The 115,343-nt window shown below is 73.0% G+C and carries 88 protein-coding genes and 4 tRNA genes (2 of these 92 running past the window's edge); 56 read left to right on the forward strand and 36 right to left on the reverse strand.

Annotated elements, in window-relative coordinates; translation table 11 throughout:
- The 3 genes from FRAEUI1C_RS11200 to FRAEUI1C_RS11210 all read right to left on the reverse strand — a co-directional run.
- Nucleotides 1-986, reverse strand: the 5' portion of a protein-coding gene (locus FRAEUI1C_RS11200; protein WP_083819517.1) for an NAD-dependent epimerase/dehydratase family protein. It extends 112 nt beyond the left edge of the window; only the first 986 of its 1,098 coding nucleotides appear in the window; the start codon lies at nt 984-986; the stop codon falls past the left edge of the window.
- A gap of 65 nt (nt 987-1,051) precedes the next feature.
- The gene (locus FRAEUI1C_RS11205) at nt 1,052-1,798 is read right to left on the reverse strand and encodes an acyltransferase (RefSeq protein WP_013423411.1); all 747 of its coding nucleotides are present in this window, start codon (nt 1,796-1,798) and stop codon (nt 1,052-1,054) included.
- Nucleotides 1,799-1,893: 95 nt separating this feature from the next.
- The gene (locus FRAEUI1C_RS11210; protein WP_013423412.1) at nt 1,894-2,901 is read right to left on the reverse strand and encodes a glycosyltransferase family 2 protein; all 1,008 of its coding nucleotides are present in this window, start codon (nt 2,899-2,901) and stop codon (nt 1,894-1,896) included.
- A 222-nt stretch (nt 2,902-3,123) separates the two neighbouring features.
- Between FRAEUI1C_RS11210 and FRAEUI1C_RS11215 the strand changes: the two genes are divergently transcribed.
- Nucleotides 3,124-4,164 (forward strand): NAD-dependent epimerase/dehydratase family protein, encoded by a 1,041-nt coding sequence (locus tag FRAEUI1C_RS11215; RefSeq protein WP_013423413.1) that lies wholly within the window; start codon nt 3,124-3,126, stop codon nt 4,162-4,164.
- A 53-nt stretch (nt 4,165-4,217) separates the two neighbouring features.
- Here FRAEUI1C_RS11215 and FRAEUI1C_RS11220 read toward each other — a convergent pair whose 3' ends face one another.
- Nucleotides 4,218-5,423 (reverse strand): MraY family glycosyltransferase, encoded by a 1,206-nt coding sequence (locus FRAEUI1C_RS11220; protein ID WP_013423414.1) that lies wholly within the window; start codon nt 5,421-5,423, stop codon nt 4,218-4,220.
- Between the two features lie 229 nt (nt 5,424-5,652).
- On the opposite strand from FRAEUI1C_RS11220, the gene FRAEUI1C_RS11225 reads away from it, so the two are divergent.
- The 3 genes from FRAEUI1C_RS11225 (at nt 5,653) to FRAEUI1C_RS11235 (ending at nt 10,952) form a co-directional block, all read left to right on the forward strand.
- Entirely contained in the window at nt 5,653-6,981 is a 1,329-nt protein-coding gene (locus FRAEUI1C_RS11225) for a nucleotide sugar dehydrogenase (RefSeq protein WP_013423415.1), read from the forward strand.
- Nucleotides 6,963-7,850, forward strand: coding sequence for a glycosyltransferase family protein (locus tag FRAEUI1C_RS11230; RefSeq protein WP_013423416.1), 888 nt, complete (start codon nt 6,963-6,965; stop codon nt 7,848-7,850). The genes FRAEUI1C_RS11225 and FRAEUI1C_RS11230 overlap by 19 nt, the downstream gene beginning before the upstream one ends.
- 294 nt (nt 7,851-8,144) lie before the next feature.
- On the forward strand, nt 8,145-10,952 hold the full coding sequence (locus FRAEUI1C_RS11235) for an aconitate hydratase (protein ID WP_013423417.1): 2,808 nt from the start codon (nt 8,145-8,147) through the stop codon (nt 10,950-10,952).
- A 118-nt stretch (nt 10,953-11,070) separates the two neighbouring features.
- On the opposite strand, the gene FRAEUI1C_RS11240 is transcribed toward FRAEUI1C_RS11235, so the two are convergent.
- The gene (locus tag FRAEUI1C_RS11240) at nt 11,071-11,343 is read right to left on the reverse strand and encodes a type II toxin-antitoxin system Phd/YefM family antitoxin (protein WP_013423418.1); all 273 of its coding nucleotides are present in this window, start codon (nt 11,341-11,343) and stop codon (nt 11,071-11,073) included.
- Between the two features lie 306 nt (nt 11,344-11,649).
- Here FRAEUI1C_RS11240 and FRAEUI1C_RS11245 point away from each other — a divergent pair, with 306 nt between their 5' ends.
- Entirely contained in the window at nt 11,650-12,456 is an 807-nt protein-coding gene (locus FRAEUI1C_RS11245) for an inositol monophosphatase family protein (RefSeq protein WP_041259193.1), read from the forward strand.
- Nucleotides 12,457-12,483: 27 nt separating this feature from the next.
- Here FRAEUI1C_RS11245 and FRAEUI1C_RS11250 read toward each other — a convergent pair whose 3' ends face one another.
- Nucleotides 12,484-14,013 carry a VIT1/CCC1 transporter family protein gene (locus FRAEUI1C_RS11250; protein WP_013423420.1) on the reverse strand — a complete coding sequence of 510 codons (1,530 nt, stop codon included), beginning with the start codon at nt 14,011-14,013 and terminating at the stop codon, nt 12,484-12,486.
- 210 nt (nt 14,014-14,223) lie between these two features.
- Between FRAEUI1C_RS11250 and valS the strand changes: the two genes are divergently transcribed.
- Both valS and FRAEUI1C_RS11260 read left to right on the forward strand, forming a co-directional pair.
- On the forward strand, nt 14,224-16,902 hold the full coding sequence (gene valS, locus FRAEUI1C_RS11255) for a valine--tRNA ligase (RefSeq protein WP_157734903.1): 2,679 nt from the start codon (nt 14,224-14,226) through the stop codon (nt 16,900-16,902).
- A 395-nt stretch (nt 16,903-17,297) separates the two neighbouring features.
- Nucleotides 17,298-17,819: a gamma carbonic anhydrase family protein gene (locus tag FRAEUI1C_RS11260; RefSeq protein ID WP_041260627.1), complete on the forward strand. Its 522-nt coding sequence runs from the start codon at nt 17,298-17,300 to the stop codon at nt 17,817-17,819.
- 71 nt (nt 17,820-17,890) lie between these two features.
- On the opposite strand, the gene FRAEUI1C_RS11265 is transcribed toward FRAEUI1C_RS11260, so the two are convergent.
- Together FRAEUI1C_RS11265 and dut are read right to left on the reverse strand one after the other, a co-directional pair.
- A complete protein-coding gene (locus FRAEUI1C_RS11265; protein WP_013423423.1) occupies nt 17,891-18,616 on the reverse strand; it encodes a DUF3710 domain-containing protein in 726 nt (241 codons plus the stop codon).
- 163 nt (nt 18,617-18,779) lie between these two features.
- A complete protein-coding gene (gene dut, locus FRAEUI1C_RS11270) occupies nt 18,780-19,307 on the reverse strand; it encodes a dUTP diphosphatase (RefSeq protein WP_013423424.1) in 528 nt (175 codons plus the stop codon).
- Nucleotides 19,308-19,576: 269 nt separating this feature from the next.
- On the opposite strand from dut, the gene FRAEUI1C_RS11275 reads away from it, so the two are divergent.
- The 3 genes from FRAEUI1C_RS11275 (at nt 19,577) to FRAEUI1C_RS11285 (ending at nt 21,477) form a co-directional block, all read left to right on the forward strand.
- Nucleotides 19,577-19,879: a DUF4235 domain-containing protein gene (locus tag FRAEUI1C_RS11275; protein WP_013423425.1), complete on the forward strand. Its 303-nt coding sequence runs from the start codon at nt 19,577-19,579 to the stop codon at nt 19,877-19,879.
- 240 nt (nt 19,880-20,119) lie between these two features.
- Nucleotides 20,120-20,500 (forward strand): OB-fold nucleic acid binding domain-containing protein, encoded by a 381-nt coding sequence (locus tag FRAEUI1C_RS11280; protein WP_013423426.1) that lies wholly within the window; start codon nt 20,120-20,122, stop codon nt 20,498-20,500.
- A 170-nt stretch (nt 20,501-20,670) separates the two neighbouring features.
- Nucleotides 20,671-21,477 (forward strand): DUF3159 domain-containing protein, encoded by an 807-nt coding sequence (locus FRAEUI1C_RS11285; protein WP_013423427.1) that lies wholly within the window; start codon nt 20,671-20,673, stop codon nt 21,475-21,477.
- A gap of 27 nt (nt 21,478-21,504) precedes the next feature.
- Here FRAEUI1C_RS11285 and FRAEUI1C_RS11290 read toward each other — a convergent pair whose 3' ends face one another.
- Both FRAEUI1C_RS11290 and FRAEUI1C_RS11295 read right to left on the reverse strand, forming a co-directional pair.
- Nucleotides 21,505-22,206, reverse strand: a complete 702-nt coding sequence (locus FRAEUI1C_RS11290; RefSeq protein ID WP_041259195.1) for a potassium channel family protein — start codon at nt 22,204-22,206, stop codon at nt 21,505-21,507.
- Nucleotides 22,207-22,231: 25 nt separating this feature from the next.
- Complete coding sequence (locus FRAEUI1C_RS11295) at nt 22,232-22,897, reverse strand: potassium channel family protein (protein ID WP_013423429.1); 666 nt, start codon at nt 22,895-22,897, stop codon at nt 22,232-22,234.
- A gap of 154 nt (nt 22,898-23,051) precedes the next feature.
- On the opposite strand from FRAEUI1C_RS11295, the gene FRAEUI1C_RS11300 reads away from it, so the two are divergent.
- The 4 genes from FRAEUI1C_RS11300 to FRAEUI1C_RS11315 all read left to right on the forward strand — a co-directional run bounded on the left by FRAEUI1C_RS11300 (nt 23,052) and on the right by FRAEUI1C_RS11315 (nt 30,126).
- Nucleotides 23,052-25,178, forward strand: coding sequence for an APC family permease (locus FRAEUI1C_RS11300; protein ID WP_013423430.1), 2,127 nt, complete (start codon nt 23,052-23,054; stop codon nt 25,176-25,178).
- 138 nt (nt 25,179-25,316) lie between these two features.
- Nucleotides 25,317-26,669 carry a class I SAM-dependent RNA methyltransferase gene (locus FRAEUI1C_RS11305; protein WP_497006517.1) on the forward strand — a complete coding sequence of 451 codons (1,353 nt, stop codon included), beginning with the start codon at nt 25,317-25,319 and terminating at the stop codon, nt 26,667-26,669.
- A 270-nt stretch (nt 26,670-26,939) separates the two neighbouring features.
- Nucleotides 26,940-28,928 (forward strand): 1-deoxy-D-xylulose-5-phosphate synthase, encoded by a 1,989-nt coding sequence (gene dxs / locus FRAEUI1C_RS11310; RefSeq protein ID WP_013423432.1) that lies wholly within the window; start codon nt 26,940-26,942, stop codon nt 28,926-28,928.
- Nucleotides 28,929-29,019: 91 nt separating this feature from the next.
- On the forward strand, nt 29,020-30,126 hold the full coding sequence (locus FRAEUI1C_RS11315; RefSeq protein ID WP_013423433.1) for a lysylphosphatidylglycerol synthase transmembrane domain-containing protein: 1,107 nt from the start codon (nt 29,020-29,022) through the stop codon (nt 30,124-30,126).
- A 39-nt stretch (nt 30,127-30,165) separates the two neighbouring features.
- On the opposite strand, the gene FRAEUI1C_RS11320 is transcribed toward FRAEUI1C_RS11315, so the two are convergent.
- Nucleotides 30,166-32,268, reverse strand: coding sequence for a phosphatidylglycerol lysyltransferase domain-containing protein (locus FRAEUI1C_RS11320; protein WP_232425388.1), 2,103 nt, complete (start codon nt 32,266-32,268; stop codon nt 30,166-30,168).
- An 861-nt stretch (nt 32,269-33,129) separates the two neighbouring features.
- Here FRAEUI1C_RS11320 and FRAEUI1C_RS11325 point away from each other — a divergent pair.
- The 6 genes from FRAEUI1C_RS11325 (at nt 33,130) to FRAEUI1C_RS11350 (ending at nt 40,933) form a co-directional block, all read left to right on the forward strand.
- Nucleotides 33,130-33,738: a Crp/Fnr family transcriptional regulator gene (locus FRAEUI1C_RS11325; RefSeq protein ID WP_049806878.1), complete on the forward strand. Its 609-nt coding sequence runs from the start codon at nt 33,130-33,132 to the stop codon at nt 33,736-33,738.
- A gap of 143 nt (nt 33,739-33,881) precedes the next feature.
- A complete protein-coding gene (locus FRAEUI1C_RS11330) occupies nt 33,882-34,733 on the forward strand; it encodes a nucleotidyl cyclase domain-containing protein (RefSeq protein WP_013423436.1) in 852 nt (283 codons plus the stop codon).
- Nucleotides 34,734-35,097: 364 nt separating this feature from the next.
- Nucleotides 35,098-37,278, forward strand: coding sequence for a hypothetical protein (locus FRAEUI1C_RS11335; protein ID WP_013423437.1), 2,181 nt, complete (start codon nt 35,098-35,100; stop codon nt 37,276-37,278).
- 81 nt (nt 37,279-37,359) lie between these two features.
- Complete coding sequence (locus tag FRAEUI1C_RS11340; RefSeq protein ID WP_041259199.1) at nt 37,360-38,208, forward strand: hypothetical protein; 849 nt, start codon at nt 37,360-37,362, stop codon at nt 38,206-38,208.
- Between the two features lie 200 nt (nt 38,209-38,408).
- Nucleotides 38,409-39,566, forward strand: a complete 1,158-nt coding sequence (locus tag FRAEUI1C_RS36155; protein ID WP_049806879.1) for an OmpA family protein — start codon at nt 38,409-38,411, stop codon at nt 39,564-39,566.
- Between the two features lie 2 nt (nt 39,567-39,568).
- Nucleotides 39,569-40,933 carry a hypothetical protein gene (locus FRAEUI1C_RS11350; RefSeq protein WP_013423440.1) on the forward strand — a complete coding sequence of 455 codons (1,365 nt, stop codon included), beginning with the start codon at nt 39,569-39,571 and terminating at the stop codon, nt 40,931-40,933.
- Nucleotides 40,934-41,044: 111 nt separating this feature from the next.
- On the opposite strand, the gene FRAEUI1C_RS11355 is transcribed toward FRAEUI1C_RS11350, so the two are convergent.
- The 7 genes from FRAEUI1C_RS11355 to FRAEUI1C_RS11385 all read right to left on the reverse strand — a co-directional run bounded on the left by FRAEUI1C_RS11355 (nt 41,045) and on the right by FRAEUI1C_RS11385 (nt 49,617).
- On the reverse strand, nt 41,045-43,207 hold the full coding sequence (locus tag FRAEUI1C_RS11355) for a 3-hydroxyacyl-CoA dehydrogenase NAD-binding domain-containing protein (protein ID WP_013423441.1): 2,163 nt from the start codon (nt 43,205-43,207) through the stop codon (nt 41,045-41,047).
- 47 nt (nt 43,208-43,254) lie between these two features.
- Entirely contained in the window at nt 43,255-44,457 is a 1,203-nt protein-coding gene (locus FRAEUI1C_RS11360) for a thiolase family protein (RefSeq protein ID WP_013423442.1), read from the reverse strand.
- A 201-nt stretch (nt 44,458-44,658) separates the two neighbouring features.
- The gene (locus FRAEUI1C_RS11365) at nt 44,659-45,348 is read right to left on the reverse strand and encodes a hypothetical protein (RefSeq protein ID WP_013423443.1); all 690 of its coding nucleotides are present in this window, start codon (nt 45,346-45,348) and stop codon (nt 44,659-44,661) included.
- A 298-nt stretch (nt 45,349-45,646) separates the two neighbouring features.
- On the reverse strand, nt 45,647-46,642 hold the full coding sequence (locus tag FRAEUI1C_RS11370) for a S1C family serine protease (RefSeq protein ID WP_013423444.1): 996 nt from the start codon (nt 46,640-46,642) through the stop codon (nt 45,647-45,649).
- Between the two features lie 93 nt (nt 46,643-46,735).
- Complete coding sequence (locus FRAEUI1C_RS11375) at nt 46,736-48,115, reverse strand: HRDC domain-containing protein (protein WP_049806880.1); 1,380 nt, start codon at nt 48,113-48,115, stop codon at nt 46,736-46,738.
- Nucleotides 48,116-48,418: 303 nt separating this feature from the next.
- Nucleotides 48,419-49,117: a DUF3000 domain-containing protein gene (locus tag FRAEUI1C_RS11380; protein WP_157734905.1), complete on the reverse strand. Its 699-nt coding sequence runs from the start codon at nt 49,115-49,117 to the stop codon at nt 48,419-48,421.
- Nucleotides 49,118-49,263: 146 nt separating this feature from the next.
- Nucleotides 49,264-49,617: a hypothetical protein gene (locus tag FRAEUI1C_RS11385; RefSeq protein WP_013423447.1), complete on the reverse strand. Its 354-nt coding sequence runs from the start codon at nt 49,615-49,617 to the stop codon at nt 49,264-49,266.
- A 380-nt stretch (nt 49,618-49,997) separates the two neighbouring features.
- Between FRAEUI1C_RS11385 and hemE the strand changes: the two genes are divergently transcribed.
- From hemE to FRAEUI1C_RS11405, 4 genes are all read left to right on the forward strand, one after another.
- Complete coding sequence (gene hemE / locus FRAEUI1C_RS11390; RefSeq protein WP_013423448.1) at nt 49,998-51,170, forward strand: uroporphyrinogen decarboxylase; 1,173 nt, start codon at nt 49,998-50,000, stop codon at nt 51,168-51,170.
- A 91-nt stretch (nt 51,171-51,261) separates the two neighbouring features.
- Complete coding sequence (gene hemG / locus FRAEUI1C_RS11395) at nt 51,262-52,695, forward strand: protoporphyrinogen oxidase (RefSeq protein ID WP_013423449.1); 1,434 nt, start codon at nt 51,262-51,264, stop codon at nt 52,693-52,695.
- 177 nt (nt 52,696-52,872) lie between these two features.
- Entirely contained in the window at nt 52,873-53,526 is a 654-nt protein-coding gene (hemQ, locus tag FRAEUI1C_RS11400) for a hydrogen peroxide-dependent heme synthase (protein WP_157735381.1), read from the forward strand.
- 1,063 nt (nt 53,527-54,589) lie between these two features.
- On the forward strand, nt 54,590-56,152 hold the full coding sequence (locus FRAEUI1C_RS11405; protein WP_013423451.1) for a sugar transferase: 1,563 nt from the start codon (nt 54,590-54,592) through the stop codon (nt 56,150-56,152).
- On the opposite strand, the gene FRAEUI1C_RS11410 is transcribed toward FRAEUI1C_RS11405, so the two are convergent.
- The gene (locus FRAEUI1C_RS11410; RefSeq protein WP_013423452.1) at nt 56,149-57,702 is read right to left on the reverse strand and encodes an ATP-binding protein; all 1,554 of its coding nucleotides are present in this window, start codon (nt 57,700-57,702) and stop codon (nt 56,149-56,151) included. The two genes, FRAEUI1C_RS11405 and FRAEUI1C_RS11410, sit on opposite strands and share 4 nt — an antisense overlap.
- Before the next feature lie 71 nt (nt 57,703-57,773).
- Nucleotides 57,774-59,225 carry an MFS transporter gene (locus FRAEUI1C_RS11415; RefSeq protein WP_013423453.1) on the reverse strand — a complete coding sequence of 484 codons (1,452 nt, stop codon included), beginning with the start codon at nt 59,223-59,225 and terminating at the stop codon, nt 57,774-57,776.
- A 73-nt stretch (nt 59,226-59,298) separates the two neighbouring features.
- Here FRAEUI1C_RS11415 and FRAEUI1C_RS11420 point away from each other — a divergent pair, with 73 nt between their 5' ends.
- The gene (locus FRAEUI1C_RS11420) at nt 59,299-59,937 is read left to right on the forward strand and encodes a TetR/AcrR family transcriptional regulator (RefSeq protein WP_013423454.1); all 639 of its coding nucleotides are present in this window, start codon (nt 59,299-59,301) and stop codon (nt 59,935-59,937) included.
- 56 nt (nt 59,938-59,993) lie between these two features.
- Here FRAEUI1C_RS11420 and FRAEUI1C_RS11425 read toward each other — a convergent pair whose 3' ends face one another.
- The gene (locus FRAEUI1C_RS11425) at nt 59,994-60,767 is read right to left on the reverse strand and encodes a 3'(2'),5'-bisphosphate nucleotidase CysQ (protein WP_013423455.1); all 774 of its coding nucleotides are present in this window, start codon (nt 60,765-60,767) and stop codon (nt 59,994-59,996) included.
- A 144-nt stretch (nt 60,768-60,911) separates the two neighbouring features.
- Here FRAEUI1C_RS11425 and FRAEUI1C_RS11430 point away from each other — a divergent pair, with 144 nt between their 5' ends.
- Nucleotides 60,912-62,075, forward strand: coding sequence for a bifunctional sulfate adenylyltransferase/adenylylsulfate kinase (locus FRAEUI1C_RS11430; protein ID WP_157734906.1), 1,164 nt, complete (start codon nt 60,912-60,914; stop codon nt 62,073-62,075).
- 36 nt (nt 62,076-62,111) lie between these two features.
- Here the strand turns inward: FRAEUI1C_RS11430 and FRAEUI1C_RS11435 are convergent, their stop codons facing one another.
- From FRAEUI1C_RS11435 to FRAEUI1C_RS11460, 6 genes are all read right to left on the reverse strand, one after another.
- Complete coding sequence (locus FRAEUI1C_RS11435) at nt 62,112-62,969, reverse strand: heavy metal-binding domain-containing protein (protein ID WP_013423457.1); 858 nt, start codon at nt 62,967-62,969, stop codon at nt 62,112-62,114.
- A 138-nt stretch (nt 62,970-63,107) separates the two neighbouring features.
- Nucleotides 63,108-64,190 (reverse strand): ATP-dependent DNA ligase, encoded by a 1,083-nt coding sequence (locus FRAEUI1C_RS11440; RefSeq protein WP_013423458.1) that lies wholly within the window; start codon nt 64,188-64,190, stop codon nt 63,108-63,110.
- A gap of 116 nt (nt 64,191-64,306) precedes the next feature.
- Nucleotides 64,307-66,616, reverse strand: a complete 2,310-nt coding sequence (locus tag FRAEUI1C_RS36160; protein WP_013423459.1) for a serine/threonine-protein kinase — start codon at nt 66,614-66,616, stop codon at nt 64,307-64,309.
- A 4-nt stretch (nt 66,617-66,620) separates the two neighbouring features.
- Nucleotides 66,621-66,968, reverse strand: a complete 348-nt coding sequence (locus FRAEUI1C_RS11450; protein WP_157734907.1) for a hypothetical protein — start codon at nt 66,966-66,968, stop codon at nt 66,621-66,623.
- Nucleotides 66,969-67,138: 170 nt separating this feature from the next.
- Nucleotides 67,139-67,891: a pyrimidine reductase family protein gene (locus tag FRAEUI1C_RS11455; protein ID WP_013423461.1), complete on the reverse strand. Its 753-nt coding sequence runs from the start codon at nt 67,889-67,891 to the stop codon at nt 67,139-67,141.
- Nucleotides 67,892-67,972: 81 nt separating this feature from the next.
- Nucleotides 67,973-68,842, reverse strand: coding sequence for a prephenate dehydratase (locus FRAEUI1C_RS11460; protein WP_041260642.1), 870 nt, complete (start codon nt 68,840-68,842; stop codon nt 67,973-67,975).
- Nucleotides 68,843-69,040: 198 nt separating this feature from the next.
- Here FRAEUI1C_RS11460 and FRAEUI1C_RS11465 point away from each other — a divergent pair, with 198 nt between their 5' ends.
- From FRAEUI1C_RS11465 to FRAEUI1C_RS11475, 3 genes are all read left to right on the forward strand, one after another.
- Entirely contained in the window at nt 69,041-69,508 is a 468-nt protein-coding gene (locus FRAEUI1C_RS11465) for an NfeD family protein (protein WP_013423463.1), read from the forward strand.
- Nucleotides 69,505-70,479 carry an SPFH domain-containing protein gene (locus FRAEUI1C_RS11470; protein ID WP_013423464.1) on the forward strand — a complete coding sequence of 325 codons (975 nt, stop codon included), beginning with the start codon at nt 69,505-69,507 and terminating at the stop codon, nt 70,477-70,479. The genes FRAEUI1C_RS11465 and FRAEUI1C_RS11470 overlap by 4 nt, the downstream gene beginning before the upstream one ends.
- Before the next feature lie 428 nt (nt 70,480-70,907).
- Complete coding sequence (locus FRAEUI1C_RS11475; RefSeq protein WP_013423465.1) at nt 70,908-71,423, forward strand: DUF2231 domain-containing protein; 516 nt, start codon at nt 70,908-70,910, stop codon at nt 71,421-71,423.
- 378 nt (nt 71,424-71,801) lie between these two features.
- Here FRAEUI1C_RS11475 and treZ read toward each other — a convergent pair whose 3' ends face one another.
- From treZ to glgX, 3 genes are all read right to left on the reverse strand, one after another.
- Nucleotides 71,802-73,748, reverse strand: coding sequence for a malto-oligosyltrehalose trehalohydrolase (gene treZ, locus FRAEUI1C_RS11480; protein ID WP_013423467.1), 1,947 nt, complete (start codon nt 73,746-73,748; stop codon nt 71,802-71,804).
- A gap of 178 nt (nt 73,749-73,926) precedes the next feature.
- Nucleotides 73,927-76,473, reverse strand: a complete 2,547-nt coding sequence (gene treY, locus FRAEUI1C_RS11485; protein WP_013423468.1) for a malto-oligosyltrehalose synthase — start codon at nt 76,471-76,473, stop codon at nt 73,927-73,929.
- A 34-nt stretch (nt 76,474-76,507) separates the two neighbouring features.
- The gene (gene glgX / locus FRAEUI1C_RS11490) at nt 76,508-78,706 is read right to left on the reverse strand and encodes a glycogen debranching protein GlgX (RefSeq protein WP_013423469.1); all 2,199 of its coding nucleotides are present in this window, start codon (nt 78,704-78,706) and stop codon (nt 76,508-76,510) included.
- A gap of 341 nt (nt 78,707-79,047) precedes the next feature.
- Between glgX and FRAEUI1C_RS11495 the strand changes: the two genes are divergently transcribed.
- Both FRAEUI1C_RS11495 and FRAEUI1C_RS11500 read left to right on the forward strand, forming a co-directional pair.
- Nucleotides 79,048-79,578, forward strand: a complete 531-nt coding sequence (locus tag FRAEUI1C_RS11495) for a DUF3145 domain-containing protein (protein WP_049807159.1) — start codon at nt 79,048-79,050, stop codon at nt 79,576-79,578.
- A gap of 597 nt (nt 79,579-80,175) precedes the next feature.
- The gene (locus FRAEUI1C_RS11500; protein WP_013423471.1) at nt 80,176-80,469 is read left to right on the forward strand and encodes a DUF4193 domain-containing protein; all 294 of its coding nucleotides are present in this window, start codon (nt 80,176-80,178) and stop codon (nt 80,467-80,469) included.
- Nucleotides 80,470-80,748: 279 nt separating this feature from the next.
- Here the strand turns inward: FRAEUI1C_RS11500 and FRAEUI1C_RS11505 are convergent, their stop codons facing one another.
- On the reverse strand, nt 80,749-81,372 hold the full coding sequence (locus tag FRAEUI1C_RS11505) for an isochorismatase family protein (protein ID WP_013423472.1): 624 nt from the start codon (nt 81,370-81,372) through the stop codon (nt 80,749-80,751).
- 194 nt (nt 81,373-81,566) lie between these two features.
- Here FRAEUI1C_RS11505 and FRAEUI1C_RS11510 point away from each other — a divergent pair, with 194 nt between their 5' ends.
- The 6 genes from FRAEUI1C_RS11510 (at nt 81,567) to FRAEUI1C_RS11535 (ending at nt 85,206) form a co-directional block, all read left to right on the forward strand.
- Complete coding sequence (locus FRAEUI1C_RS11510) at nt 81,567-82,376, forward strand: DUF3097 domain-containing protein (protein ID WP_013423473.1); 810 nt, start codon at nt 81,567-81,569, stop codon at nt 82,374-82,376.
- Between the two features lie 45 nt (nt 82,377-82,421).
- Nucleotides 82,422-83,321 (forward strand): N-acetylmuramoyl-L-alanine amidase, encoded by a 900-nt coding sequence (locus FRAEUI1C_RS11515; RefSeq protein ID WP_013423474.1) that lies wholly within the window; start codon nt 82,422-82,424, stop codon nt 83,319-83,321.
- A 361-nt stretch (nt 83,322-83,682) separates the two neighbouring features.
- Nucleotides 83,683-83,755 (forward strand) — tRNA-Gly (locus FRAEUI1C_RS11520).
- Nucleotides 83,756-83,801: 46 nt separating this feature from the next.
- A tRNA-Cys gene (locus FRAEUI1C_RS11525) sits at nt 83,802-83,873 on the forward strand.
- A 41-nt stretch (nt 83,874-83,914) separates the two neighbouring features.
- Nucleotides 83,915-83,986 (forward strand) — tRNA-Val (locus FRAEUI1C_RS11530).
- 479 nt (nt 83,987-84,465) lie between these two features.
- The gene (locus FRAEUI1C_RS11535; RefSeq protein WP_041260647.1) at nt 84,466-85,206 is read left to right on the forward strand and encodes a GNAT family N-acetyltransferase; all 741 of its coding nucleotides are present in this window, start codon (nt 84,466-84,468) and stop codon (nt 85,204-85,206) included.
- A gap of 130 nt (nt 85,207-85,336) precedes the next feature.
- Here FRAEUI1C_RS11535 and FRAEUI1C_RS11540 read toward each other — a convergent pair whose 3' ends face one another.
- Nucleotides 85,337-85,768, reverse strand: coding sequence for an SsgA family sporulation/cell division regulator (locus tag FRAEUI1C_RS11540; RefSeq protein WP_007520135.1), 432 nt, complete (start codon nt 85,766-85,768; stop codon nt 85,337-85,339).
- A 529-nt stretch (nt 85,769-86,297) separates the two neighbouring features.
- On the opposite strand from FRAEUI1C_RS11540, the gene FRAEUI1C_RS11545 reads away from it, so the two are divergent.
- Together FRAEUI1C_RS11545 and FRAEUI1C_RS11550 are read left to right on the forward strand one after the other, a co-directional pair.
- A tRNA-Val gene (locus FRAEUI1C_RS11545) sits at nt 86,298-86,369 on the forward strand.
- 839 nt (nt 86,370-87,208) lie between these two features.
- Entirely contained in the window at nt 87,209-87,811 is a 603-nt protein-coding gene (locus tag FRAEUI1C_RS11550) for an HIT family protein (RefSeq protein ID WP_013423476.1), read from the forward strand.
- A gap of 44 nt (nt 87,812-87,855) precedes the next feature.
- Here the strand turns inward: FRAEUI1C_RS11550 and FRAEUI1C_RS11555 are convergent, their stop codons facing one another.
- Nucleotides 87,856-89,970, reverse strand: a complete 2,115-nt coding sequence (locus FRAEUI1C_RS11555; RefSeq protein ID WP_013423477.1) for an elongation factor G-like protein EF-G2 — start codon at nt 89,968-89,970, stop codon at nt 87,856-87,858.
- A 367-nt stretch (nt 89,971-90,337) separates the two neighbouring features.
- Between FRAEUI1C_RS11555 and pgsA the strand changes: the two genes are divergently transcribed.
- The 16 genes from pgsA to FRAEUI1C_RS11635 all read left to right on the forward strand — a co-directional run bounded on the left by pgsA (nt 90,338) and on the right by FRAEUI1C_RS11635 (nt 109,501).
- Nucleotides 90,338-91,072 carry a phosphatidylinositol phosphate synthase gene (gene pgsA / locus FRAEUI1C_RS11560; protein ID WP_013423478.1) on the forward strand — a complete coding sequence of 245 codons (735 nt, stop codon included), beginning with the start codon at nt 90,338-90,340 and terminating at the stop codon, nt 91,070-91,072.
- A gap of 20 nt (nt 91,073-91,092) precedes the next feature.
- Complete coding sequence (locus FRAEUI1C_RS11565) at nt 91,093-92,034, forward strand: phosphatidylinositol mannoside acyltransferase (RefSeq protein WP_013423479.1); 942 nt, start codon at nt 91,093-91,095, stop codon at nt 92,032-92,034.
- Nucleotides 92,031-93,173 (forward strand): glycosyltransferase family 4 protein, encoded by a 1,143-nt coding sequence (locus tag FRAEUI1C_RS11570; RefSeq protein ID WP_013423480.1) that lies wholly within the window; start codon nt 92,031-92,033, stop codon nt 93,171-93,173. Before FRAEUI1C_RS11565 ends, FRAEUI1C_RS11570 begins: the two co-directional genes overlap by 4 nt.
- Before the next feature lie 224 nt (nt 93,174-93,397).
- Nucleotides 93,398-94,021, forward strand: coding sequence for a hypothetical protein (locus FRAEUI1C_RS11575; protein WP_013423481.1), 624 nt, complete (start codon nt 93,398-93,400; stop codon nt 94,019-94,021).
- A gap of 189 nt (nt 94,022-94,210) precedes the next feature.
- A complete protein-coding gene (pdxS, locus tag FRAEUI1C_RS11580; RefSeq protein WP_013423482.1) occupies nt 94,211-95,170 on the forward strand; it encodes a pyridoxal 5'-phosphate synthase lyase subunit PdxS in 960 nt (319 codons plus the stop codon).
- Nucleotides 95,171-95,225: 55 nt separating this feature from the next.
- Nucleotides 95,226-95,822 (forward strand): pyridoxal 5'-phosphate synthase glutaminase subunit PdxT, encoded by a 597-nt coding sequence (pdxT, locus tag FRAEUI1C_RS11585; protein WP_095522657.1) that lies wholly within the window; start codon nt 95,226-95,228, stop codon nt 95,820-95,822.
- The gene (locus FRAEUI1C_RS11590) at nt 95,819-96,574 is read left to right on the forward strand and encodes a YebC/PmpR family DNA-binding transcriptional regulator (protein WP_013423484.1); all 756 of its coding nucleotides are present in this window, start codon (nt 95,819-95,821) and stop codon (nt 96,572-96,574) included. Before pdxT ends, FRAEUI1C_RS11590 begins: the two co-directional genes overlap by 4 nt.
- 225 nt (nt 96,575-96,799) lie before the next feature.
- Nucleotides 96,800-97,324, forward strand: a complete 525-nt coding sequence (ruvC, locus tag FRAEUI1C_RS11595; RefSeq protein ID WP_013423485.1) for a crossover junction endodeoxyribonuclease RuvC — start codon at nt 96,800-96,802, stop codon at nt 97,322-97,324.
- Nucleotides 97,321-97,938 carry a Holliday junction branch migration protein RuvA gene (ruvA, locus tag FRAEUI1C_RS11600; protein ID WP_013423486.1) on the forward strand — a complete coding sequence of 206 codons (618 nt, stop codon included), beginning with the start codon at nt 97,321-97,323 and terminating at the stop codon, nt 97,936-97,938. Before ruvC ends, ruvA begins: the two co-directional genes overlap by 4 nt.
- 29 nt (nt 97,939-97,967) lie before the next feature.
- The gene (gene ruvB, locus FRAEUI1C_RS11605) at nt 97,968-99,056 is read left to right on the forward strand and encodes a Holliday junction branch migration DNA helicase RuvB (protein WP_013423487.1); all 1,089 of its coding nucleotides are present in this window, start codon (nt 97,968-97,970) and stop codon (nt 99,054-99,056) included.
- A gap of 312 nt (nt 99,057-99,368) precedes the next feature.
- Nucleotides 99,369-99,842 (forward strand): preprotein translocase subunit YajC, encoded by a 474-nt coding sequence (yajC, locus tag FRAEUI1C_RS36165; RefSeq protein WP_013423488.1) that lies wholly within the window; start codon nt 99,369-99,371, stop codon nt 99,840-99,842.
- Between the two features lie 198 nt (nt 99,843-100,040).
- A complete protein-coding gene (gene secD / locus FRAEUI1C_RS11615) occupies nt 100,041-101,924 on the forward strand; it encodes a protein translocase subunit SecD (RefSeq protein ID WP_071587940.1) in 1,884 nt (627 codons plus the stop codon).
- A 1-nt stretch (nt 101,925) separates the two neighbouring features.
- Nucleotides 101,926-103,128 carry a protein translocase subunit SecF gene (gene secF / locus FRAEUI1C_RS11620; RefSeq protein WP_013423490.1) on the forward strand — a complete coding sequence of 401 codons (1,203 nt, stop codon included), beginning with the start codon at nt 101,926-101,928 and terminating at the stop codon, nt 103,126-103,128.
- 9 nt (nt 103,129-103,137) lie between these two features.
- The gene (locus FRAEUI1C_RS11625) at nt 103,138-103,698 is read left to right on the forward strand and encodes an adenine phosphoribosyltransferase (protein WP_013423491.1); all 561 of its coding nucleotides are present in this window, start codon (nt 103,138-103,140) and stop codon (nt 103,696-103,698) included.
- 297 nt (nt 103,699-103,995) lie between these two features.
- A complete protein-coding gene (locus FRAEUI1C_RS11630) occupies nt 103,996-106,704 on the forward strand; it encodes a RelA/SpoT family protein (protein ID WP_013423492.1) in 2,709 nt (902 codons plus the stop codon).
- Nucleotides 106,705-106,795: 91 nt separating this feature from the next.
- A complete protein-coding gene (locus tag FRAEUI1C_RS11635) occupies nt 106,796-109,501 on the forward strand; it encodes a RelA/SpoT family protein (protein ID WP_013423493.1) in 2,706 nt (901 codons plus the stop codon).
- Between the two features lie 277 nt (nt 109,502-109,778).
- Here the strand turns inward: FRAEUI1C_RS11635 and FRAEUI1C_RS11640 are convergent, their stop codons facing one another.
- On the reverse strand, nt 109,779-111,419 hold the full coding sequence (locus FRAEUI1C_RS11640; RefSeq protein WP_013423494.1) for a helix-turn-helix domain-containing protein: 1,641 nt from the start codon (nt 111,417-111,419) through the stop codon (nt 109,779-109,781).
- A 546-nt stretch (nt 111,420-111,965) separates the two neighbouring features.
- Here FRAEUI1C_RS11640 and FRAEUI1C_RS11645 point away from each other — a divergent pair.
- On the forward strand, nt 111,966-113,780 hold the full coding sequence (locus tag FRAEUI1C_RS11645; protein WP_013423495.1) for a DEAD/DEAH box helicase: 1,815 nt from the start codon (nt 111,966-111,968) through the stop codon (nt 113,778-113,780).
- 109 nt (nt 113,781-113,889) lie between these two features.
- Here the strand turns inward: FRAEUI1C_RS11645 and FRAEUI1C_RS11650 are convergent, their stop codons facing one another.
- Together FRAEUI1C_RS11650 and serS are read right to left on the reverse strand one after the other, a co-directional pair.
- Complete coding sequence (locus FRAEUI1C_RS11650; RefSeq protein ID WP_013423496.1) at nt 113,890-114,837, reverse strand: peptidylprolyl isomerase; 948 nt, start codon at nt 114,835-114,837, stop codon at nt 113,890-113,892.
- 261 nt (nt 114,838-115,098) lie between these two features.
- Nucleotides 115,099-115,343 carry the end of a serine--tRNA ligase gene (gene serS, locus FRAEUI1C_RS11655; protein WP_013423497.1) on the reverse strand. 1,018 nt of this gene lie beyond the right edge of the window, so 245 of the gene's 1,263 nt are visible here — the last part of the coding sequence; its start codon lies beyond the right edge, outside the window — the gene reads right to left on this strand; the stop codon is at nt 115,099-115,101.

Genomic DNA, 115,343 nt, shown 5'->3' on the forward strand with positions numbered 1-115,343 from the left:
CAGAACCCAGCGGCCCGCAGCGCCGCGGAGCTGTACCACTGCCCCGGCCGAGGACGGCGAAGAACCCGGGCCGCGCCGTCGACGGCCGCCACCGGCAAGGGAAACCGCCACAGCGCGGGCAAGCCCGCAAGCGCCCGGACGGTGTCCTGCATGGCCGCGTAGTTCACGTTCGCCCGCGCCAGCGCCGCGTTCGCGCCGCCCAGATCGTCGACGACGTTGAACGTCGCCCGGCGCGCGACCTGCGGGGTGTCGAGCGCGAACTGGATGGCGGCCGCGGCGTTGCCCGCCGTCACGTAGGACACGGGGGTGCCCTGGCGGAGCGAGCCGAGCGCGGCCGCCCTGAGCGGTCTGCGCAGTGCGTCAAAGATCGGTTGGTAGGAAGCCGGCCGCCGGGCGGAGATCACCGAGCCCATCCGCAACACCATCAGCTCGCAGTCGGCACGCAGCGCTGTCAGCCACGGTCGCTCCGCGGCGAGCTTGGACCGGGCGTAGGCCGAGCGTGGCCGGCAGGCCGTGGTCTCGTCGACCAGGCCACGGTGGCTCGGTCCGTACACCGAGACCGTGCTGACCAGCGCGACCCGCGTGATCTGCGGGCAGGTGTTGACCGCGGCCAGCAGGTTGAGCGACATCGTCACCGCCTGCTTCGGGTCACCGACGTCGTGGGCCAGGTGGCAGAGCGCCGTTCCCGCCGGCACGTCCAGGGCCTCGATGCTGCGGGTGACCAGCGCTCCCGGCGTCCCGGCGGCGAGATCCACCCTGGCCCAGCGCTCGTGAGACCCGAGCGCCGCCGGCCTGCGACGGCCGAGCAGCACCACCTCGCGGCCGGCGAGCGCCGCGCGTACGTGGCCGCCGATGAACCCCCCGCCGCCGGTGAGCACCACCGTCGAGCCAGCCGCATCACCCCGGGGCCTGGGCGCCGATGCCGCGACCGGCGCTGTCGCCCGTGCGGCGACCGGCCGGGCGAGATACTCCGTGGGCTTGTCCACGCCACTCTTTGTATCATTCAAAATACCTAGAGTGACTGACCTGCGATGCGCGGACCCGTCCCGCCCTAGCGCGCCTGTGGTGTGGGGCGTGGCGCGGGGACACGGCCCCGGCCAGCCGTGGCCGGGACGTCGAGGTCGCCGCCGCCGGCGACCTCGCCGGCGATCCCGCCGGCACGGGAGGACCGCAACGGCACCGCCGGCACACCCGCGACCCTGGCGCCGGCGGCCACGTCGGAGGTCACGACCGCACCCGCCCCGACGACGGCGCCGTCACCGACGGTGACACCCCGCAGAATCGTGGCCTTGGCCCCCAGCCACACGTCCCGGCCGAGCGTCACGGGCGACGCGGCGAACACCATCGCGGAGCCCGGGGTTCCCGGTGTGACCACGTGGTCCTGGTCGCGGACCACACACATCTCGGCCAGCAGGCTGCCGGCGCCTATCACCACCTGCCGGCGGGCGACCAGCACGCAGTGGGGACCGACGAAGTCTGCGCCGAGGTCCAGGAGCGCTCCGTCCTCGACCTCCAGATGGACGTCGCGGACGAGGACGGATCCCCGAATGGTCAGCTTCCCGCGCGGGGCGCAGAGAATCACGCAGCGTGGCCCGAGGAAGGAATCGAACCCTATCCGGACCCCCGGCTGTGTCATCCGCAGCAAGAGGATCCTCATCCAGGAGGCGACCCGCGCCGCGCCGCGCCGTGCTCGCCGCACAGCATGCGCGTAGACGGCCACGAGGTCGTCGGTCTCCGCGTCTTCCGTGGTCCTGTCCGCGCCCGGCCTCGAGGCGGGGAACGGCGGGGTTCGGCGCACGACCGTCTCCTCTCTTTCCGCGCGGGTTCTTCCGGGCACGCCTGAGGACTGGCCAGCCGTCGGCAGGCCCGGCAACCACGTCGCCGGGGGAGGGCTCAGACCGCGGCCTGAGCCCAGTGCGTCGGACGGGGCTCGTCCGGCAGCGGGGAGTCGACCGGCGGCAGCGGTCCGACGCCGTCGATCAGGCCGCGTCCATACGACCGCCAGAGGGAGAGCCCTCGTCCGTGCGCCAGGTCCGAGGCCAGGTAACGGGGTAGCGCGAAGAACGTCAGCCAGAGGGCGGCCGCGCGAGCCCGCCAGGGTTGGCCGTGGACGCGCGCGAACCAGAGGCGGTTGCGCACCGTGTAGTAGGCGTACGCGTTGCCGGGGACGGTTCCGCCGCCGGTGTGCCATGCCTGGTAGGGGCTGACCATGACCCGCCAGCCGGCGGCGGCGGCGCGGCGGGCCAGGTCGGTCTCCTCGTAGTAGAGGAAGTAGCGGGTGTCCATGGGCACCTGGCGGTGGCACTCGGCTCGCACGAAGAGGATCGCGCCCGTGACGAACGCGACGTCCGCCGGCTCTGGGCGCCCGCGGCGACGACGGCGCGACACCGTGAACACCGGGGTCAGGCGGTCCGCTCCGGGGTGAATCCCGTCCGCGTTGAGCAGGGTGGGCCCGACGATGCCGACGCCGTCGCGGGAGATGAGCGTGAGGCAGGCCGCGACGGTCTGCTCGGGCAGCAGCACGTCATTGTTGAGCAGCAGATAGACGTCGGTGTCCTGCCGGGCGTCAGCGCCGAATCGGAAACCGCCGGCGAACCCGAGGTTGGCGGTGGGGACGAGCCAGCCGGCGGCGGCCGGCAGATCGCCCGGGCGGGGACTTCCATCGTTGGCGACGACGACCACGTCCGTCACCGCGGACATGTCGGCGAGCCGGCTGGCAAGCTCGACGGTCGGCTCGGCCGGCCCCCAGTGCACGATGACGGCGGTCGTCCGCAGCCCGCGCGCGAGTGGGTCGCGGGCGTCGACCGCGTGGTCGACGACCGGCGGATCCGTCGCGTCCGCCGTACCCGGGGAGCGCTCGCGGCCGTCGACCTCGGGCGGGGAGCTCGTCCGCAGGCTCATCGCACTGTGGCCCTCCAGGCGGGACACACGAATGTGTCACTGAATGTTTACTGTCAGTGATCGAGCCTAGGCTATCTGGCCGCCGGTTCGGGACTTGCCGGCAAGCGTGTCGCGGCCGGCCGCGGTGCCCGGCCGCGAATGCAATCACGTGACTACGCTATGTGGCGACGCCGTGAAGGGTGTCCACGCCGGAAGCCCCGAGACGATCAAAGGAGTAGCTGGATGGCCAAAGTCGCGGTGTTTGGCGCCACCGGGTTCGTTGGGCGAGCGGTAGCTGAGGCGATCAGCGCCTCAGGTGACCTGGTGACGTCGTTGCCTGCCAAGCGGCTGCGTGTCGAACCGAGCCGCGTTGTCGAGCTGGCGGACGCCCTGGCGGTGACGGCCGCCGGAGACGCGGCGGCGAGACGGACAGGCACATCGCCGGCGCCGGGTTCCGATACGGCCTTCGGTCGGGTGCTCGAGGCCGGACTCGTCGAGGACGGGCTCGTCGACGAGGTGGCCCGCTCGCTGAACGGGCATGACGTCGTCGTGAACGCGGCCGGGCTGCCCGACGCCACGGCGCCCGCGACTCCTGAGCTGTTCGGCGCCAACGCGCTGTGGCCCCTCGTCCTGGGCCTCGCCTGCGAGCGTGCCGGGGTCACGCGGCTCGTCCAGGTGAGCACGGCGGCGGTCCAGGGCCGGATCCGGGTCCTCGACGACAGCCCGCGGTATGCGCCGGTCAGCCCGTACGCGGAGACGAAGGCGCTGGGGGAGCGGCTGCTCACCTGCCTCGCCGGGACCGGCCGGCTGCAGGTCACCCTTTTCCGCCCCCCGTCGGTGCACGGACCCGGACGGGATCTCACGCGCGCCTTCGCCCGGTGGTGCGACCGTTTTCCGTTGGTCGTCAGCGGACGCGGGGACCAGCCGGTGCCGGTGGCTCTGATCGGCAATGTCGCGGCGGCGCTCGTGGCGCTCGTGGCGGCCGACGACCCGCCGCTGATCGTGTCGCACCCGACTGAGGGACACACGGTCCGCTCGCTCTACGAGTCGTTCGCGCCGGGCCGGCGGATCTGGTCCCTGCCACCTGGAATGGTCCGTGCGGTCCTGCGCACGCTGGAGCCCGTGGGCCGGGTCTTCCCTCCGGCGGCGGCGGCGAGCCGGCGACCTGAGCTGCTGTTGCTGGGCCAGGCGCAGGCACGCAGCTGGCTTGAGGGCCAGCGGTTCGTGCTTCCGCTCGGGCGCGCCGAGTGGACCGAACTCGCCCGCCGTAGCCGCGCGCTCTGATCCGATCCTCGTGCTGGTCCGAGCGCCGCCGACCCGGTCGAGCCGGACCCGGATCATTGCTTCACGGTGCCGGCGGCACGCTCCGCGGGTGCTCGCTGCGCCGGAACGGTCAGCGTGGCGTCCGCTGTCTCCCCTGCCGGTTCGCCCGCCGCGCCGTCCGGCGACCGGTCGGCCGGGCTCGTGGCCAAGCGGTCGGCCGGAGCTGGGGAAGGGGTGCGGCCGGGGGCCTCGACGCCGCCCCGGCGCGTGGCCACCCGCCGGGGGGCCCCGAGGTATCGGGCCACAAGGAAGCAGATCATCAGGTCCGCGCAGACTCGGACCGGCACCGCCACCGTGGTGGCGCTGACCAGGCCGAGCCCGGCGCAGAACGCGGCGAGCACGCCGGTGTACCCGGCGACCGTGGTGTGCGACCACCCGGCGGTCACCAGCCGCTGATAGGCGTGGCCGCGGTGCGGCAGGTACCAGCGCTCACCGGTCCGGATCCGGCGGACCAACGTCGTCGCCGTGTCGGCCAGGTAGAGCACGACCGGCGCCGCGACCGCCTCGACCGGCACGCCGGACACCGCCGCCTGCAGCGCGAGCGCGGCGATGGCCCCACCGATCGCGTAGCTGCCGACGTCGCCGAGGAAGACGAGCGCCCGCGGCATGTTGAACGGCGCGAAGCCGAGCGCGGCGCCGGCGAGCACCGTGCCGCCCGCGACCAGTGGCGGGCTGTGGTGCACCGTGCCGACGAGCGCGTATCCGACCCCGGCGACGGTCGCCTGCGTCGCGGAGATGCCGTTGACGCCGTCCATGAAGTTGAAGGCGTTGACGAAGCCGGTGATCCACACCGGCCCGATGACGACCGCTGCCGCCACCATCCCGAGCCCGGGCCGGCCCGCGCCGATCGCGACGCTCACGACCGTCATCGCCGTCAGGGCCGCCGCGGCGAGGGCCTGCAGCGCGAGCCGGCGCAGCGGCGCGATCCCGCCGATGTCACCGCCGACGTCCTCGGCCAGCCCCAGCAGGCCGAACAGGGTGACGGCCAGCGTCATCGGCAGCAGGTCGGGGGCGCTGGCCCGTCCACTGGTGAGCACCGTGAACACGACGCCCGAGAACAGCCCGAGCACCACGGCGGCGCCACCGCCGCGCGGCGTCGGGCGGGTGTGCAGGGTGCGCTCGTTGGCGACGTCGAGCACCGACAGCCGGCGCATGTAGGCGATGACGAGGGGCGTCGCGGCCAGGGTGACGACGCAGGCCGCGAATCCGGCACCGACCATGTATTCCTCCATGCGGGGAAGCTGGACGGAATGGCTCCGCGCTCGGGCCAAGGTTCGTCACGCAATGTAGTCCCGGGACTGCGCCTAGCCGGGTGAGGCGAGGGGGAGTGTCCCGACCGGGTGTGACACAGCGTGATGATGTCGGCGGGATGGGTGGGAGCGGCACGCCGGAGGGCGACACGGGCGAGAGTTGTCTCGCTCTAGGTATCCGTTCGATGACAATCAGACCATGGAGGAGCTCGGGAAGCTGGTGGTGATCGACCAGGGGCACGTGGGTCTGCCGTTGTCGATGCGCGCGGCCGAGGTGGGGTGGCGGGTCGTCGGCCTCGACGTCGACGAGCACCGTGTCGCGCGGCTCGCGACAGGGGAGTCCTGCGTCGACGACGTCAGCGACGACCAGCTGCGGGACGCGCTCGACGGTGGCCGCTACCGGCCGACCGCCTCCTACACCGGTGCCGAGGGTTTCGACGTCGCGGTCGTCACCGTCCCGACGTCGCCGCGCGAGGGAACCCCAGGCCTCACCGCGGTCACCGAGGCCGCCCGTGGCCTGGCCCCGTACCTGCGGGCTGGGGCCACGGTCATCCTCGAGTCCACGACGTACCCGGGCACGACCGAGGAGCTGTTCGGCCCGACCCTCGAGGCCGGGTCTCGGCTGGTCGCGGGCCGGGACTTCCGGCTCGGCTACTCGCCGGAGCGCCTCGACCCGGGCAACAGGACGTGGCGACTGGCGAACACGCCGAAGGTCGTCTCCGGCGTCGACCGGGCCTCGCTGGCCGCCGTCCAGGGCTTCTTCGACACGATCGCGGCCCGGACCGTACCGGTCTCGTCCACCCGGGCCGCCGAGTTCGCCAAGCTGGTGGAGGGCGCCTTCCGGCAGGTCAACATCGCGCTGGTCAACGAGCTGGCGATGGTCGCCGGCGAGCTCGGCGTCGACGTCTGGGAGGCGATCGACGCCGCCGCCACCAAGCCATACGGATTCATGCGCTTCACGCCAGGACCGGGTGTCGGCGGCCACTGGCTGCCGCTCGACCCCTCCGGGCCGCCGTGGCAGACCGGTCGCGGCGCCGGGCGATCCCCGCGCTTCCTGGAGCTGGCCCGCGACATCAACGATCAGATGCCCGAGTACGTCGTCCGCCGCGCCGGCCAGCTGCTCAACGACCGCGGCCGGCCGGTGCGCGGCAGCCGCGTCCTGCTGCTCGGCCTGTCGTACAAGAAGAACACCGGTGACGTCGGGGAGTCGCCGGCGGTGCGGATCGCCACCCTGCTGGCCCGGCTCGGCGCGGACGTCCGGGCCGCCGACCCGCATGTCGACCCGGCCCAGGTCTGCGCCCCGGTCCGGCTCGTCGAGCTGGACGAGGCCGAGCTCGCCGCCGCGGATCTCGTCGTCGTCCTCGTCGACCACGATCTCTTCCCGCGTGGCCTGGTCAGCAGGTTCGCCCGCGCGGTGCTCGACACCCGCCGCTGGCTGCCACCGGGCCCGGCCGTCCCGGCCCAACGGCGTGCCCCGGACGCGGAGAGCCTGATCGTCCCGGCGTCCGCGTGGGTGGAGTCGCTCTGAACCCCGCCGAGCGCGGGCCGGACGCCGCCTCCGTCGTCCCGCCCACCGGGGACCCGGCAGGACCGGCACCCACCGAGACGCCTCAGGCCCCCACCGTCCCGCGGCCGTCGGTGCCGGGGGCTCCCGTCGCCGTGCCGCCCGCCGGGGCGCCCGCGCAGGCGCCCACCGGGCCGGCGGACTCCGGGGTCGCGCCGCACCTTGACCTCGCCCTGTTCGGCGTCGCGATCGCCGCGCGTGGTCGCCCCGGCCGGACGGGTGCCGAGGAAGCCGCCTGGACGGTGCTGCACCTGGGTGCGGCCGAGGACGAGCACGGCCGGGCCAGCGTGGTCGACCTCCTCGCCGCCCTGCGTCACTCCGGCCAGCCGGCGCGGCTGCGTCTCGTCGGCGCGCTGCCACAGGCGCAGCGCGGCCGGCTGCTGGAGCGGGCCACCGCGGCGGGCGTGGTCGGGGCCCTCGACCTGGTCGGTGCTCGCGCGCCGCACGAGATCGCCCGGCTGCTCGTCGAGGCGGCCCTGCTCGTCGTTCCTGCCCCGCCCGCCGGGCAACGCCATGGTGGCGGGGGAGCGGGCTCGACGCCGGACGACGGGGGTCTCGTCGCCGTCGTGCTGGCCGGCTGCGCCGCCGGGACGCCCGTGCTCGCGCCGGATCTGCCCGAGACCCGCCGGCTGGCCGCCGAGCTGCCCGAGGTGACGCTGGTGGCGCCGCGGGCCCCTGTCGAGGCCTGGGCGCGGGCGGCCGTCAGGCCGCTGCCCGTCCCGCCGACCCCGGACGACCGCTGGACCGCGCTCCGGCGCCTGCGCCGGTCGTCCTTCTGCCGGGACCGCCCCGCGCTGGGCGACGAGTCCGCCGCGGGCCCGGCGCGAGGGTGACCCTGCCCAGCCGGGATCTGTGACCTTTCTGATAGCCGGGGTCCCGCCGTGACTGGACCGGGCCCCTGGTCGCGGTCCGCGCTATAGTTAGCAAAGCTAAGTAACTCGGTGATGATGCGACGGTCACCCCGTCCGCCGAGGTGTGGGCCGCCGGCCTGGGAGTGCCAGGATGGGCGCGGGGCGGTGACCGACCGGCCCCTGTTCGACCGTGCCCTCCGCCGGCCCAACCGGCCGGGCGGTGCGCCGAGTCGACGGAACGCGGCGCGTTGGGTGTGACAGAAGGAGACGACGAGCATGGACAGCTTCGGGAGCCTCGGCGAGCTGGTAGTAGGGGAGCGTGCCTACACCATCCGACGACTGGACGCGGTGCCCGGTGCTGAGCGCCTTCCCTATAGCCTGAAGGTGCTGCTGGAGAACCTGCTGCGCACCGAGGACGGCGCGAACATCACCGCCGACCACGTGCGGGCGCTGGCGAACTGGGACCCGAAGGCCGAGCCCAGCCAGGAGATCCAGTTCACCCCGGCCCGGGTGATCATGCAGGACTTCACCGGTGTGCCCTGCGTCGTCGACCTCGCCGCGATGCGCGAGGCGATGGTCGCCCTCGGCGGTGACCCGGCCAAGATCAACCCGCTGGCCCCGGCCGAGATGGTGATCGACCACTCGATCATCGCCGACCATTTCGGGCGCCCGGACGCCTTCGACCTGAACGCCACGCTGGAGTTCAGCCGCAACCGCGAGCGCTACCAGTTCCTGCGCTGGGGCCAGGCCGCGTTCGACAACTTCACGGTCGTCCCGCCGAACACGGGCATCGTCCACCAGGTGAACCTGGAGTACCTGGCCCGCGTGGTCTTCACCAAGCAGACCGCCGAGGGCACACTGGCCTACCCGGACACCCTGGTCGGCACCGACAGCCACACCACCATGATCAACGGTCTGGGCGTGCTGGGCTGGGGCGTCGGCGGCATCGAGGCCGAGGCCGCGATGCTCGGCCAGCCGGTCAGCATGCTCATCCCGACCGTCGTCGGCTTCAAGCTGACCGGTGAGCTTCCCGCCGGCACCACCGCCACCGACATGGTCCTGGTCATCACCGAGCAGCTGCGCAAGCACGGCGTCGTCGGCCGGTTCGTCGAGTTCTACGGCGAGGGCGTCACGTCCGTCCCGCTGGCCAACCGGGCCACGATCGGCAACATGAGCCCCGAGTACGGCTCCACCTGCGCGATCTTCCCGGTCGACCAGGAGACGCTGAACTACCTCAAGCTCTCCGGCCGCCCCGCCGAGCTGATCTCGCTGGTCGAGGCGTACGCCAAGGAGCAGGGACTCTGGCACGACCCGTCCCGCGAGGCCGACTACACGACCACGCTGGAGCTCGACCTCTCGACCGTCGAGCCGTCGCTGGCCGGCCCGAAGCGGCCGCAGGACCGGGTGCCGCTAGCCTCGGCGAAGCCGAAGTTCCGGACCGCCCTGGCCGACTATGCCTCGGCCGCTCTTGCCGGCAATGCCACAGCCGTCCCGCTCGCCGCGGGCGGAGCGGACGAGGCTGACGACGAGTCGTTCCCGGCCTCCGACTCCCCGACCGCGATCGAGGACAAGAAGTCGGACCTGCCGGCCTCCTCGAACGGGATCGCCGGTGACGTGAAGGGCCGTCCGTCGAACCCGACCGCGGTGACGCTGGCCGATGGCACCTCGTTCTCGATCGACCACGGCGCGGTCGCGATCGCCGCGATCACCTCATGCACCAACACCTCGAACCCGCAGGTCATGATCGGCGCCGCGTTGCTCGCCCGCAACGCCGTCGAGAAGGGCCTGACCCGCAAGCCGTGGGTCAAGACCACGCTCGCGCCCGGGTCCAAGGTCGTCATGGACTACTACAACCGCGCCGGCCTGGTGCCGTACCTGGAGAAGGTCGGCTTCAACCTGGTCGGTTTCGGCTGCACCACCTGCATCGGCAACTCCGGCCCGCTGCAGGAGGAGATCTCCGCCGGGATCAACGAGGGCGACCTGGCCGTCGTCTCGGTCCTGTCGGGCAACCGGAACTTCGAGGGCCGGATCAACCCCGACATCAAGATGAACTACCTGGCGTCCCCGCCGCTGGTCGTCGCCTACGCCCTCGCCGGCACGATGGACGTCGACCTGGTGAACGACCCGCTGGGCCACGCGCCGGACGGCAGCCCGGTCTACCTGCGCGACATCTGGCCGACCGAGGCGGAGGTCGCGGCGGTCGTCGCCGAGGCGATCACCTCCGACATGTTCGAGCGTGACTACGCCGACCTGTCCGGCGACGAGCGCTGGCAGTCGCTGCCCGTCGGCTCCGGCGGCGAGGTCTCGCAGACCTTCGACTGGGCGCCCGACTCGACCTACGTCCGGCACCCTCCGTACTTCGAGGGCATGGCGAAGACCCCGGCCCCGCGCACCGACATCGTCGGCGCCCGGGTGATGGCGGTCCTCGGCGACTCGGTCACCACCGACCACATCTCGCCCGCCGGCAACATCAAGAAGGACTCGCCCGCCGGCCGCTACCTGACCGAGCACGGCGTCGCCGCCGGCGACTTCAACTCCTACGGCTCGCGGCGCGGCAACCACGAGGTCATGATCCGCGGCACGTTCGCCAACATCCGGCTGCGCAACCGGCTCGCCCCCGGCACCGAGGGCGGCGTCACCCGGCACCTGCCGGACGGCGAGCAGATGGCGATCTACGACGCCGCCCAGAAGTACGCGGCCGAGAACGTTCCGCTGGTCGTGCTCGCCGGCAAGGAGTACGGCTCGGGCTCGTCCCGCGACTGGGCCGCCAAGGGCACCGCGCTGCTCGGCGTCCGGCTCGTCATCGCCGAGTCCTACGAGCGCATCCACCGGTCGAACCTGATCGGCATGGGCGTGCTGCCGCTGCAGTTCGCCCCGGGCGACTCCGTCGAGTCCCTCGGCCTGACGGGCGAGGAGGTCTTCACGGTCACCGGCCTGTCCGAGATCAGCGAGAAGACCACCACCCTCACCGTCCAGGCCGGCGACAAGTCGTTCGACGCCGTCGTCCGCATCGACACCCCCGGCGAGGCGGACTACTACCGCCACGGCGGCATCCTGCCCTACGTCCTGCGCTCGTTGATCTGACGCCTGGCGCGCTAGACAAGGCGGGGCCGGGGAGCATCGCTCCCCGGCCCCGCCTTGTCAAAGAGCGTCGTGGCGTCAGGGGTGGCTGACAGGCACGCGACTGTGGCGACTGGCTGGCTCATTCACCGAGCAGGCCCTGGCCGTCGAAGTCGTCAAGGTCCGCGAAGAACTGGTCTGCGTCCATGGGTGGATCGTTGGCGAACGTCGCCAGGATCTCGTCCATCGGAACGAACTTCTGTCGGCGTGCCGGAGTGAGCTCCGCGATGGGATAGCCGTCCCGCGTCACGACGAAGGTCTCGCCGCTCTCGACCGCGCGCAGGATGTCACCGGCGTCATCCCGCAGCTCTCGTTGGGTGATCTTGCGGGGAACGTGCTCGGTCGCGACGGTCATGGTACCTCCAGGTGCAGTGGCGAATACGTTGCGCGACGAGAGTGTTGACTCAGACACTGTCTGGTTATACAGTATTTAATCGATCATGGCCGTGGCAAGACGGCCGTGGCAAGACTGCGAGATCAAGAGGTGGCGGAGGCTGCGCCCGCGTGCTTGCACCACCACGCCATCCCCGGAACGCGGCGTGCGTGGGCGGGTTCACAGTGGGTGGGGGATCGGGCCCGGCTCTCGTGTTCAGGTGGGGTTGGCAGGATGGGCGCGGGCCGGGTGGCCGCGGGGGCGACGGGCGGGGTGAGGAGCGGCGGGATGGCTGATCGGCCGGGGGCTGAGGAACTGCTCGCGCTGGCGGTGGACGTCGCGACGGAGGCGGGCCAGCTGGCGTTGCGCGGGCGGGCTGGGACGGTGGCGGCCGAGTCGACCAAGTCGTCGCCGACGGACGTCGTCACCGCGCTCGACCGGGCGTCCGAGGCGCTGGTCGCGAAGCGACTGCTCGAGGCCCGGCCGGACGACGGCATCCTCGGGGAGGAGGGGGCCGACGCGACCGGGACGTCCGGCGTGCGCTGGATCGTCGACCCGATCGACGGGACGGTCAACTTCCTCTACAACCTGCCGAACTGGGCCGTGTCGCTGGCCGCCGAGGTCGATGGCGAGGTCGTCGCCGGAGTCGTGTACGCGCCGGCCCTCGGGCGGACCTACACGGCGCTGCGCGGGGCCGGCGCGGCGCTCGACGGCACCCCGCTGCGGGTCTCGGCGGTCGAGAGCCTGGACATGGCGCTGATCGCCACCGGGTTCGGCTACACCGTCGAGCGTCGGACCGCCCAGATCAACGTGCTGACGAGGGTGATCCCGAAGGTTCGGGACATCCGCCGGATGGGCGCCGCGTCGCTGGACCTGTGCTCCGTCGCCGCCGGCACCCTGGACGGCTACTACGAGCGCGGCCTGAAGCCCTGGGACCACGCCGCGGGCGGCCTGATCGCCACCGAGGCCGGTGCCGTCACGGGCGGCCTCGACGGCGCCCCCGGTACCGAGGCCCTCTACATCGCCGCCCCGCCCGCGATCTTCGGTTTTCTCGTGGACCTGCTCGCCGCGGAGCCCCGCGCCGACCGCGACTAGTCACCGCCAGAGGGCTGCGCCGACTGCTCAGGCTCCGCTGATGCCGAGCAGACCGCCGATGCCGAAGGCGGCTGCGGCGGCCAGCCCGCCGACGAGCAGTTGCCGAGTGGCGCCGCGCCGTGGCGGGTCGCCGGCCAGCAGGCTCAGGCCGCCGCCGACGACAGCGAGCGCGATGGCCGTCAACAGCACCGCGGTGACTGCCGCCGCGGTGCCGGACGCGACCAGGAACGGCAGCACGACCACCAGCGCGCCAACCGTGAACGACGCCGCGCTCGCCGCCGCCGTCGCCCACGGCGAACCGAGCTCGTCCGGGTCCAGTCCGAGTTCCTCTCGGGCGAGGGTGTCCAGCGCGGTCTCGGGATTCGCCATGATCTTGCGCGCGGTCTCCTCGGCCTGCTCCTTCGGCAGCCCCTTGGCCTGGTAGAGCAGCGCCAGCTCGTGTTCCTCCCCAGCGGGGAAGTGGCGCAGCTCGTCCTCCTCGCGCCGGATCTCGGCGGCGAACATCTCCCGCTGGCTCGACACCGACACGAACTCGCCGGCCCCCATCGAGAACGCCCCCGCGAGCAGCCCGGCCACCCCCGCCAGCAGGATCGCTCGGCTCGGCGCCCCGGAGCCGACGAAACCAAGTACCAGAGCGGCGTTCGACACCAGCCCGTCGTTGACGCCGAACACGGCCGCCCGCAGCGCCCCGGACCGGTCGCCACGATGCCAGCGCTCGTTCGCCCCGATCCCTCCACTCGCCGCCTGCCGCACCGACATCGTCGCCAGCATCCGGGCATGGTGTCGTTCCTGCTGCCGCATGCCCGGGGCGGCCGCGATCTCGTCGTCGTAGCGGCCGGCGCTGGCGAGCTCGCTGGCCTCCAGCATCGGCAGCACGGCGGACAGCGAGAACCAACGGGCCAACAGGATCACGATGCGCAGCCGCAGGCTGCGCCGGTGGCGACGGGCGGAGGGAACGGGCTCGCCGAGCGCGCGCAACTGGTGTTCCCAGTGACCGGCGTGCTGGTCCTCCACATCGGCGAGTTCGCGCAGCACCTCGCCCCGCGGGCCGTCGCTGACCTCGGCGAGCTCCCGGTACATCGCGGCGGACTCGCGCTCGGACGTCAGGTAGACCCGGAAGCGGTCGCGCGAGGACACCGGGGTGCCCCGCCGGCCGTCGCCCCGCTGGCCGCGGCCCCACCGGCCGCCTTCGAAGGCATCCCACTCGTCATCCCACGCCGTGTCCGCGCTCTCCGTCGGAGGCTGTGCGGCGGGCGGGAAGTGTCCCGGCTTGGCCGTCGTCGTCCAGTCCGGGGCATACGGCCATCCATCTGGACGGATCGGGCCGGTGCTCGGGTCGGGCGGAGCGGCCGGCCTAGGCACGGTTCCCGGCGCCGGACCGGAATACTGCCCCCACGCTTCCAGCGGGGCTGCCGAGTGCGGAACCGCGATCGGCCCGCTCGGTGTGTTGATGAGGATGTACGGCTCTGCCCCGGGGCCACCGCCCGACGGGAAGTGGACCTGGGGCGCAGGGGGCGGAACGGCCGCCCACCAGTCACGGTCATCACCGACGGTCATCCGATGAACCGTCCTCGTATCGGAGCCCCGCTCACACCGGAGCCGTTTTGCCCCCCACCGGGCGGGATCTTAGGGACATTCGGGCATATCCAGACAGGGCCTCTCGAGATCTTTGTGTCGTCGTAGTGACGGGCGGGACGGCGAGGCGGCGGCAACCGCCCACAGCGCACCGGCTGATTAACAGCTTGCGATCACCCGTAAACTTGGCACGTGAGGTCACCAGACGAAGCTCGGGCGACGGCAGTGCGGCCGGCCCGGGCCATCCCAGCGAAGCCGAGTCTCGACGGGGTCGAGGAGCGCTGGTCGACGGTATGGCGGGACGAGCAGACGTACCGGTTCGACCGCACGGTCGACCGCGAGCGGGTCTACTCGATCGACACGCCGCCGCCGACCGTGTCCGGCTCGCTGCACGTCGGCCACGTCTTCTCGTACACGCATACGGACCTGATCGCCCGCTACCAGCGGATGCGTGGCCGTGAGGTCTTCTACCCGATGGGGTTCGACGACAACGGCCTGCCGACCGAGCGGCGGGTGCAGAACTACTACGGGGTGCGCTGCGACCCGTCGGTCCCGTACGACCCCGAGTTCGTCCCGCCGGCGAAGCCGGGCAAGGACCAGGTCCCGATCAGCCGGCGCAACTTCGTCGAGCTGTGCGAGAAGCTGACGATCGAGGACGAGAAGGGGTTCGAGGACCTCTGGCGCCGGCTCGGCCTGTCCGTCGACTGGACGCACACCTACGCGACGATCGACGCGCGCTCGCGGGCCGTCGCCCAGCGGGCGTTCCTGCACAACCTCGCGCGCGGCAACGCCTACCTGTCCGAGGCGCCGACGCTGTGGGACGTCACGTTCCGCACCGCGGTCGCGCAGGCGGAGCTGGAGGACCGGGAGCGGCCCGGCGCATACCACACGCTCGGCTTCGCGAAGTCGTCCGGCGACGGGGAAGTGATCATCGAGACGACCCGCCCGGAGCTGCTGGCGGCCTGCGTCGCCCTGGTCGCGCACCCGGAGGACGCCCGCTACCAGGCGCTGTTCGGCAAGACGGTGCGCACGCCGCTGTTCGGCGTCGAGGTGCCGGTCGTCGCGCACCGGCTCGCGGACCCGGAGAAGGGCTCCGGCATCGCGATGATCTGTACGTTCGGTGACCTCACCGACGTGATCTGGTGGCGCGAGCTGAACCTGCCGGCCCGCGCGGTGATCGGTCGCGACGGCCGGCTGCTCGCCGACCCGCCGGCGGCCGTCGACAGTGCCGCGGGCAGGGCCGCGTACGCGGAGCTCGCCGGCAAGACGGTGCACGCGGCCAAGACCCGGATCGTCGAGCTGCTCCAGGAGTCCGGCGCGCTCAAGGGCGAGCCGCGGCCGATCAGCCACCCGGTGAAGTTCTACGAGAAGGGCGACCGGCCGCTGGAGATCGTCTCCACCCGGCAGTGGTACCTGCGCAACGGCGGTCGCGACGAGGAGCTGCGGGCCGCCCTGCGCGCGCGCGGCGGCCAGCTCAACTGGCACCCGCCGCACATGCGGGTCCGCTACGAGAACTGGGTCGACGGCCTCAACGGCGACTGGCTGGTCTCCCGGCAGCGGTTCTTCGGCGTGCCGTTCCCGCTCTGGTACCCGCTGGACGCCGACGGTGAGCCCCGGTACGACGCCCCGATCGTCGCGGCCGAGGCCACCCTGCCGGTCGACCCGTCGACCGACATCCCGCCCGGCTATACGGCCGAGCAGCGTGGCGTGCCCGGCGGGTTCGAGGGTGACCCGGACGTCATGGACACCTGGGCGACGTCCTCGCTGACGCCGCAGATCGCCGCCGGCTGGATCGACGACCCCGACCTGTTCGCCAAGGTCTTCCCGATGAACCTGCGCCCGCAGGCGCACGAGATCATCCGAACCTGGCTGTTCTCGACCGTGGTGCGCAGCCACGAGGAGCACGACTGCCTGCCGTGGTCGGACGCGGCGATCTCCGGGTGGATCCTCGACCCAGACCGCAAGAAGATGTCGAAGTCCAAGGGCAACGTCGTCACCCCGATGGGGCTGCTGGAGGAGCACGGCTCCGACGCGGTCCGGTACTGGGCGGCCTCCGGCCGGCCGGGCACGGACACGGCGTTCGACGTCGGCCAGATGAAGATCGGCCGGCGGCTGGCCATCAAGATCCTCAACGCGAGCCGGTTCGCGCTGGGGATCGCCGCCGGCGCTGACCTGGCCGCCGGCGGCGCGGCCGGGGCCGACGCCGTGTTCGCCGGCCACGCCCTCGGGGACGCGGCCGCCGAGGCGACGGCGGCCGCGGTGACCGAGCCGCTCGACCGGGCCCTGCTGGCGACGCTGGCCGACGTGGTCGACCAGGCGACGGTGGCCTTCGACGGCTACGACTACGCCCGCGCGCTCGAGGTCACCGAGTCGTTCTTCTGGACCTTCTGCGACGACTACGTCGAGCTGGTGAAGGGCCGGGCCTACGGCGGGTCGGGGGAGGCCGGGGCCGCGTCCGCGCAGGCGACGCTGGCGGTGGCGCTCTCGACCCTGCTGCGGCTGTTCGCGCCGTGCCTGCCGTTCGTCACCGAGGAGGTCTGGTCCTGGTGGCAGGCGGGCTCGGTGCACCGCGCCCGCTGGCCGCAGGCCCCGGAGCTGCGCAAGCTGGCCGAGTCCGCGCCCGCGCGCCAGCTTGAGGTCGTCGGCACCGTCCTGTCGGCGGTGCGGCGGGCCAAGTCCGAGGCCAAGGTGTCGATGAAGGCCGAGGTGGCGTCCAGCCGGGTCACCGCCGAGCCGGACGTGCTGGCCCTGCTGGAGCCGGTGGCCGCGGACCTGCGCAACGCCGGCAGCATCGCCGAGCTGGCCCTGGTCGCGGGCACCGGTGAGATCGCCGTCGCCGTCGACCTGGTGCCGAAGCCCGCCGCGGTCTGACCGCTCGCCCTCGACGGGCGGCGGTAGCCGGTGCTTGATCGCCGTTTGAGCCCTCTGGCGGTCGCGGACGCGGCATTTCCGCGCCCGCCAGAGGGCCGAACTGGCGATCATGGGTTCCGGTGGTCGCGGGCGCCGGCTTGGCGCGGGCCGGGCCGGCTTCCTGGCCCGTCGCTGTGGCCGTCGGAGTGGCTCGGGCGATCCGCGCGCCACGACACCTCGCTGTGACCGGCGTCGCGGTGCTACCGCGCGGCGAGTGGGGCATCGGCACCGTCGTTCGCGGGAAGATGGCCGGGGATGCCAGGTTCTGGCAGTTCACCGTCAGCAATCGCGCCGCCGGGGCGCCGGCCGAGCGGCATTGCCGCGGCCCGCGGTCGCGGCAGGTCTGGGAGGCAGCCTTGGCTATCTACGCGCTCGGGGACCGGGTTCCCGACATCGACCCGTCGGCGTACGTGCACCCGGACGCGACCGTGATCGGGTCGGTGACGATCGGCCCCGAGTCGTCGATCTGGCCGCGGGCCGTCCTACGCGGTGACACCGGGCCGATCATCATCGGCGCCAGGACCTCGATCCAGGACGGCACCGTCGTGCACACCACCGCGCTGCACCCGACCACCGTCGGCGATGACTGCGTCGTCGGCCATCTGGCCCATCTGGAGGGCTGCGTGGTGGACAACGGCGCCCTGATCGGCTCCGGCTCGATCGTGCTGCACAACGCCAAGGTCGGCACCGGCGCGATCGTCGGCGCGGGCGCGGTCGTCAGCAACAACGGCGTCGTCCCGCCCGGCGCGATGGCCCTCGGCGTCCCGGCGAAGATCCGCGAGGGCGCGGCGAACGCGGCGGGCATCGCCATAGCCGCCGAGCACTACGTCGAGAACGGCAAGCTCTTCCGCGCGGAGCTACGCCGCCTCGACGCCTGAGCCGCCTCGACGCCTGGGCCACCGCGACGGCTGGGCCACCGCGACGCCTGAGCCGGCGCATGGGCCGTGGGTCAGCGCAGCTCGGCGATGCGGGCGCCGGGAACCGGCATCTGGGGACGGCCGGAGGTGGATTCGGTGCCGGTGCCCGCAGGGTCGGCCCCCTCACCGCCCTCGACGTGGTCGGTGACCTCCTTGGGCAGCTTCAGCGGCAGCGGGTCGCGCACGGGCATCGCCTCGTCGCCGCGCACGACAATGAGCCGGCGCAGCGTCTCCTCCAGCAGCGGCGCCTCGCGCGGGTCCATCGCGCCCGGCCCGGTCATCACGGCGCGGACGAACCAGCGCGGCCCGTCGACGCCGATCATCCGGCCGGGGACGAGCTGCCCGGGCACCGGGGTCGGCAGCGCGAGCTCCAGCTCGCGGCCGTAGCGGCCGTCCACCGTCCGCGGTGCCCCGCCGGTGGACTCCAGCTGCTCGACGATCTCGGCGCGCACGTCCTCCCACAGGCCACGGGTCTTCGGCGCGGCGAACACGGCGAGCTCCATGGCGCTCTGGCCGTCGGCGATGACGACGCTCATCGGCCGGCCGGTGGCCTCCTCGACCTGGAACTGGATCTGCACGCCCTCCAGCGCCGGCACCCTCAGGGCGCCGACGTCGAGGCGCTGCACGTCGTCGCGCGGCGCCTTCGTGACGTCGTAGGGTCCCTCCGGCTCGCCCGTGAAGTGCTCGCCGGACTCCAGCTCGTCGTCGTGGAACGCGGCCTCGTCGGCCTCCTGCCTGCGGCGGCGCCCGAATGCCATGGCCTTTCCTTTCCTGCCGTGCCTGGGTGAGCCGAGCCGGTCAGCCCGGGTCATGGAGCCACCGTGCAGCCGATCGCACCGGTCGCCCTGCCTGATAGTCCTCGGCAGGGCCGGCGGTGACGCCCGGGTGCCCGCAGGGGCCGCCGCGAAGCCGGCCCGCGGATCAGCGGCCAGGGTGACCCGACGTGAAGCCTCCGGTCGACCCGAAGCCTCCGGCGCCGCGTGTCGAGGCCGGCAGCTCGTCGATCTCGCGGAAGGCGGCGTGCTCCACCCGCTGCACGACGAGCTGGGCGATCCGGTCGCCCCGGGACAATCGGATCGGCTCGGTCCGGTCCGTGTTGAGGAGAATCACTTTGATCTCTCCACGGTAGCCGGCATCGACGGTACCGGGTGCATTGACCACGGAGAGCCCATGCCGCGCGGCCAGCCCGCTACGGGGATGCACGAAGGCGGCATACCCAGCCGGGAGCGCGATGCTCATCCCGGTGCCGACGACCGCGCGCTCGCCTGGGCCGAGCGTCACGTCCGCGGCGGCCACCAGGTCGGCGCCCGCGTCCAGCGGCTGCGCGTAGGCCGGCAGCGGAAGCCCGGGGTCCAGCCGGCGTACCAGCACCTCGACGGTCGGCTGCCCGGCGCCGTCGGCCGGCTCGGCCGCGGCCACCGGGCCGGGGGAGGGGTCGAGAGCGGTCATGGCGGCTCCTGAGGGACGTCGAGGTCGGCGGCTGGGACGATACTGGTGATGCGGTCAGTGACCACCTGGGCGTGACCGGAGGACCGTGACCGCGCGACGGTGACGGGCTGACGGTGCCGGGCTGGCCGTGACGAGCTGACCGTGACCCTACGGGCGCGGCCAGCTGGGTAGGTACCGCGACGGCTGGCCGGCGCGGGCGGCCGGACGGGTGAAATCGCCGCGAACGGGCACAGCGGATGACAGACACTGCGGACACAGAGGGGTGCGCGTTGGCTGGACCGGTTTCCAAGGTCGGCTGGAAGATCGTCGGAGGGGCGGCAACCGCCGCGGGTGGCGCCGCGGCAAGCAGGACTGTCGACCTCGCCTATCGGAAGGTCCGCGGTGGCGAGCCGCGGCTGGACCCTGCGCACCCGGACACGACCTGGCGCGAGGCGATGGTGTGGGCCCTGGTCACCGCCATCGCGGTCACCGTGGGCCGGCTCGCCGCCGAGCGGCTCGCCGCCACCGGCTGGGTCCGCGCGACAGGTGCGCTGCCGCCGGGCATGGAGGCGGCGGCCGAGTCACTCGACTGACGCCCACGCCGGCGCGGCGGCCTGGCGCCGCGCCGGCCATACGCGGTCGGCGAGCGGCCACGGTGACCGCTCGCCCGACCGCGCTCAGTGATGTTCCTGGGCAGACCGAGATCAGGGTCACAAAACACACGGCCCGACCCCCCTCCACGGGGCAGACTCCCGTACACGGGTGTTTCAGACCGATGTCGCTGACTCGGCGAGAGGCCCGATCCCGTGCTGGCGGGTCAGATCGGAGGAGCCGTGGCTGAGCGAACAGGCTGGTGGGGCAGGGTGGTTCACCGGCTCGCGGCTGATGACGACGAGCTGCAGGCGGAGGATCTGCAGCGGGCGGCCGCCGCCGAGGGGGCGGTGCCGATCGGCGGCTGCCGGGACCACGACGAGGCGTGCGTGGCGGGCACCATCCGCTCGGTCACGGTACGCAATCAGTCCGGGGCGCCCAACCTCGAGATCGAGGTCTACGACGGCAGCGGCTGCGTCACGCTGGTGTTCCTCGGTCGCCGGCAGATCCCAGGTCTCGACGCCGGCCGCTCGCTGAAGGCGTCCGGCCGGGTCAACCGGGACGACCGGCGCACGACCATCTTCAACCCCCGCTACGAGCTCCTGCCCGCGCCCAGCCACTGACGCGGCGGTCCGCCCCGGGCTGGCCGTCTCCCGCCCGGCTGGTCCGGGTGTGCCCCGGATCGGAGCCGGCCGGGGGTCCGTGAACCGGCGGGGGACAGACCCGTGCCCGGCGGGGGCGGGCATACTGGCGACAGCCGACGCCAGCCCGGGAGAGTGGATCCATCAGCCTGATGCCAGCCTCTGCCCCGCGCGGGGCCGACGAGCCCGACGTCCTCGCCGACGAGCCCGGTTCCCGTCCGCCCGTTGAGGATCCGTCCGGCCAGCGGCCCGGGCCCCGGCGGCCGGCCGGCGACGACGAGCCGCCCGAGTTCAAGATCTCGTTGGCCGACTCGATCGGCGGCCCGCGCGGCATCGTCGACAGCACGATGCCGACGATCGCCTTCGTCCTGGTCAACAGCGCCGCCGGTCTGCTGTCCGGGATCATCGCCGCGGCCGTGGTCGCTGTGGCGATCTTCATCCTGCGGCTGGTCCGCCGCGAGCCCAAGCAGCAGGCGGTCTCCGGGCTGTTCGCCGTGGCGGTGGCCGGCTTCGTCGCGTCGCGGACGAAGTCGACCAAGGGCTACTTCCTGCCGAGCATCCTGAAGAACGCGGGTGCGATCGTCATCGGGGTCGCCTCGCTGGCGCTGCGCCGGCCGCTGGCCGGCTACGTGATGGCCGGCTTCGACCAGCGCTACGCGGGCTGGCGGGACCACCGCGACACGATGCGCGCGGCCAACTGGGCGACCGGCGTCTGGATCATCGTCTACGTCCTGCGCTTCGGCATTCAGGGCAGCCTGTACTGGGCCGGCGAGACCGGCTGGCTGGAGGCGGCGAACCTGGCCCTCGGGCTGCCGCTGTTCGGCCTCGCGGTGCTGGCGACGCTCGCGATCGTGCGCAGGATGGCCCCGGCCGCCCGGTTCGCCCCGCCCGAGGACGGGCCGTCGGACGAGGACGCCCCGGCCGGTCAGCCGGCGCGGACCGACAGCGTCGACGAGTAGCGCCGACCGGCCTCCGCGCGCGGGCCGCTACGGCTCGTCGCTCGTGGGGGCGGCCGCGGACGAGGCGCCGAGGAGCGCCCCGAGCGCCACCTCCGCCTCGCTGGTGACCGCGATGGCGAGCACCTCGTCGCCGGGCTCGAACGTGCTGTCCGGCGACGGGACGACGGCCTGGCCGCCGCGCAGGATCATGACCAGTGCGCAGTCCTGCGGCAGCGTCACCGAGCCGATCGCCTTGCCGGCCACCGGCGAGTCCGCCAGCAGCGTGAGCTCGACCAGCGACGCGTCCGACTGGCGGAACTTCATCAGGCGGACAAGGTCGCCGACGCTGACTGCCTCCTCGACGAGCGCCGTGAGCATCCGCGGCGCGGACACCGCCACGTCGACGCCCCAGCTCTCGGTGAACAGCCACTCGTTCTTGGGATGGTTCACCCGGGCGACGACCCGGGGCACCCCGAACTCGGTCTTGGCCAGCAGCGACACGACCAGGTTGACCTTGTCGTCACCGGTCGCGGCGACCATCACCGCGCAGTCGTTCAGGCCGGCGGACTCCAGCGAGGCCAGCTCGCACGCGTCGGCCTGCAGCCAGCGCGCCTTCGGCAGCGCCGTCGGCCGGATCTTGGCCGCGTCGCGCTCGATCAGCAGCACGTCGGTGCCGTTCTCGAGCAGCTCGGCCGCGATCGACCGCCCGACCTTGCCTGCGCCGGCGATGGTCACCAACTGACGAGTCAACGGAGTACGTCCCCTCTGGTCGCCACTAGGCGCCGGGCTTCGGGTCGGCGCGCACGATCGCGTCGGCCTCGGCGGCCCGCTTGCGGGTGGCCACGATGTGCAGGATGTCGCCGTCCTGCACCATCGTGCGGGCCTCCGGCACGAGGCCGTCGCCGTACCTGGTCACGCAGGCGACCCGCACCCCGGCCTCCAGCTCGATCTCCTTCACCAGCCGGCCTACCCACCCCTTGCTCGGGATGACCTGGGTCATGACGACCTGGCCGCCCTGGTGGGTCCACTCCGGGGTGACCGCGTCGGGCAGCAACCGGGTGAGGATCTGGTCCCGCGTCCAGCGCACGGTGGCGACGGTCGGGATGCCGAGGCGCTCGTACACCTCGGCCCGGCGTGGGTCGTAGATCCGGGCGACCACCCGCTGGACGCCGAACATCTCCCGGGCGACCCGGGCCGAGATGATGTTGGAGTTGTCCCCGCTCGACACCGAGGCGAAGGCGTCGGCCCGCTCGATCCCGGCCTCGACGAGGGTGTCACGGTCGAAGCCGACGCCGGTGACCTTGACGCCGGCGAACGACGCTGGCAGCCGGTGGAAGGCCCGGGGGTCCTGGTCGATGACGGCGACGCTGTGCCCGTGCCGCTCCACCTGGAGCGCGAGCGCCGACCCGACCCGGCCGCAGCCGAGGATCACGACGTGCATGGGGCGAGAGCGTAGCCGCGCGGAGGGTCACGGGTCGACGTTGAGCGCGGCGGTAACCGGGCGAGGTCGGATATCACACGCTCTGCGCACCGTCGGGCTATGGCGCAGCTCACATGCTGATGGGTGGCCGCAGGGGCGTCGATACCATCTGCGCGTGGCGCTCACGGACTGGCTGAAGCGCGGTTTTGTCGGCCGCCCCCTCGACAACAGCCAGTTGGGCGAGACGCTGTTGCCGAAGCGGGTCGCGCTACCCGTCTTCGCCAGCGACGCGCTCTCCTCGGTCTCGTACGCGACCGAGGAAATCCTGCTGGTCCTTTCCCTTGGCGGCCTGGCGTTCTACCACTTCACGCCGTGGATCGCCCTCGTCGTCGTGCTCCTGATGCTGACGGTCGTCGCGAGCTACCGGCAGAACGTGCACGCCTACCCGAGCGGTGGCGGCGACTACGAGGTGGCGACGACCAACCTGGGCGACTCCGCCGGCCTCACGGTCGCGAGCGCCCTGCTGGTCGACTACGTGCTGACGGTGGCGGTGTCCGTCTCGGCCGGTGTCGCGAACCTGACCTCGGCGGTCACCAGCTTCGCGCCGCACCGGGTGCTGATCGCGGTCGTGCTGATCGTGCTGTTGACCATGATGAACCTGCGCGGGGTCCGTGAGTCCGGGACGGCGTTCTCGATCCCGACCTACGGCTTCATCCTCGGCGTCTTCGTAATGATCGCCATTGGTGTGGTGAAGATTCTGCTCGGCCACACGCCGCGGGCCGAGAGCGCTTCGTATCACGTCGCCGCGTCTGGTCACTACTCCGGTGTAGCACTTGCCTTCCTCGCGCTGCGAGCGTTCTCCTCCGGCTGTACGGCGCTCACCGGGGTCGAGGCAATCAGCAATGGCGTGCCGGCGTTCCGCAAGCCCAAGAGCAAGAACGCGGCGACCACGCTGCTCCTGATGGGTGTCATCGCGGCGCTGATGTTCGGCGGCGTCACGTTGCTCGCGATGGTCAGCCATGTGCGGGTCGCGTCGGACCCGAGCAAACTGATCGGCGCGCACGGCGACCAGCCGACCGTCATCGCCCAGGTCGCGGCGAGCGTGTTCGGGCACGGCTCGATCGGGTTCGTCTACATCGCCACCGTGACCGCGCTGATCCTCGTGCTGGCCGCGAACACCGCGTTCAACGGCTTCCCGGTGCTCGGGTCGATCCTCGCCCGCGACGGCTACCTGCCCCGCCAGCTGCACACCCGCGGCGACCGGCTGGCGTACTCCAACGGCATCCTGCTGCTGGCCGGCTTCGCCACCCTGCTGGTCGTCGTGTTCAAGGCGGAGACGACCCGGCTGATCCAGCTCTACATCGTCGGAGTGTTCGTCTCGTTCACCCTCAGCCAGACCGGCATGGTCCGCCACTGGCAGCGCATCCTGCGGTCCCAGCAGGGCGAGGCGGCCACCCAGCCGGGCCGCCGCGTCATCCGCCGCCGCCAGACGATCAACTTCTTCGGCGGCTGCATGACCGGCCTGGTGCTGATCCTGGTGCTGGCGACCAAGTTCGTGCACGGCGCCTTCATCGTCGTCATCGCGATGCCGTTGATCTTCATGCTGATGAAGTTCATCCGCCGCCACTACGACCGGGTCGCCACGGAGCTGCGGGCCGAGCCCGGCGCGCCGCTGCTGCCGTCCCGGGTGCACGCCGTCGTCCTGGTCAGCAAGATCCACAAGCCGGCCCTGCGCGCGCTCGCCTACGCCAAGGCGACCCGGCCGTTCAGCCTGGTCGCGCTGACCGCCGCGGTCGACCAGGCCGACGCCGAGCGGCTGCGCGACGAATGGCACGAGCGCGGCATCAGCATCGACCTCGTGACGCTGGCCTCGCCCTACCGGGAGATCAGCGGCCCGGTGCTCAAGTACGTCGCCGAGATCCGTCGGGAGAGCCCGCGCGACGTCGTGGCGGTCTTCCTGCCCGAGTACGTCGTCGGCCACTGGTGGGAGCACCTGCTGCACAACCAGAGCGCGTTGCGGCTCAAGGCCAGGCTGCTCTTCCAGCCGGGTGTCATGGTGACGAGCGTGCCCTGGCAGCTGGAGTCCTCGAACCGGGCCGGCGACCGGCCGGAGCGGGAAGGCGCCGGCGCGGTCCGCGGTGGCTGGGCCGGCCCGCGCAGCTCGGTGGCCGTGAGCGTCGGCCTGCCTGCCGGGCCGGCCGCGTCCGCGCCGACGCCCAACGGCCCCGCCGGCACCCCACCGCCCGTCGCCTCCGCCCCGCCGCCCGTCGCCTCTGGCCAGGGCGACGAGCCGAAGGGCTAGCCGGCAGTGGCCCACGACCCGGCCGGCCCCGGTGGCGGCAGGGCAGGCAGGCGGCACGCCCGCGCCGTCGCCTCCGCAGCCGAGCCCGAGAGGCTCGTCGAGCTCGAGGTGGGCCGGGTGGCCCACGGCGGGTCCTGCGTGGCACGGGCCGAAGGCCGGGTCGTGTTCGTCCGGCACGCGCTGCCCGGGGAGCGGGTGCGCGCCCGGGTCACCGACCGTTCGCATGACCGCTACTGGCGGGCCGACGCCGTCGAGATCCTGGAGCCCTCGCCCGACCGGGTGACGCCACCGTGCCCGCACGCCGGGCCGCGCCGCGCGGCGGGTGAAGCCGGCCCGGCGCCCCTGGGCGGCTGCGGCGGCTGCGACTGGCAGCACGCCACCCTGGTCGCCCAGCGCCACCTGAAGGCCCAGGTCGTCGCCGAGGCCCTGCGCCGCCAGGGCGGCCTGAGCGCCCACGTCGCCGGCGAAGACGAGAAGGACCAGACCGAGGCCGCCGGCCTCGCGATCGCCGTCGAGCCGCTGCCCGGGCTCGGGCTGGGCGACGGGCTCGGCTGGCGCACCCGGATGCGCTTCGCCGTCACGGCGGCGGGCGAGGTCGGCCTGCGGGCCCACCGCTCCCACGAGGTCCTGGCCACGCCCGACTGCCGGATCGCCCACCCGCTCGTCGTGGAGGCCGTCGCCGGGCGGCGCTTCGCGGACGCCGAGGCCGTCGAGGTCGCCGCGAGTGTCAGCTCGGGGCGGGCGCTCGCCCGGCCCACCGGCCGTGGGCCGGCCGCGAGCCCGCGGCCTGCGGCGGACGGGGCGGATCAGGACCTCGTCGAACGGGTGCGTGGCCGGGAGTTCCAGGTCGACGCTGGCGCCTTCTGGCAGGTGCACCCCGCGGCGGCGGGAACCCTCGTCGACGCGGTGCTGGCCGCCCTGGAGCCCCAGCCGGGGGAGCGCGCCCTGGACCTCTACTCCGGTGCCGGGCTGTTCGCCGCGTTCCTCGCCGAGCGCGTCGGCCCGGACGGCCAGGTGATCGCGCTGGAGTCCGATTCCGCCGCCGTCGCCTCGGCGGCGCGGAGCATGGCCGACCTGCCCTGGGTCTCCGTCCGCCCGGTCCGGGTCACCGCCAAGACCGTCCAGGGCGCTGTGGGCCTGGCGGGCAGGACCGGCCCGGGTGGCCTGGCGGGCAAAACCGGCCCGGGTGGACTGGCGGGCAGAACCGGCCCGGGTGGACTGGCGGGCGGAGCCGGAGCCGACGGTGGCCGCGCGATCGACGTGGCCGTGCTCGACCCGCCGCGCGCGGGTGCCGGCGTCGACGTGCTCACCGCGCTGCTGGGGCTGCGCCCGCGCGCCGTTGCCTACGTGGCCTGCGACCCGGTCGCGCTCGGCCGGGACCTCGCTGTCGCGGTGTCCTGCGGCTACCGGGTCAGCGACGTGCGCGCGTTCGACCTCTTCCCGATGACGGCCCACATCGAGTGCGTCGCCCGGCTCGTGCCGGCGAGCTGACCGGGACCGCCCGCTACCCCGTTTGGCTTCGAGGGGTAGTCGCTTGACCGACATGGCGTGGCGGCCGAACGGCGGTAGGTTCAGATGAGTACCGGCGCACCGACGAAAAGTCGCCGCGGCGGAGTGTGGATTCTACCGCCAGGGGTGTGAATTGACCCGCGAGCGTGTCGATCTCACATGTCGGGTGCCGGTCCCATGACCGTCATCTGGTCAGGCTAGGCTTTCCCGGACCCCGGGACCGAACCCCAGTCGGGGGAGGGAGTGCACGCCGTGACGTTGTTGTCGACGATCAACAGCCCACAGGACGTCAAACGCCTCGACCCCGAGGAGCTGCCCGCTCTGGCCGCGGAGATCCGTGATTTCCTGATCCACGCGGTTGCGCGCACAGGCGGCCACCTCGGTCCGAATTTGGGCGCGGTCGAGCTGACGTTGGCAATTCATCGGGTATTCGACTCGCCTTTTGACCGCATCCTCTGGGACACCGGTCATCAGTCCTATGTGCACAAGATGCTGACCGGACGCGTCGGCGCGTTCGACAAGCTGCGGCAGCGCGGCGGCATGTCCGGCTACCCGAGCCAGAGCGAGTCCGAGCACGACATCATCGAGAACTCGCACGCTTCGACAGCGCTCTCGTACGCCGACGGCCTCTCCCGCGCCTACGCCCTGCGCGGCGAGGACAGGCACGTCGTGGCCGTCGTCGGTGACGGTGCCCTGACCGGCGGCATGTGCTGGGAGGCGATCAACAACATCGCCGCCGGCGACCGCCGCGTCGTGATCATCGTGAACGACAACGGCCGCTCCTACGCGCCGACGATCGGCGGCCTCGCCGACCACCTGGCGGCGCTGCGGCTGGCGCCCGAGTACGAGCAGGTGCTCGACGTCGTCAAGCAGGTCCTCGGCCGCACCCCTCTGGTCGGGGCCCCGCTGTTCGACGCGCTGCACGGCATCAAGCGCGGCATCAAGGACGTCGTCCAGCCGCAGGGCATGTTCGAGGACCTCGGCCTGAAGTACGTCGGCCCGGTCGACGGGCACGACCCGGCCGCGATGGAGCAGGCGCTGCGCCGGGCGAAGGACTACCACCGCCCGGTCATCGTCCACGCCGTCACCCGCAAGGGCTTCGGCTACCCGGCCGCCGAGCAGGACGAGGCCGACCAGTTCCACTCGGTCGGCGTCATCGACCCGAAGACCGGGAAGTCGACGGCGGCGAAGAAGGGCCAGGCCTGGACGAGCGTCTTCTCCGACGAGATCGTCCGGATCGGCGCGGAGCGGCCCGACGTGGTCACGATGACCGCCGCGATGCTCCAGCCCGTCGGCCTGCACGCGTTCGCGAAGGCCTTCCCGGACCGGGTCTTCGACGTCGGCATCGCCGAGCAGCACGCCACCACCTCGGCGGCGGGCCTGGCGATGGGCGGCCTCAAGCCGGTCGTCTGCATCTACGCGACGTTCCTCAACCGGGCGTTCGACCAGGTGCTGATGGACGTCGCGCTGCACCGCCAGCCGGTCACGTTCGTCCTGGACCGCGCCGGGGTCACCGGCGAGGACGGGGCGTCGCACAACGGCATGTGGGACATGTCGATCATGCAGGTCGTTCCGGACCTCGCGATCGCGGCGCCGCGCGACGAGGTGACGCTGCGGGCCCTGCTGCGCGAGGCGGTCGCCGAGACCGAACGGCCCAACGTCATCCGCTTCCCCAAGGGCTCCGTCGGCGCGGAGATCCCGGCGATCGACACGGTCGGCCCGGTGGACGTGCTGTTCCGCGAGCCGGCGGTCGCGCGGCACCGTGAGGTGCTGCTGGTCTCGATCGGCGCGATGGGCACCACCTGCCTGGAGGTCGCCCGCCGGGTGGCCAGCCAGGGCATCGGGATCACCGTCGTCGACCCGCGTTGGGTCAAGCCGGTGCCGTCCGAGATCGTCGAGCTGGCCCGCGACCACGACCTGGTCGTCACGGTCGAGGACAACGGCCGGGTGGGCGGCGTCGGTGCCGCGATCGCGCAGGCGCTGCGCGACGCCGACGTGGACGTCCCGCTGCGCGACTTCGGTATCGCCCAGCGCTTCCTCGATCAGGGCAAGCGCGACGAGGTGCTCGCCGAGGTCGGGCTCGCTCCGCAGGACCTGGCCCGCAAGGTCGTCGAGGCGGTCGCCCGCCGCCAGCCCGCGCTCGCGGGAGACCCGGGCGAGACCGTCCCGGCGCCGGCCACCGAGCCGAATGCCGTGAGGGCCGCCAAGGCCTCGCCGCGGCAGCGGGGTGCCTCGGAGTAGTCAGCACGACGCACGACCGGATCGGTCCCGGCCGCGCCGCTCAGGCCACCCGCCTGAGCCGCGCGGCCGGACCGGCTTCTAGGCTTGGCCGGTGGACTCCAACCCGACCCCGGCGGCGCGGCCCGATCGGCCCGAGGGGACGGCGCGGCCCGGAGGGACGGCGCGGCCCGGGGAGACCGGGCCTGGCGACGGGTCGGGGCGGGCTCGCCGGGGCGGGGCGCTGACGTGGGTGGTGCGTGGGGCGCTGCTGCTGGCCGGTGTGCTGCTGATCGTGGCGCTGGTGCGCGGCTGGCACGACGTGTCGACGTCGATCCGCCGGCTCAGCGTCGGCGGCGTGATCGGGTCGGCGGTGGCGACCGTGGTCGCCGTGGGGCTGACCGTGCTGTCGTGGCGGGCCGTGCTGGCCGGGCTGGGCGCCCGCCTGCCGGTGCGGGCCGCGACCAGGATCTTCTTCGTCGGGCAGGTCGGGAAGTACATCCCCGGCAGCGTGTGGCCGGTGCTCGCGCAGATGGAGCTGTCCCGGGACTACGGGGTGTCCAGGCCGCGCTCGGGTGCCGCGAGCCTGATCGTGCTCGCTCTCGCCGTCCCCTGCGGTGGCCTGGCCGCCGCCGTGACGCTGCCGTTCGCCTCCCGGGACGCGTTCACCCACTACTGGTGGGCGTTCGTCGCCGTGCCCGTGTTCGCGGTCGTGCTCGCGCCACCGGTGCTGAGCCGGCTGCTCGCGGTCGCCTTCCGGCTGCTGCGCCGCCCGCCGCTGGCCGACCCGCTCACCAGCCGCGCGGTGCTCGCCGGCGCCGGCTGGCTGCTGGTCAGCTTCGGCTGCTACGGCGTCGCCACCTTCCTGCTGGCTCGTGACCTCGCGCCCGCCGTGGGCGGTCCACGGCTGCTGGCGCTGTCGGCCGGCGCCTACGCGCTGGCCTGGACGGCGGGCTTCCTCGTCCTGGTGGTCCCCGCCGGCGCGGGCATCCGGGAGGGTGTGCTGCTGCTGGCGCTGGCCCCGGCGCTGACGCACGAGGCGGCCGGGGTCCTGGCCGTCGTCGCCCGCCTCCTGGCCACCGTCGCCGACCTCGTCTGGGCCGGGGTCGGCGTCGCGCTGCGGCCCCGCGGCGCCGGGCGAGAGCCGTTGCCGGACGGCACCGATCAGCCGGAGTCCCCCGCGGCGCCGGTCGCCCGGCACCGCCTCGCCAGCCGTCGCTGACGGACCTGCCCCGGGCGGGTACCCGCCCGGGAGGCCCGGCTACTCGTCGTCCGGCGCCTGCTGCGGCCCCTTCGAACGGCGCCAGGGCTTGGTGAGGAAGGCCTCGGCCTCCGCCATCGCGACGGCGACCCTGGGCAGGTCACGGTTGGCCGGGAAACAGACGTAGCGAGGCTCCCAGGCGGGCCTGAACCGGGCGTTGAACCGGTAGAGGCTCTCGATCTGGAACCAGCGCGACATGAAGACCAGTAGCCATTTGGTGCCGCGCGCCACCGGGCCGGCGCCGAGCCGGCCGCCGTGCTCCAGCAGCTGGCGGAAGGCGGCGAAGTTCAGCGAGATCCGCCGGATGCCCAGTTCCTTGCCTGACCGGACGGCGGAGACGATGAGCAGCTCCGTCACCCCGTTGTCGGCCTGCGGGTCACGCAGCATCAGGTCGAGCGACATCCCGTCGCGGCCCCACGGCACGAACAGCAGCATCCCGCGCGGCTCACCGGCGCCGGACCCGTCGGAGGACTCCGCCGTGGGCGTGGCCGCGGTCCCCGCCCCGTCCGGCTTGGTCCCGGCGGCCGGCGCGGGCGCGGGCGCGGGGGCGTCCACCGGCTCGGGCCGGCTGACGGCGGTGACCAGGACGCATTCCGCGGCCCAGGGGGCGACCTGGCACGGGACCGTCGGGTCCGTGGGGTCCTCGGAGAAGCGGCCGAGGGCCATCGAGAAGCCCCGCTCCGGCTCGGAGCCGCGCCAGGCCCGGGCCGCCCGGCGCAGCGCGGCCCGCTCGGCGGCCGGCACGTCCTTCAGCCGGCGGGCGGTCGCGGTGTAACCGGCGCGTTCGGCCCTGGCCACCGCCTGGCGGACGCCCCGCATCGGCCGGCCCTCCAGGCTGAAGTCCTCCACCGACAGCACGGCCTCGTCACCGAGTTCCAGCGCGGTCAGGCCGGACCTGGTCCAGGCCGTCCCACCGTGCGCCGAGCAGCCGATCACGGCCGGGACCCACGCGTGGCTGGCGGCGACGCGCAGGAACTCGGCGATCGCGCCCGGCCACGCCTCCCGGTCGCCGATCGGGTCGCCGCTGGCGAGCATCACCCCGGACAGGACCCGGTAGGCGATCGCGGACTTCCCGGACGGCGACCAGATCACCGCCTTGTCGCGGCGCAGCGCGAACCAGCCGAGCGAGTCCTCCGCCCCGTGCCGCGCCAGCAGCGCGATGAGCCCGGCCTCGTCGTCGCGGTTGTGCCGCGGGAACGGGTGCGCCGGGCGCAGCGCCATCCAGGTCGGCACCGCCGCGGTCAGCAGCCCCATCCCGGCGAGCGTCCGGCTGATCACGCGGTCGACCCGCGGCGACGGGATGTTCACCGGGCCGTGCGCGCCAACGAGCCCCAGTATTACGTGCTCAAGCTGTTCGGACAGCGGGTAGTGGCCGATCAGATGCCGGGCCCAGCCGATCCGCAGCATCGCGATCCCGATCAGCAGGGACATCGTGAACAGCGCGATCAGCGCGCCCAGCGCGTGCCACCGGCTGGACGGGTCCGGCTCGGCGTGGAAGTCCCGGTGGCGGTACATCAGCCACAGGGCGAAGACCGCCGAGCCGATCGCGTCGTCGTAGTCGAGACCCTTGAGCACGTGCAGCACGGTGCTCGCCGCGGTCAGCGTGAGCACCAGCTGCCAGGCGCGCCGCTTGCGGCGGGCCAGGCCGTGCGCGAGCAGGATCAGCAGGACACCGACGAGCACCGTCAGCGTCCGGGCGTGCTCCGGGATGTAGCCGGGCAGGACGCTGCGCAGCTGGATCACCCGGCCATGCCCGGGCGGCGTGACCGCCGACAGGATGTCGAGCAGTCCGATCACATAGGCGAGCAGGGCCGCTATCCGCGGCGTCGCGCCCCGCCGCCAGCCCTCCGGCGGCGTCCTGCCGGCGTCCGCGCCGCTGCTTCGGGGGCGCCCGGGAATCCGGCCGGCGAGCCATCCAGGAATGCGGCGTCGACCTCCTTCGGGCCCTACCCCGCGACCTGCCGCCTGGGCCCGCGCGGTGCCGTTCGCCGCCGCGTGGCCGACCGGGCCGCCGGACTGCGGCGTGCCGCCCACGGAGCTGTCGACCCGCGCCACAGTCCGTACCGCGGGGGCCCGTCGAGACGACGTCGTCTGATCGGTCATGACCCTATTCTGGCCCGGTCCCGCGATGTCCGACTCCACCACCCGGCCACCCGCCACGTCGGGCTGTGACTGGGTGTGCGGGACTAACCCGGTTGTGAGCAGAACTGTCGGCTGACCGTCACCGTGCCATGCCAGGTTGGCGGGACAGGTGTCCTGGGCGTGTCCCATGGTAGCCGTGCGAGTGCGCCACCTTCCCCCGGAACCTCTGGTCAACCGCATCGGTGTCGCGCCTGAACCCAGGGCGGAGGCGTGTACCCGGTTCTCCACTCGCCTACCCAGCCGGTCGCTGCTGCCGTTCGCCGTCGGTCTGGTGATGGTGGCGGGCGCAGGTCGAGCGGTGCGATTGCGCGGTAAATAGGTGCATATGCCGACAAGGGACGAACTGTCAGATTCTCCGGCCGGACGCCGGCTCCGGTCTATTCGCCTTCGCCGACGGTTGTATGGGCAGCAGCGGTGCACCTTTGGGGCCAGGAGGCATCTTCCCATCGGTCATACCTGGCGCCGCACCGAATGTGGGGCCTCCGCCGTCGGCGGGCACGTCCGGGAAGGCAGGTCGCGGGGCGGGGGTTGATTCCTGCAGATCAGAACACATGGACCCGTCCAGCAGGCGCACTGCAGGCTGTCGGTGGTTTCCCCGGTCCGCGTCCTCCGTCGACGACGGGTGCCTGAGATCTTCTCACGGGCAAGGGCCGAGAGTACGGCACCCATGGGGTTCCGATCGCGTGCCGCTACGCTTTCACCAGGCGATTCATCAGGGGTGGGGACACTGTGAGCGCACATCAGGTCGTTCGGGAGCCGGACGGCTGGCCGCCTCGGGTTTTTCTGGGCCGGCTTCGGCCGGGAACCGGCGCGAGACTGGCGGTGCTCGGCAGCCGTGTCCACTTCGCCGACCAGGCCTATCTGCTCCACGAGGGAGACCGGTCCGACCACGTATTCGTCCTGCTCTCGGGGCTCGTGAAGGTTGTCGGGGAGATGGGCGACCGGGAGGTTCTCATCTCCCTTCGGCTTGCGGGTGATGTGGTGGGCGAGCTCGGGGCGATGACGGGCGAGCCTCGGGTAGCCGCGGTGGTGGCCTGCGGCGAGGTTTCGGCCCGTCGCATCTCCGGTGGCAGTTGGCGTGCCTTTCTGGCCGACCACCAGGATGCGAGCGTCGCCACGAATCAGCTTCTCTGCGACCGGCTCGTCGCCGCGACCCGCCGTCAGCTCGACCTCGCCGGCCGGCAGGCACGGGTTCGGGTCGCTCGCGTCCTCTGGGAGCTCGGGTGTGAGTTCGGCCAGCGCGGCCCGCGGGGACTGGAGATCGCGGTCGGGATCTCGCAGGCCGAGCTGGCGTCCGCCGCGGGATGCAGCGAGTCGACGCTGCGCGATCTGATCAAGGAGTTCCGGTCGGCGGGCGTGCTCGCCACGGGGTACCGCCGCTACGTGCTCCTGAATGAGAACAAGCTGCTCGCGGCGGCCGACATACAGTAGGCGGCGCCGCGCCGGCCACTCGGGCCGAAGGCCTCGGCCTGTCGGCCGACCGTCACTCCGACGCCGTGGAATCCGCCGATTTTGGCGGGTTGTCCGTCCGTCTGTCCCAGATGCTGGACCCGTCTGGACAGGAGGACCACACCATGGCGAACGCCGAGCTGCCACACACGGTCGTCGGGCTCGACATCTGCGGTTTCAGCACCCACACGACCCCGGGCCAGGGCCGGCTGGTCGATGACCTGAACGCGTTGTTCGGGGAGGCCTGCGCCACGGTCGGCGTGAGTGGTCTGCTCCGCGACAGCGGCGATGGCGGATTCTGGCTGTTTTCTGCTGACGTGCCGCGCAGCCGGCTCGTCGCGCGATTGCCCCGTGAGCTTTCCATCGGTTTGAACGGGCGCAATCGAGTCGCGCGCCCTGAATACCATCTTCGGGTTCGGATGGCCATTCATCACGGAGTGGTCTGGCATCATGGGACCACTGTCATCAGCCACGCCATCAATCAGACGCGTCGCATCGTCGATGGCAAGGTCGGTCGTCAGCTGCTGAACGCGGCGCCGGACGCCGATCTCGTCCTGCTGCTGTCCGACGACATGTTTGCCGGAACCGTCGCTGACGAACTGTCCGGTGGCCTGATGCCCGCCGACTTCACCCCGGTCCGGCTGGGCCCCGGCGAGAAGGGCGCGGGAACGCTCGCCTGGGCCTGCCTGTGGGCCAACGGCAGTCACACCGCGCCCGGCGTCGTCTCAGTGGCCGCCCAGCCGGGCGTTTCGCGCGGCGCCGAGGAAGTCGACGGGCCATCGGAGGATGGCGACGCGACGGACGACGGCCCGGCCGGTGGTGGACCGGCCGGTGGTCGCCCGACTGGTCATGGCCCGGCCGGCGGCGGGGCTGCCGGCGGGATACACGCCGACAACAACCACGGAGTCCTGGCGATAGGCCAGAACAGCACGGCGATCGGCACCAACTCCGGCAACGTGAACATCTCGGGCCGTTGAGATGCCCGCTGGCGACGAAGCAGACGACGCCATGCCCTTCGACGAGCCCGTGCCGCGGGTGGTGCCGAGGCCCCCCGTCGATGCGCGTCCAGAAGTGGGTCCCGCGGCTTCTCGACGCGCCCCCGAGCCGCCCGAGTCGTATCCAGAGTCCGATCGGCCCGTTCTCGAGCGGCCTGACTCGAACTCGGCGCGAGATCAGCGAGCCCGCGACCGGCCCGAGCCGGATTCGTTGCCAGGACCGGAATCCCAGGAGCGGCTCGGGCCGTCCCCTGGGCCGGATCCCGGCGCCCAGGAACGGCCCGAGGCTCGACCGGCCGAGCCGAGAGCGCCACGACAGGAGCAAACCCGCGGGCCGGCCGAGCAGGTGTCCTCCCCGGACGCCCGCTCCCTCGGCCGTCGGCGTGACCATGCCGCCCGCGGCTGGCGCAGCCTCAACGGCGTTCCGGCCCAGCCGGGCCCCCGCTCGGCGACGGGCAACACCGGCACGCTGGGCATGGGCGATGACCAGGTGGTGGTCGGCCACAACTACGGCGTCATCAACATCGGTGGCGGTGACCGTATCGGTCCGCGCGCCCGAATCCTGGACGTCGCGACCATCACCGCGCTGGCGGAGAGTTTCGTCGAGGTACAGACAGCGGGCCAGCAGAACGTGGCCTCGTCGGTGCGCACGACGAGTCTGTCGCTGCTGGCCGAGCGGCTGCGGACGTCCTCGGTCGCCGTCCTCGCGGGCCCGCCTGGGTCGGGCCGCACCGCGCTGGCGATCCGCGGCCTCGCCGAGACGTTGCCGGAGCACCAGCTCGCGCTGTTCGATCCCGAGGTCGACGCGGCGATTCTGACCGAAGCGGACATGGCACCCGGCGTGTGTTACGTCGTGTCCGCGCACCAGACTGCCCAGCGGAGGAGGCTCCCCGACGTCGTCGGGGAGCTGGCCGGGCTCGCGCGCGGCAAGGGCACGCACCTCGTCCTGATCGTGAACAGCCCTTCTCAGTGGGTGGACGTGCTCGTGGAGCACGTCATGCCCGATCCGGTGCAGGCCCTGCGGGAACTGCTGGTCCGGCGGCACGGAGTAACCGGCCGCGACGCCGACGCCGCGGTGGCCAAGAAGGAAGTCGCGGACGCGGTGCGCGCTGTGCCGATGGTCAGGGTGGCGGAGGTCGCGGCGCTTGTCGCCGCCGCGCTGCGGCAGGACCGCACGAAGCCGGACGCCTTCCTTGACCCCAGCACGCGCGCGGCGGTGCTTCGCAAGTTCACGGACCCGTTCGGCGAGGTCCCGTTCGACGGGGACGAGCCCACGGAGGCGAACCGGGTCTTCCGCCGCGCGTTCCTGGTGGCCTTCGCGGTCTGCAACGACATGACCATCGACGCGATCACCAGCGCTGGGGTCCGGCTGGCCGAGATTCTCTTCGAGGGCTCTGACGAGGAGAAGAAGCCGGGTCAGCCGTTCGACGAGCCGACCGAGACCTTGTTGAAGTTCGTCGGAGCGCCACCTCCGCCGCCGGACGAGAAGGCGCTGCCAGACCCTGGATCGGGCGCCGACCTCGCGGAGAACAGGGTCTCGCTCAGCAACCCGGCGCTGGCCCGCGTCACCTTGGAGGTCGTCTGGCGCGAGCATCATCTCGCCCGCAAAGGCCTTCAGCGGTGGCTCGATGAGTTGGCCATACCCGCCGAGGGCCGACGGTGGTCGGACGAGGTCCAGCTGCGAGCGGCGCTCGCGGTCGGCTATCTGGCGAGTCTCGACTTCGAGCTGATGTTCAACGCGCAGATCGACACCTGGATCAGGGCTGGCGAGCTTGGCCGGGCCGCGGCGGCCTCGGCGGTGGAGGCGATGCTGGAGAATCCGAAATCCGCCGAGCGGACCTGGGGCCGGATTCAGGATTGGGCCGGCCGTGGGCCTGCCTGGCGGACGACGGAGCTGCTCGTCTACGCGACCGGGCCCGGCTCGCGCCGTACCGGGACCGCGCTGCGCGCCGTGCGGCGGGAGGCCGCGATCTCGAAGCGGGCCCCCGCCCTGGTGCCGCGCGTGGTGCACGCTGTCGCCGCGAGCCAGGCGACGGTCCAGGTCTTCGACCTTCTCACCGACTGGTTGCAGCAGATCGACGACGACCGAACCCGAGCACAGGCACTGCGCCAGCGGGGCCAGTCCCGGATAGTTCTCTCGCCGGTGGTGGACCTGGCGCCACGATGCCTCCTCCTGCTCGTCGACGACAGACGGGCCGACGGCGGGACGAGGGCTCCGCTCCTGGCTCACGTCCGCGACGACACCACCCGTTGGCGGCGGTTCGAGCTGCTCTGGCAGCTGGTCCTCCGCGTGCCGGGCACCCGCGCCCGTGGCTGGCGCGTGCTGCGGGACTGGCTGGAGGAGGCGGACGGCGACGCCGAGCAGGCACGCATTGTTGGCAACCTTCTCTACAGCCTTTACCGAAGCCCCATAGGCCCGGTCGTGGTGCGTTATCTCGATGTGTGGGTCGGCACGTGGTCACGGGCCGCCGAGTTTCCCGTCAGCATCAGCATTGTTCATTCTGCTCGCTATGGAGGAGAGAGATAGATGTCGGACTCAGGTGCGGGCAGGACTGGCTGGGTTCGACGGCTCTTCCAGCGTCCTAAGGTTGGCCCGCCGCAGGAATGGGTGCCGGCGGCGACGACATTCCGTACGCCGTCCAAAGGGGACGCCTACGACTTCAGCGTTCGCGTGCGGTGTTCATGGCGGGATGGCAACCGGAAGATCAACGCCGTCCGGCGCGGGGCTGGCGGGCACGACGACCTTGTCCGGGAGCAGATCGCGGTCACCGTCCGCTGCGTGCTGCGGAACTTCCCGCCGCACCAGGCCGCGGAGGCGGAAAGTGCGGTCAACAGGGAGCTCGCCAGGCTCGCGGAGGCATTCTTGCCCGGGACGACGCTACGCTGGTCGGCTCGGGCCCAGGTCGGACTCGACGACGCGGTCCGCGAGATTCAACAGAAGGCCTGGGCTGGAATTCTCGAGCAGGCCGCGGCAGATGAGCGTCGCGGGGCTGCGCAACTCGCCGCGCATGACCTGACGATGAAGGCGCATGACCAGGACATGCGCGAGTGGGACGGTCGGACGGAGCGCACGAAGAGGTACATCAAGGGCTTTGACGAGTCGGTGCGCGACTGGTTCCGAGTGCTTAGCGCCCTTGGAGTCACGGATCTGCTGCGTGAGGACAATGCTCGCGACCGGCTCCGGGATGTGCCGCCGCCCTTCCTGGTTCCGGCGCTCGCGCGCCTCGCGGTAGAACCCACCGACGCGGACAAGGTGATCAAGGACCTGGCGGCTCGGCGGGACGCGAAGGACAGGGAGCTCTTCCGGACGGTCTCCACGGCCATCCAGAACGTCGAGAGCATTGATGTGAACCTGCTCGACTTCGAGGACGCGCAGAACTCGGCGCTGGTTCGCCTGATGCAGTGGGCGGGTCTGCGGGTGCCGGGCTCGGCCCGGCTGACGGAGGATGTCTCGTGATGTCGGAACCTCGACGCCGGCATTCCTCGTCGCGAGCCGTCGCCACGGCTCTCGTCGGAAGGCGGTTCGGCGGTCTTGTTCTCGTCGGTGTCCTCGGGCTGACGGCGCTCTCGGCCTGCGGCGGCGCCGCAGGCGGTGGTGCGGCTGGAGCTGGTGCGGCTGGCGCTGGGGCGGCCGACGCGGCTGGCGGTGGCACGTCGGTGGCGACCGCCTGCGCCGGCCGTAACACGGCGACTGCGTCGGGCGCGGTGAAGGGCGCGACCGTGCTGCTCCTGGACCGCACGGTGTCGGCCAGGGGCCCCGGCGCACTGGACGCGGCAGCGGCGATGGTGCCGGAGGTGAGGGCCGCGGTGGACCGAGGCGACGTGGTGTCCGTGGCCGGGTTCGACGGGTCGTCGGCGACCCTGTCGTGGCGCACCGTGGCGACTGCCTTCGACGGCGACGCCACGCAGGCCAGCTACGACAGGGCCAGGTCGCGGGCCTGCCTGAACGCGGCGGTCAGGAGCGCCTGGCAGGGTGCGCCGCAGGCGGTCGGGACGGACGTGCTCGGCGCGATGTACCAGGCGGCGCTGCTGCTGCACCAGGCGCCGGCCGGGCGACGTCACCTCGTGGTGGCGACGGACGGTCTGGTGAATGTCGGGTGCGCGAGCGTCCTGGACGCGTCGTTCCAGGGGAGTCCGGCACCGACGGTGCAAGCCTGCGCCCAGACGCGAGAATTGCCAGACCTGTCAGGAACTACTGTGATCCTGAACGGTGTCGGGCATCCAGCCAGTAGCCAGCCGCAGCCGTCGTCAAGCGGCCAGCTGGTCTGGCTGACGACGTTGTGGCAGCAACTGTGCGCCGCGGCGCGGGCGGCGCAGTGCAGCGTTCTCAGCAATGTGACCGCCTCCGAAACAGCGATCCCGGCTGAGAACGGCGCGGCCGACGAGCCTGTCGACTTCCCCGCCCAACCGCGGCCCCGCCCGGCGGGCACCGGCGTCTTCACCGTCTCCCTGCCTGACCAGGTGCTGTTCGCCCGCGACTCGAACGATCTCTCGCCGGACGCGGATCTGACCCTGACGGCCGTGGTCAGCGAGGTCCGAGGCCTGCGCGGCAGCGTGGTCAACGTGATCGGACATACCGACACGACGGGCACCGACGCCTACAACCGGTTGCTCTCCAAATCCCGGGCGGACGCCGTCGCCGATGCGCTGGTCGCGCGGGGCCTGCCCGTGGCGAGCCGGACCGGCGCCGGTTCCAGCATCCCCGGTCCGGGCTGCGGACCGGAGCACCGTCCCGACGGTACGGACGACGAGAGAGCGATGCGCTGTGACCGGCGGGTCGAACTCGTGATCGCGGTCCCGCCCGAGGGGAACTGACCATGACGACCGAGCAGTTCTCCCTGGAGCCGAGGCCCTACCCCCTGTGCATGGCGGGCGCCACCTGCTCGGCGCCGGGCGGCCGGCCGTGCCGCGCGCTGTGTGACTTCCTCGCCGACAAGATCAGGGATACTCCCGCCGCGACCGCGTCCCTGCTCGCGCTGAACGAGAGCGCCGAGATCGTCGGGAGGGCCCGGCCGGGCCTGGAAGGCGGCCTCGCCGAGCTCTCCCGTGCGGAGACCGAGACCACGCGTGGCCTTGAACGTCTTGCGACCTTCGTGGCCCGGAGGCGGATCGCCGCCGCGGTCGCCGCCGACCGGCGGGTCGCCGAGCGGTACGCCTCCGACGGGCCGTACGACCGGCGCCGCAGGCCCTGGTGGCACTCCTGGCTGCCAGTTCTCGCCGTCGTGGTCGCCGGAGTGTTCGACGCCTGGTTCTTCGGCAAACTGTTCGGCTACCTCGGCAACACCAAACCGCACGGCCTGTGGTCGCATCTGCAGTACTGGATCGGCTACCTGCCCGCGGTCGTCCTGGCTGTGGCGCTCTACGTCACCGGGCAGGAGCTGGCCAGGCCGGTGGCGATCTGGTCCCGGCGGCGCGCATGGTCGGGGAAGCAGTCGCCGAGGCCCGTCTGGCGGGTCGTGGTCCCGTTCGCCGTCCTCCTGCTGTCGGTCGTCGGCGTGGTCGCGTGGGTGCGCGCCAGCCTCCTGATCGGCGTGCAGCAGGTCGACCAGAGCGACACCGGCGTCCCCGCCGGCCCAGTGATTCCCGACTGGACGATCATCGTTCTGCTCGTGACGGTGAGCCTGAGCGCCATCTTCATCAAGATCTCGTGCGCCAACCCCGACGCTGACAGTGCGCGGGATGCGAGCCGCCACCTGGCCGCGACCGAGAAGGAGTACGACGAGCTACTGTCGGCCGCGCGCACGGCCCTCACCAGGCAGGTCATTGCCTGGGAGAAGCTGCGAGGTGATCTCTGGTGGACCCACAGCGCGGTCAACGACCTGTGGGCCCGCGCCAGAGCCGTCTTCGCAGACCTTCCGGCGCCGCCGGTGGCACGCGGGGCACGACCGGTCCTCCCCGACGAGGAACAGGTCGACGGGCTTCTGGCCACGATTCCGGGCGTCCCGCCCGCATTCGGGATCATGCTGCACGTGGAGCACGCCCACGGGGCGCATTCGCCCGCGCCGGCGATGAGACGTCTGGAAGAGCTGATCGCCCAGGCGAACCAGCAGTGGTCGCCAGAGCCGGAGCCGGGCGAGCCGCCGGGCCCGTACCGAGGTCCCCACGATGAGGCCAGGGAGCCGCCTGACGAGCCCTGGGGGCCGCCCGAAGAACCGGAGGAGCCGCTCGGCGACTGGCGGTGACCTCGGGCCGCCGGCCGACAGGCGCCTTCGCCGCTCGGGGGGGTCCTGGGCCGCCGCGACTGCGGCGGCCCAGGACCGGAGCGTTCGGGCCGGACGAGGCCCCCCCGGGTTCTACCGGACAGTCGCGACGCCCGGCGGGGCGAAGCGGGCGCCGGTGACCGGGTCGCTGATCCCGGTGCGGTCCAGGTACGGCGTGATGCCGCCCAGGTGGAACGGCCAGCCGGCACCGAGGATCATGCAGAGGTCCACGTCGGCGGCCTCGGCGACGACCCCCTCGTCGAGCAGCAGCCGGATCTCCCGGGCGAGCGCCGCCAGCGCGTTCTCCCGTACCTCGGCGCTGCTCGGGGCGACCCCGGACCCGGCGCCGGCACCGTCGCCGGTGCCCGCGCGGGCGAGCGCGGCGGCCTCCTCGTCGACGACCGGGGTGCCGTCGGGGCCGGTGGTGTAGATGCTGGTCTTGCCGGCGGAGACCACCCGGGCGAGCCCGGCGGGGGAGCGGAACCGGTCCGGCCAGGCCTCGTGCAGCGTCTCGGCGACGTGCAGCGCGACCGCGGGGCCGACCAGGGCGAGCAGCGTCAGCGGCGACATCGGCAGGCCGAGCGAGTCCAGCGCGGCGTCCGCCTCGGCGACCGGGGTGCCCGCCTCGATCGCGCCGAGGACCTCGCCGAGGAAGCGGGTGAGCAGCCGGTTCACGACGAACGCCGGGGCGTCCTTCACCAGCACGGCGTTCTTGCCGAGCTTTTTGGCGACCGCCAGTGTCGTGGCGACGGAGGCGTCGTCCGTGCGCGCGGCCCGGACCACCTCGACCAGCGGCAGCACGGCCACCGGGTTGAAGAAGTGCAGCCCGGCGACCCGTTCCGGGTGGGCCAGGCCGGACGCCATCTCGGTCACCGACAGCGCGGAGGTGTTCGTCAGCAGCAGGGCGTCCGGGCGCACCACCGCCTCCAGCTCGGCGAGCACCGTCTGCTTGACCTTCAGGTCCTCGAAGACCGCCTCGATCACGAGGTCGGCGTCGGCGAACGCATCCTTGGTCAGCGAGCCGGTGACCAGCGCCTTGAGGCGGTTGGCCTTGTCGTGCGAGACCCGGCCGCGCAGCAGCAGGTTGTCGATCTCGCCGTGGACGTAGGTGACGCCCTTGTCCAGCCGGGCCTTGTCGAGGTCGGTGAGCACCACCGGTACCTCCAGGCGCTGGGCGAACAGCAGCGCGAGCTGGCCGGCCATCAGGCCCGCGCCGACGACGCCGACCTTCGTCACCGGCCGGGCCAGCTTCGAGTCGGGCCCGCCGACGGGCTTGCGGGCCCGCTTCTGGGTCAGGTCGAAGGCGTAGAGGCTGGCGGCGAGCTCGTCGGTGACCGACAGGTCGGCCAGCGCCGCCGTCTCGGCGGCGTAGCCCGCGTCGCGGTCGGCCGTCTCGGCCAGCGCCATCAGGTCGAGCGCCAGATACGCCGCCGGCGCGGCGCCGTGCAGCTTCGCGTCGGCGAGCGCCCGGCCCCGGGCCAGCGCGTCCGCCCAGGCCGCGCCGCGCTCGACCGCGGGCCGACTGGTCGCCGGGTCCAGCTCACCGCGCAGCACCCGGCCGACCCAGCCGAGCGCCTCCTCCAGGAAGTCGGCCGGCTCCAGCAGGATGTCGGCGAGGCCCAGCTTCGCGGCCTGCGGTCCCTTCAGGGTCCGGTTGGTGTTCAGCGGGTTCTCGACCGCGATCCGGACCGCCTTCTCGGCGCCGACCAGGTTCGGGAGCAGCTGCGTGCCGCCCCAGCCCGGTACCAGCCCGAGGAACACCTCCGGCAGCGCCAACACGGGGATGCCGGCGGAGAACGCCCGGTAGTCGCAGTGCAGCGCCAGCTCCAGGCCACCGCCCAGCGCCGCGCCGTTGACCAGCGCGAACGTCGGCACCTTCCGGCCATTCAGCCGGCCCTCGCCGACCCGGCGCAGCGCCTGGTGGCCGAGCTCGCCAAGCGCCTCGATCGCCGGTCGGATCGCGTCCGGGTCCGTGATCGAGGAGCGGAACGACAGGTCGGCGCCGACGCAGAAGATGAACGGCTTGCCGGTCACCGCGACAGCGGCGACCGCCGGGGTGTGCGCCTCGATCTCGTCGACCGCGGCCAGCAGCTCGCGCAGCCCGGCGGGGCCGAAGGTGTTCGGCCGGGTGTGGTCGTGCCCGTTGTCCAGGGTGATCAGGGCAACCGGGCCGTCGACTCCGGGAAGCTGTGCGTAGCGGACGTAGGCGTGCGTGACGACCTCGTCCGGGAAGTCCAGCGCGACGTTCGCGCCCATGCGGTGGCTCCTCTACGTGGTCAGGCCGTCAGACGGAGGAAGCGGTTCTACGCGCCATGGTGCGGGTTCTCCCAGATCGTGGTGGCGCCCATGCCGAAGCCGACGCACATCGCGGTCATGCCGTAGCGGACCTCGGGGTGCTCCTCGAACTCCCGGGCGAGCTGGGTCATCAGCCGCACCCCGGAGCTGGCCAGCGGGTGGCCCAGCGCGATCGCGCCGCCGAAGGGGTTGACCCGCGGATCGTCGTCGTCGATGCCGAAGTGGTCGAGGAACGCGAGCACCTGCACGGCGAACGCCTCGTTCAGCTCGAACAGGCCGATGTCGTCGATGGTCAGGCCGGTGCGGGCGAGCGCCTTCTCGGTCGACGGGATCGGGCCGACGCCCATCACCTCCGGCGCCACCCCCGCGAACCCGAAGCCGACCAGCGACATCTTCTTGGTCAGGCCCAGCTCGTCGGCGACCTCGCCGGCCGCCAGGATGCAGCCGGTGGCGCCGTCGTTGATCCCGGCGGAGTTGCCGGCGGTGACCTTGCCGTGCGGGCGGAACGGCGTCTTCAGCCCGGCCAGGCCCTCGACGGTCGTGCCGGGCCGCGGCGGCTCGTCGACCGTCACGTACTCCCAGCCGGACTCGGCGTGCCGGGCGGCGACGGGGACGAGGTCGGGCTGGATCCTGCCGTCCGCGTAGGCCTTGGCCACCTTCTCCTGGGAACGGACGGCGTAGGCGTCGGCGCGCGCCTTGGTGATGGCCGGGTAGCGGTCGTGCACGTTCTCGGCGGTCATGCCCATGACCAGCGCGGACGGGTCGACGAGCTTCTCGGAGACGAACCGGGGGTTCGGGTCGACGCCCTCGCCCATCGGATGGCGGCCCATGTGCTCGACGCCGCCGGCGATGGCGACGTCGTAGGCGCCGATGCCGATCGCGGACGCGGTCGTGGTGACGGCGGTGACCGCGCCGGCGCACATCCGGTCGATCGCGTAGCCGGGCACCGACTCGGGCAGCCCGGACAGGATGCCGGCGACCCGGCCGATGGTCAGGCCCTGGTCACCGATCTGGGTGGTGGCGGCGATGGCGACGTCGTCGACCCGGTCCGGCGGCAGCGACGGATTACGTCGCAGCAGATCTCGGATGACCCGGACGACCAGGTCATCGGCCCGGGTCTCGGCGTACACGCCCTTGGCCTTGCCGAACGGGGTGCGCACGCCGTCGACGAAAACGACGTCACGGACGGCACCGCGGGATGCCTTGAACACAGGGTCCTCCCCGGCGAGGAACGGCTGGTCGGCGCGCTACCGCGGCGACCGGGCCCAGGTGCGGCCCGGACCACCGGTCGGCGGCCACACCGCCAGCCTACGACAGAGTTACCGATGAGTAGGTAACGTCCGCTACGCCGTTTCCATGCCGGGTTCGCATCGGTGCCCGGCCGCGGCGTGGCCGGGCACCGGCGGGCGGGGTCAGGTCGACAGCAGGCAGTAGTTCTTGCCGTCCTTGCCGACCTGGTAGTCGAGGTTCTGGGTTCGTCCGCCCCTGGTCAGAGCCACCGCCACCACCCGGCTGGTGTGGCCGTTGACGGAGCTGATCCAGTAACCGGTGGTTCGGTACTTCGTGAGCGGTCCCTCGGACGCGTCCCGCTGCTTCATGACGGTGACGAAGGCCTCGGAGCTGCCCTGGCCGCGCAGCGACCCGCAGAGCCGGCCATAGGCCTGCTGATAACGGCCGGCGCGCACGTCACCCAGGTAGCCACTGACGACGGTCTTCGGCCCGGAGGCGGAGTGGACGAGCGCGGCGATCCCGGCCCCGCAGCCACCGAGCACCAGCACGACCCCGAGCACCACCGGCAGCACCCAGCGCCGCCGCTTCCTCGGCGCCGGCGCGCCCGGCGCGGCTCCCGGATAGGCGCCGTAGCCGGGCTGAGCTGTCCCGGACGCGCCTGGGTATCCGGGGGCACCCGGGTATCCAGGGGCGGCGTAGCCGGGCGCGGCGTAGCCGGGCGCGGCATAGCCCGGGCTCGCGAAGCCGCCAGGGGCCGCTGAGCCCGGGTAGCCGTAACCGGGCTGGCCGGCGTATCCCGGCTGGACGGGTGCGCCGGGCCACGGCGTCCCGCCGCCTTGTCCCGGCGACGCCGGCTGTCCGTACTCGCTCATGTCGTCCTCCGACGGCTCACTGCGCTGACCCCCGAGCCAGGACAGCGCGCTGTCGGCGTGGTCAGACGGCGCGGCCGGTGCCGCGTCTGCTGGGCAGGTGATCGTGACCGCCGCGACCAGCAGGCGCGGGGTGGACGCGATCCATGCCGGCCATTGTGGGGGAGGAAACGGGCGTCTGTGACCGTGGTCGTCAGACCGCTGACTGTCGCTCGACGGACCAGGATGTCACCCGCCCGACCGAGCGGTCAGCCGTCCGACGAGGCCTGGCCCGCCTGCGTGATCGTGCGGCTGGCCCACCTCAGGCGTCGGTGAGCTCGCGGGGGACGGCGACCACGTCGACGAGGGCGCCGTTGCGCCAGACGGTGATCTCCAGCCGGCGCCCGATCGCGTGCTCGACCATGAGGCGCTGCACGGCTGTGCTGGTGTCGATCCGCTGGCCGTCCACCGTCAGCACGATGTCGCCGCGGCGCAGGCCGGCGCTCTCCGCGGGGCTGCCCTCGACGACCTGGGCGACCCGCAGGCCGGTCCGGCGCCCGACCTTCGTGGCCAGCGGCGGCGGCAGCGGCGACTGGCCGCCGGCGATCCCCAGCCACGCGCGCCGGACCCGGCCGTGCCGCAGCAGCGTGGCGATCAGCTCGCGAGTCGTCTCGTTGATCGGGACCGCGAGCCCCAGCCCGACGCCCGCGACCGCGGTGTTCACCCCGACCATCCGGCCGCGGCTGTCCGCGAGCACCCCGCCGCTGTTGCCCGGGTTGAGCGCGGCGTCGGTCTGGATCACCTCGTCGACGACGCGGCCGGCCTTCGTCGGCAGCGAGCGGCCCAGCGCCGACACGATGCCGGCTGTGACGCTGCCCGCCAGGCCCAGCGGGTTGCCCAGCGCCACGACCAGCTGCCCGACGCGCAGCCGGCTCGCGTCGCCCAGCGGGACCGCCGGTGGTACCTCGCCCCGCGCCCGCAGCACGGCCAGGTCGGAGAGCGGGTCGCGGCCGATCACGTCCGCGGTGACCTCCGCGCCGTCGGCGAAGGTCGCCTCGGCCACCTGGGCGCCTTCCACGACGTGCGCGCTGGTCAGCAGGATGCCGTCGGGCGCCAGGACGCTCGCGCTGCCCGCGCCCGTACCGCGCCGGCCGCGCACCCGCAGGCTGGCGACGCTCGGCAGCACCGTGCGGGCCACGTGCACCACCGCGGCGGAGTAGGCGTCGAGGGGCTCCGACGGGTCGTCGTCGTGCGGGTCGTCGTCCGGGCGATCGTCATGGGTGCCGTCGGATGGCTGTGGCCGGGCCTCGTCACTCATGCCGCCAGCAACCGACGATGACCACGGAACGTGCCCGGGTTCGCCGACGGCGGACATCCGGTGACGGGTGGGACAAAGACGGGCAGCGCGGCGTCAGGGAGCGTCGACCGCTGGACGGCTCTCCTCGGGTGCGACCGGTTCAGGCTCCGCGCCGCCGGAACCGGAGGCCAGGGCCGGCGCGGCGGGCGGCGGTTCGGGCAGGGCGCCGGCGATCGCGGCCGCGGTGAGGCCGACCTGCCAGTCGCGGGCACCCCCGGTGCGCAGCGCGTCGGCGACGGTCGCCTCGGTCGGATCGCCGGGCGGCGACCAGGCGACCCGACGGGTGAGTGCCGGCTCGACCAGGTTCTCGACCGGCATGTGATGCCTGGTGGCGATCGCGTTGACGCTCGCCCGGACCCGGGCCAGCCTCGCGGCCGCGATCGGGTCGCGCTCGGCCCAGCGGTTCGGCGGCGGCAGGCCGTCGCCGCCGGTGGACGCGGTCGCCGGTGGGAGCTCGGCCTCCGGCAGCGCCGCAGCCTCCGCCAGCGCGCCCATCCACACGCTCGCGCTGCGGCGCAGCCTCGGCCCGGAGAACACCGGCAGCTTGACCAGCTCGGTAGCGTCAGCCGGCGCGTTCAGCACGGCGTCGATGATCGCGCTGTCCGGCAGCACCCGGCCGGGCGCGATGTCTCGGGTTCGCGCGATCTTGTCCCGGGCGCTCCACATCGCGCGGACAGCGGCCAGCTGCCGGCGGCTGCGGGCGCGGTGGATACCGCTGGTCCGCCGCCAGGGCTCGGCCCGCGGCTCACGCGGCGGGGCGGCGACGATCGCCGCGAACTCCTGATGAGCGAAGTCGAGCTTGCCCGTCTCCGCGAGCTCGACGGCCAGCGCGTCGCGCAGCTCGACCAGCAGCTCGACGTCGAGCGCCGCGTACCGCAGCCAGGGCTCGGGCAGGGGCCGGGTCGACCAGTCGGCCGCCGAGTGCCCCTTCTCCAGGCCGAAGCCGAGCACGCGCTCGACCATCATCCCGAGGCCGACCCGCTCGTAGCCGAGCAGCCGGCCGGCGAGCTCGGTGTCGAACAGGGTGGTCGGGCGCAGTCCCAGCTCGGCGAGGCAGGGCAGATCCTGGCTCGCGGCGTGCAGCACCCACTCGACGCCGCCGACCTTGTCCTGGATGACGCTCAGGTCGGGCAGCGCGACGGGGTCGATGAGCGCCGTCCCGGAGCCGCGCCGACGGACCTGCACCAGGTATGCGCGCTGGCTGTACCGGTACCCGGACGCCCGCTCGGCATCGAAGGCGACCGGCCCGTCGCCCGCGGCGAGCCGCTCGGCGACGTCGGCGAGCGCCCGGGCGTCGGTGATGACGGGTGGGGTGCCCTCGACCGGTTCCAGGAGAGGGGTGACGGCGGGCGACACCGGCTCTGCCGCGTCGGTCACGTCTGGTCTGCCACCCCCGCTGAACTGCTGTGTTGAGTTCGGAACCGTCGACGTCACGATCGGCGATGGTACGTGTGAAAGCCGCTGTTGGCAGGTCGCTCGGCGGATCAATCGTACCGTTTATACGCTTCGTAGCGAGGCTACCGGGCTGAGTGACCGACGTCCGGCCCATATGTGCGCGGCTCGCGCTGTTCGCCGCGCGGGTCCCCGCGCTTCCCCGCCGACCCGCTGGCCTGGAACGGCGGGGGAGTGCGCCCTGCGTGCGAGTTGGGCCAGGGTGTCGGGCTAGCCAGCGTCGGGCTAGCCAGCGTCGGGCTAGCCAGCGTCGGGCTAGCCAGCGTCGGGCTAGCCAGCGTCGGGCTAGAAGCGGCGACCTGGCAGCGGCACGACGCCGGCCAGTCGTGGCGGGAGGCCGGCCATGGCCGCGAGCAGGTCGGCGAAGGCGTGCAGGTGCGCCGTCGTGTCCCCGGCCGTCCACGGCCTGCCCCGGTCGTCGCCGCCGGGCCGCCGGGCCGGGGCCGCGGTCTCGGACCAGTCGGGCGACCAGGAGCAGCGGACCTCCACGTCGAAGCTGTCCCCGTCGGGCGCCAGCACGCCGAACCGCCGGGAGGTCGTCGTGGTGACCGTGCCTCCCAGTGCCCGCACGCCCGCGCCATGCGCCGCCAGGGCCTCGACCAGCCACGACCACGCCACCTCGGGCAGCATCGGGTCGGCGGCGACCTCCGGCTCGACGGCGGCCCGCGCGTAGCAGACCAGCCGCGCGCTGCCCTCCCAGGCGGCGTGACCCGCCTCGTCGAACAGCAGCACGAACCGGCCGGAGGCGATGTCGTCCTCGTCCCCGGTGAGGCTGGCGGCCAGCGCGAAGGCCTGCGGCGCCACCCGGGACGGCGCGGTGGTCTCCCGGACCGTCACCTCCGGGCGGACGCTGGTGAGCCCGTGGCGCAGCGCGGCCGTGGCGGTACCGAACACGACCGGACCGGCCAGCGCCGGGACGGCGTCGGCCAGCGCGGCGCTGGCTTCGGTGGCCGCCCCGGAGTCGGGTGACAGCGGGGCGCCCATGGCGGCCACGTTAGGACGTGGCCGCAGATCACGCTGACCGGACGCCGGAGCGTGCGGCTTCGACCCCGCTGGGTACGTCCGGTGGCCGCCGGCCCGATGTGCCCCGCCGGATCCCGGGTGGAACGGCTCCGGCACCGGATGCAGGCTCACGCCAGGGACCGAGGGGTACGCCCGGAGCCGACTCTGCGCCGCGCCTCCGACTGGGCCGGGGCCGACCCGGCCTGCGTCGACCCGGCCTGCGTCGACTGAACCGGCAGGTCGAGGTCGGCGACCGCCGGGCGGACCACCCGCTGGCCGGGCCGGTCCTGGCTGGCCACCCGGGCAGGCTCGGGCTGGGTGAGGGGGCCGAGCAGGACGGCGGCGCCGCACTCCACGCAGGCCCGTTCGGGGCAGTCGGCGCCGTGCCCGTCGAGGCACTCCGGTTGCTCGAACGGCCGCTCGTCCGCGCACTTGGGGCAGAACATGCGAACGAGCTGATCAAGCTCGCCTCCGGGGAGCATGACCGCACCTCCTCGACATCGGGGGCTGGGACAGGTCCCCGGACAGTGCGTACGGCTCCCGCGAAGCCGCCCGAGCCTCGTACAAGCGAGGCCAGCTCGGACAACGCATGCCCTCTGGGCCCTTTCGGACGGCACAGACGGTGCCACGGCGATGGCCCATCTCCACGCATTCCCCCCGGCGTGTCGGCCGGCGCTTCGCGTGTCCCGGCGGTCGCGAGGACCACGCCGAAGCGGGACGGTCCTGGCGAGGAGTAATTTCTACGGTACGTAGAAATAGATGCCGTGGTTCGGTGCCCCGGACCAGTCGCCTGCCCGCCCCACTCCGGACGGGAAGCGGTTCGGCGCTTGACGGCGGCGCGTGTCACGATCGGAGCATGGGCGTGAGCCGAACCTCCAGGATCGCCGACCTCCCGGATCGGCTTCACCGGTCTGGCGAGGACGGTGTCGTCGATCCAGCAGCGCCGCGCCAGGCGGCCGAGCCCGTCCATGGCGGCGCCGACGCGACCGTGGGCCCCGGCCCGCGCCGGCCGGGGCTGGCCGAGCGCGCGCCGCTGCTGCGGGCCGCCCGCCGCGAGCCGACCGACGTCGCGCCCGTGTGGTTCATGCGGCAGGCCGGCCGGGCGCTGCCGGAGTACCGGGCGCTGCGCGCCGGCGTCCCGATGCTGGAGTCCTGTCAGGACGCCGCGCTGGTCACCGAGATCACCCTGCAGCCGGTCCGCCGGTTCGGCACCGATGCGGCGATCTTCTACTCGGACATCGTCGTGCCGCTGGTCGCGATCGGCATGGGCGTGGACATCGTCGCCGGGGTCGGCCCGGTGGTCGCCGAGCCGATCAAGGACGCCGCCGGGCTTGCGGCGCTGCGGTCGGTCGAGCCCGACGACGTCCCGTACGTCCACGACGCGGTCCGGCTGCTGCTCGCCGAGCTCGGCGACACGCCGCTGATCGGCTTCGCCGGCGCGCCGTTCACGCTGGCCAGCTACCTCGTGGAGGGTGGCCCGAGCAAGACCCATGCCAAGACCAAGCGGCTGATGTACACCGCGCCGGACCTCTGGCACAGCCTGCTCGACCGGCTCGCCGATGTCACGATCGGTTTCCTCCGTGTCCAGGTCGACGCCGGTATCGACGCTCTGCAGTTGTTCGACTCCTGGGCCGGGGCTCTCGACGAGGGCGACTATCGCCGCTATGTGGCGCCGCACTCCGCCAAGGTGCTGGCCGCGTTCGAGGATGCCGGGGTGCCGCGCATCCACTTCGGCGTCAACACCGGCGAGCTGCTCACCGCGATGGGCGAGGTCGGCGCGGACGTCGTCGGCGTCGACTGGCGGCTCGGGCTGGACGAGGCCGCCCGCCGGGTCGGGCCGGGCCGCGCCCTGCAGGGCAACCTGGACCCGACCGCCGTGTTCGCCCCGCCGGACGTGCTGGCCGAGAAGGTCCGCGACGTGCTGCTGCGCGGGTCGAAGGCCGAGGGCCACATCTTCAACCTCGGCCACGGCGTGATTCCCGAGACGGATCCGGGCGTGCTCGCCCACATCGTGGATCTGGTCCATGGCGCCTGAAGCCGGGGCGCCTGAATCCGGCGCGCATGGCCGCTAGGCCGAGCGCGACAAGGCCGGCCCCCACCGGGCCGGCGCGAAGGGGCGACGCGGCGTGCGAGTGGTGATCGTCGGTGGCGGCATCGCGGGCCTCGCCGCGGCGCACGCGCTGGCTGGCAAGGCAGAGGTAACCGTGCTGGAGGCCGCCGACCGGGTCGGCGGCAAGCTGCGCACCACCCCGATCGAGGGGCTCGCGGTCGAGGAGGGCGCCGAGTCGTTCCTCGCCCGCGTTCCGGAGGGCCAGCGGCTGGCCCGCCAGGTCGGCCTCGGGCACGACCTCGTGCACCCGGCCACGACCTCGGCCGCGTTGTGGATCCACGGGCGGCTGCGGCCGATCCCGCCGAACACGCTGCTCGGCGTGCCGACCGACGCGCTCGGGCTGATCCGCTCCCGGGTGCTGTCCCCGTTCGGCCTGCTGCGGGCGGCCGCCGACATGGTGCTGCCGCGCGCCGCGCTCCCCGAGGACCCCACCGTCGGCGACTTCGTCGGCGCCCGGGTCGGCCGGCAGATCGTCGACCGGCTGGTGGACCCGCTGCTCGGCGGCGTCTACGCCGGCCGGGCCGACGCCCTGTCGCTGCGGGCCACCGTCCCGCAGCTTGTCCCGATCCTGGCCGAGGACCGCTCGCTGCTGCTCGGCGCCCACCGGGTGCGGGCGCGTACCGCCCCGGTCGCCTCCACCCCGCCGGCCCCGGTGTTCGCCACCGTGCGCGGCGGTCTGGGGGGCTTCGCGGCCCGGGTCTCCGAGGCCAGCGGCGCCGCCGTGCGGACCGGGGTGCTCGTGCGCCGGATCGCCCGGGTTGAGGGCGGCTGGCGGGTCGACTTCGACGAGAAGGGCGCCGCCGGCGCGCCGGGCGACATCGTCACCGGGCCCCGCGGCAGCGGATCGCTGGACGCCGACGCGGTGATCCTCGCCGTGCCGGCCGGCGCCGCCCGGGACCTGCTCACCCCGATCGCCCCGCACGCCGCCGCGCCGCTGGCCGGCGTGCCGTACGCGTCGATCGGCCTGGTCACGCTGATCTACCGGGACGTCGACCTGCCCGCGGGCAGCAGCGGCTTCCTGGTGCCGCCCCGTGAGCGGGTCACCATCAAGGCCGCGACCTACCTGACGTCGAAATGGCCGCACGTGTCCTCGGGCGGCCCGCTGCGGGTGGTGCGCGCCAGCGTCGGGCGGGCCGGCGCCGACGAGGACCTGCGCCGTTCCGACACCGAGCTGACCGGCGTGGTCGCCGCCGAGATCGCGCACATCAGCGGGATCACCGCCCGCCCGGTCGCCAGCCGGGTCAGCCGCTGGGGCGGCGGCCTGCCGCAGTACCTGCCCGGCCACCTGGAGCGGGTCGCCTCGGTGCGCCGCGCGCTGCCGCCCGGCCTCGCACTGGCCGGCGCCGGCTACGACGGCGTCGGCATCCCGGCCTGCATCCGCTCGGGCGAGGCGGCCGCCGCCGCCGTGCTCAGCGCGACCGACGCGGTCGGCGCCGCCGGCCCGGTCTGACCCGCCGGGTCGGGAGCCCACTCCGATCGCGACCAACGGCACCCGTGACCCGCCCGTCGAGCGAGGAAGAATAGACGTATGTCCGAGTCCCAGCCCGCCGCCGAACGCGCCGCCGGCGACCGCCCAGCCGATGAACGCCAAGCCGCCGAGCGGTCCGCCCGTGACCTGAACGCGGAGATGCTCTACACGAGCTGGTCGGTGTTCGCTGCCCGCCGGCCGCTGCCCGCCGACCGTTCCGCCGTCGCGGCCGAGGTCGAAGCCCTGCTCGACGGCGCCCTCGCGAAGGACGTCTACACCCGCGGCATCTACGAGATCTCCGGCTACCGCGCCGACGCCGACGTGATGGTCTGGTGGACGAGCCCCGACCCGGACCTGCTGCAGGAGACCTACCAGCGCTTCCGGCAGACCACCCTGGGCGCCCACCTGGACCCGGTCTGGTCGGCCGTCGGCCTGCACCGGCCCGCGGAGTTCAACCGCAGCCACATCCCGGCCTACGTCCGGCGGGAGGACCCGCGCGGGTACGTCTGCGTCTACCCGTTCAACCGCTCGCTGGAGTGGTACCTGCTGCCCGACTACGAGCGGCGCGGCATGCTGGCCGAGCACGGGATCATGGGCCGCGAGTACGAGGACGTCCGGGCGAACACGGTCTCCGCGTTCGGCCTCGGCGACTACGAGTGGCTGCTGGCCTTCGAGGCCGACGAGCTGCACCGGATCGTCGACTGCATCCGCCACCTGCGCTCCAGCGCCGCCCGCCGCCACACCCGCCTGGAGACCCCGTTCTACACCGGCGCCCGCAAGCCCATAGCCGACATCGTCGCCGCCCTGCCCTAACCCCGGCTTGGCCTGGCCACGAGCGGCTCTTCCGCCGGTGGCGCCGACTTGCCTGCGCGGACGCCGATCAGCGGGCCGGGTGGGCAGGCTGCCACACCATGATCGAAAACTGCGCAGAGATAAAGCGGACAAATCGGGGCACCAGGCGCCGCTTTGCCTGCGCAGTCAGTGATCAGGGCATCTCGATGCCGCCTTGATCACTGACTGCGCAGGGGGACTGGACGGTGGCTGTGTCCGGCTTCGGTCAAAAACCACCGGAAGGCGCAACCGGCGATCAGCATCGCTGCGAACCGCCGACCGGCGGAAGCGCCGACTCCCCGAGGGCGCCAGCCGGCGGAAGCACCAACCGCCCAACCCAGCCAAGATCCCGACGCCGGTTCACGCCCGCCCGGTCTTCGCGCGGAACCACGAATCACATTGGGAGGGCGCTCAGCGCCCGACAGGCGACGCGGCCGAAGGGCGCTCCGCGCCCGGTTCCGGCCGCGTGCCGCGCCCGGTTCCGGCCGCGTGCCGGGTGCGGTCGGCGTCCGCGCAGGCGCCCCCACCCGTCGGGCGGGCGCCGACCGGCCCGCGGCCCGGGGGTCTCCCCCTGGGCTTTGGCGGACAGTAGCAGTTTGGTGGCGTCGTGTAACTCATTGATGAGAGAGCGACACGGCATGTGTTTGTTCGGGTGGGGCGCGGCGGTGGGGCCCGTGGGGTGAGATCGGCGGAATCGTGCTCGTGGTTCCAGCGGTTGTGCGGTGGTAGCGGGGGTTTGTCCGGAAGGTCTGGCGCGCCTGGCTGGTCGGGACTGTCGCGTGGGGGCGCTGGTCGGGCAATAGCCAGGTGCGGGTAAGTTTGCGCGCGTGGTCGTGGGTGCGGCCATCCCGCAGGGGAACCGGCACGGCCTCGGTCGCGCCGGGAGCGGGGAGCGCGGTCCGCGACGGCGCGTGCCGCTGGGACTGCCCGTTTCGGGCGTGTTCCGCGCGAGGCACCGGGCGCGCGGGGGAGCGGGTGGCGTATCCACCGCGGAGGGGACCTTGCTGACGCTGCAGGTACGCGGCCGGCTCGGGGACGGCGCGCTGTGACCGCGACGGTGCCCGGTCGCGAGGCTCCAGGGCGAGCCGCGTCGCGTCGGGCCCGGGAGACGCCGGAACGGCCGCCGGGCCGCACGATCGCCGTCGAGAACGATCTCTACCGGGCCCAGCTGCGCTGGGAGCGCCGCTACGTCAGGGTTCTGATCGCCTTCGACGCCGCGGCCTGCGTGGTCGCGGCCGGAGTGGCCTACGTGATCAGGTTCGGCCCGTTCGGGACCCGGCACTTCGACACGGCCAGGGACACCTCGGAGTGGTACCTGCTCGCGCTGGTGCTGCTGCCGCTGGTCTGGGTCGTCTCGATGGCGCTGAACCGGGCCTACGAGCCGCGGTTCCTCGGTGGCGGGTCCGAGGAGTTCCGCCGGGTCGTCAACGCGGCGGTCCGAGTGGTGGCCACCGTCGCCACCGTGTCCTACGCGACCAAGGCCGAGGTCGCCCGCGCCTACGTGCTCATCGTCTTCCCGGTCGCGATCCTGCTGTCGATGGTCGGCCGGATCGGTGGCCGGGGCATCCTGCACCGGCTGCGCCGGCAGGGCCGCTGCATGCACCGGGTGCTGGTCGTCGGCGCGGGCGAGTCGGCCGCGACCCTGGTCCGGCTCGCCCAGCGTGACCCGACCGCCGGCTGGTCGGTGGTCGGCGTCGTGCTGGACCGCCTGCCCGGCCGGCACAGCCACGACCGGCCGGAGCGCAGCGGCTTCGACCTGCTCGGCGTGCCGATCGTCGGCACCTCGGAGAGCCTGCACACCTCGATCCGGGCGACCCGCGCCACCACCGTCGCGATCTCCCCGCAGATGGACGGCGAGACGCTGCAACGGGTGCTGTGGAACCTGGAGGGCTCGGACGTCGACGTGCTGGTCTCGTCGGCGCTGACCGACGTCGTCGGGCCGCGGATCTCGATCCGCCCGGTCGCCGGCCTGCCGCTGCTGCACATCCGGGAGCCGGAACTGTCCGGCTCCCGGCGGGTCATGAAGATCCTGTTCGACCGTGCGGTCGCGCTCACCGTCGTCGTACTGTTCTCGCCCCTGCTGATCGCGCTGGCCGTCGCGGTCCGGCTCACCAGCCGAGGCCCGGCGATCTTCAAGCAGGTCCGGGTCGGCCGCGGTGGCGAGACGTTCAAGATGTACAAGTTCCGCTCGATGTACGTCGACGCCGAGGCCCGCCTCGCCGGCCTGCAGACCAGCAACGAGGGCCAGGGCCTGCTGTTCAAGATGCGCGACGACCCACGCGTCACCCGGGTCGGGAAGTTCCTGCGCAAGTGGTCGCTCGACGAGGTGCCCCAGCTGTTCAACGTGCTCAACGGCTCGATGTCGCTGGTCGGCCCGCGCCCGCCGCTGCCCCGTGAGGTCGCCCAGTACGAGGACGACGTGCACCGCCGGCTGATGGTCAAGCCCGGCCTGACCGGCCTGTGGCAGATCAGCGGGCGCTCGGACCTCAACTGGGACGAGTCGGTCCGCCTCGACCTGCGCTACGTCGAGAACTGGACCCTGGCCATGGACTTCGTCATCCTCTGGCGCACCGTCTTCGCCGTCCTGCGCCGCGAGGGCGCCTACTAGCCCACCTGGGCGGCGGCTGCCTCGTAGCGTCGCGTTGGTGATCGTGTCGCGCCGATGGCGGTGACCAGCCTCTGGTCGATCAGGTTCGTGAGCGCCGCCTTGACCCGGGCGCTGGTGAGCCCGGTCATGCTCTCGATCTCCCGGCGGGAAAGCGGCCGCCCGGCCGAACGCATGGACTCAAGGACGAACCAGTCTCGCTCGGCCGGAACCGTGGTGCGGGAGATCGAAGATGTGGCCGCGCCCGTGACGGTCGCGTTGCCTCGGGCGGCCGCCGCGAGGTCGGCGCGCCGTGGCGGAGGCCCGCTGAGGGTCACCTCGAACCAGGAGATGTGGTCGGCGAACAGAGGATCAGGCAGGCCGGCCGCCGACATCGCCCGGACTATGGTGCGAATGCCGGACGCGCGGTTCTCGCAGACCGTTCTGCCTTCGCCCGGCACCTCGACGTCCTCCAGGAGCTTGAGCAGAAGGGCATTGCGCGCCGACGACAGACCGGGCTCGCCGAGAGAGCTCATGCGGACGGCGCCGAAGAGGCCCCCGGGGTTGCGCACCGTTATCCGGTCCGGATAGACCTCGACCTGGACCTGGGTGCCCAGTGAGTACTGGCCGAGGTCACGGTGGACGACCGCGTTCACGACCGCCTCCCGCAGCGCTTCCAGCGGGTACTCGTACACCGTTGACGCGCCGCCGCCCGGCGCGATGACCGTACCGCGGCGGATGGACCGGGCCAGCTGCACGAGGGTCTCGCGAACCTGGAGCGGAACCGGGCCGTCGAACGCCCGGTTCTCGAGAAAACGCAAGCCGGTCCCGATCTCGGCGCCGTCGACGGTCGGGTACTCGACGAACGTGACCTCGACCTGCGGGAAGAAGTGCTGTGGGAACCGGCCGAAGCAGAGCAGCCCGGCGAGTGACGGCACCGGACCGGAATCGCCGGGAACCAGGACCCGAGTGGCCAGCAGAAGCTCACGATCGTCGAGGTCTCGGAAGGCGTACGGACGCTGCAAACGCAGCCGCTGCAGGTACGGCCCGACGATCTCCGGCATCAGGTCGTCCGGTGTGGCGTCCTGGACTGGGATGGTGTCGTCAACCGGCTGCCCGCGGGCCGCGACCAGAGCGTGGACCTCGGCTGGACCGAGTCGGTAGTCACCATCGCCCACCCGGACGTAGGAGCCGTTCGCCATGCCTGCGCCGCGGTAGTAGCAGGGCTTGGAGCTCCGATCCAGTTCGGCGATCTCCGCTACGACGAGCTGGACTCCCTCGAACTCCATGATTTCGATCAGTGGCGCCAGCGGCGGCGCCATCTGGTCGCGCGCGAGATCGGCCAAGGAGTCTCGGACCTTCTTCGGGTCGGTCACGCCGGTCGACGCGAAACCCTGACTCTCGTCAAGCCCCAGCAGGATCACGCCGCCGCCCGGTGAGTTGGCAAACGCGCACAGCGTCTCCCGTGTCGACTTCGGCAGCTCACGATTGGCGCGCTTGGCCTCCACCCGAGCGAGATCGGTCCGCGAGCCGCGCAACGTGCGGACGAGCTCGGCGAGTTCGGCGGTCAACATAGCGAGAGCTTAGCTCTACTTAGCGAAGCTTGGCGAATTTCTGCAAGCTTGGCGCCCCATCGGCCCGCGGTTCAGGCCTGCGCACGGTCGGCTGGGCGGCCTGGCAGGCCGCGGCTGAGGACGAGCATCGCGACGGCCGCGGCGGCCAGCAGTCCGAACAGCCAGGTCAGCCAGTGTGCGCCGGCCCTTGCCTGGAGCAGGCCCAGCAGGGTGATGCCCAGCGACGCCGAGAGCTGGACCGACATGAAGACGGCCGTGGTCCCCTGCGGCTGCTCGACCGGCGTCAGCAGCCGGAACACGCTGGCGAACGTCGGCGCCGCCGTCGCGCCGAAGCCCAGGCCGATCGCGACGAACAGGGCGAACACGGCCGCCAGCGGGAGGCGGTCATGGGTGAGCGCGAACGTGGCAAGCCCGACGGCCGTGACGACGGCGCCGGCCCGGACCAGCGGACGCGGCCCGGTCCGGTCGCTGACCCGCCCGCCCCAGGACATCGAGACGAAGAGCCCAAGGCCGAGTGCGCAGACCAGCAGGCCCTGGCCGGCGCCGTGCAGGTGGTGGCGGTCGGCGCCGAACACGGGCAGCGCCGACTGCTGGCCGTACATCACCAGCCCGACGCAGCTCATCACCGCGAGGCTCGCGGCGAAACCCGGCCGGCGCAGCAGGCGCAGGTCGAACGCGGGCGTTCTGGCGGTCGTCAGCGCGTACCTGACGTAGCCGGCCAGCAGGGCGACGCCCGCGACGGCGGGCACGACCGCGAACGCGTCGGCCCCTGCCTGGCCGGCCCGCGTCAGCGCGAACAGGACGCCGACGTAGCCGGTGGTCAGCAACGCGAGGCCGCGGACGTCCGCGTTGGGCACGACGGCGTCGGTGCTTGGCCCGGCCGCGGCGGCGGCACGACCGGTGGGCCGGTCGGCCGGGATGAAGGCGATGGCGACGGCGAACAGGCCGAGGGTCAGCGGGATGTTCACGAGGAAGATCCACTGCCAGTGGCCGGTCGCGAGCAGCAGGCCGCCGACCACCGGGCCCAGGGCCGGCGCGACGTTGATGATCATTGAGATCGTCCCCAGCACCCGGCCGACCCGGTCCTGGCGAGCCAGCCGCGCCGCGAGCATCAGCGACGTCGGCTCCAGCAGGCCGCCGCCCAGGCCCTGCACCACCCGGAACCCGATCAGAGCGCCCGCCGACCAGGCGAGGGCCGACAGGGCGGAGCCGAGCCCGAACAGCCCGAGCCCGACCAGGAAGACCAGCCGCCCGCCGAACCGGGCGCTGGCCCAGTTGAGCAGCGGCAGCATGGTCGCCGCGGCCAGCAGGTAGCCGACGCTCGTCCAGACGACCGTCGTGAGCGGGGCGTGCAGGTCGGTCGTCAGCGTGCGCAGCGCGACGGAGACCACCGTGCCGTCCAGAACCGCCACCAGCGCCGCGAGCCCCAGCGCGAGCAGCGCGCCCGTCGGCGCCCCCGGTTCCTCGGCCAGCTCGGCGACCTCGGTCTGCGTACCCGAACCGACGGTTGAATTTACGGTCATGCCGCGAAACTACACCACACGGTTTAGTGTTGTAACGTCCGTTCATCGTCAACCCAAGGGCTACACTGGGCGCATGGCGGTTGTGGACGCGAAGCGAGTGGCTCGCCCGGACAAGCGACGCGTGATTCTCGACGCGGCGGCGCCGATCTTCGGCGACGAGGGGTACGAGCGGGCGAGCGTCGACGCGATCGCCACGGCCGCCGGCGTCTCCAAGCCGACGATCTACAGCTACTTCGGCGGCAAGGACCAGCTGTTCCGCGAGTCGGTCGCGGACTCGGCCGTCCAACTGAACGCCGACGCCCTCGAGGTGATCCAGCGCCTCGACCTCTCGGCCGTCGGCTGGCGTGACAGCCTGCGCGAGCTGGGCCTGCGCCTCGTCGAGTGCCAGCGCACCCCGTGCTCGCTCTTCCTCGCCCGCATGATCGCGGCGGAGACCGCCCGCGACCCCGAGGTCTACCGGCTGGTGCGCGCCAAGGCGGAGGCTCCGATCATGGAGGCGCTGGCGGGGCGCCTGGCGATGCTCGGCAACGCCGGCCATCTGGTGGTCCCCGACCCGACGCGGGCCGCCCACCAGTTCCTGGCCCTGATCGGCGCGGAGATCCAGGTCCTCACCGAGCACGGCACCGCGGCCGTCCCGGACGAGCGGATCCGGGATGCCGTCGGCGCCGGCGTCGACACCTTCCTGCGCGCGCACGCCCGACCGAGCCAGTAGGCGCGACGCCGAGAGGCGGCGGTCCCGACCGCCGCCTCCGTGCGTGGTGGCGTGGCTCAGCCGGTCGACGACGCCCGGATCGCGGCCAGCACCGTCTCGGCCAGCTCGGGCCGGCAGATCACCAGGTCGGGCAGCAGCGGGTCGGGCTGGTTGTACCGCAGCGGTGAGCCGTCGATCCGGGTCGCGTGCAGGCCCGCGGCGAGCGCGACCGCGACCGGGGCGGCCGAGTCCCACTCGTACTGTCCGCCGGCGTGCAGGTAGACGTCGGCCTCCCCGCGGATCACCGCGGAGGCCTTGGCGCCGGCGGAGCCCATCGGGATGACGACGCCGCCGATCTTCTCGGTGACGTCGGTGACGAGCTGGGGAGCCCTGGTGCGGCTCGCGACCAGGCGTGCCGGCCCGGCCGGTCCGGCCGGCGGCGGGGCGATCGTCGCGCTCGACAGCGTCACTCCGACGGCCGGCAGCGCGACGGCCCCGGCGACGAGCGCGCCGGCCTGCCAGAGCGCGACGTGCACGGCCCAGTCGCTGCGGCCCTCCTCGGCGAACTCCCGGGTGCCGTCGAGCGGGTCGACGATCCAGACCCGGTCGGCGCCGAGGCGGACCGGGTCGTCGACGGCCTCCTCGGACAGCACGGCGTCCTTCGGGCGGTGGCGGGCGAGCGCCGCGGCGAGCAGCCGCTGGGAGCCGGCGTCGCCGGCGTCCTTGAGCGCGGGCCCGTCCGCGAAGCCAAGCTCGGCTCGGATCTCCAGCAGCCGTCGTCCGGCGTCTTCGGCCAGGAGGCTCGCGAGCTCGGCGTCGGCCAGCTCGGCGGTTGTGGTGTCGATGCTCACCGTTCCGATTTTATGGCAGAATCCTGCCGTGAATCACGAGATCCGCCCGGCCCGGACTGGCAGGGCGGTCGGGGCCATCCTGCCGTACGGCGAGCCAACGCCGTCGGACCGGCCGTCTTGTCCCGGGACCGCTACGGTCCGAAGGTGCCCGTGCGCTGCCCCGTGCTCGTCGACGAGGATCGCGCCGCCGAGCTGGCGGCCGCCTCGGCCGGCTGGCCGTCGGCGCGGCTGACCCGCGCGCAGCTCGCCGACCTGGAACTGCTGCTGCTCGGCGCCTTCGGACCGGCACCGGGCTACCCGGAGGACACCCTGCGCGACGGGCTGAGGCTGCCCTCGCTGGTCGTCCCGGCGCGAGACGCGGCCGGTCTCGGTCCCGGCGACGCCGTGGCCCTGCGGGAGCCCGAAGGCGAGCTCGTCGCGGCCCTGCGCGTCGCCGCCGTCCGCCGGCGAGGCGGGCCGGTGGACGCCGACAAGGAACGCACGGCGGCGCTGGCGCGGACGGCGAGCCGGGTCGAGCCCGACCGGCAGCCCGAGCCCACCGGCCGGGCCCGACTGGTCGGCACGGTCGCGGGCCTGCGGCTGCCGAGCCACCCCGACTACCCGGAGCTGCGGCTGAGCCCCGTCGAGCTGCGCGCGGCGCTCACCGAACGTGGCTGGCTGCGCCCCGGCCGGTCGGCGCCCTGGGCGGTCTGGGCCGACGGCCTGCTGCACACGGCGGACATCGCCCGCATCCGGGCCCTCACCCGGCAGGGCAAGTACTGCGTCGTGCTCGCTCCGGTCGGCGGGACCGACCCGGGGGACCGGCGCTACCGGCTGCGCGTGCGCGCCCTGCTCGCGGCGCTCGACGCCCTCGACGAGCCGGTCCGCCCGACCGAGGCGACCCTGGCCGCCGCCGCGCTCGCGGCCGAGGCCACCGGCGCCGCGGTGCAGCCACCGGCGCCCACACAGCCCCGGGTGGGGTCGGGCCAGCCGGCGCACGCGCTGCTGGTCCTGGTCCCGGTGGTGCCGAGCCCCGAGCTTGCCGCGCCCCGGGAGCCGGGGCTGTCCGCCACGTCCCCGCACGGGGCGGCGGCCGGTGACGACTCCGGCAGCGCGGACCGTGCCGCCGAGCTGGGCGCGCTGCGGGCCCACCTGGCCGAGTTCTACGGTCTGGGCGGCAGCCTCACCGGCCCCGCGCTCGGTGCCCCCGGGCGCGGGGAGCTGGCCGCGCTGCTCGCCGCCGGCAGGCCGATCCCCGCCGAGCTCACCCCGCCCGGGGTGGCCGCCGAGCTGGACCGAGCCCACGCCGAGGGCTGGCTGCTCGGCTGACGGCAGCGCCGGGCGCCGGTCGGCTCGACGATCGGGCTAGGTGTCGAGGCCGAGGGTGAACTGGGGCTTGGGCGCGGTGTCGGCCAGGCGGTGGGCCGGGTCCAGCGTGCGGATCGCGGTCCCGGTCGCGAAGAACTCGGTCGCGTGCTCGCCCCAGACGTGGTTGCTCACCACGAGGTCGACGCCGACGATGCCGTTGGCTCCGGCCTGGGCGGCCTCGGCCTGCATGCGGGTCAGTGCCAGCTCGCGGGCCTGGTAGACCCCCTGGGTGAACGTGGTCATCTCCTGGTTGACGCCGACCTGGCGCAGCGACTGGAAGACGCCCTGGTGGGCGATGTGGTAGACGCAGGTCCCGAGGACGAAGGACACCGGTGCCGAGCCCGCCGCCAGCAGCCGGTAGAAGTCCTGCGCGGACAGGTCCGAGGTGAACGGGTGCCCGTTGGGCGCGCGGTGGGCGCCCGGCGAACGGATCGCCCGCACGGCCGTGCCCGCCGCGATGAACTCCAGGACGTTCTGGCCCCAGGCGTAGTACTGCACGCGCAGTTTCACCCCGACGATGCCGTCCGCGCCCAGCCGTTCGGCCTCGCTCTGCATCCGGCCCATCGCCAGCCCGCGCGCCGAGTACATCGCCTGGCTGAGCACGCCGAGCTCCTGGTTCGTCTTCCACCCCGCGACCTGCAGGCCGATGTGGTAGATCGACGAGCCGACGACGAACCCCAGGGGCTCGAACCCGGCCTCGTTGAGCAGCACGTATTCCGACACCGAGAGGTCCGACGTGAAGACCCCGTTCGGCGCCGCTCCCGCCGTCATCGCCAGCCGCGTGCCGGCGGCGTCGGGTTCCCACCCGGCGCCGGGTGGCTGCTGGCTGTCACCGCCGCGACCAAACCCCGCCATGACGCCCTCCTCGACCGCACCCGGCCGCGGGCCTGGCCAGGCCGCCGCCCCGGGAACCTGGCGGCACGCTACGCGCCGACCAGGTAGCGGCCGAGCCCGGGTCCGGCAGCCGCCCGGGGTCTGCCGGACAGGCCGCGTCTACGAGCCGAGTCCGGGAACGATGTCGGAGAGGGTGTAGGTGAGCGGCTGCTCAAGCTGCTCGTAGGTGCAGGAAGCGGGGGTGCGGTCGGCGCGCCAGCGGACGAAGTGCGCCAGGTGCCGGAAGCGGGTGCCCTCCATGTGCTCGTACTTGACCTCCAGCACCCGCTCGGGACGCAGCGGGATGAACGACAGGTCCTTCTGCGCGTTCCACCGGTTCACGTTGCCGGGCAGCCGCTGGCCCTGGTGCGCCTCGGCGCTGGCCCACTCCTGCCACGGATGGTCGTCGCCGTCGCCGAGCAGGAGCGGCGCGAGTTCGTCGACCAGCTCGGCCCGGCGCTTGGCCGTGAAGGCACCGACGACGCCGACGTGCTGCAGCTTGTGCTCGTCGTTGTAGAGCCCGAGCAGCAGCGAGCCGACGAGCGGGGCAGCCTCCGTGGAGGTCTTGTGCCAGCGGAAGCCGGCGAGGACGCAGTCGGCGGTGCGGACGTGCTTGATCTTGAACATGACGCGCTTGTCGGGCTGGTAGACGCCGTCGAGCGGTTTGGCGATCACGCCGTCGAGGTGCGCGCCTTCGAGCTCGACGAACCAGCGGTTGGCGACGTCGAGGTCGGTGGTGGTCGTGGTGAGGTGGATCGGCGCCTTCGCCGGGGCCAACGCGGCCTCGAGCGCGGCGCGCCGCTCGGCGAACGGGCGCCCGGTGTAGTCCTCGTCGCCGAGCGCGAGCAGATCGAATGCGATGAACGAGGCCGGGGTCGTCCCGCTCAACAGCTTCACCCGCGACACCGCGGGGTGGATGCGCTGCTGCAACGCCTCGAAGTCCAGCCTGCCGTCCAGAGCGATGACGATCTCGCCGTCGAGGACGCACCGGTCGGGTAGTTCGGCTTTGATCGCCTCGACCAGCTCGGGGAAGTAGCGGGTCATCGGCTTCTCGTTGCGGCTGCCGAGCTCGACCTCGTCACCGTCCCGGAAACAGATGCATCGGAAGCCGTCCCATTTGGGCTCATAGGACGCCCCGGACGGGATGGTCGGAACCGACTTCGCCAGCATCGGCGCGACCGGCGGCATCACGGGCAGCTGCATCGGCTCATTGTCCCTTGTCCTCGGCCTCTGGGTTCTCGCCCCGCTCGATCCGGCCCGGGCTTCGGCCGCGGCCCGAGCCGGATCCTCGGCTGACCTCCGGTCACGCCGGGAGGCGGTCATTGTGCCTGCGCGGGCGTGGGGAGGTTGTCGTTGTTCGCGACGATCGCGGGGCTGGCGAGCCAGCGCAGATAGGCCGACCGCGCGGGCGGGGACATCCGCTCCGGCGGCAGCGGCCGGCCGTCGGCGTCGAGAAAGTCGTCCGCGGGGCCCGTGACGAACCCGTCGAGGCGTGGATCTCCGGTGAAGGCCCGCCGGACGCCGGCCGCGTCGGTCACCTCGACCGGCAGGATCGGGTCGTCGCCGCGCCGCAGCCAGACGGCCGTCGCCGAGGCCCGGTAGGCCTCCTGCCAGCCTGGCCGGACCGCGGCGGCGGCCGCCACGCCCGCGATCGTCGAGAGCGCCTCGGACCCGGGCCGCCCATCCGGTTTCGCCGCGTCGGCGGCGGCCGTGACCGTGACGCCGACGGTGACGCCGTACAGGGTGGCGACCAGGTCGTCGACCTTGACGGCCCGGGCGGTGGCGGCGAGCTGGTCGATCGCCAGCGTCGTCCGGCGGGCCGCGTCGTCGGCCGTCAGCTCGGCGCGCAGGGTCAGCGCGGCGGCGGTGTCGGCGAGCGCCGTGAGGAAGAACGACACCATCGCGGCCTGCTGGAGATGGACGAGCGCGCGCGGGCTCGCCGGGTACGCGACCTGGCCGTCGCCCCGGTAGCCGCGGGTCGCGGCCCAGCCGGCCTGCTCGAGGTCGGCCGCCTGCCGCAGCGCGTCCGACCCCAGAGCCGCTGCCGTCGGGCCACCCGCGGCCAGGGCCTCGCCGAGCAGGGCCGCCCACAGCTCGGCCGGAATCCGCGCGGCGTCCGCGGGCCCGGCCAGCTGCGTCGACCACGGGCCGCCCGCCCCGCCGCCGGCCGCGCGCCCCGGCCCGGCGGCCGGCCAGACCGCGACCAGGCCCCGGCCCGAGGGGTCGCGCAGCGCGTCGCCGGCGGGCAGCAGGCCCGCGGCCGACGCGTACAGCTCGGCCCGCCAGACGCGCAGCAGCTCGCCGATCGCGGCCCGCAGGCCGGTCGGGAGCGGCCAGGAGGTATCCCGCCGCAACCGAGGGTCCGCGTGGGTGAGCTGGTAGCGGTAGATCGTGAAGCCGAGCCGCGCCACGAACGTCGCGGCGCCGACCGGGTCGGCCTGGCGGGCACCGGCCCCGCCCGCCCGGCCGATCAGGTACTCCCAGGCACGGGCCACCTGGGCCGGGACACCCGGTCTGATCAGCGCCGGCAGCGCCGACACCCGGGCCCCCGTGACGATCGTCTCCACGTGCTCGGTGGCGAACCGGGCAGCGAGCGTCGGCTCGTCCGCGATGGCCCGCAGCAGCGCGGCCGCGTAGGTGGCCCGCCGTCGGCCCGCGGGATCGGCGCCCAGCAGTCCGATGTCCCGCGTGACCGGCGAGGAGGCGCTGGCGTGCGCGCCGGAGCCGGCCAGCGGCCCGTCGCGGGTGCGGTAGCGGTCGCCGGTGACGTCGGTCGTCGCGAAGAGAGCGTCGCCGAGCAGGCGCAGGGTGGCTGGGGCGAACCGGCCGCCCGTGAGCAGCGGGCCGAGCAGCGTGGTCTCGGCCTGGCCGGGCACATCGCGTGCGTTGAACCGGCTCAGCCAGGCCGCGGTGAGCAGCCCGGACCGGCTGAAGGTCCCCAGCGCCGCGCCCAGTGTGGCCGTGAGGTCGTCCGCCAGCGCGGTCGGAAACCATCGCCCCGGGGCGTCTGCACGAGTGCGGTCGCCGCCGCTCGCGGGCCGGACCCGGTAACCGTCCGCGGTCTCGGTGACCACGAAGCCGCCGGAGCCGATGTGCTCGGCCAGGCGCAGGACGACGGCCAGCCGTGCCGGGCCGACGGCCCCGACGAAGCCGGCGGCGAAGTCCGGGTCGTGCGCCGACGGCCGCAGCTGGTCGACGACGCCGGCGAGCGTCGTCAGGTCCGCCGCCGGTGCCAGGGCGGCACCGACGAGCGCCAGACCGAGCCGGGCTCCCGCGTCCCGCGCCGCCAGAGCGTCGCCGCCGAACGGGTCGGGCCGCGGCGTCACGACGAGCCGCCCCCCGCCGGACCGCGCCGAGGTCGCACCGCCGCCGATGGGCGCTGCGTCGAGGCTCGCGTCGGCCGCCTGGGCCAGCGCGAGTCGACGGGTCAGCCTCGCGGCCGAGGTGTCGGCCCAGCCCGCGCCCGCGTGCAGCGCGACGACGGGGTCGGCCGGCCAGCCGAGCGGCCCGAGCAGTGCCACCACCGCCCGGGCCCACCGTCCGAGCAGGTCGCGCAGATCCCGCAGCCGCTGCGTCAGCACGCGGGTCAGGCCCTGGTCCAGGACGACTCGCTCACTCGGGCCGGGCATCGCCCTACCGCCCGTCGCGCAGGGAGCCGGGCCTGGCGGGCGATCGGACGGCCCGTGGGTCACCTGGCGCGACCCATTCCGGCTGGGACGCGGCCGCGTGCGCGCAGCTCAGTGCCGTGTCCCCAAGCGCGCGCCTGATGGTGGTTCCCGTGCGGGCGAGTTCGCCCGCCCAGAGCTCGGCGGCCGGGCCGGCCCAGGCGCCCGCGTCCAGCGCCGCCGCCAGACCGTCGAACGCGGTGGCGATCTCGGCCGTGCCGCGGTCGAGGACAGCCGCGGCCGTCAGCAGCGCGCGCCGGCGTTCGTTGACGACCAGCCCCGCCGGCGCCCCCGCCCCGTTCCCGGCTTCCGCCACGACCGGCCCTGCCACAGCCAGCCCGCCAACAACTCGCCCTGCCATGATCCACCGCCTTCTCCGTCGGGAGCCAGGCGGCACGTTAGCCAGCTCGCCGGCGGGCAGGAAGGCGTCAGCGCCGTCCTGTGGATAGCGGCTGACCTGTGGATATAGCTGGCCGTAACCGGCTGCTATCCCTTGTTCGGAACGCGGTAGCGCAGGAAGAGCGAGCCGTCGTCCTCCAGTACGTGCCCAAGCTCCATGGGCTGGGCCAGCGGCCAGGCGGCGCCGGCGACGATGCCGAGATGTTGCGGCCCAGCGAGCAGCGGGGCGACCGTCAGGCACAGCTCGTCGAGCAGGCCGGCGCCGGCCAGCTGAGCGTGCAGCATCGGCCCGCCCTCGGTGAGGACCCGCGAAAGGCCGCGTCCCGCCAGCGCGCCGAGCACCAGCTCCAGCTCGACCTGCTCGTCGCCGCACACGACGACGTCCGCGACCTCGCGCAGCGCCGAGACCCGCTCGACGGGGGCGCTCGCCGCGGTCAGCAGCAGCGGCCGGACGGCCGCGCCGAACAGCCGGGCGCCCGGGTCGATCGCCAGCGACCCGGAGACCACCGCGATCGGCGGCACGGGCGCGAGGCCCGCCGCGATCCGCGCCTCCTGCCGCGGCGGCGGGACGATGGCCGGCCCGTAGTTCTCGGCCCGAGCGGTGCCCGCGCCGACGAGGACGACGTCGGCCAGCCACCGCAGCGTGTGGAAGATCTGCCGGTCGCCGGGCCCGCCGAGAGCGGCGGACCGGCCGCCGACCTCGGCCGCGCCGTCGGCCGCCGAGACGAAGTTCGCCCGGACGTGGGCGGTCCCCGCGGGCGGGACCGGCAGGGCGTAGGCCGCGTCGAGGTCTTCCTGGCTCAGGTCGTCTTGGCCCGGCGCGGGCAGTAGTCGGCGCACCGGCCTGACCTTATGTGGATGGCCAGCGCACGAAGGCGGCCGGTCGAGCGGCCGCCGGGCCGGCGTGCGGGGCGGACCGTCTCAGCCGGCGGACGACCGGACCCGGCCGGCGATCCGCTCCCGGTAACGGCTCGCCCGGTAGACCCCGAGAATCCGGTAGTCGGCGAAGAAGGCGAGCTCCTCGAACGCCTGCGCGACCGCCGTCTCTTCGGGGCTGCCTTCGATGTCCGCCAGGAACTGGGTCGCGACGAAGGCACCGCCGACCATGAAGCTCTCCAGCTTCGTCATGTTGACACCGTTGGTGGCGAATCCGCCGAGCGCCTTGTAAAGCGCCGACGGGCGATTCTTCACCTTGAAGATGAAGGTCGTCACCAGCTCGTGCACGCCCGCCGCCGCGCGCAGGTCCTCCGCCGAGAAGATGAGGAAGCGCGTCGTGTTGTGCTGCTCGTCCTCGAGGTCCTCGCGCAGGATGGTCAGCCCGTACACCTCGGCGGCCACCCGGGAGGCGATCGCGGCCCGGGTGGGGTCACCGGACTGGGCGAGCTCGCGCGCCGCCCCGGCGGTGTCCGCGTCGGGCGTCGCCCGCAGGCCGAGCGCGCGCAGCGCCTCGCGGCACTGGGCCAGCGCCTGCGGGTGGCTGTGCACGGTCTTGAGGTCGGCCAGCGAGGTTCCCGGCAGGGCCATCAGCTGATGGTGCACCGGCAGGAAGTACTCGCCGATGATGTGGGCCTTCGCGTCCGGCAGCAGATGGTGGATGTCGGCGACGCGGCCGGCGGTGGAGTTCTCCACCGGGATCATCGCCAGCTGCACCGTGCCGTCGTCGATCGCGGCGAAGCACTCCTCGAACGTCTGGAACGGCACCGCGTCGAAGTCTGGGTACACGTCGCGGCAGGCCAGGTGGGAGTTTGCCCCCGGCTCGCCCTGGTAGGCGATGCGCTGCCGGGAAGTCAGGACGGGCACGGTGCGGTCACGGATCCTTTTGGCGTCGGTTCGGCGGAGCCCGGATCGGGCGTCGCCCACGTTACCGGTGCCGGCCGCGGCCATACCGCGTCCGCCCGCCGGCAGCCGCGTCGACGATGTTTCGCGGGAGTTGTCCGGTAGCCGATATGACCGCTCTGAAAAGAGAGTGATCAGGCCTACGATGGAGACGTGCCGGCCGACCTAGTCTGGTTCATCGTCGCCGGAGGGCTCACCATCGCCGAGCTGCTCACGGGTGGCTTGTACCTGCTCATGTTCGCCCTGGCGGCCGCGGTAGCCGGGGTGGTGGCGCTGGTCGGCGGTGGCCTCGTCTGGGAGCTGCTCGCCTTCGTCCTCGCGGCCGGCGGCCTGACCTTCGGCCTGCGGCCCATCGCCGCTCGCCATCTCAACACCGCGCCGCTGATCGCCACCGGCGCGCAGGCGCTCGTCGGCGCCGAGGGCGTCGTCCTCGAACGGGTGGACCGGTACGACGGCCGCGTGAAGATCAAGGGCGAGATCTGGTCGGCGCGTGCCTACCCGGACGGCGTCGTGATCGCGGTGGGCAGCGAGGTCCGCGTGCTGCGCATCGACGGCGCGACGGCGATCGTCCACCAGGAAGAAGTCCCGGGACTGGAAGTCCCACGGAGGGAGTTGCCATGACCGGTGGACTGATCGTGGTGGCGGTGCTCGCGTTCGTAGCCCTGGTCTTCGTGATGCGGTCGGTCAAGGTCGTCCCGCAGGCACGCGCGGTGGTCGTCGAGCGGCTCGGCCGTTACCACCGCACGCTGGTGCCGGGTCTCGCGATCGTCCTGCCGTTCGTGGACCGGGTCCGGGAACGGATCGACCTGCGCGAGCAGGTGGTGGCCTTCCCGCCCCAGCCGGTGATCACCGAGGACAACCTGGTCGTCGGCATCGACACCGTCCTCTACTTCCAGGTGACTGACCCGCGCGCGGCGACCTACGAGATCGCCAACTTCATCCAGGCGATCGAGCAGCTGACCGTGACGACCCTGCGCAACGTCATCGGTGGCCTGCACCTGGAGGCGGCGCTCACCTCCCGGGACCAGATCAACACCGCGCTGCGCGGCGTGCTCGACGAGGCGACCGGCAAGTGGGGTATCCGGGTGAACCGGGTCGAGATCAAGGCCATCGAACCGCCGCGCTCGGTGCAGGAGGCGATGGAGAAGCAGATGCGCGCCGAGCGCGACCGGCGGGCGGCGATCCTGACGGCCGAGGGCTTCCGGCAGAGCGAGATCCTCAAGGCCGAAGGCGAGAAGCAGGCGGCGATCCTCAAGGCCGAGGGCGACCGGCAGGCGCAGATCCTGCAGGCCGAGGGCGAGGCGAAGGCGATCGACACCGTCTTCTCGGCGATCCACGCCGGCGACGCCGACCCGAAGCTGCTCGCCTACCAGTACCTGCAGACCCTCCCCAAGATCGCCAACGGACAGGCGAGCAAGGTGTGGATCATTCCCAGCGAGCTCAGCGGCGCGCTGGGAAGCGGCATCGGCGACCTGGCCAGCCTGATCGGCGGCGGGGGAGACAGCTCCCAGCTCGACCCGAACGAGACCCTGCGCCGCCCAAGGCTGGCCAAGCCCGTCGCCCCCACCCAGAACGGCGACCAGAACAGCTAGGCACTCCCGCCGACAAGGCTGGCCCGTTCCGGGCAGTCCCATGATCGCCGTTTCGGCCCTGGGACGGTCGTAGTCGCGGCCGTTTCACAGCCATCCGAAGGCCAAGACGGCGATCATGACGACGGTCTGGACCCGTGGCTCGGCTCAGCCCCGACACGGAGGTCTGTGGGTCCGGGCGCGTCAGGCGGGCCGAGGCGGACGTAACGCAGATCCCGACCCTGGATAGGCGCTCGCCCCCGTATCTCGCCCATACGGCGAACCAGATTGGGGAGGGCGCCCAGCGCCCGACACGGAGGTCTGTGGGTCCGGGCGCTCCGCGCCCGGACCCACAGACCTCCTTACTATCTGCTTACTGACCGTTCTCAGGACATCTTCAGGCAGCCGGGCCAGGGTCAGAGATGATCTGAACGTCGCCCCAGGAGGCTGTCGTGCCGACAACGATTTCCGGGCTGCCCGCCCACGCCCTGATCGTGCACGCCACGGTCGTACTGGTGCCGCTGGCCGCGCTGCTGCTCGCGCTGACCGCGCTCTGGCCCCGGGTGCGCCGCGCGCTCGGGCCGCTTCCGGCGATCGCCTGCGCCGGCGCGCTCATCCTGGTCCCGATCACCACGTCGACCGGCGAGAAGCTGCGCGACAAGCTCGGGGTCGACAACCCGCTGATCGCCCGGCACGCCGCGCTGGGGGAGGAACTGCTGCCGTGGGTGGCCGGCATGTTCGCGGCCGCGCTGCTCCTGCTGTTCGTGCACGGCTGGCGGCCCACGGCGTGGACGATGCCCGGTCCGGCCCAGGCGGGCTCCGGCTCGGCGGCTCGGACACTGCCGCGGCCCGTGTCGGCGGTCGTCTCCCTGATCGTCCTCGCCCTGGCGGTCATCGTGATCGTCGAGGTCGTCCGGATCGGGCACGCCGGGGCCGAGGCCGTCTGGCAGGGCGTCGGCAGCAGCTAGCGCCACGCCCATCAAGATCAGCCAGTCGCCATGATCGGCGTTTCGGCCCTCTGATGGCTGCGAAACAGCCCCGGCTACGACCACCGGAGGGCCAAAACGGCGATCACGCCACCGGGCCGAGCCTCGGGCGCGGGATCGCGCGGTGTGGCGCGTTGGGCGCCGTTGATCATCCGGCGACGCACCGAATCCGATGCCGGATTTCCCGTCAGCCGACTGGGCGGCGACGATAGGCGCATGGCAACGTACGTGATCCTGCTTGTGGTCGTCCTGTTCCTGGCGCTGGGCCTGCTCGGGCTGCTGTACTACGTCCTCAACCGCGCCGAGCACGAACGGCACCGGTAGCCCCTCGGTCGGAGCGCGGGCCGGGCTTCGGGCCGCCTACTCCCGCGGGCGTAGGCGGCCGATCACCACGGACTCGCCGTCCGCCTCGACGCTGCCCGGCCAGGCGTCGAACCCGGGCCGCGAGACCGCCAGCGGCTCCAGCACGGCCCCGGCCGGCCGCCCCCGCTGACCCGGGCCGCCCGTGCCCGAGTGGTCAGGGCCGGTTTTGCCCACATGGTCAGGGCCGGGTTTGCCCACATGGTCAGGGCCGGTTTTGCCCACATGGTCAGGGCCGGTTTTGCGCACGTAGTCAGGTCCGCCGTCGCCGGGCCAGCCGACCGGGATCGACTGCCGGTCCGGGCCCAGGTTGCACACCACGGCGACCGCGTCGGCCGGTCCGCCCCGGTACAGCACGAACCACCGGGCGTCCTCGTCGTAGGCGCACCGCACCGAGGACCAGTCCGGGTCGGTCAGCTCCGCCATCGTGTGCCGCAGCGCGATCAGCCGCTGGTACCAGCCGAGCAGGCCGTGATGCGGCTCGGCCGACGGCTGCGACCAGTCCAGCCGCGAACGGGTGAACGTCTCCTCGGCCTGCGGGTCGGGCACCTCCTCGGGTCCCCAGCCGTGGGCGGCGAACTCGGCCCGCCGGCCGGTGCGCACCGCGTCGGCAAGCCAGTCGGTCACATGGTCGGTGAAGTACGCCCACGGGGTCGTCGCGCCCCACTCCTCGCCCATGAAGAGCATCGGGGTGAACGGCCCCGTCAGCAGCAGCGCCGCGCCGATCCGCAGCAGCCCGTCGGACAGCGTCGCCGCGGCCCGGTCGCCGGTCGCGCGGTTGCCGACCTGGTCGTGGTCCTGCAGGAAGGTCACCAGCCGGGACGCCGGGACCGACGCGGGCATCGGCCGCCCGTGGCTGTGTCCCCGGAAGGTCGAGTACGTGCCGTCGTGCACGAACCCGCTGGTGAACGCCTTCGCCAGCGTCGCGAGTGACCCGAAGTCGACGTAGTAGCCCTGCCGCTCGCCGGACAGCGCCGCCCACAGGGCGTGGTGGACGTCGTCGGCCCACTGGCCGTCCATCCCGAGCCCGCCCGCCTGCGCCGGGCTGATCATCCTAGGGTCGTTCAGGTCGGACTCCGCGACCAGGAACAGCGGCCGGCGCTGATGGGCCCCCAGCCGGTGGACCCCGGTGGTCAGCTCCTCCAGGACGTGCGTCGCCCGGCTGTCGCGCAGCGCGTGCACCGCGTCGACGCGCAGGCCGTCGCAGTGGTAGTCGCGTAGCCACATCAGGGCGTTCTCGACGATGAACGCCCGGACCTCGTCGGAGCCGGAGTCGTCGAGGTTCACCGCCGATCCCCACGGCGTGGTGTACCGGTCGGTGAAGTAGGGACCGAACCGGCCCAGATAGTTCCCGTCCGGGCCGAGGTGGTTGTAGACGACGTCCAGGACGACGCCGATCCCGTGCGCGTGGGCGGCGTCGACGAATCGCTTCAGCCCCTCCGGGCCGCCGTACGGGTCATGCGTCGCGTACAGGCCGACCCCGTCGTAGCCCCAGCCATGCCGGCCAGGGAAGGCGTTCACGGGCAGCAGTTCGACGGCGTCGACCCCGAGCCGGACGAGGTGGTCAAGCCGGTCGATCGCGGCGTCGAACGTCCCCTCCGGGGTGAACGTGCCGACGTGCAGCTCGTAGAGCACCCCGCCGGCCAGCGGCACCCCGCGCCAGCCGTGATCCGTCCAGGCGAACCGGACGTGCTCGACGACCCGGGACCGGCCGTGCACCCCGTACGGCTGCCAGGGCGACCGCGGGTCGGGCAGCTCCTCGTCGGTACCGTCCAACCGGAACGCGTAGTCCGTCCCATGTCCGGCCGCCGCCACGTCGCCCGACCACCACCCATCCGGCGCACCGACCAGGTCCAACACCTCGTCCTGGCCCTCTGGATCGTCCGGATCGCGGGTGACCACAGCAACCGACTTGGCAAGGGGCGCCCACACCCGGAAGATGCTCATCGCCCCTGTCTTACCGTCAAACCCCCCACCTACTCACGCCGGGTCGCCCGACGCGCCCCACAGCCAGCGCGAGCGCCGCGAAGCGACCTAGATCAGACCTGTGCCCCAGGGCGAACCAATGTGATCCTCAAGCGAGGATCGGGGCCGAAGGCTCACGCCCGGACGCCGCGAACCAGTGTCAGGGCACCCTGATCAGCATCGTGACAGGAAAGTCCCGCAGCAGCCGCAGGACGTAGGCCGTGCCGCCGTCGTGGCGGCGGCCGGTCAGGACGTCCAGCCACCGCCCGTCGGGGAGCGTCAGGGTGGTGTCGCGCCAGCCGCCGCCGCGGCGCAGGCCGAGGACGAGGCGCGGCACGACCGTCACCACCGACTCGGCCCGGGTGAACGCGACCAGGTGCTCGGCGGCCGAGCCGGAGGCCCACAGCGGCCGGTAGGAGGCGCCGGGGCCGAACCACTCCGGGTGCTCCCGGCGGACCCGCAGCGCCCGGGACACGACCAGCAGCTTCGCCGCGCCCGTGTCGTCCAGTGCCGGCGGGCGGCGCGGGATCGGGTCGGTGCCGAGCTCGCCGAGCAGCTTGGTGCGCTCGCCGAAGTTCACCGGCCGCCGGTTGTCCGGGTCGGTCAGCGAGTGGTCCCAGAGCTCCTGGCCCTGGTAGACGTCGGGGATGCCGGGCGCGGTGAGCTGCACCAGCCGGGCGGCGAGTGAGTTCTGCCGGCCGAGCTCGACGATCGTGGAGACGTAGTTCTCCAGGGCGCCGACGAAGTCGGGATCCTCAAGGGCCGCGTCGATGTAGGTCGTGAGCGCGTTCTCGTAGGCGGAGTCCTGGTCCGTCCAGGATGTGTGGATCTTCGCCTCGCGGACCGCCTTGAGCATGTACTGGCGGGCCCGGTCGGCCGAGATCGGCCAGGCGCCGGCGAGGGTCTGGACCAGGTGGTAGACGGTGACCGGGTCGGGCCAGCCCCGCTCGGCGTCGGTGTGCCGGTAGCCGAGCCGGCCGAGCTGGCGGACCACGTCGGCCCAGCCGCGCGGGTCCTCGGAGAGCACCGCGAGGCGGGCCCGGACGTCCTCCGAGCGCTTGGTGTCGTGGGTGGACAGCGTGGTCATCGTCAACGGCCAGGTGCGGGCCGTCGTCACGTTGGCCTCGTGGAACTCGTGCACGGCGCTGCGCGGGTGGCCGGGCGGGAAGGCCGGGTAGGCGCCCGGGTCGCCGCCGACCTCGTTGAGCGCCAGCAACTGGCCGAACCGGTAGAACGCGGTGTCCTCCACGCCCTTGGCCATCACCGGGCCGGTGGTCTGCTGGAAGCGGGTGACGAACTCCGCCGGGCCGCCCAGCGCCAGGTCCTCGATCAGGTCGATCTCGGTGGAGCGCCGGGGCAGCCGGCGGCGGGCGACCTCGCAGGCACGCACGACGTGTGAGCGGGCCTCCAGCGACGGGGTGCCGTCCGGGCGGACGTAGGCGCGGTAGACGCCGAAGCCGGCGAGCACCTCGCGCAGCGCCTCGCGCAGGCCGGTCCTGGTCAGGTCGGCCCGCTCCCGGCGCGCCTCGGTCAGGGCCAGCGTGGTGAGCCGGTCCAGCTCGGGGCGCAGCACGTTGTCCAGGACGTCCAGCTTGGCCAGGTGGGCGGTGTGTGCCCAGTCGGGGGCCTCGCCGGAGACCTCGGCGTAGAGCGCGGCCAGCGGGCGGGCCGCGACCGGGTCGAGGAACAGCCGGGTGACCCGGTTCAGCGACTCGTAGCCGGTGGTGCCGTCACAGGCCCACGCCTCGGGCAGCGCCTCGTCGCCCTCCAGCACCTTCTCGACCACCGTCCACACGCCGCCGGTGGCGTCCGAGAGGCGGCGCAGGTACTCCTCCGGGTCGGCCAGGCCGTCCGGGTGGTCGATGCGCAGGCCCTCGACGGTGCCGCCGCGGACCAGGTCGATGAGCAGCCGGTGGGTCGCGGCGAAGACGTCCGAGTCCTCCTGCCGCAGCGCCGGCAGCGTGGTGATGTCGAAGAACCGGCGGTAGTTCAGCTCGGTGCCGGCGGTGCGCCACCAGCACAGCCGGTAGTACTGGGCGTCCAGGGTGCCGGCGAGGTCGTCCGGGTCGGCGGTCCCGGGGGCCACCGGGAGCACGTGGTCGTAGTACGTGATCACCCAGTCGTCGGCCTCACCCGCGCCGCCCAGCGGGTCGGAAGCGGGGTTGTCGAACGCGCCCAGCGGGTCGGCGCCGTCGGCGTCCGCCGACTTGACCAGCTGGATCTCGTCAGCCTCCAAGCAGTCGTGCAGCGGGCTGCCGAGCAGCGGCATCAGGACCTTGCCCGGGTTGTCCGGGGCGGCCCAGTCGATGTCGAACCAGTGGGAGTACGGCGAGTCCGGGCCCTCGCGCAGCACCGACCACCACACCGGGTTGGCGGTCTGCGGCGTCGGGATCGCCATGTGGTTGGGCACCACGTCGACGATCAGCCCGAGGCCGGCCCGTCGGCAGGCGGCGGTCAGCCGGCGCAGCCCGCCGGCGCCGCCCAGCTCGGGGCTGATCCGGCCGTGCTCGACGACGTCGTAGCCGTGGGTCGAGCCGGGCGCGGCCTCCAGCACCGGCGACAGGTACAGGTGGGAGACGCCGAGCGCCGCGAGATAGGGGACGATCACCGCGGCGTCGGTGAAGTTGAACTCGAGGTGCAGCTGCAGCCGGTAGGCCGAGGTCGGCACGACCCGGGTGCGCTCGTCCTGGATCGGGCCGTCGTTCATCGGCATGTCCTACTCGGCGGATCGGTGGGCGGGCTCACGAAGCACGGCGCAGCACAACCGTCGAGCGGGCGTCGAGCTGGACCGGGGCACCGGCCTTGAGCTGCCCGGCCGTCGCCTGCGCGGCCGTCGTCTGCCCGAAGGCGTCGCCGTCCTGGGGCGTCGCGGACCCACGCGAGTCGACGACGGTCTCCCAGCTGTCGCCGAACTCGGCCGGCGGTACCTGGAAGACCACGGTCTCGCTGTGCGCGTTGAAGAACATCAGGAACGAGTCGTCGACGACCGGCTCGCCGCGCGCGTCCGGGTCGGGGATGCCGTCGCCGTTGAGGAACACCCCGAGCATCCGCGCCGTCCCGGACTCCCAGTCCTGGTCGGTCATCTCCGAGCCGTCCGGGCGCAGCCAGACGATGTCCTTGAGCGCCCGGTCGTCACCGACGTCGCCGGTACCGCGAATGGGCGCGCCGTGGAAGAAACGACGGCGGCGGAACACCGGGTGCTCGCGGCGCAGCCGGGAGACCTCCGCGGTGAAGCGCACCAGGTCCGCGTGCTCGGAAAGGTCTGACCAGTCCAACCACGACGTCTCGTTGTCCTGGCAGTACGCGTTGTTGTTGCCGTCCTGGGTGCGCGCCATCTCGTCACCGGCGACGAGCATGGGCACCCCCTGGGACAGGAACAGCGTCGTGAGCAGGTTACGGGTCTGGGCGGCGCGCAGGGCGCGTACCTCGGGATCGTCCGTGGGCCCCTCGACGCCGCAGTTCCACGAGCGGTTGTCGTCCGAGCCGTCCCGGTTCTCCTCCCCGTTCGCGTCGTTGTGCTTGCCGTTGTATGAAACCAGGTCGGCCAGCGTGAAGCCGTCATGCGCGGTGACGAAGTTGATCGAGGCGGACGGCCGGCGGCCGGTGAACTGGTAGAGGTCGCTGGAGCCGGTCAGGCGGGAGGCGAACTCGGCGATCCCGTGGTCCTGGCCGCGCCAGAAGTCCCGGACGGTGTCGCGGTACTTGCCGTTCCACTCGGTCCACAGCGGCGGGAAGTTGCCGACCTGGTAGCCGCCCTCGCCGACGTCCCAGGGCTCGGCGATGAGCTTGACCTGGGAGACGACCGGGTCCTGCTGGACGAGGTCGAAGAAGCTCGACAGCCGGTCGACGTCGTAGAACTCACGGGCGAGCGTGGCGGCGAGGTCGAACCGGAAGCCGTCGACGTGCATCTCGAGCACCCAGTAGCGCAGCGAGTCCATGATCAGCTGCAGCACGTGCGGGTGGCGGACGTGCAACGTGTTCCCGGTGCCGGTGTAGTCCATGTAGTACTGGTTGTCGTCTTCCACCAACCGGTAGTAGGCCGCGTTGTCGATACCGCGGAAGCACAGCATCGGGCCCATGTGGTTGCCCTCGGCGGTGTGGTTGTAGACGACGTCCAGGATCACCTCGATCCCGGCGTTGTGCAGGTCCTTCACCATGCCCTTGAACTCCTGCACCTGGGTGCCGAGGCCGCCGGCCGAGGAGTAGGCGTTGTGCGGAGCGAGGAACGCGATCGAGTTGTAGCCCCAGTAGTTGCGCAGCCCACGGCGGACCAGGTGCTCGTCGTGCACGAACTGGTGGACGGGCATCAGCTCGACGGCCGTGATGCCCAGCTTCTGGTAGTGGTCGATCATGACCGGGTGCGCGATGCCGGCGTAGGTGCCGCGGTACTCGGCGGGCAGGCCGGGGTGGCGCATCGTCAGGCCACGGACGTGCGCCTCGTAGATCACGGTCTCGTCGTACGGGGTGCGCGGTGGCCGGTCGCCGTTCCAGTCGAAGAACGGGCTGATCACCACGGACTTCATCATGTGCGGTGCCGAGTCGATGGTGTTCAGGCTGTCGGGCTCGCCGAAGGTGTAGCCGAAACAGGCCTGGTCCCAGTCGATCTCACCGTCGACCGCCTTGGCGTACGGGTCGAGCAGCAGCTTGTGCGGGTTGCAGCGCAGCCCGCGGCCCGGGTCGTGGGGGCCATGGACCCGGTAGCCGTAACGCTGGCCGGGACCGACCCCGGGCAGGTAGCAGTGCCAGACGAAGGCGTCCTTCTCGTGCAGCTCGATCCGCCGCTCGACGTCGACCGGGTCACCGTCGCTCGCCTGGGGGTTGGCGTCGAACAGGCACAGCTCGATCCTGTCGGCCACCTCCGAGAAGATCGCGAAATTGGTGCCGGACCCGTCATAGGTGGCGCCGAGGGGATAGGGGTGGCCGGGCCAGACCTGTGCCATAGCAGCGAAGCCTACGGAACCGCTGTTTCCAGTCGCTGCCGACTCGGCGGCGCGCCCCGGCGGATCTGGCCCGCGCGGGCCCGGACCCGCGGCGGCCTCACCCGCTCAGCCGGGACGACAGGCGGCTTCGGGGAGACACAGCGCGGCCATCGTCAAGTGACCTCAGCGACATCTGTGCTGGACGGCGGCGTCGTTTAGCGCTGAGATAGCTCGTTTGGGTGGTGCCTGGGGGTGGTCCCGCCGGCCCGGGCATGGCACGATCCAGGTGTACCCGGCATAGATCCGACGACGGCGAGCCGCAAGGGGAAGGCGTTCTCGTCGACGGAGGGTTCCCCGTGGTCATGTCGTCAGCCCATGGGCTGTCATCCGGCTCGGCGTCGAACCTGGTGCCGGGCATGTTGTCGGTGCTCGCGTGCCCGCCCGCGCTGTGCCCGCACCTGGAGTTCGCCGTCTCCGGCGCGCTCTCGGCGACGGTGTCACTGACCTGGACGCAGCAGCCGGCCCGGCCTGGCTCGCTGTACGCCGGGTTGGAGTGGCGCGGCGCTCCCGCGACGGCTGGACGGCTGGCGACCCGGCTGCGCCGGCTGGGCCACGTCACCTTCGAGGTGGTCGAGGGCCCCTCGCCCGGCTGCGACGCCGAGCGCTACTCGTACACGCCCGAACTCGGCCTGCACCGGGCCGGCATCGCGGCCAACGGTGACGTCGTCATCGGTGAGGCCGCGTTGCGGGCCCTGCTGGAGCGCGGCGAGGGCCGGGACACGCTCGCCCGCGGCCTGCACCGACTGCTCGGCACGGACTGGGACGACGCGCTCGAACCGCTGCGCCGGGGCTCCCACGGCGCCCCTGTCACCTGGCTGCGTCGTACTGGTTGATCGTCGTGTGATCTCGGCGTGGCTTGTCGGCGCGCGTCGCCGTGCTGGCTCGCGGGCGTAGTACTCTCCCCCGGATCTTGCGTGACGGCGCGCGGTGCCGCGCTGACCGTCGAAAACCGCACACAGTGAGCGATCATCATCCCGGTGGTGACCCGCGCGCGTACGTGATCGCCGATGGTGTGCGGAATGCGCAGATCTCCGTCCTGCTTTGTCTTGTGTGCTCGTACGCGTGGCGATCACCGCCGGTGGCCTGGTCCGGACCCGGCGGCGCCCCGCGAGCCGGCGCACGCGGACCGGCGGCCGTCTCGCCCGATGGGTATCTGAAGGGAGGACTTGGGCAGAACGGCACTGGGACAGCCTGTCCCGCCCATGCCGCCCTGGCACTCCCGAGCCATCTGCCCCTTTTGTCGGGGCGAGCTGGACACACTACGCAGCCACTCGATCCGTTCGTGTGGCGAACGCCACAGGGGAGTACCGGGGCTGAGGTGGGCACATAGGCCGGCAGTCGTGCGTTGAGGGTTGGGCACGAGGAGCGCGACCTACGAAATCGGCTTCGCCGATTCCGCGGGAACCCCGACCAAATCTGGGAGAAAAGAAGTGGCCACCGACTACGACACCCCCCGTACCGCAGATCTCGAGGACGCTCCTGAGCAGAGCCTGGAGGCCCTTAAGGCGCGGCGGGCGGATGCGGCGGCCGACCTCGGTGATGAAGTCGACCCGTTCGAGACCGAGCTCGACCTGCCCGGAGCTGACCTGTCCGGCGAGGAACTGAACCTGCGCGTGCTGCCGCGTCAGGCCGACGAGTTCACCTGCACCAGCTGCTACCTGGTCCACCACCGTAGCCAGCTGGTCGATGAGCGTCGGATGATCTGCCGCGACTGCGCCGCCTGATCAACCTGTTTCACGACCGATCGGCCGGACTGCGTCCGGCCAGCCTGGTCCGGCCCAACGACGGGGCGGGCAGGCAGGTCGGCGGGGATCCCTGGCGGTTGCGTCCCTGTCGACCCTCTTGACCGTGCCTGCCGGGTGGCGGACACGGTGTCGAGGGTGACGGGGAGCAGCCGATCCCGGGTCCGCGGCGGCGTTGCCGTGAACCCCCCGATGGCCCACCGTCATCGCCGCCCGCGGGCGGCGAGACAGGTGGGCTTTTTTCGTGTCCGGCGTCCGGCGTCAGGCGTCGGCGGCCACGGGCTCGACCCGGACGCCGGCGGCGCGCAGCTCGGCGACCGCGGCGGCGTCGTCACCGGGCTGGAGGTTGACGAACCGGGTGAGGCCCAGCGGGACGACGACGTCGAGTCCCAGGCGCCGGCCGTCCAGCGCGGTCTCCTTGACGCAGTAGTCACCCGCGAGGCCGATCACGACCACCGCGTGGACCCCCGCCGCCGCCAGCCGGTCACCGAGAACGGTCGACGTGCGCGCGCCGGACCCCGGGTCCCGCGTCGAGAACCCCGAGTATCCGTCGGCCCCGTCCACACCCTTGCGGATCACCTCGCCGGTCACCCTGGCGTCGGGGTGGAAATCGGCCCCTGGCGTACCGGCGACGCAGTGCGGTGGCCAGACGCCGCCGGACGTGACGAAATGCGGCGTGACCTCGGGATGCCAGTCCTGCGTCCAGAACACCGGCGAGCCGGCCGCGACGGCGGCCGTGACCTGCGCGTTCACCGCGTCGACGATCTCCTCGCCGCCGCCGACGTACAGGCTGCCGCCCGGCGTCGCGAAGTCGTTCTGCAGGTCGATCACGAGCAGCGCGACCCCTGGCCCGTACCGCTGGTCCACCGGTTCGGCTGTCACCATCGGGCGTGACCTCGCTTCCGGATCATGGGACGGTCCTGCCTGTCGGCGGGGACCGCCGGCCTCGGCGCGGCCAGCCTGCCCCGAGGCCCGACAGCCCGCCGCGGACACGATCCGCCCGAGGATGGCCTCCGGTGGGCGTGCCCCGCCCGTGGCCGCGTCCAGGGCGCCGATGACGGAATCTTAGGCTGTCCTGTATGCGGAGCCGCGACTATGGCCGGGATGTGCTGGCGCCATCCGCGAAGAAGGCGCCAGCACCGATCCCCACCGTCGAGATCGAGTCGGAGCTTGTCGTCGAGGACCCGGTGAGCGGTTTCTGTGGCGCCGTCGTCGGCCTCGACGCAGACGGCGTGACGCTGGAGGACCGGTTCGGGGTGCGCCGGCTCTTTCCGCTCGAGGAGGGCGCGTTCCTGGTCGAGGGCAGGCGGGTGACGCTGGTCCGGGCGCGCCGGGGCGGGCCCGCCGGCCCGGCGCGGACCGCCTCCGGCTCGGTCGCGGTGCCGAACGCGCCGGCCCGGGTCGCCCGGGCCAGCCGCATCTACGTCGAGGGGCTGCACGACGCGGCCCTCGTCGAGCGGGTGTGGGGTGACGACCTGCGGGTCGAGGGGGTCGTCGTCGAGCCGCTGCACGGCGTCGACGACCTGCCCGCCATCGTCGCCACCTTCCGGCCGGGCCCCGGCCGGCGGCTCGGGGTGCTCGTGGACCACCTGGTCGCCGGTTCCAAGGAGAGCCGGATCGCCGCGTCCGTCACGGGTCCGCACGTTCTGGTCACGGGCCACCCGTACATCGACATCTGGCAGGCGGTGAAGCCGGCCGCGGTCGGCATCCGCGCCTGGCCCGAGGTGCCGCGGGGCCAGGTGTGGAAGGAAGGCGTGTGCCACGCCCTCGGCGTGCCGGAGCCGGCGGAGATGTGGCGCCGGGTCCTCGCCAGCGTGGACAGCTACAGCGACCTGGAGGTAGGCCTCCTGCGAGCCGTCGAGGAGCTCATCGACTTTGTTACCGGATGAGCGGGTGAGCCCGCCTGGGCCCGCGAACGAACCGTGGAGTGACGGATGACGTCCGGCCGGCGCAGGCCGGGCCTGGCCGCGGTTCGCGGGGTGCCCCGGGTGGTGCTCGCCGCGATCGCCGTCATCGTGCTGCTCGCGGCCGCGGTCGCCTGGCTGCTGGTCGGCCGGGCCGAGGGCGGCGGAGGGATGACGGCGAGCGCCGACCCGCCCACCCGGCCCGGCGGTGTGGCCGTCGGCTCGCTGCCGCCGCCGGTGCCCCTGCCCTCGGTGGACGCCAGCGGCCGGGTGGTCGTCATCGACCCGGGCCATGACGGTGGCAACGGCGCGGCACCAAGCCAGATCAACCGCAAGGTCGACGCCGGCGGGTTCCTGAAGGAGTGCGACACCGTCGGCGCCGAGACCGCTGCCGGCTACCCGGAGCACGCCTTCACCTTCGACGTCGCGACCCGGGCGGCGGCGCTGCTGCGCGCCAGGGGAGTGACCGTGGTGCTCACCCGCGACGACGACACCGGCGTCGGGCCCTGCGTCGACGCCCGCGCCAGGGCGGGTGCCGCCGCGCACGCCGACGTCTCGGTCTCCATCCATGCCGACGGCGGGCCTCCCGACGGCTCAGGGTTCCACGTCATCGCGCCGGACCGGGCGCCGGACGGGGTCAACGAGGGCATCCTGGCCTCGTCGGCGCGGCTCGCGACCGGGCTGCGGGACGCCTACGAGGCGGCGACCGGGGAACAGCCGGCGAACTACCTCGCCAACCAGCAGGGGATCGTCGACCGGGCTGATCTCGGCGGCCTGAACCTGTCGACCGTGCCGAAGGTCTTCATCGAGTGCGCCAACATGCGCAACGCCGTCGACGCCGCCCGGGTGTCCGACCCCGTCTGGCGTCAGCGCGCGGCCGAGGGCATCGTCGCCGGCATCCTGCGCTATCTCGGGGCTCCGCCCGGCTGACCACCAGCCGCGTCGGCGCAGGTCAGGGCTGGCGCCGGACCGCTGGCGCCCACGTCGCGGCCCACGAGCGACCCATCGTGTTGACTGTCCCGCAACATCTGGACGACGCTCGCGCGCTGTTCGACGGTCGGGCTTAGCGTCCGCTAGAGTGCTCCTTGTCGCCGACGGAGCCACACTCCGGCGGAGACGGGCTCCGAGTGGACGAACTCAGGTCAGCTGGGTACGGCAAACCGGGGCCAAACGGACAGGATTTCTTCTGGTAGGCTTCGCGAGGCGAAGAGCAACAGGCGCCACGAAACACGACTGAGCACCATCTGGTCGTGGAGGCAGGACGCGAGTCCTGTACAGTGGGCGCACACATGCGGACGTGGCTCAGTTGGTAGAGCATCACCTTGCCAAGGTGAGGGTCGCGGGTTCGAATCCCGTCGTCCGCTCGGAAGTAGCGAGGTCAAGAGGTCCAGCCAGTCGCGGCCTCCCCCCGGCGGAGTGGCCGAGTGGTTTAGGCAAGGGCCTGCAAAGCCCTGTACGCGGGTTCGATTCCCGCCTCCGCCTCGCACTTACCCGCGTGCAGCATTCCCACGGTGCACAGTTGAGGGCGATTAGCTCAGTGGGAGAGCGCTACCTTGACACGGTAGAGGTCACTGGTTCAATCCCAGTATCGCCCACGAGCCGGGATTTCTGTGCTTGTCGCCCCTTCTAGGGCGACTTCGCTCCGGCCGCGATGTCTGCCCAGGGGGCGATCCCTGGAAACCCCGGGTCAGGGGCTCCGCCCCCGACACCCCAGGTCGCCACGCTTCGCGTGAGCGGCCTTTTTTTGTGTCGGCCTTCTGGTCTTTCGGGTCCGGGTGGGGACTGGCTCGGGCTGCTTTTGCCTTGGGCGTTTTGTCTGGTGCTGGTGGTTCCGCGCCGGCTCTTTCCGTGGGCGGGGTGCTGGCGGATGTTTTGGCCGGGCGCCGCCGCGGGCTTCTGACGTCGTTTCGGTGCGGGATCTTTTGCTTCGTGGGGTCGGGTGGTGGGTTTCTTTGTCTCCTGGGTTTGGTGGTGGGGCGTTTCTCGTGGGTCTCGCGTTCCGGGGGAGTGGGGCTGGTGGGGTATTTGCCGGGGTGGGGGAGCGTGATGAGGTCGGCGTGTGGCGTCGGCGATGATGGGACGCGTGGCTCGACTGAATGATCTGGGGCAGCCCGTGGGAGAGCCGGTCGAATGGTCCGGCGCCCAGGCGCCACAGGCACGCGACCTCGTCGGGCGGTGGGTGCGGCTGTGCCCGCTGTCCGCCGCCGAACACGCGCGACACGTCGTGGACCGACTGGGTGTGCACCCTGACCTGTGGACCTACCAGGCGGACGACGCGCCGGGCGACATCGTGACCGCGGGGCGGGCGATCAGCGCGATGACCGAACGGGCGGACACCTGCGCCTTCGCGATCGTGGACCGGGCCAGCGACGCGTTTCAGGGCCGGGTCGCCCTGTTGCGCAGCCAGCCGAGTGTCGGTTCCATCGAGGTCGGCTGGATCATCTACGCGCCGTCCCTGCAGCGGACCCGCGCCGCCACCGAGGTGCAGTACCTGCTGATGCGCTACGCCTTCGACGACCTGGGCTACCGCCGGTACGAATGGAAGTGCGACAGCCTGAACCAGCCCTCCCGGGCGGCGGCCACGCGGCTGGGATTCGTCGAGGAAGGCACCTGGCGCAACGCCCTGGTCGTGAAGGGACGCAACCGGGACACCACCTGGTTCTCGATCACCGACCGGGAATGGCCTCTCGTCCGGCGGGGATTCGAGGCCTGGTTGGCCGACGACAACTTCGACGAGTCGGGCCGCCAACGCCAGACCCTCGCCGAGCTGCGCGGGCGGCGGGCGGCGGGCGTCCCCACCCGAGAGCCCGCCTGAAAGCGGCCCACGACATGAGAAAAGCCCGCCCGGTGGTTTCCCACCGGGCGGGCCTGGCGATTTTGTCGTTCGCCGGACGGTGCCCGCACCGGATTCTCCGCGGGTCGGGCTTCCACCCGACCCGGGCGCATCACCGGTCGGGGCCGCCCCAGATGAGCAGGGCCAGCTCGGCGTCGAGGTCGATCACGTCGCTCTCGCTTCCGAGCGGAACCGCCGCATAGGTGCGCCGCAGGAAAGCGAGCACCTCCGAGCGCGGCATTTCGAACAGCGCGTGCCCTGACGGACTGGACAGCGACAGGCAGACGATCCTTCCGCCTGACTGCGCGGCCGGCCAGACCTGGACGTCGCCGTCGCCGGCTGGGCGGCGCACTCCGTCACTCAGGAGCTGGCGGGCGAAGGTCCACTCGACGACCTCGTCCGCTCCGGTGCGGAACCCGATGCTGACCGCGTATGGGTCATCGGGCTCGTACCGGACCGTCGCGGCGACGGGGACCGGGGCCCCTCCGGGCACGACGAGCCGGAGGGCGAGTTCTGCGGTGATCGAATCGTGACGAATAGTCATCGGGCGGCCTCTCAGCGGTGCGGTGGTGCGGGCGAGCACCCGTGTAACGAGATGGTTCCCTCTCTGAGGCTCGTAGGAAACAAGATTATGCCAAGACAACATCCGTTACGGCCGTTCGGGCGACTTGCCCGGCCGGGGAGCGGTGCCCACCTTCGTGAGGCCCCCGAACCGGCGTGGCCCCGGTGTCGGGCCGCGTCTTGAGAGATGACGACGGACCGGTTCCTGGTCCATCGGGAGCCCCCCAGACACGGTCCTCACTGCCGTGGCCGTGCGCAGACATCGTTCCCCGCGCAGCGGACCTCAACCCCGGCGAGAACCGTCCAACGCCCATGGGACCACCAGCGGCCGGACATCGCAGAGACATCGGCCGGACATGCCCCTGATACCGGCCAGTCCGCGAGCGAGACGCCACCGACACGCCGTCCGCACCTCCCGTCAGGTTGTGTAAGCTGAGCCCCGCAGCACGATCGACACGCGCCCAGCGGGACCTGTCCAGGGCTCCGCCGGCCGGTCGAAGTGCCTGCGGCTCGGGCGTATAGCTCAGTGGTAGAGCGCTGCCTTCACACGGCAGAGGCCCGTGGTTCGAAACCACGTACGCCCACCGAGTCGGATCATCGTGTTCGCCGCTTCTGGCGGCTTCACCAGGGCCCGCGATGTCTGCCCAGGGGACGACCCCCTGGAACCCCCCGGGTCAGGGGCTTCGCCCCCGACACCCCCGGTTGTTCGCCTTCGGCTTCACTTCACTCTCTGGGGTCGACCGTCGCTGGCGGCTTCCCCAGCGTGCGCCTCGGGCGTCCTGTTTGTTCGCCTTCGGCTTCGCTTCACTGGTTGGGTTCGCCGCCGTTGGCGGCTCCCCGTGGCGCCTTGGGCTTCGCCCTCGGCGTCTGGTTTGGCCGCCTTCGGCTTCACGTCACGCTCGGGGGTCGTCGGCGTTGGCGGGTTCCTCGGCGCCTGGGGCTTCGTCCTTGGCGTCCGGGTTGGTCGCCTTCGGGTCTCTTCGCTGGTTTCTCCGGGTGGGCTCCCTGGGGGTGGCGGTGCCTGGGCGGCTGGGTTTGGGCGCCGGGTGGGTGGGGCGTCGTCTGGAGTCTCGTGGGTGGGGGGACGACGGGCCACTGATCGATGAGGGGGGAGTCCGGGTTCGGGGGAGTACGGGGCGGGCGGGTCACCCTGGGTGTCGGCGTGGCGCGCGACGGAGTCACCCGGTGCGGCTGGTGACGGGGCCGTCAGGGGGGCGAGGGCGGTCGCCCGGGGGCCGGGCAAGGGCGTTGACCAGGCGTGGATTGGGGCGCGTTCGCGGCTGGGAGTGCTGGTACGGTCAGGGGCGCGGTTCCCCGGGGCGCCGTCGGCGCGGCGCCGGACGGGCTGGTGCGTGAGCCGTCGGCGGGATTGCCGTGGAACGGACATGAGGTAGAGGTCCTTGCGCAGCGAGCTGGACAGCCGGTGACCGGTACCACCACGCCCCCGGGAGACCCGGGCCTCCCGGCCGCCGGGGCGGCGGAGGTTCCCCTCGACGAGCAGGCCGGCGTCGGCATGCGGGACGCGTTCCAACGGCTCTACACGCCGCACCGGATGGCCTACATCAAGGGCGAGAACCGGACCGACGACAGCGCCTGCCCGTTCTGCGAGATCCCGGGCCTCAGCGACGCGGACGGCCTGGTCGTCGCCCGGGGCGCCGAGGTCTACGCCGTGCTGAACCTCTATCCGTACAACTCCGGCCACCTGATGGTCGTCCCGTACCGGCACGTCGCCGACTACGCCGACCTCACCCCGGACGAGGCCGTCGAGATGGCCTTCTTCATGCAGAAGGCACTGCGAGCGCTGCGGCTGGCCAGCGGCGCTCACGGCTTCAACACCGGGATGAACCTCGGGACCATCGCCGGCGCCGGGATCGCCGCACATGTGCACCAGCACGTCGTCCCGCGCTGGGGCGGCGACACGAACTTCATGCCGGTCGTCGGCGGCACCCGGGTGCTGCCCGAGCTGCTCCCCGAGACCCGCACCCTCGTCGCCGAGGCCTGGGAGAAGGTGGCAAGCCAGGCCTGAGGCCGGAACGGGTGCCCAAGCGCCCGTTCCGGCCGCGCGCCGCCTCAGCCGGAGCGGTCCTTGATGACGGTCGCCGCGAGATGCTCGGGCATCGGCTCATAGCGGGTGAGGTGGCGGGTGAAGGTGCCCGTGCCATGCGTGAGCGCGCGCAGCTCGATGGCATACCGGAGCATCTCCAGTTCGGGGACCTCCGCCCGGACCACCGTGCGGCCCGCATCGCCGGCGCCCAGTGGCTCCATGCCGATGACCCGGCCGCGCCGGCCGGACAGGTCGCCCATCACCGCGCCCACGTGCTCGTCGGGCACCAGCACCGACACGTCCAGCAGCGGTTCGAGCAGGGCGACGCCGGCCTTCGCCGCCGCGTCGCGCAGCGCGAGGCCGCCGGCGACCTGGAAGGCCAGGTCGGACGAGTCGACGCTGTGCGCCTTCCCGTCGACCAGCCGCACCCGGATGTCCACCATCGGGTTCCCGGTCGCGACGCCCCTGGCCAGCTGGGCCACGAGCCCCTTCTGGACCGACGGGATGAACGCCCGCGGGACCGCGCCGCCGACCACCTCGTCGACGAACTCGAAGCCCGAGCCCGGCGGCAACGGCTCCACCTCGATCTGGCAGATCGCGTACTGGCCGTGCCCGCCGGACTGCTTGACGTGCCGGCCAAGACCGTGGGCAGGGCCGCGGACCGTCTCCCGCAGCGCGATCCGGGGCTCCGCGCGATCCACGTCGACGCCGTACCGGCCCGCAAGCCGCTCGATCAGGACGTCGGCGTGCGCCTCACCCATGCACCACAGCAGCAACTGCCCGGTCTCGGTGTCGGTGCGGACCGTCACCGTCGGGTCCTCGGCGGCCAGCCGGGACAGCGCAGTCGGCAGTTTGTCCTCGTCGGACTTCGTCCTGGCCGCGATCGCGACCGGGAGCAGCGGCTCGGGCATCATCCACGGGGCCAGCAGCCGGGGGTCGTCCCGGTCCGACAGGGTGTCGCCGGTCTCTGCGGCGCCGAGCTTGGTCACCACGCAGATCCCGCCCGCGGCGCAGGCGTCGACCGCGTGCAGCGCCGTGCCGTCCGGCGCCTGCAGCGCGCCGACCTTCTCGTCGACGTCATGGTCGGGGTGGCCGGCCGCCGCCCGCCCGTGGCCGCTGACGTGCACGGTCGCGTCCGGGCGCAGCGTGCCGGAGAAGACCCGCACCAGGGACATCCGGCCGACGTAGGGGTCGGTCGTCGTACGGACCACCTCGGCGAGCAGCGGGCCGTCCGGGTCCGCGGTCATCCCAGGGCAGCCCGAGCCGTCACACCGGGTCAGCGGGGGCAGCGGGTGCTCGGCGGGGGAGGGGAACGCGTCGACCATCAGGTCGAGCAGCTCGACCGAGCCGACCGGGATGCCGACGCCGCTCGCGGTCCTGGCGAAGGGCAGCACCGGGTGGAAATGGCCGCGGGCGATCGCGGTCTCGGCGTCGTCGAGCAGCGTCCGCGGGTCGAGCTCCTCGCCGCCGAGGTAGCGGTCGAGCAGGGTCTCGTCCTCGCTCTCGGCGATGATGCCCTCGATGAGCGCGCCGCGGGCGTCCTGGGCCGCGCCGTCGAGCTCGACGCGGTCGGCCAGGTCGTGCCGGTCCTTGCCGGCGTACTCGACGACCTGGCCGGTCAGCAGCCCGACCAGGCGGGCTCCGGCGCCGGCCTGGCCGGCGCCGTCCGGCAGGTAGACGGGGAGCACCCCGGCGCCGAACGCCTCCTGGCAGGCGGTGACGGCGGCGGCGAAGTCGGCCCGTGGGTGGTCGAGGCGGGTGACGACGACCGCGCGGGGCATGTCGACCGCCGCGCACTCGGCCCAGAGCGCCCTCGTCGCCCCGTCGACCCCGTCGACCGCGCTGACGACGAACAGGGCGGCGTCGGCGGCCCGCAGGCCGGCGCGCAGCTCGCCGACGAAGTCCGGGTAGCCCGGAGTGTCCAGCAGGTTGATCGTCATGTCGCGGTGGCGCAGCGCGGACAGCGTCAGCGTGATCCCGCGGGACGAACGGTGGTCGCCGTCCCCGTGGCGGCCCTGCTGGGCCGCGCCGGCGCCACCGGCACCGGCCACGGCCAGCAGGTCCTCGGCCAGCGCGGTCTTGCCCGCGCCGGTATGACCCACGAGGACGACGTTGCGGACTTCAGCCGCGGTAGACGGCATCTCGGCCTCCGTTCGGTCGTGCCGAACGCCTCCGACGCGGCAGCGGAACTGGCGCGTCAGGGGACGGAGACCGCGACGGGCGCACCGGAACAGCGCGTTCGGTTGCGTGCGCCCCTGGCGATCCGCTCCCGGCGGATCGCAGGAAGTCGGGCGGCCCTCCCTCGCTCGGACGGTTGCGACGTCGCCGCCCAGCGTGCGCCCCTGTGATGTAACGCACAAGACCTCGGCGGTTTCCCCCTGTGTGGCATGCCGTCCATCCAGGCCTTCGACCGGCCGGATGGGCCAGGGTGTGGCGGCCGGCCGGACCGGGGCCGCTGGGTAGGGTGAACCCGCGCGAACACCCCGCGCCGGACACGACGGGACGGACATGCTCGCTAGCAAGGCGCGGCCGCAGATCAACCGGCTGCTGGCGCCGGTAAGCCGCTGGGCCGCGCGGACGTCGCTGTCGCCGGACCTGGTGACGATCATCGGCACCGTCGGCGTGGTCGGTGGCGCGCTCGCGTTCTTCACCCGCGGCCAGTTCTTCGTCGGCACCGTCGTGATCACCGTGTTCGTCTTCTCGGACCTGATCGACGGCGTGATCGCGCGGGCGCGCGGCATCTCCTCGAAGTGGGGCGCTTTCCTCGACTCCACCTCCGACCGGCTGGGCGACGGCGCGATCTTCGGCTCGCTGGTCCTCTGGTACGCGGGGGACGGGCATTCGCTGCCGCTGGCCGGCGCGACGCTGATCAGCCTGATCGCCGGCGCTGTCACCTCGTACGTCAAGGCGCGCGCCGAGAGCCTCGGCTTCGACTGCAACGTCGGGATCGCCGAGCGTGGCGAGCGGCTGCTGATCCTGCTGGTCGCCGCCGGGCTCTACGGCCTGGGCGTGCCGTACCTGCTGCCGATCGCGCTGTGGCTGCTGGCCGCGCTGACCGTGATCACGGTCGGCCAGCGGATCTGGCACGTCTACCGGCAGGACCAGAGCTCCGGTGGCGCCGGCGCGGAGGCTGCCGCCGCGGCGTCGGGACCGGTCGCCGCCGCGCCGCCCAGCGGCGGCGCCGACGGCCCCGCCGCGATGGCCGGGACGATCGGCGCGGCCACCGCCGGCGCGGCCGGCTGAGCCCGCCGACCGGGCGCCGCATGTCCAACAGGACCACCGATCTCGCCTACGCCCTCGGCTGGCGGGTCGTGCGCGTGCTGCCCGAGCGGCTGGCCGCCCGCGGCTTCGACGCCGCCGCGGACTGGGCCACCCGCCGCGAGGGCAAGGGGGTCCGGCGGCTGCGCGCGAACCTGGCCAGGGTGGTGCCCGAGGGCACCGACCTCGACGCGCTCACCCGTGCCGCGATGCGGTCGTACGCCCGCTACTGGCTGGAGGTCTTCCGGCTCCAGGACATGCCGGCGGAGCGCTACCTCGGCGGCCAGTTCTTCCTCGGGGACGAGTTCCACCTGCGCGACGCCTATGCCGCTGGCAAGGGCCTGATCCTCGCGCTGCCGCACATGGGGAGCTGGGAGCTGGCCGGCGCCTGGCTGGTCGCCACCGGGATCCCGTTCACCACCGTCGCGGAGCGGCTGAAGCCCGAATCGCTGTTCGACCGGTTCGTGGCCTTCCGTGAGTCGCTCGGGATGGAGGTCATCCCGCTGACCGGCGGCGCCGAGCCGCCGTCCGGGCTGCTCGCCGAGCGGCTGCTCGCCGGCGGCTGCCTGTGCCTGCTGGCAGACCGGGACCTGTCGGACAGCGGCGTGCCGGTCGACTTCTTCGGTGGGCAGGCGAGGATGGCCGCCGGGCCGGCGGCGCTCGCGCTGCGGACCGGAGCCGCGCTGGTGCCGACGGCCCTGTGGTTCGACGGCAAGGGCTGGAACGGCCGGATCTACCCGCCGGTCGAGCACACCGACGTCGCCACGATGACGCAGGAGATGGCCGACGCGTTCGCCGACGCGATCGCGGCGCACCCGGCCGACTGGCACATGCTGCAGCGCATCTGGCCCGACCCGCCGGCCCCGGCCGCCGACCCGGCCCAGGCGGACCCGACCCAGGCGGACCCGACCGGGACGGATCTGGCCGAGGCGGACCCGACCCGGTGAGGATCGGCCTCGCCTGCCCGTACACCTGGGACGTCCCGGGCGGCGTGCAGGTCCACGTCCGCGACCTGGCCGAGACGTTGATCGCGGCCGGTCACGAGGTCTCGGTCATCACCCCGGCCGACGACTCCGACACGCTGCCCGGCTACGCCGTCGACGCCGGCCGGGCGCTGCCGGTGCCGTACAACGGCTCGGTCTCCCGGGTGCTGATGGGCCCGGTGTCCGCGACCCGGGTGCGCCGCTGGCTGCGCGAGAACGCCTTCGACGTGCTGCACGTGCACGAGCCCACCGCGCCGAGCGTCGGGCTGCTCGCGTGCATGCTCGCCGACGGCCCGATCGTCGCCACCTTCCACACGGCCAACCCCCGGTCGAAGATCCTCACGGCGGCCCAGGGCGCGCTGCAGCCCTCGCTGGAGAAGCTCCGGGCCCGGATCGCGGTCTCCGAGGCCGCCCGGCGCACGATCGTCGAGCATCTGGGCACGTCGGCGGTGCTGATCCCGAACGGGGTGCGCGTCGCCGGGTTCGCCGATGCCCGGCCTATGCCCGGCTACGAGCCGCCCCGGCACACAGTGTGCTTCCTCGGCCGGATCGACGAGCCCCGCAAGGGCCTGGACGTGCTGCTCGCGGCGTTGCCGGAGCTGGCCCGCCGGGTCCCCGACGTCCGGCTCCTGGTGGCCGGCCCCGGCGACGTGGCGGCGGTCCGCTCCCGGCTGGACCCCGCGCTGCGCGACCGGGTGGAGCTGGTCGGCCTGGTGCCGAACGAGGACAAGGCCAGGGTCTTCGCCTCCGGCGACGTCTACTGCGCGCCGAACACCGGCCAGGAGAGCTTCGGCATCGTGCTGCTGGAGGCGATGGCCTCCGGTACCCCGGTGATGGCCAGTGACCTCGACGCGTTCCGCCGGGTGCTCGACGACGGCCGGGCCGGCCGGCTGTTCGGGGTCGGCGAGCCGGCGCAGCTCGCCGACGGCCTAGCCGAGCTGCTGCTCGACGACGCGGCCCGGGCGGCGTTCGCGGCGCGCGGCCGGGCCGTGGTCGCCGGCTACGACTGGCCGGTGATCGCCGAGTCGATCGTGGACCTGTACCGGATGGTCAGTGACGGCGCCGGCCCTGTGTCCCTCGTCTCGTCCGCCTCCGACGCCTGAGGCGGCCAGCTGGTGTCCAGCGAGCGGTAGTCGACCAGGAGGCCGACCCCGATCCGCCCAGGCCGAAGGCGTTTGGGTCACGCTGCGGGAGACGTTGGGAGGGCGCTCAGCGCCCGACAGGCGGGTCGGCCGAAGGGCGCCGCGCGCCCGGTCCCGGCCGGCCGCCGGCGACGTTCCGAGGGCGGGGCAGTCGGATCGACCAAGCGTTCACTACGCTGCCCAGGATGACTCTCGTCGTGGTCGTGGTCGCCGCGGTGGTGGCGATCGCGACCTACCTCACCTGGCTGGCCCGCCGCCTCGACCGGCTGGGCGTGCGGGTGGACGCGGCGCGGGCCGGGCTGCTCACCCAGCTGGTGGCCAGGGCCGCGGCCGCCGCCGCGCTGGCCTCCAGCCGCGGGCTCGCGCCGCTGGAGGCGGTGGCCGAGCAGTCGGCGGCCGGGCACCTGGCGCTGCGTTCCGGGGCCCCGCTGGACACCGCCGTGGAGGAGACGGAGAACCAGCTCAGCCGCGCGCTTCGGGCGCCCGAGGTGGCCTCCAGCGGGCAGGGCGCTCCGGAGCTGCTGCACGCCGTCGACTCGGCGGCCGCTCGGGTCGCGCTCGCCCGGCAGCTGCACAACGACGCGGTCCGGGACCTGCGCGCGTTGCGCGGACGGCGGTTGGTGCGCGTGCTGCGGCTGGGTGGCCGCCGGCCGCTGCCGGCCTACTTCGAGATCGACGACGCCCTCCCGGCCTGGGTCGAGACGCCGTTCGTGCCGGCGGCCGGGGACATTCCGTTCCGTCGGCCGGTGGCCGACGCCGCGGCGGCCCTCGGCGACGTGCCCGACACCCAGCCCGAGGCGGCCCCGTGAGACCCCGGTAGCGCTACCCATCGGTCACCAAGAGTGATACTCGCTGGGCTTCTTGGGGAGAAGGTGGCTGCGGCCGGTCGTACCATGGTGGAACAGGGATAAGCCCGACCACTCGCGAGACCACTCGGGCCGAGACCAGTCTCTGATGAAACCTGCCCGCCGTTGCCGATGTGAGAGAGACGGACCGCTATGTCTGCCGGAGCCACGCCCGCCGCAACGCCCGCCGGAGTCCCCGGGGTAGCGCCCGGCGGGCCAGCCGGGCCGGGCCGCCAGGCCGGCACCGCGCGGGTGAAGCGGGGCATGGCCGAGATGCTCAAGGGCGGCGTCATCATGGACGTCGTCAACGCCGAGCAGGCCAAGATCGCCGAGGATGCCGGGGCTGTCGCCGTCATGGCGCTGGAGCGCGTCCCGGCCGACATCCGGGCCGAGGGCGGGGTCTCCCGGATGAGCGACCCGGACATGATCCAGGGGATCATCGAGGCCGTCTCGATCCCGGTCATGGCCAAGGCCCGCATCGGCCACTTCGTCGAGGCCCAGGTGCTGCAGGCGCTCGGCGTGGACTACATCGACGAGTCCGAGGTGCTCACCCCGGCCGACCCGCACCACCACATCGACAAGTGGGGCTTCACCGTCCCCTTCGTCTGTGGCGCCACCAACCTGGGGGAGGCGCTGCGGCGGATCTCCGAGGGCGCGGCGATGATCCGCTCCAAGGGCGAGGCGGGCACCGGCGAGGTGTCCAACGCCGTCGTGCACATGCGCACCATCCGCGGCGAGATCGCCAGGCTGTCCACGCTGCCGGCTGACGAGCTCTATTCGGCGGCGAAGGAGCTGCGCGCCCCGTATGACCTCGTGGCCGAGGTCGCCGCGCTGGGAACGCTGCCCGTCGTGCTCTTCACGGCCGGCGGCATCGCCACCCCGGCCGACGCGGCGCTGATGATGCAGCTCGGCGCGGACGGCGTGTTCGTCGGCTCCGGCATCTTCAAGTCCGGCGACCCGGCGAAGCGGGCGCGGGCGATCGTCGAGGCCACGACGATGTACAACGACCCGGGCGTCATCGCCAAGGTCTCCCGGGGCCTCGGCGAGGCGATGGTCGGCATCAACGTCTCCGAGACCCCGAACGCCGCCCGGTTCGCCGACCGCGGCTGGTGACGGTGGGCGTGACGGCACGGTGCCGGGCGCGCCGGCCGAGGGTGGGTACATGACAGTGGGGCGTCCCCGGGTGGGCGTGCTCGCGCTGCAGGGTGACGTGCGGGAACACGTGCGGGCGCTGGCCGTGACCGGCGCCGACGCGGTCGAGGTGCGGCGGCCCACGGAGCTGGCCGCCCTCGACGGTCTGGTGCTGCCGGGCGGTGAGTCGACCACCATCGGCCGGCTCCTGAAGATCTTCGAGCTGCTCGAACCGCTCCGGGATGCCGTCGCGGATGGTCTTCCGGTGTACGGTTCGTGCGCCGGCATGATCCTGCTCGCGCGGGACGTGCTGGACGGCCGGCCCGACCAGCCGCTGATCGGTGGGCTCGACGTGGTCGTGCGGCGCAACGCCTTCGGTCGTCAGGTCGACTCTTTCGAGGCCGACCTCGACGTGGCCGGGGTCGGCGGTCCGCCCGTGCACGCCGTGTTCATCCGCGCCCCGTGGGTGGAGAAGGCCGGCGACGCGGTGACGGTCCTGGCTCGGGTCGGGGAGCATCCGGTGGCCGTGCGGCAGGGGCACCTGTTGGCCACCTCGTTCCACCCCGAGCTGACCGGGGACACCCGGATGCACGAGCTGTTCGTCGAGATGGTTCTACAGAGGGGCAGGGCATGAGCGGTCACTCCAAGTGGGCGACCACGAAGCACCAGAAGGCGGTCAAGGACGCCCGTCGGGGCAAGCTGTTCGCCAAGCTGATCAAGACGATCGAGGTCGCGGCGAAGACCGGCGGCGGCGACCCCGCGGGCAACCCGACGCTGGCCGACGCGATCGCGAAGGCGAAGTCGCAGTCGGTGCCGAACGAGAACATCGACCGCGCCGTCAAGCGCGGCTCCGGTGAGCTCGGGGACTCCGTGAACTACGAGTCGATCACCTATGAGGCTTACGGCCCGAACGGTGTCGCGGTCATGGTCGAGTGCCTGACCGACAACCGCAACCGGGCCGCCTCGGACGTCCGGGTGGCGATCACCCGCAACGGTGGCACGGTCGCCGACCCGGGCTCGGTCGCCTACCTGTTCAACCGCAAGGGCGTCCTGCTGGTCACCAAGACCAAGGACCTGACCGAGGATGACGTGCTGGTGGCGGTGCTCGACGCCGGCGCCGACGAGGTCAACGATCTCGGCGAGGCGTTCGAGGTCATCTCCGAGGCGACCGACCTGCACGCGGTCCGGGTCGCGGCGACCGACGCCGGCCTGGTGATCGACTCGGCGGACATCTCGTGGCTGCCGAGCGTCAGCGTGCCGCTGGAGGCCGAGCCGGCCCGCAAGGTGCTCAAGCTCGTCGACGCGCTGGAGGACCTGGACGACGTCCAGTCCGTCTGGTTCAACGCCGACATCTCCGACGAGATCATGGAGCTGGTGGCCGGTTAGCCGCGTGTCGCGGATGTCCTGATGCGCCCCCCTCCTAGACTCCGAACAGGCGTTCGTGCCGAGCTGGCTGGCCCTGTTCGCTGACCTTCGGTCAGCTTCCCGGGAGGCCGTTATGTCTGCCCGGGGGGCGACCCCCGGACCCCCGGTGTCGAGCTTCGCTCGACCGCCGGGGGTCGGCACTGTTCGCTCCGGCCAGTGAACCCAGCACCAGGAGGCCGAGGGGCGATGCGGGTAATGGGGGTTGACCCCGGGCTGACGAGATGTGGGCTCGGGGTCGTGGACGGCGGCGGCGCGGGGCGGCGGGCGGCGCTCGTCGAGGTGGGCGTCGCGCGCACCCCGGCCACCGAGGACGTGGCCATCCGGCTGCGGGACATCTCGGTGCAGATCGACCTGTGGCTCGACCGGCACCGGCCCGACGCGGTCGCGGTCGAGCGGGTGTTCAGCCAGGCCAACGTGCGCACGGTCATGGGCACCGCCCAGGTCGGCGCCGTCGCCATCGTGCTCGCCGCGCGCCGCGGCCTGCCGGTCGCCCTCTACACCCCCAGCGAGGTCAAGGCCGCCGTCACCGGCAGCGGCCGCGCGGACAAGGCCCAGGTGACCTTCATGATCTCCAAGCTGCTCGACCTGGACACCCCGCCGAAGCCGGCCGACGCCGCGGACGCGCTCGCCCTCGCGCTGTGCCATGTCTGGCGCGGCCCCGGGCTCGCGCGGGTGCGGGCGGCCGTTGCCGGCGGGGGGGCGCAGGCATGATCGCGTCGGTCGCGGGGACGGTGCTGTCGGTGTCGCCGACGGCGGCCGTCGTCGAGGTCGGCGGGGTCGGGCTGCTGGTCCAGTGCACCCCGGCGACGCTGGCCGGCCTGGCCGTCGGCGAGCCGGCCCGGCTGGCGACCGCGCTGGTGGTCCGCGAGACCGAGCTGACCCTCTACGGCTTCGCCGACGCGGACGAGCGCGACGTCTACGAGACCCTGCAGGGCGCGGCCGGCGTCGGCCCCAAGCTCGCCCAGGCGGTGCTGGGCGTGCTCGCCCCCGACGAGGTGCGCCGGGCCGTCGCGGACGAGGACCTGGCGGCGCTGACGCGGGTCCCGGGCGTCGGCCGCAAGGGCGCCCAGCGCATCGTGCTCGACCTCAAGGACAAGCTCGGCCCGCCCGTCGGCGGCGCGCCCGCGCGGCAGGCCGCCGGGGGCCGGGTCCTGCCGGCGCCGCGCACGGCCCCCGAGCAGGTCACGGACGCGCTGGGCGGGCTCGGATACTCGACCCGGGAGGCCGAGGACGCCGTGGCGGCGGTGCTGGCCGGCGACGGCACCGACACCGACGACGTGTCAGCCATGCTGCGCGCCGCGCTCGCCTTCCTGCGGCCGCGGTAGCCGGGACCACGAGCCGACAGGTGGCGCGGATGGGTGAGGACGGGCTGGTCGCCGCGGCGGCCACCGCCGAGGAGCGTGCCTTCGAGGCGGGGCTGCGGCCGCGGACGCTGGCGGAGTTCGTCGGCCAGCGCAAGGCCAGGGAGCAGCTTTCGATCATGCTGGCCGGGGCGCGCGGGCGCGGCCGGCCACCGGACCACGTGCTGCTGTCCGGGCCGCCGGGGCTCGGCAAGACCAGCCTCGCGATGATCATTGCCCAGGAGCTGGCGGTGCCGCTGCGTTTGACCAGCGGCCCCGCGATCGAGCGGGCCGGCGACCTGGTCGCGATCCTGACCGCGCTCGCTCCCGGCGAGGTGCTCTTCATCGACGAGATCCACCGGATCGCCCGGCCGGCCGAGGAGCTGCTCTACTCGGCGATGGAGGACTTCCGCGTCGACGTGGTGCTCGGCAAGGGGCCCGGCGCGACCGCGATCCCGCTCGACGTCGCGCCGTTCACCCTCGTCGGCGCCACCACCCGCGCCGGCCTGCTGACCGGGCCGATGCGCGACCGGTTCGGCTTCACCGCGCACCTGGACTTCTACGACCCCGACGAGCTCGTCGCGGTCCTCGCCCGCTCGGCCCGGCTGCTCGGGGTGGAGCTCACGCCCGAGGGCGCGACCGAGGTGGCGGGGCGTTCCCGGGGCACCCCCCGGATCGCCAACCGGCTGCTGCGCCGGGTTCGGGACTACGCCGAGGTGCGCGCCGACGGGGTCGTCACCCTCGACGTCGCGCACGCCGCGTTGCGGGTGTACGACGTGGACCCGCTGGGCCTCGACCGGCTTGACCGCGCGGTGCTCACGGCCCTGGTGAAGCGCTTCGGCGGCGGGCCGGTCGGGCTCACCACGCTGGCCGTGTCGGTCGGGGAGGAGCCGGAGACCGTCGAGGACGTCGCCGAGCCGTTCCTGCTGCGGGCGGGCCTGCTGGTCCGGACCTCGCGCGGCCGGGTGGCCACGCCGGCGGCCTTCACCCACCTCGGCTTCGACCCGCCGGACCAGGAGCTCGGCCGGTCCCAGGTGCCGCCGGCCCAGACGGCCCTCTTTTCCGAACCGGGTTTCCGCGCGGAGGCCGCGCCAGAAAGCTGACGCGCGGCGCCGCCCGATCCGGGGGTCGCCGTCCGACGGAAGTCCCTGTGGACGGACACCGCTCGTCCACAGAGCGCCGCGCGGTCCTGACACGTGGCGCATCAGGGCACACGCTATGAGCACAGATCGTCGTGCGCTCGCGATCGGAGCACTCGCTGTGACCATACGGATGTCATCCCGCTGGCCCAGACCAGGCCGGCGGAGCGGCAACAGGGCCGACCCAATGGCGAAACCGGCGCGTCTTGGTGCCCTCCCGTCGAGTCCCGTGGCCTGATACGTACGATCGGCCGCGACACCGAGGAGGAACAGGACGTGCAACCAATCGCGGCCGCGGCGATCGCGGCCAACAACGAGGCCGCCAGCAAGTCGGGTGGCGGCTTCGGGAGCTGGCTGCTCCCGCTCCTGATCGTCCTGGTCGGGGTCTACTTCTTCACGATGCAGCGTCGGCGGCAGCGCGCGGCTCAGAGCGAGCAGTCGAAGCTCGGCCCCGGCACGCTCGTCATGACGCGCAGTGGGCTCTACGGGACGATCGTCGAGACCGACGGCGAGGACATCCTGCTGGAGATCGCGCCGGACGTGGTCTGCCGGTTCAACCGCGGCGCGATCGGCCGGGTCATCAGCTCCCCGGACACCCCAGGTGTCCCGGAGGAGGACACCCCGGTGTCGTTCGAGAAGGACGCGGAAACGCCGTCGGACGAGACGCCCACCGCCGAGACGCCGGCAGACGAACCGGCCGCGGCCCCCGAGGCGCCCGAGGCCAGCCAGCCGCCGAAGAAGGACCTCTAGGCGCGGCCCGCGCCGTCCTCTCTTCGCGCGTGAGCGGCCCTGCCGCGGGCGGCGCGTCGGAATCGGCTCACCAGTTCTTCGTGGACAGAACGACTCTTCGGGCCCTCGCGGGGCGACGGAACGTCTCAACGCCTGCGCCCGTCGGATAGTTTGGCTCCGGTCGGGATCATCCGATCCGGTGGGCAGAAGGGAAATCCGTTGGCACGACGGTCGACGCGAACGCGGGAGACCCGTTCGTCATGGCTCCGGCTGGGGTTCCTGGCCGGTGTGCTCGCGGTGCTCTACGCGATCATGGCTCTCACCGGGACGTTCACGCCTCGGCTCGGCCTGGACCTGCAGGGCGGCACGAGCGTCATCCTCACGCCGCGCGCGACGCAGGCGGGCCAGAAGGTCAACGGCGGCGCGGTCGACAAGGCGGTCGACATCATCCGCCAGCGGGTCGACGGCCTCGGTGTCGCGGAGTCCGAGGTCAAGCGCAACGGCAACCAGATCGAGATCTCGGTGCCAGGCCGCGGCCGCTCCGACGTGGTGAACCTCGTCGGCCAGACCGCCGAGCTGCGGTTCCGGACGGTCTACACCTCCGGCGCCGGCACGGCGGTCGTGGCCTCCCCGACGGCGACCGCCTCGGTCGCCCCGGCCGCGTCGCCGTCGGCGGGCAGCACGCTCGCCCCGGCGAGCGCCACGCCGACCGCCGCCGGCGCGACGACCCCGGCCACCCCCAAGCCCACGGCCGGTGGCGCCGCGACTCCGACCGCCAGCGCCACCTCGACGGCGCGGGCCGACGCGGTCGGTTCGGCGCTGTTGGCCGCCGGCGCCACGACGCCTACCCCGACCAAGGCCCCGACGCCGGCCGCCTCGGCGAGCACCGCCGTGGCCGCGACGGCGTCACCCACCCCGGCGGCGACCGCCAGCCCGTCGGCGAGCGCGGCGACGCCGCCCGCCGACGTGCAGAAGAAGTACGACGCGCTGGTCTGCCCGGAGAAGGTGCACACCACCGACGCCCCCGGTGACTGGACCGCCGCGTGCTCGAAGGACAACACCACCAAGTACCTGCTGATGCCCGCTTCCGTCGTCGGAACGGACGTCAAGACCGCCCAGGCGCAACTGCAGACCACCGGCGGCACCGCGAACGTCTCCACCGGCCAGTGGGTCGTCTCCGTCAGCTTCACCGGCTCCGGCCAGAAGAAGTTCACCAAGCTGACCGAGGACACGATCAACAAGCCGGTGGCGATCGTCCTCGACGGCGTCGTCCAGTCGGCGCCGGTCACCAACGAGCGCATCCCCGGCGACGCGAGCATCTCCGGCAGCTTCAACCAGTCGTCCGCCGAGGACCTCGCGAACGTCCTGAAGTACGGCGCGCTCCCGTTGGCGTTCGAGAAGTCGCAGGCCGAGTCCATCTCGCCGACGCTCGGCCACACCGAGCTGCGCGGCGGCCTGCTCGCGCTCGCCATCGGCCTCGGGCTGGTCATCCTGTACTCGTTCTTCTACTACCGCCTGCTGGGCGTGGTCGTGATCGCGTCGCTCGCGGTCAGCGGGCTGCTGGTCTACGCCACGGTCTGCCTGCTCGGCTCGGCCATCGGCTTCACGCTGACGCTCGCCGGCATCGCCGGCCTCATCCTGTCCGTCGGTGTCACCGCCGACTCGTTCGTCGTCTACTTCGAACGGATCAAGGACGAGGTGCGGGAGGGCCGGACGATCGGGCACGCGGTCGAGCGGGCCTGGCCGGCGGCCCGGCGCACCATCCTGTCCGCGGACACGGTCTCGTTCCTGGCCGCGGCGGTCCTCTACATCGTGTCCATCGGCTCGGTCCGCGGCTTCGCGTTCACGCTTGGCCTGTCGACGCTGTCCGACGTGGTGCTCGTGTTCATCTTCACCCGGCCGCTCGTGACGCTGCTGGTCCGGCTGCGGCTGTTCACGTCGCCGCGGTGGTCGGGCCTGAACCCGTCGAACCGGGGCGGGCCGCTGGCGGCCGCGCGGCCTAGGCTCGCCCGGCGGGCGGCGCCGGCCGACGGGCCCGGCTCGCCACCGGGAACCGCGACCGCGCGGGTCGGCCGGTCATCCGGACAGAAGCGGGAGTCCTGAGATGTCTTCGCCGATCACCCGGTTCCTGCGCGGCCAGCACGCCTTCGACTTCATCGGCCGACGCCGGGTCTGGTACATCATCTCGGGCGTACTGCTCACGATCTGCGTCCTGAGCATGATCGTGCGAGGCTTCTCGCTGGGCATCGACTTCTCCGGCGGCGCGGTCTTCCAGTTCCCGTCCAAGGGCCACTCGATCGAGGACGCCCGCGGTGCCCTGCACCACGCCGGGGTCAACGCGGACGATGCGGTCATCCAGGAACTGCAGACCAGCAAGCAGCTGCGGGTGCAGACCCCGGTCCTCACCGACACCCAGACGACCAAGGTGACGACCGCGATCGAGCAGGACTTCGGCGTGAAGTCCAACGAGATCGACATCTCGACGGTCGGCGCCTCGTGGGGCTCGACCATCACCAACAAAGCCATCGAAGGCCTTGTGATCTTCCTGGTCCTGGTGATGGTGTACCTGTCGGTCCGGTTCGAGTGGAAGATGGCGGCCGCCGCGATGGCGGCGCTGGTCCACGACCTGGTCGTGACGCTCGGCGTCTACTCGCTGATCGGCTTCGAGGTCACCCCGGACACGGTCATCGCCGTGCTGGCCATCCTCGGCTTCTCGCTGTACGACACCGTCGTCGTGTTCGACCGGATACGCGAGAACACGGCCGGGATGGCGACCTCCAGCAAGCGCACCTACGCCGAGGCCACGAACGACTCGCTCAACGAGACCCTGATCCGGTCGCTGAACACCTCGTTCATCGCGCTGATCCCGGTCGCGTCCCTGTTGTTCGTCGGCGCCGGGCTGCTGGGCGCCGGCACGTTGAAGGACCTGGCGCTGGCTCAGTTCGTCGGCATCGCCTCCGGTACGTACTCGTCGATCTTCATCGCCGCGCCGCTGCTGGTCGACTTCAAGCGGTCCGAGCAGGCGGTCAAGGCCCTCGACGCCCGGGTCACCCGGGCCAGGACGAGCGCCGCCCGCTCCGCGGCCGAGACGGCCAAGGCCGGGTCGGGACCGGCGCCGGGTGGGCGATCCCAGGCCTACACCGTCGCGTATGCCACGGACGGGCCTGAGGTGGGCGACGACCGAACGCCGGCGCCGGCCGGGGCGACACCCCGACGGCCCGGAACCCGACCGGCGGCGGGCCGCGGGCCCGCCGCGGCGCGCCGAAGCGGTGGACGCGGTCGCTCCGGCGGCAGGAAGCGGCGGTAAGAAGGCGCCATGACAAGCATCGACACCCCACAGGACGCGGCGCTGGCCGCGGGCGCCGAGGCGCTGCGCACCCATGTGCGCGACGTCCACGACTTCCCGCAGCCCGGGGTGGTGTTCAAGGACATCACCCCGCTGCTGGCCACCCCGGCCGCGTTCGGAACCGTCATCGGGGCGCTCGCCGAGACCGCCCGGCGGGCCGGCGCGACCGTCGTCGCCGGGATCGAGGCCCGCGGCTTCCTGCTGGCCGCGCCGGTCGCGGACCGGGTGGGCGCCGGGATCGTGCCGATCCGCAAGCAGGGCAAGCTTCCCGGCCGTACCGTCGCCGAGTCCTACGCCCTGGAGTACGGCACGGCCACGCTGGAGATCCACCATGACGCGGTCGGCCCGGGGGACCGGGTGCTCATCGTCGACGACGTGCTCGCCACCGGTGGCACTGCCGCCGCCGCGGCGAACCTGATCCGGCACGGCGGCGCCGAGGTCCTCGGCCTCGCCGTCCTGATGGAGCTCACGTTCCTCGCCGGCCGTGAGCGGATTCCGTCACTCGATGTGACCGCCCTGCTGGCAATCTGACCGTCGCTCGCCGACTCCTCCGCATCCGTCCGATTCACGGGAGACGCGAGGGTGACTGGCTGCGGCCGGTCGAGGCGCGCTGTCCGGGGGGACCGCCGGGGAGTCGGGCCTGGACTCCGCCTGACCAGCCAGGCGGTTCCGGCTCGACGGGCAGTCATAAGTTCCCTGACCGTGGGCAGAACTGAGCCTGCCGGCCGGTCTGGCCATGGGGATCACACCGCGAGGGCCCGGGTTGCGGAAGGACCGCGGCTAACCCAGCGTTAGTCTCGAAGTCATACTTTCCGGCAGGAGCAACCCGTGCCCGACGCAGTCCCGGTGACCACCGGCGCCACGCTCCCGGCGTCCGGGCCCGCCAAGGGCCCGGCCCCGGAGCGGCGTCGCGTGCCGTCCGGGACCGCCGCGGGCGCTGGCGGGGACGGGACAACCGGCGCCCGGCGCGACGACGCAGCCGAACCGGGACTCGGCACCGAGCCCGGCCCAGGCACCTCGGCGAACGGCGGAGAGGCGCTGGTCACCCCGCCGGACGACGGCTTCGGCGCGGGCGCCGTCGGGGACGACGCACCGGCCCTGGAGTCGCCCGGCGCGGGCAACGGCGCCGCGGGCCCCGCCGCGGGCCCCGTCGGTGGCCCCTCGGTGGTCGCCATCGGCGGCGGCCTGCTCGCCCACGGCGGTGTGCTCGCCGTCGGCCGGCTGGGCGGCCCGGGGGAGCTGCCCGAGGACGGTTCCCCGGTCCCGCCGCGGCTGGGCCACGAGTCGCCACCGGTGCCCCGGCGGCTGCGGGCCCGGCTGTCCCGGCTCTCGGCGCACCGCGCCACGCCGCCGTCCGCGCTCGACCCGGTGATCCGCGGCGTGGTCGCCAACCACCCGAAGGCGGACACCGGCCCGGTCCAGCTGGCCTTCCAGGTCGCCGACGCCGCGCACGCTGGCCAGGTCCGCGCCTCCGGCCACCCCTACATCACGCACCCGATCGCCGTCGCCGGCATCCTGGCCGATCTGGGCATGGACGTCCCCACGCTGTGCGCGGCGCTGCTGCACGACACGCTCGAGGAGACGACGCTCACCGTCGAGCAGATCCGCGAGCAGTTCGGCGACCAGGTCGCGCTCATCGTCGACGCGGTCAGCCGGCTGCAGAAGGTCAACGCCGGCGAGATGGCGCAGGCGGAGATGATCCGCCGGATGGTGATCGCGATGGCCCGTGACCCGCGCGCGCTGGTCGTCAAGCTCGCCGACCGGCTGCACAACATGCGCACGCTGCGCTTCCTGCCCGAGCACCGCCAGGAGCGCAAGGCCCGGCAGACCCTCGAGGTCTACGCGCCGCTGGCGCACCGGCTCGGGATGAACTCGCTGAAGTGGGAGCTGGAGGACCTCTCGTTCGCCGCGCTCTACCCGAAGCGCTACGACGAGATCGTCCGGCTCGTCGCCGACCGGGCGCCGAGCCGGGACGTCTACCTCGACGACGTCACCGCGCAGGTGCAGGGCTACCTCGCCGCGGCGGGCATCGAGTCGGTGGTCGTCGGCCGGCCCAAGCACTACTACTCGATCTACCAGAAGATGGTCGTGCGCGGCCGGTCCTTCGACGACATCTACGACCTGGTCGGCATCCGGGTGCTGGTCGACTCGGTCCGGGACTGCTACGCGGCGCTGGGCACCGTCCACGCGAACTGGAAGCCGATCCCGGGCCGGTTCAAGGACTACATCGCGATGCCCAAGTACAACATGTACCAGTCGCTGCACACGACGGTGATCGGCCCGGAGGGCAAGCCGGTCGAGCTGCAGATCCGCACGCACGGCATGCACAACCGGGCCGAGTACGGCATCGCCGCCCACTGGAAGTACAAGGAGGACGGTCGGACCGCCAGCCGCCGCCGTGCCGCCGACCCGGACCTGACCAGCTGGCTGCGCCAGATCCTCGACTGGCAGCGCGAGTCCGCGGACCCGGGTGAGTTCCTCGACAGCCTGCGGTTCGAGGCACCGGCCGACGAGGTCTTCGTGTTCACCCCGAAGGGCGACGTCATCCCGCTGCCCGCCGGGTCGACCCCGGTCGACTTCGCCTACGCCGTGCACACCGACGTCGGCAACCAGTGCGTCGGCGCGCGGATCAACGGCCGGCTCGTCGCCCTCGACACCGCGCTCGACAACGGCGACACCGTCGAGGTCTTCACCTCGCGGGCGCAGTCCGCCGGCCCGAGCGAGGACTGGCTGACCTTCGTCCGCTCGTCCAGGGCCCGCTCGAAGATCCGCCAGTGGCACGCGCGGGAGCGGCGGGAGGACGCCGTCGTCGCCGGCCGGGACGCCATCGCGCGCACGCTGCGCCGCCACGGCCTGCCGCTGACCAGGCTGATGACCGGCGAAGGCCTGCTCACCCTGGCCAAGGAGCTCGGCTACTCCGACGTCAGCGCGCTGTACGCCGGCGTGGGCGAGAACAACATCAGCGCACAGGCGGTCGTCAACCGGCTACTGAGCGCGATGGGAAGCCCGGAGGCGACCGAGGAGGACGTCGCCGACGTCGTCCTGCCGATCCGCCCGCTGCGCCGTTCCACCGGCGACCCGGGCGTACTGGTCTCCGGGACCGCCGACATCTGGGTGAAGCTGGCCCGGTGCTGCACGCCGATGCCGGGCGACGAGATCGCCGGCCTGGTGACCAGGGGCCGGGGCGTGTCGGTGCACCGCGCGGACTGCACCAACGTCGGCGAGGTCAGCTCGACTTCGGCGGACCGCTTCGTCGACGTCGAGTGGGCACCGTCGTCCGGCTCGGTGTTCCTGGTGGTGATCCAGGTCGAGGCGATGGACCGGGCGAAGCTGCTCTCGGACGTCACCCGGGTGCTGTCCGACCACCACGTCAACATCCTGTCCGCGTCGGTGACCACGAACCGCGAGCAGGTGGCGATCAGTCGCTTCACCTTCGAGATGGGGGACGCCAAGCACCTAGGCCAGGTTCTGGCCGCGGTCCGGCGGATCGACGGGGTCTATGACTGTTTCCGTGTCACGTCTGGCGTACAGGGCTAGGCGGGCCGTGACCGAGGGAGGTGCGATGACGATGAAACTGTCTCGTCGCGCCTCCTTCGGTCTTTAGGGAAAGACGGAGGGCGGGGGCGCGATGGACACTGGGGCGCGGGCAGCACTGCCAGCCGGTGGCAGTCTGTCCCCGGACGTCGCGGCCCAGCAGGCCGTCGGCGACGAGGCCCGTCCGCTCGGCGCCGCCCGGACGGCGAGCCACCGGCTGGCCCATCTCGCCCGGCGGGTCGCCTCGGCCCGGGGCGGGCAGATCCCGCCGGAGCTGCGCGGCATCGTCGAGGCGCACCGCGACTTCCACCCCAGGGCCGAGATCGGCGGGGTGATCCAGGCCTACCAGGCCGCCGAGCGGTTCCACCACGGCCAGATGCGCCGCAGCGGTGACCCGTACATCGTCCATCCGCTCGGCGTCGCCGAGATCCTCGCCGAGCTCGGGGTCGACACCACGACCCTGGTCGCGAGCCTGCTGCACGACACCGTCGAGGACACCGGCGCGACCCTCGAGGTGCTGGCCGACGAGTTCGGCACCGAGGTCGCGAACCTGGTCGACGGCGTCACCAAGCTGGACAAGATGCGCTTCGGCGACGCGGCCGAGGCCGAGACGCTGCGCAAGCTGATCGTGGCGCTGGCCAAGGACTACCGGGTCCTGGTCATCAAGATCGCGGACCGGCTGCACAACATGCGCACGCTGGAGTTCATGTCGCCGCCCAAGCAGGCCAAGATCTCCCAGGTCACGCTGGAGATCCTCGCGCCGCTGGCGCACCGCCTCGGGGTCAGCGTGATCAAGCGCGAGCTGGAGGACCGGGCGTTCGCCGTCCTCGACCCGGACCAGTACCGGCGCACCCAGGAGCTCGTGGACGACCTGACCGCCGCCGAGCGGGAGAGCGGCCAGCTCGCGGCGGTCGTCGCCCGGCTGCGGGCCGGGCTCGGCGAGGCGAAGATCAACGGCGAGGTGTCCGTCCGCCTGAGCCACCTGTTCTCGATCTACAAGCGGGCCCAGGACCGGGGCCGGCCGCCGCGGGACTACTACGACGTCGTCCGGGTGCTGGTGCTGGTCGAGGACGTCCGGGACTGCTACGCCGCCCTCGGGGTCATCCACGGCCTCTGGCGCCCGGTACCCGGCCGGCTGCGCGACTTCGTCGCCACCCCGAAGTTCAACATGTACCAGTCGCTGCACACCACGGTCACCGACGCCACCGGGCACGCCGTCGACATCCAGATCCGCACCCCGCAGATGCACGTCCTGGCGGAGACCGGCATCGTCGCCCGCCCGGTCGGCGAGAGCGCGGACGGCGCCCGCCTGGAGGGCCTGTCGTGGCTGCACAGCCTGCTGGACTGGGAGGGCGACGCGAAGGACCCCGGCGAGTTCCTGGAGTCGCTGTCCAGCGACCTGGACTCCGACGAGGTGCTGGCCTTCACCCCGAAGGGCAAGGCGATCGCGCTGCCGGCCCGGTCATCTCCGGTCGACGTGGCCTACGCGGTACACACCGACGTCGGCCACCGGGCGGTCGGCGCCCGGGTCAACGGCCGCCTGGTGCCGTTGCACACCCGGCTGCGCAACGGTGACGTGGTCGAGATCCTCACCTCGAACCTGCCCCATGCCGGGCCGTCGGAGGACTGGCTGTCGTTCGTGAAGACGGCCCGCGCCCGGGTGCGCATCCGCCGCCGCCTCGCCCGCGGCCGGCGTGAGCCCGTCGACTCCTCCAGCGGCAGCCGGCACAGCCCGGCGCCGGAGGCCGTCGTCCCGGAGGGGGCCGCGCCCGCGCGGCGCCCGGACGAGGCCGTGGCGGCCGCCACGGTGGCGCCCACGGCGCCGCGGACGCCGGCCGGGACGAGCGGGCCGCCGGCCGGCTCCACCGCCATGGAAGGCCCCGACACGCGGGCGGTGGCGCGTGCCGCCGCCCTCACCCCGACGGGGCCCGTGGTGGGCTCCCTGGACGCGGCCCCGGGCGCCGGCGGCGAGCCTGCGGCGACCCCGCCCGGAGACCGGCCCGCGCGCACGTCCGCCTGGCCGGCGGCGGACGGCGCGGCGGGAGTGAGCGAGCCGGCGGTGGCGAGCTTGGCCCCGACCGCCGAGGCGGCCCCGGCGAGTGCGGTGGCCCGGCCGGGCACGGTCGGCGTGGCGGCCGCTGGCCTGGCGGACCTGGCGATGGCGGGCGCGGGGACGGCCGCCGACGCCGATCTTGCAGTCGCCGGCGCGGCGGCGGCCGTCTCCGGTGGCACGGTCCCGGGGCGGTCCGCGCCGGGCTCGGGTGGGCGCCGGTCGCGGCCGGCCCCAGCCCCCGTGGAAGGCAGACGGCCGACGCCGGCCTGGGCGGGCGTCGCGTCGCTGGACGGGCGCCCGGACGCCCCGGTGCGGATCGCCCGCTGCTGCCTGCCGCTGCCGGGGGACGAGCTCATCGGCTTCGTCACCCATCACGGCGCTCACCACCAGGCCGTGACGCTGCACCGCCAGGAGTGCGCGAACGCCCGGCCGGGCGGGACGGCGGCGCCGGTGCGGGAGCCGGTGGGCGTGCTGCACTGGGAGGTGCCGCCGGCGCACGCCTTCCCGGCGGAGATCGCCGTCGAGGCGTTCGACCGGTACGGGCTGCTCGCGGACATCACCGAGGTGCTCTCGGACACCGCGGCGGGACTGCGGGCCGCGTCGACCTCGACCTCCGAGGACCGGGTGGCGCACGCCCGGTTCACCGTCGAGGTGACCGGTCCGCGCCAGCTTGAGGCGGTCCTGGCCGCGGTGCGCGGGGTCGGCGGCGTCTACGACTGTTATCGGGCCTGTCAGACCGCGTCATAGTCCTCGCCCGGTAACGCGGCCCGCGCGTCCGGGGGTTTGTCGTGAACCAGTGGTCTCGCGGTGGGCGGGCGCAATTGCATATGCACGGGCGAATTGCGACCGAGAGCCGGCCGCGGCGGACTGAGCCGCTTTCGCGCGGCGCGCATTGTCCGACAGGTCGGAATTCTGCCCGGAATCCCGACTCCGCTGGCGAACCGGACGGCCGCCAACAAGGAAATGTCAACCGGCCGGCGGACGGGTTGCCCGATTCGTGCCGCCAGGGCGCCTACGGCGAGGCTCAGGCGAGCACGCGCAGCTGCTCGTCGAGGTCGCGGACCGGCTGCGAGGACTGCCACGGCACCAGCCGCTCGCGGACCCGCTGCACCCGCGCGAAGCCGAGCGAGAAGTCCGTCTGCGCGACAACCGCCAGCGCGTCGGCGGCGAACCGGCAGGCGGCGTCGATGTCGCGCCGGGCCAGGTGCACGTCCGCGATGTCCCCCAGCAGCAGTGAGCGCTTCTTGGTCGCCGCCGGCCCGGCGGCGCGCAGTGCCTCGATCGCCGCGGCGTAGGCCGCGGTCGGCCGGCGCAGCCGGGTGAAGGTGGTGACCCGCAGGCCGTCGAGGCGGCCACGGTCGAAGAAGCCGGTCCAGACCCGGTCGTCGGTCGGCTCCGCCTTGTCGAACGACTCCTGCGCCCGGTCGAGCGCGGCCATGGCGGCCCGGCCGTCGCCGCGGGCGGCCTGCTCCTCGGCCTCCCTGGCGGCGAGCCAGGCCCTGGTCAGCGGGCTCGCGCTGGCGCCGATCCGCCGCTGCGCCTCGGCGAGCAGGGCGCAGGCCTGGTCGTGGCGGCCGGCACCGCCCGGCTGGTAGCTCTCGTACCCGAGCACGCAGGCCCACAGCGCCGGGTCGTCGGCCTCGCGGGCCGCCTCGATCGCCACCCGGTAGTAGGCCAGCGCGGAGGCGTTGTCGCCCAGGTCGAACGCGAGCCAGCCGGCGAGCGCCGCGGTCTCGCCCGCGGTGCTGGCGAGCTGGCGCCGCGCCGGCGACCGGGTCGTCGACTCGAGCAGCTGGGCGAGCGTGGCCAGGTGGCCGGTGACCCGGCCCATCAGGGTGCGCGCGGGCACCCGCTCCTCCAGGCCGAAAAGGCCGGCGGTGTGCTGGGAAAGCTGGTGGGCCAGCTCCGGGGTGACCGGGCTGCGCTGGCGCAGCGCCGCGGACAGCCGGTCCCAGGGCGACTCGTCGCTCGCGCCGGCCGCAGCGGCGACCGGCCCCGCGGCGCCGCTCGCGGCCACCATGCGCAGGAAGTCGCGCCGTTCGGCCGGGACGCCGCGCAGGTCGGTCGGCTCGTCCGCGCCAAGGCCAATGGACGGAACACCGTCGACCGGAATTCCGGGAAGGCCGGCCAGCATATTTCCGGCCAACGATTCCACGCAGTCGGCCATGACCGGGAATGCGGGCGGAATTCCGATCGAGGCCATTCCCGTCATCGGGTCGTCCTCGATGAAACCGAGTTCGGCGGACGAGCGGTGGAAAAGCGCGCGCAGGAGCCGCTGGTAACGCAGGCTCGGCTTCTTGTCGCCCTTTTCCCACTTGCAGATCATGTTGCCGGTGACGCCGGCCTCGCGGCCCTCGTGGAGCACCGCGAAACGGCGCAGCTCGACGGCGAGGCGTTCCTGCGACCAGCCCTTCTCCTCCCGGCACAGCCGCAGCCGGCCGTTCGGGGTCCGGCCGGAGCCGGAGCCGGAGTCCGGCGCGAGGTCCATGTCGGCCGGCGGCCGGGCCGCGGGTGGCGTGTGACCAGCGCCACTACCGCCGATGCCGCGGGGGTGGGTGGCGGCGCGGCCGTGGTCGCCGGTGGCGCCGGCCAGGCCGCGGCGTGAGGGCACCGTCGCCGGACGGATCGCGCCCGCGCGCGCCGCAGCCCCGAGCGATATCGGCATGGCCAACCTCCAGTCAGCGCTGCTCCGCCGCTTTCCGCTGAACGCGTCCGCCTATTCAGCGCCGGCCGCGGTGAGGGCATCGGAATCCGTGCTGACTCCGGCCCGACCCGGGCTGGCGGCGAAGGGTGACAGGGATCAGGGTAGCCGGTCGCTGTGACGGATATGGGCGGTGCCCCGACGTACTTGTTCACCGTCCGTGCAGAGCCTGGTTTGCCGGAACGGAAGGTGGCTGCTCGCGCGGCCTCCCGAAACTCGTCACGTGGTGCGTGGGTGGCGCCAGGTAACCGCAGGTGCATCGGGACGTGCAGCTGGTCGCCACAACGGCCGTGCCCCCTACCGTGCGGATCTGGCATGACCGTGCGCGGGTGCGCCGGAAACCGCACCTCACGATCATGGGTTCGAAATTATTGTGCTGTGCGTGGGCCACCGTTGACTCTGGGGAGGGGTGTCTGGCCGTGATGGGGGAGGAAACCACCCGGCGGCACGTGGCCGCGCGAACGGGCCAACGGGGCCGGTTGTCGGTGCCGCCTCATAGAGTCAGCAACCGTGAGCGTCAGCCCCCAACAACTTCAGCCGCACCAGCTCGGCGCCCCGCCGGTTCCTGACCCGAGCCCCGCCTCCCGCCCGCTGCGCGCCTGGCAGCGAGCGGCGCTCGACCGTTACCGGGCCGCCTCGGGAGCTGGCAGCCGCGATTTCCTCGCGGTCGCCACGCCGGGCGCGGGCAAGACGACCTTCGCTCTCACCGTGGCGGCCGAGCTGCTGGCCGCGGGCATCGTGACGACGATTTCCGTGGTCGCGCCGACCGAGCACCTCAAGCGGCAGTGGGCGGACGCGGCGGCCGGCCTCGGCATCTCGCTCGACCCGAACTTCCGGAACTCGGCCGGCGCGACGTCGCGCGACTACACCGGCGTGGCGCTCACCTACGCCCAGGTCGCCGCGCACCCCGCGCTGCACCTGGCCCGCACGAAGTCCCGGCGCACGCTCGTCATCCTCGACGAGGTGCACCACGCGGGCGACGCCCTGTCCTGGGGCGAGGCGGTCCGGGAGGCCTTCTCCCCGGCCGCCCGCCGGCTGGCCCTCACCGGGACGCCCTTTCGCTCGGACGTCAACCCGATCCCGTTCGTCACCTATCTCCCGGGCGCCGACGGGGTGACCCGCAGCGTCGCCGACTCCTCCTACGGCTACTCCGAGGCCTTGCGGGACGGCGTCGTCCGCCCAGTGATCTTCCTGGCGTACTCCGGCGAGATGAGCTGGCGCACCAGCGCGGGCGCGGAGCTGACGGCCCGGCTCGGCGAGCCGCTGACGACCGAGCAGACGGCCCACGCCTGGCGCACCGCGCTGGACCCGAAGGGCAACTGGATGCCGGCCGTCCTGGCCGCCGCGGACACCCGGCTGTCCCAGGTGCGCCGGGGCGGCATGCCGGACGCGGGCGGCCTGGTGATCGCCACCGACCACGCCAACGCCCGCGCCTACGCGGCACTGCTGCGCCGGATCAGCGGCACCGAACCGACCGTCGTGCTGTCGGACGACCCGACCGCGTCCGACCGGATCGAGGCGTTCCGACGCTCCGACGCCCGGTGGATGGTCGCCGTCCGGATGGTCTCGGAGGGCGTGGACGTGCCGCGGCTCGCGGTCGGCGTCTACGCCACGTCGGTGGCGACGCCGCTGTTCTTCGCCCAGGCCGTCGGCCGGTTCGTCCGCGGCCGTGGCCGGGCTGAGACCGCGTCGGTGTTCGTGCCCAGCGTCCCGGTCCTGCTGGACCTCGCCGGCCAGATGGAGGTGCAGCGCGACCACGCGCTGGACAAGCCGCTGCGCGAGCCGGAGGGGTTCGACGACGACGCGTTGCGCGAGGCCAACCGGCGCCGCGACACCGCGGACAAGCCCGACTCGCCGTTCACCGCGCTCGAGTCCAGCGCTGAGCTGGACCGGGTCATCTTCGACGGTGGCGAGTTCGGCGCCCCGGCCGCCGCTGGCTCCGCGGAGGAGGAGGACTTCCTCGGGCTACCCGGCCTGCTGGAGCCCGACCAGGTGGCGACGCTCCTACGCCAGCGGCAGGCCTCCCAGCTCGCCGCCGAGCGTGGCCGCAAGGCGAAGGCCGCGCGCCAGGCCGAGGCCGCCGGTCCGGTGCCCGCCCAGGCAGGCCCGCGGCCGGCCGAGGAGGGCCGCCCGGTCCACGAGGTGATCGGCGAGCTGCGCCGCGAGCTCAACCGCCTGGTCGCGGCGAACAACCACCGGACCGGCCGTCCGCACGGCATGATCCACGCCGAGCTGCGCCGGACCTGTGGCGGTCCGCCGAGCGGCCAGGCCACCGCTGCCCAGCTGCAGGCCCGGATCGACACCCTCCGCAAGTGGAACTCCTAGCGGCCGGCTCCCGCCGCGACCGCGCTCGGGCTCGGGCTCGGGCTCGATAAACGCCACAGGGCTGGCCGCCGCCGGAAGGCGGAGGCCAGCCCTGCTGGGTCAGGCTCGGTCAGCCGGTCGGGCTGGCGGACGCCTTGGCCGTCGCGGACGGCTTGGCCGTGGCGGACGCGGTCGTCGCCGGTGTGGCGGTGGCGGTCGGCGTGGCCGCCGCCGGCTGCTCCTGGTTGATCGTGATCGAGGTGATCTGCGGCTTGGTCACCGGCTGGCCGTCGGCGCCGCCCTCGACCACGCCCGGCTTGGTGATCTTGTCGAGCACGTCGAGGCCCTGGGTGATCTGCCCGAAGACGGTGTAGCCGCCGGCCAGCGCCTGCGCACCCTGCTCGCTCGGGTTGGCGTAGTTGATGAAGAACTGGCTGCCGTTCGTGTCGGCTCCCGCGTTCGCCATCGCGAGCACGCCGCGGTTGTAGTTCACGCCCGAGGTGTTCTCGTTCTTGTACTTGAAGCCCGGCGTCCCGTTGCCCGTCGCCGTCGGGTCGCCGCACTGCAGGACGAAGATCCCGGCCTCAGGACCGTAGGTCTCCCGGTGGCAGGTGGTGTTGTCGAAGTACTTCGCCTGCGCCAGCTGGTAGAGCGCGTGCACGGTGCACGGAGCCTTGGCCGGGTCGAGGGTGGCGACCATCGTGCCGTAGTTCGTGTTGATGGTCATCGTCGCCGGCTTGGTCGAGACCGTCGGCGCGGACGGCGGCATGGCGGCGTTCTTCGCCACGGTGCCCGTCGTGTCCTTCGTGTAGACGCAGTCGCCGACCTTCGTCGTCACCGCTGGGGTGGCGCTCGCGCTCGCGGTCGGAGTCGGGGTGGCGCTCGCGGTGGTGCTGCCGCCGCCGCCCACGGTCAGCACGACGGCCACGACCGTGCCGGCGACCACGACGGCCACGATCGCCGCGACGATCGCGAGAATGCGCTGCCGGCGGCGCCGCAGGGCGTAGCGGCGTTCCGCCTGCCGCTGCGCGCGCGCCATCTCAATCTCGCGCCGCCGCCGCGTCTTCGAGTTGCTCACCGACCGGGCCTCCCTGCCCTCCACGCATCACCAGACCGTGCTCGCCCGCGAACTCCCGAAGGCCCGCCGACGCCGGGCCCAGCCTCGTGAGCGCGGCTGGGTGTTGCCTTGGCGTCGGCTTAGCGAAACCTGTGGAGGCGCTGTTTCCGGCTGCGCCCGCACCGCTCGCCGCGCGGCCGCTCCCCGGGACGGCCGCCGCGTTCGCTCGGTCCGGCGCTTACGCGGACCGCCCGAACCTACCCGGTGGCGAATCCGACGGATTCAGAGAGTGTCGCGCCCGCCGAGGTAGGGACGCAGCACCTCGGGGACGGCCAGCGTCGCGTCGGCCTGTTGGAAGTTCTCCAGCACGGCGGCGAGCAGCCGCGGGGTCGCGACGGCCGTGTTGTTCAGCGTGTAGGCGAAGTGAATCTGGCCGTCCGGGGTCCGGTAGCGCAGGTTGGCCCGCCGGGCCTGCCAGTCCTTCAGCGACGAGCAGCTGTGTGTCTCCCGGTACATCCCGAGCGACG

Origin of the sequence: Pseudofrankia inefficax (assembly GCF_000166135.1) — a bacterium.
GTDB classification, from domain to species: Bacteria; Actinomycetota; Actinomycetes; order Frankiales; family Frankiaceae; genus Pseudofrankia; species Pseudofrankia inefficax.

Excerpts from the sequence above, each read along its gene's own strand:
- FRAEUI1C_RS11210 (WP_013423412.1), bottom strand. The coding sequence starts at position 2,901 with ATGAGCCTGCGGACGAGCTCCCCGCCCGAGGTCGACGGCCGCGAGCGC.
- FRAEUI1C_RS11215 (WP_013423413.1), top strand. The coding sequence starts at position 3,124 with ATGGCCAAAGTCGCGGTGTTTGGCGCCACCGGGTTCGTTGGGCGAGCG.
- FRAEUI1C_RS11220 (WP_013423414.1), bottom strand. The coding sequence starts at position 5,423 with ATGGTCGGTGCCGGATTCGCGGCCTGCGTCGTCACCCTGGCCGCGACG.
- FRAEUI1C_RS11225 (WP_013423415.1), top strand. The coding sequence starts at position 5,653 with ATGGAGGAGCTCGGGAAGCTGGTGGTGATCGACCAGGGGCACGTGGGT.
- FRAEUI1C_RS11235 (WP_013423417.1), top strand. The coding sequence starts at position 8,145 with ATGGACAGCTTCGGGAGCCTCGGCGAGCTGGTAGTAGGGGAGCGTGCC.
- FRAEUI1C_RS11240 (WP_013423418.1), bottom strand. The coding sequence starts at position 11,343 with ATGACCGTCGCGACCGAGCACGTTCCCCGCAAGATCACCCAACGAGAG.
- FRAEUI1C_RS11245 (WP_041259193.1), top strand. The coding sequence starts at position 11,650 with ATGGCTGATCGGCCGGGGGCTGAGGAACTGCTCGCGCTGGCGGTGGAC.
- FRAEUI1C_RS11250 (WP_013423420.1), bottom strand. The coding sequence starts at position 14,013 with ATGACCGTCGGTGATGACCGTGACTGGTGGGCGGCCGTTCCGCCCCCT.
- FRAEUI1C_RS11265 (WP_013423423.1), bottom strand. The coding sequence starts at position 18,616 with ATGGCATTCGGGCGCCGCCGCAGGCAGGAGGCCGACGAGGCCGCGTTC.
- dut (WP_013423424.1), bottom strand. The coding sequence starts at position 19,307 with ATGACCGCTCTCGACCCCTCCCCCGGCCCGGTGGCCGCGGCCGAGCCG.
- FRAEUI1C_RS11285 (WP_013423427.1), top strand. The coding sequence starts at position 20,671 with ATGCCAGCCTCTGCCCCGCGCGGGGCCGACGAGCCCGACGTCCTCGCC.
- FRAEUI1C_RS11295 (WP_013423429.1), bottom strand. The coding sequence starts at position 22,897 with ATGCACGTCGTGATCCTCGGCTGCGGCCGGGTCGGGTCGGCGCTCGCG.
- FRAEUI1C_RS11320 (WP_232425388.1), bottom strand. The coding sequence starts at position 32,268 with ATGACCGATCAGACGACGTCGTCTCGACGGGCCCCCGCGGTACGGACT.
- FRAEUI1C_RS11330 (WP_013423436.1), top strand. The coding sequence starts at position 33,882 with ATGGCGAACGCCGAGCTGCCACACACGGTCGTCGGGCTCGACATCTGC.
- FRAEUI1C_RS11350 (WP_013423440.1), top strand. The coding sequence starts at position 39,569 with ATGACGACCGAGCAGTTCTCCCTGGAGCCGAGGCCCTACCCCCTGTGC.
- FRAEUI1C_RS11355 (WP_013423441.1), bottom strand. The coding sequence starts at position 43,207 with ATGGGCGCGAACGTCGCGCTGGACTTCCCGGACGAGGTCGTCACGCAC.
- FRAEUI1C_RS11365 (WP_013423443.1), bottom strand. The coding sequence starts at position 45,348 with ATGAGCGAGTACGGACAGCCGGCGTCGCCGGGACAAGGCGGCGGGACG.
- FRAEUI1C_RS11370 (WP_013423444.1), bottom strand. The coding sequence starts at position 46,642 with ATGAGTGACGAGGCCCGGCCACAGCCATCCGACGGCACCCATGACGAT.
- FRAEUI1C_RS11380 (WP_157734905.1), bottom strand. The coding sequence starts at position 49,117 with ATGGGCGCCCCGCTGTCACCCGACTCCGGGGCGGCCACCGAAGCCAGC.
- FRAEUI1C_RS11385 (WP_013423447.1), bottom strand. The coding sequence starts at position 49,617 with ATGCTCCCCGGAGGCGAGCTTGATCAGCTCGTTCGCATGTTCTGCCCC.
- hemQ (WP_157735381.1), top strand. The coding sequence starts at position 52,873 with ATGCTCTACACGAGCTGGTCGGTGTTCGCTGCCCGCCGGCCGCTGCCC.
- FRAEUI1C_RS11410 (WP_013423452.1), bottom strand. The coding sequence starts at position 57,702 with ATGTTGACCGCCGAACTCGCCGAGCTCGTCCGCACGTTGCGCGGCTCG.
- FRAEUI1C_RS11415 (WP_013423453.1), bottom strand. The coding sequence starts at position 59,225 with ATGACCGTAAATTCAACCGTCGGTTCGGGTACGCAGACCGAGGTCGCC.
- FRAEUI1C_RS11420 (WP_013423454.1), top strand. The coding sequence starts at position 59,299 with ATGGCGGTTGTGGACGCGAAGCGAGTGGCTCGCCCGGACAAGCGACGC.
- FRAEUI1C_RS11435 (WP_013423457.1), bottom strand. The coding sequence starts at position 62,969 with ATGGCGGGGTTTGGTCGCGGCGGTGACAGCCAGCAGCCACCCGGCGCC.
- FRAEUI1C_RS11440 (WP_013423458.1), bottom strand. The coding sequence starts at position 64,190 with ATGCAGCTGCCCGTGATGCCGCCGGTCGCGCCGATGCTGGCGAAGTCG.
- FRAEUI1C_RS36160 (WP_013423459.1), bottom strand. The coding sequence starts at position 66,616 with ATGCCCGGCCCGAGTGAGCGAGTCGTCCTGGACCAGGGCCTGACCCGC.
- FRAEUI1C_RS11470 (WP_013423464.1), top strand. The coding sequence starts at position 69,505 with ATGACCGGTGGACTGATCGTGGTGGCGGTGCTCGCGTTCGTAGCCCTG.
- treZ (WP_013423467.1), bottom strand. The coding sequence starts at position 73,748 with ATGAGCATCTTCCGGGTGTGGGCGCCCCTTGCCAAGTCGGTTGCTGTG.
- treY (WP_013423468.1), bottom strand. The coding sequence starts at position 76,473 with ATGAACGACGGCCCGATCCAGGACGAGCGCACCCGGGTCGTGCCGACC.
- glgX (WP_013423469.1), bottom strand. The coding sequence starts at position 78,706 with ATGGCACAGGTCTGGCCCGGCCACCCCTATCCCCTCGGCGCCACCTAT.
- FRAEUI1C_RS11495 (WP_049807159.1), top strand. The coding sequence starts at position 79,048 with ATGTCGTCAGCCCATGGGCTGTCATCCGGCTCGGCGTCGAACCTGGTG.
- FRAEUI1C_RS11505 (WP_013423472.1), bottom strand. The coding sequence starts at position 81,372 with ATGGTGACAGCCGAACCGGTGGACCAGCGGTACGGGCCAGGGGTCGCG.
- FRAEUI1C_RS11510 (WP_013423473.1), top strand. The coding sequence starts at position 81,567 with ATGCGGAGCCGCGACTATGGCCGGGATGTGCTGGCGCCATCCGCGAAG.
- FRAEUI1C_RS11515 (WP_013423474.1), top strand. The coding sequence starts at position 82,422 with ATGACGTCCGGCCGGCGCAGGCCGGGCCTGGCCGCGGTTCGCGGGGTG.
- FRAEUI1C_RS11535 (WP_041260647.1), top strand. The coding sequence starts at position 84,466 with ATGGGACGCGTGGCTCGACTGAATGATCTGGGGCAGCCCGTGGGAGAG.
- FRAEUI1C_RS11540 (WP_007520135.1), bottom strand. The coding sequence starts at position 85,768 with ATGACTATTCGTCACGATTCGATCACCGCAGAACTCGCCCTCCGGCTC.
- FRAEUI1C_RS11555 (WP_013423477.1), bottom strand. The coding sequence starts at position 89,970 with ATGCCGTCTACCGCGGCTGAAGTCCGCAACGTCGTCCTCGTGGGTCAT.
- pgsA (WP_013423478.1), top strand. The coding sequence starts at position 90,338 with ATGCTCGCTAGCAAGGCGCGGCCGCAGATCAACCGGCTGCTGGCGCCG.
- FRAEUI1C_RS11565 (WP_013423479.1), top strand. The coding sequence starts at position 91,093 with ATGTCCAACAGGACCACCGATCTCGCCTACGCCCTCGGCTGGCGGGTC.
- FRAEUI1C_RS11575 (WP_013423481.1), top strand. The coding sequence starts at position 93,398 with ATGACTCTCGTCGTGGTCGTGGTCGCCGCGGTGGTGGCGATCGCGACC.
- pdxS (WP_013423482.1), top strand. The coding sequence starts at position 94,211 with ATGTCTGCCGGAGCCACGCCCGCCGCAACGCCCGCCGGAGTCCCCGGG.
- FRAEUI1C_RS11590 (WP_013423484.1), top strand. The coding sequence starts at position 95,819 with ATGAGCGGTCACTCCAAGTGGGCGACCACGAAGCACCAGAAGGCGGTC.
- ruvC (WP_013423485.1), top strand. The coding sequence starts at position 96,800 with ATGCGGGTAATGGGGGTTGACCCCGGGCTGACGAGATGTGGGCTCGGG.
- ruvA (WP_013423486.1), top strand. The coding sequence starts at position 97,321 with ATGATCGCGTCGGTCGCGGGGACGGTGCTGTCGGTGTCGCCGACGGCG.
- ruvB (WP_013423487.1), top strand. The coding sequence starts at position 97,968 with ATGGGTGAGGACGGGCTGGTCGCCGCGGCGGCCACCGCCGAGGAGCGT.
- secF (WP_013423490.1), top strand. The coding sequence starts at position 101,926 with ATGTCTTCGCCGATCACCCGGTTCCTGCGCGGCCAGCACGCCTTCGAC.
- FRAEUI1C_RS11625 (WP_013423491.1), top strand. The coding sequence starts at position 103,138 with ATGACAAGCATCGACACCCCACAGGACGCGGCGCTGGCCGCGGGCGCC.
- FRAEUI1C_RS11635 (WP_013423493.1), top strand. The coding sequence starts at position 106,796 with ATGGACACTGGGGCGCGGGCAGCACTGCCAGCCGGTGGCAGTCTGTCC.
- FRAEUI1C_RS11640 (WP_013423494.1), bottom strand. The coding sequence starts at position 111,419 with ATGCCGATATCGCTCGGGGCTGCGGCGCGCGCGGGCGCGATCCGTCCG.